The sequence below is a fragment of the Chryseobacterium sp. NFX27 genome (assembly GCF_049887855.1).
GTDB lineage: Bacteria > Bacteroidota > Bacteroidia > Flavobacteriales > Weeksellaceae > Chryseobacterium.
In genome coordinates, this window is sequence record NZ_JAGEKK010000006.1 from 1 (window position 1) to 115343 (window position 115343).

Here is a 115343-nt window from a genome sequence, read left to right on the forward strand (position 1 = left end):
AGAAGCGGGCTGGCTTTTAGCCAGCCCGATTCTCTTTTACTCTGCCTTAAAGCAAAAAACAGGCGGCCCATTTGGGCCGCCTGTTCATTGAAATATATAGACTGTGATGGTTATTTTTTGATCAGCTTCTGCTGGTACATTGCTTTATCAGTTACAGCCTTCAGGATATATACTCCGTTCGGAAGCATACTTACATTGATCTGGCCGTTGTTAAGCTGTGCATTTACTGATTTTCCGGAAGCATCATAAATGGTAACATTTAGGATCTTCTCCTGGGTTTTAAGAGTCAGAATATCTGTCACAGGATTCGGATAAATACTGAATTCTATTTTCTTCACTTCTGCCGTAGCCAAGGTAGAAGTTGCACTGTTGACAGTAAGTATTTTTTCAATTACTTTTCCATTTGAATTAAAGCTGATCTTAATATCAGCCGTTCCCGGAGCAAGCGGAGTTAATACAAGCTCATCATTAGTATTAATGACAGCAGAAACAGCCGCCGGATTCGAATTGGATTTAATTGATTTTACAATTGCTGAGGAAAGGTTATCCTCGTCAGAAACCACTGTCTTCAGATCAATCACAGATGCATTGCTTACGTTAACCTGTGACGGGAAAGTACTGCTTACGGCAGGAAGTGTATTATCCGGGAATACAGCCATAGCCGGGAACCAGTAATAATCATTAAGTGTCTTTGTATTGGTAATGGTTCCGTTAACATTAATAGTATGGATCCAGTTTTTCTGATAATGCGCGCCAAAACCACTTTCAGTAGTATTCAGAATCAATTCATCAGTGGTTGGATTCACACGAAGTCCCGCCCCGTAAGGGATCTGCTTATAAGTACCTGTCTGGCCGGGAACTGCTGCAAAGCTTTCGTTAAATGTCTTTGTTGTAACATCAAACTTAACAATCTGTGTTCCTGAAACAAAACTGTTAACTGAATTGATCCAGTATAAAACATTCTGCTTGCTGCTCGCTGAAAAGCTTCCGGCATTCCAGGCTCCCCAAGACCCTAAATATTTAGTGGTTGGAATGGTATATGAAGTAGTAACGAAAGTAGTCGGATGAATATTTACCACCTTCTGATCCTGGATTGCCCAGATGCTTCCGTCTTTCGCCTGAACAATAGAATGATAGGCTCCAGGGATTGTACTGATCAAAGTATCAGTTGCAGGGTCAATCACTAAAATTCCGGCAGACTGCTTCACGGCAAATACATATTTGGAAGAGCGGATCATATTTCCAATCTGCCCGGCATACTGACCGCCGCCGCCTGTTCCGGTAATCACACTTCCAACCTGTAAATTCGCAATGTCAAATATATAAATTCCGTTAGAGGCTCCGATATATCCTTTATTTTCATTAACTCCTACAAATGATCTTCCGTCACCACCACCGATATTATTAAATCCTGCAATTTTCTGCATCGTTTGTGCATTCGCGACTACCAGCCTTCCGCCAGGAGTATATTGTGTATCTCCTCCGTCTGCTGCCTGTTTTGAGATAAAATAGAATTTATCCCCATAGATCGTTCCATACTGGGTTGTAGCTCCAAAAGCATGGTTGTTATTCGCATTGCTATAGACACGGTAATTGATCTGTCCGTTATTACCGATGAAATTTACAGACCCGTTGGTATGGCCGAACCATTCTTCATTCACCATAAAGAAGCCGTCCGTAAAATTGGCAGAAGCAGAAGCAGCAGAAGCGGCATAAGCAGATACCGGCGTCAACGTTGAAGAAATAGGAAAAGAAGCCAGTCCCGGGCTAAAATTCCACACATCCCAGGAACCGTTCTGTAGCACACGGGAAGAAGCTCCTACCCCTGAATATCCAAAATCAGCATCCGTAGGATCTTTTACCCAATAAGACCAGTAGCTATTGTACCACCCTGATCCCCAATGATCTCCGGCATCTGCAGCAGTAAAATCATCGAAATCATATGCACCTGTACTTACAGTCCCATTTACAGGGTAAAAAGGAGAGGTAGTATTTCCGTTTTTATAAAGTGCGTTGGTATTCTGCCCGTTCAAATCAAAACCCATTCCTCCGATGGCTGTTCCGAATTGTGTCCCCGGATAAAGCAATGTGAAAAACCGGTGATCGGCCTGTGCAATGGCTTTCATCATGTCTTCTCCGGTAGCATTGCCGTTCCATCGGAATCCCCATACCAAAGCGTCAGGATTTTTGCTGTCATTCCATTGTACAACAAAAGCGGCTTTATTGGTTCCGCTCCCCACCCAATACTGGATATCAGAGAAATTAATACTGTTGGTTACGGTTGTATTCAGCTGGTTGCTGTTGCCCTGAATATCATTTCGGGGCACGCCCTGCACTTTTACCTGCGCATTTGTAAAGAACGCAAATATAAAGAGCATGGTCAAAAGGTAAAACTTTTTCATTTTGAACTCTATTTATTAAATTTTGTTATCTGTAGTTTTAATTGAGATGCAGATCATAGGCTCCCGCTACTTCTGTGGAAACTTCCCCCAGCCATCCAGCCTCCTGATTGACTCCCGTGTACACCTTAATAAAATCGATACCCGGAAGCTTTACATATTTTCCGTTTTTGTCCACAGCCCAGGAAATGTCGATGTTTGAAGCTTCATCATTATTCGGAGCGTTGTCTGCATATCCGTACTCGTAAGATGTTCCTACCCAATAAGCCCCCGTTCCGCTCTGGTCGTGAAAATTATCCTTAAGTCTGGTTCCCGTCAGGCTGTAAGAAGTATTTGGGAGCCATAAAGGATAATAGCTTTGTGCATGGAAGGTATTTTTAGTTTTAAATCCTGAATTCCCATTAATATCCTGCCATTTGATGTACTCCACATCAGTCTGCCAAAACTCACTTCCGGGAACGGGGGGGTTGTTTTCATTGGGTTTGAAGTAGGTTATGCTGTAATTTTTAGTAGTTGTATTTTTAAAATATTCGCTGCCGGCAATTTCGTACCATTCCCCTTCATCGGGTCTGCCATTCTTGTTTTTATCGTAACCCACCATAATAATTCCGGGTTCGCAAGATCCTGACCTGGTTGTGCCGGCATTATTTCCCCAGAATGCATTGCCGAGAATTTTAAAATCTCTTCCCTCAAGATTGGGAATCGTATGATCAAATCCAAAAGCAACATACCCCCCGAATCCGCCAAGCGTAATCATGCTAGAATTCTCTCCGACCAATGATTCTTTTGCTTTTTTAATCATATCTGTCTCGGTATTTCCGTTCGTATATTCCGGGATCTCATTCATGAACTGACCTACAGCCGGGCGGAATTCAAAGACCTCTGAAATATATTTACTGTAAGGTGCAAGCTCTTGATTAACAATAATCGTCGATTTATAGATTTTCACGGCTCCTTTTACTTCCACTTTTAAGGTCAAAGGATAAGTTTTCACAAGAGGACTTACAAAATCCAGCTGCAGCTGATCAGAAATAACAGAATCATTGATGCTCCATGTCAGCTTTCCTTCTATTTTAGGATCTATATTCAACAGTTTCAGCCGGTCAACAGTATAGGATTCCTTAAGAGCTTCCGCAGGAAAAGTCACTTCTTCCACGACCTCTTCACTATCACTTTTACAGGCTGCTGTTCCCAGCAGAACCGAAGATAGAAGTACCGTTCTTAAAATATGTTTAGTTTTTCTTTCCATTTTTGATCTGATTATTTATATAAAAAAGCAAAATGAGCCGGGATATTTCCACCTTCAGTTTTCCACTTGAATTTTCCGGTCTTGTCGAAGCAGTATACATATCCGGTGGTCACATAATTTTTTGCATCCGCCAGATAGACATCTTCTGTATAAGGATTTACAGCAATTCCGTACGGAGCCTTGATTTCATCAACATATGGCTGGTCAATAATTTTATTGGAAATGATCTGCTCAGTTTTTACATCGATGATTCCGAAGGTTTTGACGTAAGTATGGGTATTGTAATTAAATTCATTGCCATAGTAATAAAGCTTGTCATTCACGATCGTCATTCCACTCACAGCAACGTGAAAGTCTTTTTTCACTGTTCCGGTCGCAGCATCTACAAGGAAAAGACTGGATGGAATATTGTAGTAATCTCCTCTTGAACTCACATATAAATCTCCGTAATTGTCCTTTTTAATACGGTGAAGGTTAATGGCTACATCAATTTTTTTGATTTGTGTAAAGCTATTCAGATCAATAACGGAAACGGTTTTATCATAATTCGGGAACCTATATCCTCCGGAATTAGCTACAAAAAGTTGATCTCCCATTACCTCTATTTCCTCAGGCTGATATCCAACCACAACCTGTCTTTCGATGTTGAGCGATGTGGTATCAATTTCCACCACTTTTCCCGGTGGTGAGTTCGGATTCAGCTCAACGGGGCCGGCATAGCTGCTGGCATAGACTTTATTGCCTTTAAAAGCCAGATAACGGCAGTTCTGCAGCGGTATGGTCTTGATCCGTTTGGCCGTTTTGGCCTCCAGTACTTCAATTTTATTGGAAACATTTACGACCACATACATTTTGCTTCCGTAGATCATGATATGATTTCCTACATCACCAAGCTCTTTTACCACATTCGGATTGATTTCTCCGTAAATATTCTTGCGGTACGTTCCTGTAGCATAATCGAAATAATCGAGTGTACATTTATTGCTGCCCATATTTCCTTCATTCAGAAGATAAAAACCTTTAATGGGTGTATCTTCTCCGTTACTTACCTCCTTTGTCTCCGAGGGAACCACATGGTCATCTGTCCGGCATGAGAACAGAAAGAAAAGAGTAAAAGCCAGCAGGCAAAAGTTGATTTTTTTCATAATGTAAAGCTTACAATAAGTTTAAAATTTCTTCCGGGCATCGGATAATTCCTGACCACATCATAGTATTGATTAAGCACGTTATTGACCTCAAAACCGGCTTTAATCTGGTGAGAATACCAGTTGAATTTTTTCTGAACGGATAAATCATGGGTGTACCACGGCTGAAGATAATTAGCTTTGATATTATTCAGCTGCGCGTCATAACGTTCTCCGGTGTACATAAAGCTGTAATTGAAACTCCAGTCTTTATAGTCTGCCATCATGGTAAAGGTCAGGGCATGCCATGGCACATAGGAAATCTGGTCACCGAAATAATCATCGCTTTTATCAGTATAGTCTCCGGCACGCTGATAAGTATAGCTTACCAAAGGTTTCAGTTTCAATTTATTAATATCAAATTCAGCCTGAACATTTACGTCAGCACCCATAATTTTCACTTCACCTAAATTCACCATCATCCATCTGAAAAGATTGGTGGTAGGAACAGCGATAATCTTGTTTTCAACTTCATTATAATAACCATCCACTTTCACATAGATTCCTTTAAAAACTTTATGATCATAGAGTTTCTGGTAGGTAAAACCGGCATCGTACTGATTCGTGTATTCCGGTTTCAGCATCACATTCCCGATCATTGTATAATACAGATCATTGAAAGTAGGCATTCTGAACACCCTTTTGTAGAAAGCCCGGACGGTGAAATCTTTTGATTCAAAGGGCTGATAGCTCAGGAAAGCGGAAGGAGTCCATTCGGTTTTATCAGGAGATTTTGAATTCATTTTCACATCTTCATGCACAAAAGTTCCGAGAACGCTTCCTAAAAATTTAAACCGGCTCCACTGATAGGTTGTGGCAAAAGAAACGAGAGAAGTATAGCGTGTGGGATATGAAAAATCCCTCAGACTGGCATTGAGATTATTATACTGAAAATCAAAGCTTGCACTTACATCCCAGTTTTGATTAATAGAATATATATTGGAATTGGAAAAATAGAGTTCCCTCTGAACATAAGAATTATCTATTGGCAGAGCTGTATTTGCTATATCCACTGTATCTAAAAACCGGGTATAGTCATAGGCAAATTTAGCTTTCAGTTGCGTTTCAAATTTTGGAAACAGCTTTTTGCGGAAACTGGCCTGAACAAAGTAGTTTTCATCCAGCATCTGCTGGCCTTTAGGCTTGAAATTATTATTAACAATGGCCGTGGGAACTCCACGATCTGAAATATAGCCATAACCGCGTACACTCCAGCTTCCATCATTAATTGTCCCGTTTAAAGCAGTTTCAAAACGTTTGGCACGGATATAGGAATCATACCTTCTCGCAATGGTATCATTGGCAACAGATCCGTCAGAGTTTTTCTTTTCATATTTAAACTTATACAGTCCGTCACTCTGTACAAATTCCGAACTGAAACTTGCCGAAACTCTATCGGAAAGCTTCTGTTCCAGGCGGAAGGAAGGATTAAACAAACTGATGGAACCTAATTTCAGCTTAAGCATTAAATTGGTTTTCTGATCTCCTTTAAAAACAGGGGTTTTAGGCTGAAGATAAACAGATCCGGCAGATCCGAAATCCTTTGCAGGCTGGAAAATTTCACTTTTCTGGCCATTATATAATGAAATAGCTTCAAGATCATCCAGTGAAAATTTTCCAAGATCCACGATTCCGTTCTGAACATTTCCCAACTGAATACCGTCATAGAAAACGCCTACGTGCTGGCTTCCCATACTCCGGATATTAACTGTTTTCAGACCGCCCATTCCGCCATAGTCTTTGATCTGAACTCCCGAAAAATACCGTAAAGCATCAGCTACCGACTGGCTGTTCAGCCTCTCAAGCTGTTCCCCGGAAAGTACCTGTGCAGGAAGAATTTCTTTAAAATCTTTTTTGTAAAGCTGGATAGGAAGAATGGTTTTCTCCCTGATGGTGTCTCCGGATTGTGAAAATATAAGTTGAGATGTCATCACAAATAATGCAATAACACTTTTTTTAAACTGGGAAGCAGTACATTTTCTGACCATTAGCTCATTGAGAATAATGCTGACGCTAATGGATATAAGATAGCAAAGATAAAGCGCAGCCGTTACTGCACAGAATCGTTGTTGTCCTAAGCTTTATTCCACGAAAGCATCAAACGTTGATCTTCTGGCAGGTCTTCTGACTTACTCCGTTTTTGAAATCCTTCCCATTAAAAAAACAGTGGATATACTTTTCAAAAACTTTGATGTGGAGCTTACAGCAGCGGGTCTGTCCCGGATTTTCACCGGGTTCCCTTTTAAGTGCTTTTTACAGCGCACCAGATTCCGGCAAAGATAGAAAATAACTTAATATATGCAATAACGGCATAATAAATTAATTCTCAACACTATGAAAAACAGCAGACAGTTAAAATATATGAAAAAGGTGGCTTCGAGAACCTCAGCCACCTTTTTTTTAGAAAATATAATGAAATAAACAATTATTTCTATTGCAATAAACTGTATTTGGTGGCTGAGGCTCTCGAAGCCACCATGATATTAAATTCCAAAATTGATAAAAATACTGAATCTGGATTTTGCTTCAATGTCGCCTCCCGCCAGATTGGAATAAGCAGGCAGCATGACTTCACCGCCCAGACTGAATCTTTTATAGGAAGCTTCAAAACCGAGCTTTCCATATAATGCACTTCCTGCCGTGTTCGGCAAAACCTCATCAAACTGTTTGTTTTTATCATACACTTCGCCCTGAAGTCCGGCTTTGGCAGAGAAAATAGTTTTTTCATTGGCCACAAGCTGGTAAAAACCTGTCGCTGCATAATTCCATTGGTTTCCGAAACGGTAATTCTTTTTATTTTCGGTTTTTACTGTATAATCTGTATTGACCAGTACAGCCAGTTTATTCTTTTGAAATTTATAGTTCAAGGCAGCCTGATAATCCCAGCTTCCCGTTCCCAATTGAAAACTTGGATTGACACCGGAAACTCCTTTTTCGTCAAATTTTCCTAAAGGAATTTTTATTCCCAAGCCACCATTGAACTGATGAAAATTATCTTTGGAACTGATGATCCGGTAAATTCCCATCAGGTTCAGATCTCCGAGGCCATGAATATTGATATGGCCCTGCATTGTTTTTTTCTCATGAAAATGGAATGGCAGGCTGGCATATACCGATAATTTTTCCGTCAATGGAATTTTTCCCCATACCTGCAGGGTATTGAAGTACTGATCCTGGGTGAGGTCTTTTACAAAAAGGTTTTCTTTGGCTTTATAATGCTGGGCAAAATATTTGAGCCCAATAAACTGAGGATTCAGCAAAGACTCAAAACCGGAAGAACCGTTGCCTGCTGCACAGCCGCAAGCATCACAGTCATCCAGTACGACTCTGTTAACATCCTCTGCAATATACATACTGTCGTTAACTGTTTCAGCATGGCATATAAATGATAATGCCAAGCTGAGGATAAAGATTATTTTATTCATGTTCATCATGATCATTCTGCAAATTTTGGATTAGAAATAAAGCTTTTATCGGATAAGGTTTTCAAAAAGGCGATGATCAACTGCTTTTCCTGGGTGTTCATCGCTATTCCGACATGTCCGTTTTGTTTCAGCTGCGGATCGAGATTAGGGTTATCCTCCACATTATCTGAATAGAAATTCAGGACCGCTTCCAAGGTGTAAAATCTTCCGTCGTGCATATAAGGTGCGGTAAATTCTACATTTCTGAGACTTGGAACACGGAACTTCATCCAGTCAGTTTGATCAAGGGTTACGCGATGACGTCCCGCATCTTTGAACTGGGTATTATAATACATTCCTGTATTCCTGAAACTCTCATCTGTAAATAATTCTCCGCTGTGACACGAGGCACATTTCTGGCCAAAAAGAGCCATTCCCTGAGATTCTTCAGAGGTGAACTTTTCTTTTCCCTGCTTAGCTCTGTCATATTTCGAATCTGCAGAGATCATGCTTACCATAAACTGCGATAAAGCTTTCAGTATTCTCTCACCGGTTATATTGTCGTCACCATACGCTGCCATGAAAAGTTTTTTATATTTCTGATCATCCTTCAATTTAGAAATCACCTCAGGTATCGAACTGTCCATTTCATTCACGTCCGAGATCGGAATGATGGGCTGTTCGTTCAGATTATGGATCACACCATCCCACATATACCTTTTCAGAAATGCCATATTCTGAATAGGTGGTGCATTCCGGATTCCGATCCTGTCATCAACTCCGTGGCTCACGGTATGACCATGGTGGGTAAAAGCATTTTCCTGAATATGGCAAAAGCCGCATGATATGGTATTATTTCTGGAAAGCCTTCCTTCATAAAATAAATTTCGCCCCAGCTCTACTCCATTTTTAGTCACCGGATTGCCGGATGCATCGAACGTCATTTCAGGAAAGTAAGATGGAAACTGCAATGAATAGACCTCATCTTTTTCCAGCGGCAGGATTACCTCATCTGAACATGAAAAACAGTTCAGAAAAGCAATGATTAGCAGCATTGTTTTTAATAAAATCCTAATCATTGTGAACGTGGTCTACTTTAAACATTACCGTAAGGTTATTCGTAACATCCACCAAATGCTGGCTTGAGCCCATCATCATATTGTTTTCTGTAGTGAGGGAAAGCGTTTTACTACCACTGAGAAACTGATTAAGATCTGCAAGAATGTGGATGGAGGGTCTTATCTGAGTCGTTACTCTGGCTGTTGTAGGAAGGTTCAACGTAATTTCCCGGTAAAGATCCGGAGTATTATTAGCCGTTACATTTCCCATATTTCCCGTATGATTCATGAATTCTGTATCTGCGGAAGCTGTTCCATATTTCCCCTCCAGCTTTACAAAGACATAACCGGCTGCCCATGACCACGACATTCCTTTCTGTTTGGCTTTTGTCCAGAATTCTGCCTGGCCGTTCTGTCCCAACAGGTAAGCCTTCTGACTGATCCCAAGTCCGAATTTTACTTTTTTGTAATTGTTTTTTGGTATTCCGTTCAGATTGAGATAAACAACTCCTGCAACTGCATCTGCCTGATCTACGATGAAGGCGCCTTTGTCCGGATTGTTTTCATTGTATTTGAATTCATTTCCGCCTTCATCAATCAAGGTGATGTTACTGATGATATATTTTACGGCTGAGAAGTTATGCTTCTGCCCGGCAGCTGAAGTCTGTACCGTTTGGTTGAGTACGATATTCCCAAGGTTATTGAATCCGTTTTCAAATTTGATCTGAAGGTTCCCTGTAGAAGTATCCTGTGGATCGTTATCATCGCTGTTTTGGCATGATGACAATGTGAATACATTAAATGCAATAAGGAATAATGATAAAAATTTTAAAATTTTCATTTTTGATTTTTTAAGTTAAATTTTATGAATAGAAATGCATTTGAATGGGTGACCATTCATTTTTTTAACACAAAAGGCACAAAAGTTTTTTGACACTTCAGTTATTTAAAGTGTAGTGAAAAACTGCATAGAAGAACACATAAGTTTTAAAAATCTCCTATTTTACATACTACCCTTAAAATAAGATGTATCACATTGATTAAAAAAAGTCTTTATGTTCTTTGTGGTTTTGTAATGATTAAAATTTGAACTTAAAAAACCGGTGGTTTGAAAATAGGTTTCAGAAACAGAAAAGAATAGGCTGTTTCATAAAGAAAATTGAAATTTTGATGAAGAAGCTTCTCTGTTTTCTGGATTCCTGTAATTTCAGGAAGTGTACAGATATCCAGAACTTTCTGTCCTGAACTTTTTGTTTTGTTTAAAGGCGAAGAATCGGAGTCATTCGTTTTTGCCAGTTCTTTGCTGACATAGCATTTTCCGTTACAGTGAAGCTCCGGCTTGCTTTTGTTGATGCAGAGAACGGTAGAGATATAATCATAATTTACAGCATACTCCATCAATGGGATCAGAGGCCTGAACACCATATAAAGAGTAAGGAATATGCTGCAAATTAAGTTCATCTTTATTTCTTGCTTAAGGCTTCATCATATCTTTTGCTTACTTCTTTCCAGTTCAGCACATTCCAGATCGCGGTAAGATAGTCTGCTCTCTTGTTCTGATATTTCAGGTAATAAGCGTGTTCCCAAACATCGATTCCTAAGATCGGAGTTCCTTTTTCTTCCACAACATCCATCAGAGGATTATCCTGGTTAGCTGTAGAAGAAACGAATAGTTTCCCGTTTTTATCCACAGAAAGCCATGCCCATCCTGAACCGAAACGGTCTGCACCTGCCTTGCTGATTTTTTCTTTGAAGGCATCCATACTTCCGAAAGTTTCCATAATCGCTTTAGTCAGTTTTTCAGAAGGCTGTGTATTTTTTACAGGCGTAAGAACGGTCCAGAAAAGCTCGTGGTTGTAATGTCCACCAGCATTGTTTCTTACCGCCGGAGTCAGTTTGGAAACACTGGAAAGAATCTGGAAAAGCGTTTGTTTTTCCTGCGGCGTTCCTGCAATTGCTTTATTTAAATTAGCAACATACGCTGCGGCATGCTTGGAATAGTGAATTTCCATCGTCTGGGCATCTACTGAGCCTTCCAGTGCATTGTATGCATACGGAAGCGGTGTCTGCTTAAACTGCGCAAAAGCGAACTGTGCGGCAAATACGGCACTTAAAGCTGCTACTTTCAAAATCTTCATAACGTTTTGTTTTTATGGTTTAACAATATTTTTTATTTATAGAAGGGAAGCAGGATGATGGAAGTCATTTCTGTCTGAGGGTACTGTTCTTCTCTGTTACTACTTCATTTAATTCATAGCTTCATTCATCATTCATCATTATAACCTCCAGCTTCATTCTTCCATCTTCCTTCCCCTACTCTATTTCAATAATTTCTTAATATCCTCGATCAATATTTCCCGGTCTGGGTGATACTTCCCGGTAAGTTTCGGGGTCCTTCCTTCCGGATCTTCATAATTCAATCCTGAATAATACAGGATCGGCATATTGTCTTTATTGTATCTGCAGCGGATATTTCCTTCTTTATCTACCAGAGCGATCATTCCGCTGTGGTTAAGGCTTTCGCTGTCGTCTTCCTTATCTCCTACATAAATATTGAACTGGTCTGCCAGTTTCCCGATATAATCTCTGTTCCCGGTCAGAAAATGCCAGTCCGGAGATTTGGCTCCTACGCTTTTGGCATGTTCTTTCAATGCAGCAGGAGTATCATTTTCAGGATCAATACTTATTGATATGATCCCGAATTCCGGGCTGTTTATCTCATCTTCGATAAACCTCATATTACGGTTCATCACAGGGCATATCGTGGGGCACCGGCTAAAGAAAAACTCTACCAGATATACTTTTCCCAGCATATCTTTACTGGTGATTTTTTTATTATTCTGGTCGGTGAGTTCAAAATCGGGAACCTTCATTACGGTATACAGGTTCTTCTTGAAATACCCCATTCCTACGCCTATTCCCAGAAATAAAAGAGCGAAAATCGCAATCGGAATAATGACCTTTCTTTTTATGCCGGGAGTTTCCTTTTTAGTTTTGGACATATTTTTCAGGATTTTTTTTGAACTCATCCTTACAGTAGCTACTGCAAAAACCGTACGTTTTATTTTTATAAACTGCAGTATCTTTCATGTCATCTTCTGTTTTCATATGACAGATGGGATCTTCTGCATTGGCAAATCTTACTTTCTTAACACCCGATTTTGAAGAGGCTGTACTTTTTTTATGCTTCACTTTAGGAGTTTCCTGGCCACAGGCCAATAATGAAACTGACAATAATGCAGTTAAAATAATTTTTGATTTCATTTTAATGATAAATTGAAATTGATAGTATGATGAATGTGTGAATTATCTCTTAATACAAAGTTAATCGCCGTTTTTACTGCTCACTGCTTTTAAAAGCAATATGAAGCATAAAAAGCGAAGACACTTGAGAAAACTAAAAGAATAGTTGAAATTAAGCTAAAGGAGGATGGAATATTCTGGAAAAATATTCTGAAGTATGATCAACAGTATAATCTGAATGGATAGCCTCACCTTCGGGGTCAGATTCTTTCTGCCTTAAAAATGAAAGGATATCATGGAAAACAAAAACATCCAGAACAGATATTTTGATAATCTGGGAATTATTGGACTGCTTTTCTGTTTTAGCCAGTTCTTTGCTGACATAACATTTCCCTTTACACGTAGACTGAGGAATATTCCTGTTTTCACAGAGATTTTTTACAATATAATCATAGTTCACGGCATAGTTCACCAAAGGCAAAACAGGGCGTAATGCGATGGTAAAAATGATGAATATGGAAATAAAAAGTCTCAATAATCAGTTCTGTTGTACAAATATACTATTCAAATTGGGTTTATGTATTATTTATGATGAATGTCATTGATTATTTTTAGATTAGGGATTAGGGATTAGGGATTAGGGATTAGGGATTAGGGAAAATAAGGTTTCTTGTAGTTGTAATAGTTTTCCTCTCGCGGATTATGGTGATTTTGCACATCCTTTTTGCGTATAGAAAAACCTTATAGATTCTGGAAATCTATAAGGTTTGAGTGTTTTTATTTTTAAATGGATGATGTAGTGCTTTTAATCGCAAAGACGTGAAGGTATTATAAAAGGGTGTTTTTAAGGCGCAAAGATTTTATCTCCGATAAAATTTTATAACGCTGATAATTTGCAGCTTAATGTAGTAACTTTAAAACCTATTGTCCTACACCTACAACCTGCCACCCTGCCAGCTGCAATCTTACTCCTAATTAAACTTCATTCTTTGGATCCTCACTGCATTTAAAATAGCCAGCATCGCTACTCCTACATCTGCGAATACGGCTTCCCACATGGTTGCCAGCCCTCCGGCTCCAAGCGCTAAAACAACTGCTTTTACGGCAAAGGCTAAAACAATATTCTGCCATACGATCTTTTTGGTCTGTTTACCTATATTGATGGCCATAGGAATTTTACTCGGTTTATCATCCTGGATAACGACATCTGCGGTTTCAATCGTGGCGTCGCTTCCGAGTCCTCCCATGGCAATTCCTACATCGCTGAGCGCCACTACAGGAGCATCATTCACACCATCACCTACAAAGGCAACAGTTTGGTTTTTCGCTTTAATCTCTTTTACTTTATTCACTTTGTCTTCTGGTAAGAGATCTCCAAAAGCACTGTCGATGCCCAGTTGGTCTGCCACATATTTGACAACGGTACTTTTATCACCGCTGAGCATGGTTGCTTTTATGCCCATTCTGTGCAGGCTGTCAACGGTTTCTTTGGCATCATTTTTTATAGTGTCTGCAATGGTGATGTAGCCTGCAAACTTTTTATCATAAGCTATGGCAATAAGCGTGTAGACTATATTGGAGTGATTAGTATCGTAACTGATATTGAATTTATCCATCAGCTTAAAATTACCAGCCAGCAATTCTTTTCCATTAACGGAAGCTTTTAAGCCATGTCCTGCAATTTCTTCCACATTTTCCAGGGGAAGAGAATGATCTATTTCGCCTGCATAATTATGGATTGCTGTGGCTACAGGGTGTGTACTTTTGCTTTCCAGGGCATTGACCAGCTTCAAAATCTCTTCTTTATTGAATCCAGGCTGAATGTTTACTTCCTGTACTTTGAATACGCCCTCCGTCATAGTTCCGGTTTTATCCATCACCACATTCTGAATTTCTGCGATACTGTCCAGGAAATTACTTCCTTTAAATAAGATCCCGTTTCTGCTCGCAGCTCCGATTCCTCCAAAATACCCCAGCGGAATGGAGATCACCAGTGCACAGGGACATGAGATCACCAGGAAGATCAGGGCTCTGTACAACCAGTCTCTGAACTGATAATCACTGACGAAGAAATAAGGCAGAAGACAGATTCCTATGGCCAGGAATACGACAATCGGCGTGTATACTTTTGCAAATTTTCTGATGAATAATTCGGTTGGGGCTTTCTGTGCGGTGGCATTCTGAACCAGTTCCAGAATTTTACTCAGCTTGCTGTCTTCGTAAGCGGTATTCACTTTGACAAGAGCAATGCTGTTCATATTGATCATCCCAGCCAGTACGGTTTCCCCTTTCGCTTTAGTATCAGGTTTACTTTCTCCTGTGAGCGCTGCGGTATTGAATGAAGCTGATTCTGTGATCAGTTCACCATCTAGAGCCAGTTTTTCTCCTGGCTTCAATTGGATGATGTCTCCTATCTTGGTTTCTTTGGCTTTAATGGTTTTTGGCTGGCTTCCTTCAATGATCGTCACCTCATCAGGCCGCTGGTCCAGCAATGCTTTGATGTTTCCTTTGGCTCTTGAAACCGCCATTCCCTGGAATACTTCTCCTACGGAATAGAAAAGCATTACGGCAACACCCTCGGGATATTCCCCGATTGCAAATGCTCCTACTGTGGCGATTCCCATCAGGAAAAATTCAGAAAAGACATCTCCGTGAACGATACTTTCGTAAGCTTCCTTTAAAACAGGAAGTCCCACAGGGATATAGGCTGCCAGATACCAGGCTAAGCGTACCCAGCCTGTAAACCATTCTGTTTTTATATAATTATCCAACGCTATTCCTATCAGCAACAGCAGAAAAGAGATAATGGCAGGAAGAAACATCTGGAAAGGTGTTTTGTCTCCTGTATCATGAGAATGATCATGCCCGTCTCCTTCTGAATGATCATGTGTATGCTGTTTTTTCTTTTTGGGTTTTGTACTGCAACATTCTTCCATAAATACTATTTTGATGTAAAATTAAGGTTATACCGAATGCAATACTATTGCAAACTTTCAAGACAGTTTTCGCAGATTCCTTTGGCAAAAAGTCTTATTTCATCTATTCTGAAATGGGTCTGTATATTTTCAGGAAATGAAATATCTTCTCTGCAGGTCGTCTGCTTGCATATTTTGCAGTAAAAATGCAGGTGCCAGTCTTTGTGGGTTTTCTCGTCGCATTCGTCATCACATAATTTATATTTGGTGGTGGCATTTTCCTGTATGCTGTGGACAATTCCTTTTTCTTCAAACGTTTTCAGGGTCCGGTAAATGGTCGTCCTGTCTGCATTATCAAAATGATTTTCCACTTCCGAAAGAGACAGCGCCGCTTCCTGGGTACTCAAAAAATCATACACCAGAATCCGCATGCTGGTAGGTTTGGTATTTTTATCGATAAGTTTGGTTTCTATATCTTTTTTCATTTCTGCAATTAATTTTTAAAGATGTACTTCCTGTTCTTCATATCCCTCTTCTTCAATCTGAAAAGTGGTATGACTGATCTTAAAATTCGCGGTAGTAACTTCCGTTAAGGTTTTCAGTAATTGATTCTGAGCCGTTCCGTTATCTCTGACGATGTGTGCACTCATGGCATTTACACTGGATGTCAACGACCATACATGAAGATCATGAACATCTTTCACTCCGGGAATTTTCTCCAGTGATTTTCGCAGCTGGTGAATATCTACGTCTTTGGGTGTGCCTTCCAGTAATACATTAACTGCTTCTTTCAGCAAACGCCAGGTTCTTGGAAAGATCAAAAGACCGATAGCTGCTGAAATTATTGGATCTGCATAATACCAACCCGTTGTCAGCATAATCACTCCCGCAATCATTACTCCAATAGAGGTAAGCATATCAGAAAGCACTTCAAAATAAGCGCCTTTCATATTCAGGCTTCCTTCTGAATCTTTTCTCAGGATCATCATTCCGATGATATTGATTACGAGCCCTATTCCTGCGACAATCAGCATTGTTTTACTCTGAACTGCCGGAGGGTTCTGAAACCTTTGATATGCTTCGTACAGTACATAAAGGGAAATACCCAGTAATATCACAGCATTGATTACGGCTGCCAATATCTCTGTCCGGTAATACCCGAATGTCTTAGAAGCATCGGCCTTTCGCTCTCCTATTTTGATGGCAATTAATGCCAAAAATAAGCCTACAACGTCGGTCAGCATATGTGCAGCATCTGCCATCAGGGCAAGACTTTGGGTTATAACACCGCCAATCACCTCAGCGATCATATAAGTTCCGCTTAACACCAGGACAATAAGTAAATTCTTTTTATGCCTGCTTGCGGGTGAAACTGTCTGTGTTTTTATTTCTTCCATGTTTTTCTGAAATTTTAGTTGATCACATTTCGTAATACAAAGAATTATCTTTTTTAGCAGGAACATTCTGATCTCCTGTCATCTGCTTAATATTGATCTCAATGGTCTGTGCCAATGCGGTCACAGGCGTATCTACAGGTCCGTTTTCAAAAGGATCCTGCATGATAATGGATGTTTTTTCGATCGCAAGAAACATGACCGGAATAAGAAACGTCATGATGATTTCAACAGCCAGCTGCTCATCATCCAGTCCAAAAGGAAGGATAGCGGCAAAAACATAGATCAAAGTATGCAGCAGAATACTGTAAGACCTTGGAAAAACTGTATTCTTAAGTCTTTCACATTTTCCCATACTGTCGCAGAGTCTGGTGATGATGTCATTCACCTGCATCTGCTGAAAGTCTGTTAAGCCTTTCGAAGAAGCAATATCTCTGAGCTGCTGGGAATGTGCATCAAGAATTGCATTTGGAACATTGGCCGCTTTGATCTGATGTTTATTCAGATAGCTCTGAACTCGGTCTGAAAAAGGTTGCTTCCTCAGAGATTCACCAAGCGCATAGGTCCAGATGATCTGTCTTTCTGCAAATTCCTTGATAACCTTTTCTTCTCCTGCCGGGAAAAACTGGATGACCAATCTCATTAGGGTTCTGGAATCATTTACTATCGCACCCCAGACGGTTCTGGCTTCCCACCATCTTTCGTAAGATTGAGAGGTACGGAATGCCAGCAGCAATGAAACCGCCGTTCCCAAAAGAGCTGGAATATTAAGGGGAAGTGAGATCTTCCGGAACCATGGGAGAAGGTCTAATAATCCTATGGACACGGCAAATATTCCCATATACAGGATCTGAGTTTTTATTTCACGGATGAAATACCAGATGGATATTTTCTTGTTTAACAGCATAACCTGAATGATGTATTAGAATGTTTATTGTATTCTGGATCTGAAAATGTACCGTAAACACCTCTAATTTAGGCATAAAAATCGGTAGTTCTTCCGGCCTGTTTCTATAAATCGATGATCATTTCCTTATTTTAATGCTCATGCCCGCCGGAATTGGAGAGCTTGGCATTAACGAAAAAGGCTCCTTTCACTACAATTCTCGCATCAGCAGGAATTCCTTTAACAGGCGTAATTGCTGTATAGCCCATATCTGATGTTCCTTTTATCACTTCTACTTTTTCAAAATTCAAGGTTTTTTTATGTTGGGAAGGTTCTCCTTTTTCTTCTTTGTGGCCATCTCCGGATTCTCCTTCGTGCTCCTCCTGTTTTTTATCTGTACGGATAAAGATATAGTATTTCCCGTCTGCCTCTACAATGGCTTCGTTGGGAACGGCAGGCGTTGTATTTTTATCCAGGCTTACAATTCCGGTGATGTTCATTCCGTCGATGAGGCCTGCTTTATTTCCGGTTACTGTGCCGTGTACTGAAACAGTTTTGCTCTCGTTTTCAAAAGAAGATCCTACACTGTACACCATGGCATCATATTCAATTTCAGGATTATTCGTCAGCTTGAAATGCACAATCTGCCCTACTCTCATTTTAGGAAGATCTTTTTCAAAAACCTGCAGATCAAGATGGATAGAATTATTGTCGATAACCTCCGCTACAGGTGATGAAACATCTACATAGCTTCCGATCTGTGCCGAAATACTGCTGACCGTTCCACTGATCGGCGCGGTAATCACCAATCCTGATCTCATATTCCCATTATTTACTTTCCCCGGACTGATTCCCATCATCTGAAGCTGTCTCAGAAGGGAAGCTTTTTTTGTTCTCAGGGTTTTAAGCTCTGCATCTGAGCTCTGCAGGTTTTTCTTTGCGCCTGCATCGTTATCAAAAAGCTCGCGTTGTCTTCTGTATTCCTGCTCTGCATAGGTAATTCTGCTGTTCGTCGTCAGGTATTCTTCCTGTAACCGGATAAATTCAGGATTCGCGATGGTTGCGATCACCTGTCCTTTCTTTACAATGCTTCCTACCTGTACATTCAGGGTTTTGATTACTCCGCCGTACAGAGAAGTGATCGTGGCTTTATTATTATTCGGAACTCTCAGAAGACCGTTTGCTTTGACAGTGGAAGTCAGTTCTTTCATTTCGACAGGACCTAAAGATATCCCGACGGATTTGATCTGTTCCTCGGTTAATGAAGCAATAGTCTGAGGTGCTTCTTCATGACCGGCTTCAGCTTTTTCAGTTTTTACTTCAGGGCTTTCTGCCTGCGTTTCTTTTTTTCCGCAGCTTAAAAGTAAAACTGCCGTGACGGTCAGATATATGATATTGTGTTTTATTTTCATGTTATTTATTGATGATTGAATTAATGGTAACTACAGATTGGTTGACCTGCTGAATGGATTCTAAATACTTCAACTGAATATTGGTGGCGGTCTGCAGAGCAAAAAGATATTCTACATACGATATTTCTCCTGTTTTATAGCCTAACTGAGCTGCTTTAACAATTTTTTCCGCGTTCGGGATGGCCTGACTTACATAATATTCATACTGCTGTAGGTCCTGCTCATACTGTGCAAAAGCATTTTCGAGCTGTGCCGAAAGCTGATTTTGCTTCATCTTTGCATTGGTTTCAGCGGCCAGTTTTTCATACTCCATAGACTGCATTCTTGCTTTTGTTGCTCCAAACGTCAACGGAATAGCAACACCTACAGAGAAAGAATTGAAACGGTCTCCTGCATTATAAAATTTCTCCTGTCCGTTTTTGGTATGAAAACCTATCAGCGACTGGCTCGTCAGGCCAAGGCTGAATTCAGGAAGTCCCTGTGATTTCTCCACATTTTTATTCTTTTCAGCGATCTCCATTTCATTATAGAAAGCTTTTACCGTAGGATTATTAGCGACAGATGAACTGTCAAGGATATTTTCTGTTCTCAAAGGCCCGTAATCACTTTTGAGCGGCACTTCAAAATCTTCGGAAGTATTCAATAATGTTTTTAAATTTTTATAAGCATTGTCTAAATACACCTCATTCTGTTTCAGCAGCAGACTGATCTCTCCTTTCTGGGTTTCTGCTGTATTAATCTCAATCTTTTTGATATCTCCGGCTTTAAATCTTACCGTTGCAATTCTGATAAAATCCTGGTAAAGGCTGTCAAGATCTTTCAGCTTAAATTTATTATACTGAAGATATTCAATCTGATAATAATATGTTCTTACCTGTTTAGTCAGTTCATTCGTCGAAACTTCTTTATCGATCTGCCGGCTTTTTATGTTTTCAGTGATCAATTCTCTCTTTGCCTTAAACAGCGTGGGGAAAGGAATGCTCTGCGAAATGGCAAACGACTGGTCGAATTTCGGACTGTTATACTGTCCAAGCTGGGCTTCAAAATTCAATTTGGGAAGTTCTTTTGCTGTTCCTTTTAATGCTTCTACAGATTTTATATTGAAATCTTTTGATTTTAAAATCAAATTATTTTCGGCAGCCATTTCTACTGCCTGATCTACGGAAAGCTGTCTGGTCTGCGCTTTGAACGTCTGTCCGAACATGAGAAAACCAATAACAATAACGGTCGTGATTGGCTTAATTGTATTCATCTTTCGTGGAATCTTTGAATTAAAAATAATATAGAGCATCGGCAGAACAAATAAGGTTAAGAATGTAGCGGTTACCAATCCTCCGATGACTACGGTTGCCAAAGGTTTCTGTACCTCAGCTCCCGCTCCTGTAGAAATCGCCATCGGCAGAAATCCCAATGAAGCTACCGTTGCGGTCATCAGAACGGGTCTTAATCTGGTTTTTGTTCCTTCATATACTCTTTTCAGTACATCCGTCTCGCCATCTTTTTCCAGTTGGTTAAAGGTTCCGATCAAAACAATCCCGTTAAGAACTGCGACTCCAAAAAGAGCGATGAATCCGATTCCGGCACTGATACTGAAAGGCATGTCTCTTAAAAGAAGGGCAAATACACCTCCGATAGCACTCATCGGAATCGCTGTAAAGATCAATGCAGCCTGCTTAAATGAGTGGAAAGTGAAATACAGCAGCATGAAAATGAGAAACAGGGAAACCGGAACAGCAATCATGAGACGCTTGCTGGCTTCCTGCAGATTTTCAAACTGACCACCATAGGTAAAATAATATCCGGAAGGCAGCCTGATCTGCTGATCCAGTTTGACCTGAATATCTTTTACTACACTTTGTACATCACGATCTTTTACATTAAAACCGATCACAATCCTTCTTTTCCCTTCTTCACGGCTGATCTGTGCCGGTCCCAGTTTATAGCTGACATTGGCTACCTGGGAAAGCGGAATCTGCGTTCCTGTACCTGTTGCAATCATTAAATTATTCACATCATCGATATTGGTCCTGTGAAGACTGTCGAGCCGGACTACAAGGTCGAAACGTCTTTCGTTTTCAAAAACCTGACCGGCTGCTTTTCCTGCAAAGGCGGTACTTACGGCGTTGTTTACGTCTTCTATATTTAACCCGTAGTTGGCCATTCTCGTTCTGTCGTATTCTACATTGATTTGGGGAAGTCCGCTTATTCTTTCAATCTGGGGAGGCGTTGCACCGTCAACGGTCTGAATGATCTTTCCTACTTTATCTGCATAAATAGACAGAGAATCCAGATTTTCACCGAAAATCTTAACGGCAACATCCTGTCTTATCCCCGTCATCAGTTCATTAAAACGCATCTGAATCGGCTGGTTCTTTTCAAAAAAAACACCGGGAATGGTTTCTAGTTTTTCGCTGATCTCATCGGCCAGTTCTGTATAGGATTTTTTTGATTTCCATTCTTTTTGTGGTTTTAAAACAACAATCAAATCAGTGGCTTCAGGAGGCATAGGATCGGTAGGGACCTCCGCGGAACCGGTTTTCCCGACGACCATTTTTACCTCATCGAACTGTTTGATAATTCGTGAAGCCTGCATGGAGGTCTCAATACTCTGACTGAGTGAGCTTCCCTGCGGCAGGATACAGTGAAATGCATAATCTCCTTCCTGCAGCTGGGGAATAAATTCGCCACCCATATTTTTGAAAATAAAAGCGCTGATGACAAAAATAAAAATCGTGGCTGACACAATGATGTATTTAACTTTAACCGCTTTCCGCAGCATGGGCTGATAAATCTTCTGCAGGAAGTTCATCATCTTATCAGAAAAAGTTTCTTTATGTGAAATCTTTTTAGACAGGAACAAAGCACTCATCATTGGAATATAGGTCAGTGAAAGGATCAATGCTCCTAAAATGGCAAATCCCACTGTTTTGGCCATTGGCGTAAACATTTTCCCTTCTACTCCGGCCAATGTAAGGATCGGTATATAAACGATAAGGATAATAATTTCCCCGAAAGCGGCACTACTTCTGATCTTGGATGCAGAAAGGAAAACCTCCTCGTCCATTTCACTTTGGGTAAGATTTCTTACGGATTTCCTTAAGCCTAAATGATGTAAAGTGGCTTCAACAATGATCACAGCACCATCTACAATCAATCCGAAATCTATGGCTCCAAGGCTCATTAAATTGGCACTGACTCCAAAAACATTCATCATTCCCAACGCAAAAAGGAGTGACAATGGAATGGCAGAAGCCACAATAAGTCCTGCCCTAAGATTTCCAAGGAAAACCACCAGAACGAAAATAACGATCAGAGCACCTTCAATAAGATTTTTTTCTACGGTATTGATCGCTCTTCCAACGAGGTCTGTTCTGTCTAAGAATGGCTCTATCACCACATCATCGGGAAGAGATTTCTGAATGGTTGGAATTTTAGCTTTAATACGACTGACAACTTCGTTGCTGTTGGCTCCTTTCAGCATCATGACGACACCTCCTACGGCATCTACTTTTCCGTTGTAGGTCAATGCTCCGTAACGCACAGCGCTTCCAAGACGCACATCTGCAACATCTTTTATAAAAATCGGAACGCTTCCGGTTTCATTTTTAACCGAAATATTTTTAATGTCCTCCAGTGAGGTCACAAAACCGATTCCCCGGATAAAATAGGCATTCGGTTTTTTGTCTATATAGGCTCCGCCGGTATTCTGGTTATTCTTTTCCAGGGCTGTAAAAATATCGGTAATGCTTACCCCCATTGCTTTCAAACGGTCTGGATTCACACCGACTTCATATTGTTTTAATTCTCCGCCGAAACTGTTGATTTCCGCAACACCCGGTGTTCCGTTCAGCTGTCTTCGGACAATCCAGTCCTGCATGGTACGGAGTTCTTTGGCAGAATATTTCTTTTCGCTGCCTTTTTTAGGATGGAGAATATACTGATAAACCTCCCCCAGTCCGGTACTTACAGGCGCAAGCTCGGGAGTCCCCACTCCCTTGGGGATTTCTTCAACAGCCAGCTTCAGCTGTTCATTGATCAGCTGTCTGGCAAAATAAACATCTACATTTTCTTTGAACACTACAGTAATTACGGAAAGTCCGAACCTTGAAATACTTCTGGTTTCCTGGATATCCGGAACATTGGCAATACTCTGCTCTATAGGAAAGGTAACCAGCTGCTCTACTTCCTGGCCTGCCAGTGTAGGGCATGCGGTGATGATCTGTACCTGATTGTTGGTAATATCAGGCACCGCATCTATAGGCAGTTTTGTTGCACTCCACACTCCCCAGATAATAAGAAGCAGGGTCATGATACCAACAACTACCTTGTTTTTGATACTGAATTTTATAATTTTATCTAACACGATCTGTATTTAATTTTTTATTGGTAATAAGTGCATACGGCATTACTGCCGTTGCAAAAATATCACGAAGACCTCTGCAATAGTATTGCAAAGTTCAATAGATAGAAAGCGTAACTTTCTAATAATCAATAAAAATTAAATCTTAGGAGGCTGCCAGATATGATCATACATCTGGTATGCGAAATTGTTTTTCTGAAAAAGAATTTTCTTTGAAAAGTAAGCCTGAACATGGCTCTGAACTTCAAATAAAGGATCCATTTTGAAAGAAGACACCGTCATCTGACAACAACTGCAAGTACACAGCGGTGAACAGATATCTCCCTTATCTTTTGAATGAGAATCCTGGATATTAAATGACAGCTTAATTTCTGTCGATCCTGAAGGACGGTGCACATCTTCGCAGGGCATCAGTGATAATGCCATGAAATAGAATGCAAGTATCCATCTCAACAGGTTCATGTGGACAAAGGTAAAGCTTTTTTCTAAAACGGGAGGCTGATGGGAGTATTTAATGATTTCAGGAAACAAATTACTGACAATCAATGCTCATAATCAACATTCATTTATTTCTGTTTTGATTAATATTTTTTTATAAAGTTGAAATTTATATTTAAATTATACTCTCAATTTTCTCTTTAAACATCATATATCCTATTTAAATGATTTATATTATTAATTCTCTGTTTTTAATGCATATATTATTTACTTTTGCTAAAAAACACAGCTTCTTTACTAAAAACCCATAGCCTTAAGTCAGAGTCTATTAATATTTACATTAATCTACGATATCTAACTGTAATTCTATTAACCATATCACTACAAAATCGATGGAGGAATTATGATGGAATTTTAGTAACGAGGAAACATAGCTAAATTTATTAAAACGACTTTAATATTCAAAACAGATGAAAATTAAATTATTATCATTAGCCCTATTGGCCTCGTCTTTTACTTTTGCACAGTTGTACACTCCAACCGGTACGTTGCAAACCTCCTCAACTAATTATATTGGTATTGGAACCCATGCACCTGAAGCGAGTCTTGATATTAATGCAAACAGCAGTATTCCTATCATCAGAGGTAATGGGACCTATATCCCGACAGGACTGAGATTTATTGATGATTCATATACACAATCCGGTCAGGTAAAGGAATGGAGTATATGGAAAGGAAATACATGGGCAAAAGGGTTGGGATTCATGAGATATGATGCAGTCAACCGTTGTGCAGGAGGAATTTGTGATGTACCTTTATTCTTAGCAGACGATGGCAATATAGGTATAAATACAAGTTCACCTCAGGAAAAACTTGCCATTTATGGGAAACATTTCACCTCTACAATCCTATTACATGCAGACAATGATGGTAATGCTCCTGCTGATTTAATGATTTGGGCTTCTGAACCGGGATTAACGTATTCCGGAGTAGGTATTGGGAATAATATAAAAAACTATTTGAATGGGGCAAATATGGAAAGAATAAACCCTTCAAAAGGGGGATCATATATTCGATTGCTGGATAATGAAATTAATTTTAATCTAGTATCCAGTGCAGGGCACAAGCAACAGACTCTAACTTTGCATTCCAACGGCAATGCATCACTACAAGGTAAATTTGAAGCCAAAGAAATAAAAGTAACTCTTACACCTACAGCTGATTTTGTTTTTGATGAGAAGTATAATCTTCCAAAATTAGAAGATGTAGAGAAACATATCAAAGAGAAGAAACATCTTCCTGAAATTGCTTCAGCAAAAGTAATGGAAAAAGAGGGCGTAAATCTGGGTGAATTTCAAATTAAATTACTTCAAAAAATAGAAGAGCTTACCTTATACTCAATCGAGCAAAGTAAACAAATAAAATCACAATCAGAACAAATTAGTTTGCTTAAGGAAGAAAACAAAGCCTTAAAAATACAATCTCAAAAGCTGGAAAAATTTGAAAAACAACTGGAAAAACTTCTTTCTGAAAAAAAATAAACACATGAAAAAAAAATTACTTTCTTTCTTCTCCCTGATGATAGGATTTTTAGGATTTGCACAAACTGAGGTCTATTTCAAATATGACGAAGCCGGAAACCAAAGATACCGAGGACCTAATGTTGCAGGAAAAACAGCTCCCACTGAAACAGCAAAACAGGAGACTAAAACAGTAGCTGCCCTGCAACAGCAAGAAGCTCCTGCCATGGATGAAAAAACTTTCCTGAAACAAATAAGACTATATCCTGTACCCGTTAATGACTTTCTTACTATCGACTGGACCGAAGAAGCAGACGATCTTATAGAATCCGTTTCATTATACCAGCACAGTACGGTACACTGGAAATTCCAGCAACAGAATATTCCGGGATTGAACCGTCAGCTGAAGATTAATATGACGGGTTATGACTGGGGTGTTTATATTCTACGCTTTACGCTGAAAGACGGAAGAGTCTTTAGCAGAAATGTTACCAAACGATAGACTATTTTCTGATTCGTTATTTATCAATTTATTAATTCAAAGAAAAAGAATATGAAAATTTTCTATTCATTCATCATATCCTGTCTCTCAATATTAGGATATTCACAAACTATACTATATCAAGCTGAAAACACCTCGCGAACGGTCCAGGATCCGCAGGCCGTTGTTCTAGCACAAGGATTTCACGCAACATCAAATGTATCCAATCCTTTTGTTGCTAAGATAGGTCCTGGTACGGGAAATTCAGGAGGAGGGCCAATTGATTCAGGAGCTGGCGCGGGTAACCCAACCGGAACGACAGAAACAACAGATAATAAATTTCATGACACTAAAGGAAATATTGAAGTAACTGGAGCAGGGCAGCTGCAATTTACCCTGCCGATTAATCTGCTTCAGGGTGTGAAAAATGTTTCTCCCAATATGAGCTTAATCTATCTGAGTAATTCCGGAAATGGAATTGCTGGTTTTGGATGGGCTTTATCAGGCGTTACTACGATCTCAAGAAGTAGTAAAAATATTGAAAAAGATGGAGAGTTAACCAATGTAAAATTAGATTATTCAGACTATTATAGTTTTAACGGACAGAGATTGATTTTAAAATCAGGAGAATATGGAAAAGATGGTGCAGAATATGTAACTGAAAAGTATTCAAATATCAAAATAAAATCAGTTGGGGCGATCACAGGACAGGCATGGCAAGGTCCCGAATACTGGGAAGTGACTTTTGAAGATGGCTCGCAGGCTTGGTATGGTGGTACTACTTTGGGAGTAAGTTTAGCCAGAACCCCCGTAGAATACAATATTGTTAAATGGAGAGATGCTCAGGGCAATTATATTGTGTATAACTATATACAGACTGCATCTAAAAACGTAGCTTCAGTTTCCAGCATTAAATGGGGAGGAAACGAAGTATTAAATACTCCTGTAATCAATGAAGTCACATTTAATTATATGCCTAGAACTCTGTCTGAGCAATATTATGTTGGTGGAGTTTCATTGATTCAGGACAGGATATTGGATAATGTTGTTGTTAAAACGAACAACAATTCCTATAAAAAATATACTATTGAGTATAGCAACAATGGTACAAGCTACCAGTTTGTCAATAAAATTACGGAATACAATGCTGAGGAAGCAGCTGCTAATCCTATAGCATTCGAGTACCCCCAGCCAGTTCCTTCTTCGGTAGACTTGGATTATTTACCCAATAGTGATCCATTTAGTGGTGTAAAGCTGACAGGAGACCTCAACGGGGATTCCTATATCGATTTTGTTATGTCAAATGGTACTGTGAAATTGGGAGCATTTAATAATGACACTTTTACGACCATTACCACCAATAAATATTTTGAAACTAATGCAAAAGTAGTGGGTACATTACTGGACGAAGAAGGACAAATCTATAATGGGAACGGGATTGTACAACATGAAGAAGGTAAAATTGTAGGTTATATCTTCAGAAATAACATTTTTGTCAAAGTATTTGAAAAATTAGTATATGATGAATCCGACTGTGTAACAGGTAATGAACCTCCACCTGCGGGTTGTCGCACGGAGGTTTCCTCATTGAATGAAGGTGATATTAATGGTGATGGTATCTCGGATATTTTTTTGACTTTAAAAAAAAGAGTTTGTGAATGGATACCAGATCCTGCTTGTAGTAATATTACTCCAAATGAAACTACGAATCGTCCTGATCCGTGTACCGTTCTCAGATGTTCCACATATGATGTAGGGAACTTTATTGTGGATTTAAAAAATCAGAATAATCCAGTCGCTACTTATACAATTGATGCAGGAATTACTGAAAGCACTCTTTATAACCAGCAATATATGGATATAGATGGAGACGGAAAGGTGGAGGTCATCAATGTCTCCAATAATGATTACAAAGTATTTGAATTTGTAAAAACGGCTCCGAATCAATATCTCAAAAAGATTAGGTTTACAAGCAGTTTAGTTGAAACCAAAGATCCGGAGTTTCCTGTATTATTTGGTGATTTTAATGGTGACGGTAAATTAGACTTTACCATTCCTGTAACAGATACAGCTATTGGTAAACCAGATAACTGGAGATTCTATATAGGAACGGGAACAGGATTCAATAACTTTCTTAAAATAGAATTTTTCTCTTATAGAAAACGTCAGACAGAGACTACCAGTAATTATAATAAATTTGCAAAACAGTATTTCTTTTCCATCGCTGATATGAATAAGGATGGTAAATCTGATGTGATTCAGGTTTTCTCCTATAATCAGGTTAATCCTTACAGTGCGCAAGGATACAGAGATTTTGGATACGTTATAAGTACGAAACTGGCTAATGGTACAGCTTCTGACGGTACGCTGAATTTCCAACCCATACCATCCTTTGTAAGTCCCACTTATGGGGTGCAGGATATACAGGATTTAACATTATTCACACCATTAACAAACCCAATAAATGCAAACAATAACTATTATAATGTATTTCTATATTGGAAGGAGCATCTGCATAGAATAAAAGCACCTACACCACTTTCAGAGTTGGCAAGGATTAAATCTATTAACCAGGGAAATGGGAGCATTATAACAGGAATTAATTACGCGGAAGCGGTTTCTAATGGAACTAATATTTATAAGAAAGTTAAGAAAGAGCTTTATCCTTATTTTTCATTAGAAAGAGTGGATCAGACATTCGTTGTTTCTCAACTTCAGCAGGTAGGCAGAAAGCAGGATTTCCGATACAGAGGAATGACAGGGCATTTGCAAGGAAGAGGAAGTATTGGGTATCACCAAATGGCTCGATCTTCATGGTATGCAGATGGTTTTGAAAACACGAAAATATGGGGCGGTGTTGAAATTGATGCTCAAAAATTCGGTCAACCGGTGAAAGAATGGTCAATCAGAACTAACGACGAAAATCTCATCTTCCCGACAGATATTTCTGTTAATAATACTCAGCTGTTATCATTTAAGCAAAGTAATTATTCTATTCAACAATTGCCTAACAAAGTTGATGTAATTCTTCCTGAAACCACTATTGAGAAAGATTTTTTAAAAAACATTACTTTAACGAAATCGGTAACTTATAATAATTATTATTTACCAGCTTCAACCCAGCTTAATGTCAATAATAATTTTTCAACGATAAATATCACTTTTGATTACATTCATAATCCATCAGGAATTGGATCAGATTATTACATTGGTCGCCCGAAATCTAAAACCGCTGTAAATCAAGCCTATGGTGATACTAAATCTGCTAAAGAGGAATATATTTTTGAAAGTAACCTTTTAAAAACGCTTAAAACATGGAACAGAGATAATACAGAATACTTACAAGAAACCTATAATTATGATGGTTTTGGAAATATCACTCAAAAAGTTATCAGTAACAGTGTAGATTCTCAAACCCAAACCAGTATATCTAAATACGAATCTACAGGAAGGTTTGTTGAAAAGAATACGGATAATCTCGGATTAGCGATTAGCTACACATACAATGATAAAGGACAAATTCTTACCCAGACCGATCCTTTGGACAATAAGCTCACAAACACATATGATGCTTGGGGCAAATTAATGAAATCCAAAACCAATCTGGAAGGAACAACAACATATCAATATGAAAAAGATAGCCAATCAAATATAACTATTACTCAATATGATCCTGATGGCGATGTCTCAAAAAAATACACCAACAAATTAGGACAGAATTATAAAACATCTACAAAAGCATTTGGACAGGGGCAATTTGTAGCTCAGGAAACCCAATATGATGTTTTAGGCAGGAAAACAAAAGAGAGTGAACCTTATTTTGAAGGTGGAAATATAAGCCTATGGAACGTCATCGCCTACAATGATACTTTTTATCCCGCTAAGATCACAGCAACTGCATTAGCAACATTAAATAATGCCGGAGAAATATCTTCATTCTTGGGCAAGCAAATAGAAACTGTTGCTTCTGGAAATACCATCTCTGTAACAGAAGTTAACGGATATGCAAGAACAAATAGTAAAACTACTGATGCTTTAAATAATGTTATCTCCAGTACAGATAAGGGAGGAACTATCAATTTCTCTTATAATGCTGCGGGTGAACAAATAAAGGCACAATACGCTGAAAATATAGTTACTACTAAATATGATTCCTGGGGAAGAAAATCAGAATTCAATGACCCGTCTAACGGGTTGTATAAATATGAATATGATCCTTTTGGACAATCTAAAAAAATCATCAGCCCGAAAGGAACTAAACAATACACTTACAATAATTTAGGTCAGCTTATTTCGCATACAGAAATCTCCACAACAGATGGCGGACAGGCAACTAATAAGATAATTTCCTATTCTTATGATAACAACGGTAGGGTAGTTTCAAAAGCCGGAACCTCCAAAGGAAAATCTTATAGCTCAAATGTTGCCTATGATCCGCAGGGAAGATTATTATCTTCGTCTGAAAGCAGTAAGGGGAAATATTTTATACGAAAAGGTATTACGTATGATGACAAAGGCAGAGTGATTTCTTACGAAAAACAGTTATATTCTTCTGGTATTTTGACTAAAGTACAGCTAGAAAATGTATATAGTGCCTGGAATGGAGAACTTTATCAGGTAAAAGATAAAAACTCAGGGAAAGTTTTATGGGAACTTAAAGAGACCAATGTTAAAGGTCAGGTTGTAAGAGCCAAATTAGGAGCATCAGATATTAATAATACATACAATGATGCAACTGGTTTCTTAACAGAAATCAAACATATTTCTCCTGTACAAAGTATTCTAAATATCCAGTATACTTTCAATGCTGTAAAAAATGAATTGAATCTTAGAAAAACATTAGGGGATTTCAATATTATTGAATCCTTTAATTATGATGATAATAATAGATTAATTAGCTGGACAAATCCTAAAACGGGACAGCTTTCGAAAAATACGTATGACATTAAAGGTAGAATTCTGGAAAATGATCAGGTAGGAACGATGAAGTATGAAAATCCTGCCAAGATCTATCAACCGACCGGAATGACCCTGAATGCCGTAGGAACTCAGAATTACAATAATGACCTGATCCAAAGCATAGCCTACAACGAGAATAACGACCCTGTTTTCATTGATGGCGAGAAAGGAGATGTAGCTTTTCAGTACGGATTGACTAGCATGAGGCAAAAAGTAAGCTATGGAGGAAATTTTGATCCTGATGAGGAAGGTAAATTTACTAAGTTCTACAGTGAAGACGGAAGTTTTGAAATCGTAAAAGACAATACAACAGGTAAAGAAAAGCACGTTCTTTATATTGGCGGGAGCCCATATGAAAGCAGTATAATTTATCTTAAAAATTATAATGAAACAGCTGGTTCTTACAAATTCTTACATAAAGATTATATCGGAAGTATTCTAGCCATTAGTGATGAAGCCGGAAATAGGCTGGAGCGAAGACATTTTGATGCCTGGGGGAATTTCACTCATCTACAAATAGGAAATGGAGCCATTATTACCGATAAAAATATAATTGATACTACTTCGTTATTAATAGAAAGAGGATACACAAGCCATGAGCATTTTGCAGAAGTAGGCATTATCCCTATGAATGGAAGATTGTATGATCCGTTACTGAGAAGATTCCTAAATGCTGACGAAAACATACAAGATCCTACAAATACCCAGAATTACAATAAATATGGGTATGTGATGAATAATCCGATGATGTTTAATGACCCCAGTGGGGAATCTTTGGTAGGTTGGCTAGCTGCTGGATTTATTATAGCTCCACTACCATCTTTCTTGCTTATACCAGCTTTATATGGAGCAGCTATTGCAGGAGGAACATATATCATAAAATCTCTAGTTACTGGGAATTGGTCTTGGGGTGGTTTTGCTAAAAGTTTGCTGATAGGAGCGGTCACAGGAGCGGCAACGGGAGGATTGACTGGTGGAATGTCCGCCAGTGGCTTTCAGGGGGCTGTCATTGTTGGTAGTATGAATGGGGCTATTGCGGGTGGAATAGACGCATTATTCAATGGGCAAAATTTCTTTACAGGCATGTATAGAGGTGCTGTAATGGGTGCTGCGATTGCTGGTATTGGTTATACTATTAATTATTTTGCTAGCGGAAGTTATAAAACTAAATATTTTTCTAGAGGCAATATTAATAATAGTGATGGTTTCACTTATGATCCATCTGTAAGTAAAGAAACAATGCAGCAAGATATAAATACCATGAGATCTGATAATTTCACAAAAGAAGAAACTCAACAGTTTGGAGTAGGAAAAGATTTAATAGGAACAGAAAATGTAGATTCGGGAGGCTATCTAAACCCGGGTAATGGGCAACAGTATGCTTACACTCTACCAAAGGATTTTATAACAGGAAATTCAGATATTATTTATTCACCTATTGCTGCTCAAAATAAATCTCTTCTTGCTATAAGTATGACACATGAAACTGGACATGCATATTTCGCTTTATTAGGTTTGAAAAGTCAAGCTATAGATACTAATAAATATAGAATAGGATTCTCTGAATTAGATAATACGGAACACTTTGCAATATATAAATTGGAAATTTTTACTACTACTAAAAATAGTATGCCCATGCTTAACAGATTAAATGAGGTCAGAATAAACAGATTTTTGGGTGTGTTGGGAGAAATGCAGCAAAAGCTTATTAATGATACTTATAACAAAATTTTACCTGTTTTTAATCGCGTTTTAAAATATTAAGTAATATGAAAAAATACATTTTATACAACATAATTTTATTCCCATTATTTTTTGGTTGTCAAACGGTTCAGACTAAACCAGATTACAATTTTAAGTATCATGAATTTTCCTATGACAACTCAAAAGTTGTTTGGGAAATAATGTATGACAGTAAAACGGGAGTGTATGAAGAAAAAGTACTAGAGAAGCTTGATGATAAGGACTTTTCTGTAGACAAAATTTCTGTTTTTTTAAAGCAGGAAGATTTAAAAAAAATCTATGATATGTATCTTTCTTTACAACAAATTAATCCAAATGATTGTATATATTCTAATAATGGAGAACTTGTTTTTAAATCAACATTAAGATTTTATGCTAATAAATCTAAATCAGATGATCTAAAGTGTAATATAACAATAGAAAATAAAAAATATTCAAATTTATGGGGAGAAATTTTTCAAAAAATAAAAGCTTCAGATTCTTATAGAAATGCATATCCAGAGGAGTTTATTGGAAGATAAAAATTTGATAAATTAATATTGGGATTCTGGGGCAGTTTGCCCAAAGTTTACTTTAGGAGCCGTCATTGGAGTGGCAACAGGAGGATTAACGGAGGGATTTCGCCAGTGGCTTTAACAGTACAATAATAATTGGAGTATGAATGGAGCAGTTTTACGGCTTGTACAAAGGTGCTGTAATGGAGAGCAGCTATGGGTGCTATTACTTATACTATTAATTATTTAGTAAACTATGTTGGGATGCAAAATGAATTTAAATATTATAATGGAGAAGATATTGAAGATGGAAATAAATCTTTGGAATATTCAAGCAATACCCTAAAGGAAATGAGGAAAAGTGCTGAATTTGATTCTAAAGCAATGGAAACATACAGTGTACGGAAAGATATCGTAGGGTCAAAATATTACTCTCAAACATCAGATGGCTTTTTCGATACTGCCGACGAAAAAGCTTATGCATATACGACAAGGCCGATTTTTTTTACAATGAAGTCTGAATATTCATTATGCAAGGGCATCATTTGCTTCAAGAGAATTACTTTTTGCAACTATGGTTCATGAAACTGGACATTCATACGCAATGTATGCTGGAAATAGTTTTATAAAGTATTTGCATGACAAAAAATTATTCACTAATGGATACAATTCTTCCGTAAGTACATTGGGTCATGCTGTAATTTTTGATTTGGAAAACTACCTTTCTGCAATTAATAAATTTTCAGCTAATCAAGCTATTGGTTTAGATAACTCGTTTATATTAAACGCTGTAAATAATAATAATAATATAACAGGTAATAACACTAAAGATTTCAATATATTAAGAAATTTTTTATTGCCTGTATTTAATGAAATGATAATAATTATCCTTATTACAACTTTGCTTCTATTTTCATGCTCAGAGAAACCCAAACAGAAATATGAACAATGTGATATTTTTTTAAAAAATTTTGAAATAAATGAAAATAATAATTTAAAGATTAACAATAATTACAATGAAAACAAATTAAAATTTTCGTTGTATAATATATCAAGTGACACAGTAAAATTTATACCACCTAAAATAGTATTCGGTATTATAGAGGATAAAACCAATAGTGAGAATGATATTGTTGTAAAGCCATATATTCCACAAATTAGTATAAAAAAAGTAATTTTTTATATTAAAGATGAATTGAACAATATTAAATTAATCAGTATAGATTCTTCAATACAGAGGGATGAAGATTGGAAAGTAGTTTCTTTACCACCTAAAGAAAAATTTGTAAAAGAATTATTTTTAGATTGCAAAATATCTGATGCTGGAACTTATAAAGTTTATTATTTGGAAGATAGCAGGCTTAAAAATAAAACAACACAAAAGATAAAATATCCTACTGATATAATTTTACAAATAAAAAAATAATTCAAGAGGTTTAGCAATAGAATGGCTAATAGTAGCTTTAATGGCTATCAAGCAGTATGAATGGAGCTATTGCAGGAGGAATAGATGCAGTATTTAATGGACAGAATTTCTTTACAGGGATGTATAGAGGAGCTATTTTTGGTGCTGCCACTGCTGGGATTGTAAGTGACATTAGTTGGGTAGTCAACAGATTAAGTAATTCATACCAATATAGAATTAACGAAATGTTGGTAAGTGATGACAATACATTACAGGGAGGTACTAAAGCTGATTTTTCCTATGATACAGTGAAAAAAGTAGATAGATTACATTATAAAAATTAATTTATAAGAGGTCCTTACAAAATTGTCGATGAGACAAGTAATTTAAACCAATCTTTACGAGAAAACGGCTATACCTTCGATAATAATTCTGCTTATTAGATGGTCCTCGAGGAAAAGCTTGGGGCGTCACAGAAAGTCTTACCCATAAAGGAAAACTAGTGTGGCAAAGAATATATCTTCCTGAAGGAACGTTTGTAAGTTTAGAACAATTAGATCTAACGATGGGACATGAGATTTTTCATTCTATTTTAAATAATGCTAGACTTTTTAATGAATTTAGAACTTTATGGAATCAGAGTACTGTAAGTGTTCATGAATATTATACTTCAAGGTGGGAACAGGAATATATCATCTTCAGGGGCTGGGGGAAACTTAATTTAAATATGGGGGCATTTAATACAGCAATTAGTACATTTAAAGATTTAGAACCATTAATGAGTAAAACCAATATTCAATAATTATTTAAAAAGTACACTGAAATGATAAATAACATGTTTCTTTCAATAGGTATTATGTTTCTTTTTTCTTGTAAAGAAAAACACAAAAACACATTTAATTTAGAGTATATAAAAGATAATCATTACATATATCTTCAGATAGAAAATAGCACAAAGCAAGACATTATATTTTTAGTACCCAATTGTTTGGAGTTTGGAGATGAAAATTATAAAAGTTTTTCTACACGAGGAAGTAGAGAAGAGGATTATCCTATAAATGTCTATGCAATAATAAAACCTCAACAGTCTTCAGTAGTATATCAGAGAAAACTAGATAGTATCCATAATGCTTATCTAACTGAAATTGGAAATGGTGATTTTATAGGAGATAAAAGACCAGGAGATGGAAATTCAGTTTTTTATTTAAAAAGTAAAACAAAAATAAAAATTAAGTATGATTTAGTTATTAAATCAATGATGGTAATGTTTAAACAAAGCTATTCATCAAAATTTAAACAAAACTATTATCCTTATGATAAAGTGCTAAAAGGAAATTATCCAGAAGGAGAATATTTACGAAGATTTTCAAAGTTCAATTTTGGTAAAGCAAAGTTTGTAGCCCAGCCTGTAATAGAAGATAGTTTAATTCTAAGATTATCTGAAAAAGATGTTACTGACTAAGCAGTTGACTTCCTTTATTAAAGGACTTTTACAAAAAATCCATAAAAACTATGTTAAGCAACTAAGAATAGATATCGCTTCATATTATTCTGATATTTTGAGGAGAATGATCTTATGGAAAGATCTGGATAGACTTATAAAAATTGAACGTTTTTTGCAAAATGAGAAGATTGATACTTATAAATTATAAGAGTTTATATTTAATGATTTTTGGGAAAAATAAAAAATCGTTAAGTATTGATGAAATTCAACCACCTTTTAAGCAATAAAGTAGGAAAGAAAGTTTTATTTTATTGCTCTCTTTTAATCATATAAAAACTTATCATTTTACTTTTCACTATCGGCAAATGGAGCATAGTTATAACAAATGAAAAACTACACAATATCAAATTTAAGATTTTTGCTAGTAACTGTTATCTGCTTTTTTTTAGGGTGTAAAAACCCAGAACATAACAGCATGAATAGACAGCAATCAAATACATCTGTTGAAAAAAAATTCATTCCAAAGTATGGGAAACTATACTTTGATTATGATCAAATAGATTATTACCATATCAATATAGGGGAAAATTCAATCATGGCTTTAGATACTATTCCGAATCGCTCAAAAAAAGATCAGTTAAAACTCGACATACTTATTAACAAAACTCCCAAGGATATAAATGATACGGAATTTATAAAAAGTCTGGATAAACTTGGGTTCAAAAAATCAGTAATAAAAGCTCAAAACTTTAAAAAGATCAATGAGATATTTATTGAGAAGACTGTAAGTGAGAATATTGAATATGCCTGTATTCCTATTTATCGGGATATTTTGATTTTCAAAAAACAAAAAAAAGTTATTGGGATGGCAAAAATATGTTTTGACTGTCATCAAAAGGATATAGTCGGAACGAATGCAAATACAGAAAATTTTGGGCAGGACGGTGACTACCCGAAACTCCTTCAAATTCTTAATACCAATCAGCTTAATAGAAAAGCCGTAATGTTCAAACATTACGGCTTAAAAAAAAATCAAATCTAAATAAACTACAAATTCGGATTATTCTCAATCTCCTTCTGCGGAATACTGAACAAATAATACTTACTGTTCGGCACAAAAGCAGACTGGTCAGGGAAATTAAAGACTGAGTGCCCTCTCCCATTTACTGTTTTTACCGTTCCGTCCGGAGTCGTGATCTGTACTTTTACAGGCTGGCCGTTGGCATCTACAAATGGTTTTCGCACCACTGTCCCCTGTGTTCTGATGATATCTGAAAGTGAGAATCCTTCCCCGAAAAGTTCTTTTCTTCTTTCGATCAGTATTTCTTTTATGACATCATTCTGAGCAAGAGAACCTGTATATGGCTTGGCATTTCTCGCGGTTTTTAATTGGTTTAAAGCAGTAACAGCATTCGTAATATTTCCGTTTCTGGCTTCAGCCTCAGCTTCGATCAGGTACATTTCTGCCGCTCTCATCAATACAATATCTGCGATAAGTCCAGTTTTAAATTTAAACTTGGAATATCTCAAAAGACCTTCCCTGCCCGGCAGACCATCCCACTGAAAAAGCTGATACCTGATATCATTCGTGTCAAACAGGTCTTTGAAAAACGGATCTGCCATAAAGCTGTAGTAATAACTTCCCGAAGAAGACACATCAAGGTAATGGAAGGCATAGCTTGCTCCGGACTGCTCCTGAGTCTGCCCATGTCCCCAGATCCATTCAGCGTTGCTGATGTCATTGAATCCTTCTTTATACTTTTCGGCTGCCATTAGCGGATAATCTGCTTTGGCTATTTTTGCCGCCGCTGCTGCTTTACTCCATTCTCCGGTGTTCAGATAAGTTCTTGCCAAAAGTCCGTTTACTACGGCTTTGTTGATCTTATCTTTATTATTTCTCGTATAATTGGTCAGAAGATTATCTGCTTCCGTAAGATCGCTTTTGATCAGGGTATAAATTTCCTCCAGGCTTGCTTTTTTCTTTGGAACAGAAGTAATTGTTGATGGCTCCGTATAAATCGGGGCTGTAAGAGCTGTTTTATCTTTGAGATAGCTGAACTGGTAAAAGCTCGCCAGATTCAGATAACAGAAAGCACGCAATGCTTTGGCCTGTCCTTTTACCTGATCTTTTTTCGCCTGGCTCCCTTCTGTCTGGTCAATACGGGTAATCACATTATTCATATTATTTATGGTTGAATATAATGTTGACCATATAAACTGAGGCCTTGAAATCGTATTGTTGACCATCTCGGTAAAAGCATATGCTGACGGGAAACCGTATTTATTCGTTAGGATCGCCGCATCACTTCCCATAGCATCGCTGGCTCTCAACACTGTTGAATAGCCTATATTTGCATAGGTTGGTCCGTCATCATGAAATTTCGCCCAAGCTCCATTAATTACTGTTTCTGCACTTTCTGCCGTTTTAAAAACCTCTGCACCGTTAGCCTGATCTGTAGGAGCTGTTTCCAGCTCATTTTCACAGCTTGTCAGCGACCATACCGCAATCAGGGCAAAAGATATATATTTTAATTTTTTCATTGTTTCAATTTTAAAGAGTTAAAGAGTTGCCTGAAGACCGAAAGTTATCGTTCTCATGGCTGGATACCTGTAATAAGTAGTCCCGTCCAATGCCTGTTCCGGATCCATTCCTTTATGTTTGTAGAAAGTCAGGAGGTTTTCTGCCTGAACATAAATTCTAAACTTTTTCAGACCCAGCTTTTCAAAATAATCCGAAGGAAGCGTATATCCAAGACTCACATTTTTAAGCCTTGCATACGTCCCGGAATATAAAAATCTTGTAGACGTTGAGTTCCAGTTATTTGTTGTAGTGCTTAAAGCCGGAACATCTGTATTCGGGTTTTCCGGAGTCCATCGGTTTAACATTTCTGCACTCCAGGCGCGTCCTCCCGAACTTCCGTTAGACATCAATGAGGTATAATCCGTATCAAGGATCTTTCCACCAACGCTGAATGTCAACAGTCCCGATAGATCAAAGTTTTTATAGGCAAGACTTGTGGTAATCCCTCCCGTTACTTTAGGCAGGGCAGATCCTTGTACTGTTTTGGTAGCTTTTGCATACTCGGAAGTTGTTCCGTCTACTGTATTTCCATTCGCATCCTGGTAGATATATCTCCATAAAGGCTTTCCATTGGAAGGATCAACGCCCATCCATTCAGGAATAAAGAAATCATAAATTGAACCGCCTACTTCAAGACGCTTGGTTCCTGTTATTACAGATCCTTTAGGAAGTTTTGTAATCTTATTGCTTAAAGTACTCAGGTTGACATCCACATTCCACTGGAAATTATCATTCTTAATGGGGGTTGTGAACAATGAGAATTCAAAGCCTGTATTCTGTATCGTCCCGACATTAAACGGAAAATCACTGATTCCAAGGGATGGGGCAACCGGCATATTAAACAGAAGGTCCTGGCTTTTTCGTTTAAAATATTCTACATTACCTTTCACCCTGTTATTAAGAATGGCAAACTCAAGGCCTACATTTAAATTAAGATTGGTTTCCCATTTCACATCATTGGTCTGTACTTTTTCAAGAACAGTTCCCGGTTCACCAAGATTATTATAGAATTTATACAATTCCTGATAAGCATAATAAAGTGAAGATCCGTTGGGCCTTCTTAATTTATCATTCCCCTGGCCGCCATAACTCGCCCTTAATGTAAGCTGATTAAAGACATTTAAATCTTTAATGAAATTTTCATTTGAAACCTTCCATGAACCTCCTACTGACCAGAATTTCCCCCATCGGTTATCGGCAAAGAATCTTGAAGATCCGTCCGCCCTTCCAGATACTGACAGAAAGTACGTATTTTTAAAATCATATTCCGCTCTACCCAGGAAACTCAACAAAGAAAATTTGTCGCTGTTTCCACTGAAGCTTCCTAACAATGCAGCTGCATCAGGCTCGTAATAGTAAGGAAGAGAAAACTGGCTTCTGGAACCGGATATCGTCTGGTAATCATATTTATAAAATTCCTGCCCTGCTAAAACATTCAGATGATGTTTTCCGAATTTCTTGTCAAAAGTCAGAATATTACTGGTTGTATAGGAAAGCGTCCTGCTGTTTGATCTCGTTACAGAACCGCCAATCTCACTTCCTTCTCCAACAAGCGGATTGGAATAGTAATGACCGTTATAATTCAAAAGATCAACTGAAAAGCTGGTTTTAAATTTTAATTCCGGTAGGAAAGTAAAATCTAAAAATCCTTTTCCCGAGAAGTTGTCTTCTTTATTTTCATTCTTGTCTAAAGGAAGCGTTGCCGCAGCATTTTGATTCTGCAATGCACTTGTAGGCCTGTATTTTCCAAAATCATAAACTCTATTTCCCTCTGCATTCAGAACATAACTTCCGTCCGCATTTCTTTCATAATATGGATAAAATGACGGAATTACCCTGGCTGCATTAATGATATTATCGGCTCTTGAATCTGAAGATGGCGGTGCATTCTGGATACTGTTGGTATAACTTAAATTCACACCTGCATTCAGCCATTTCTTAACCTCGGAGTTGATCTTCAACCTGGTCGCAAATTTTTGAAAACCAGACTCTATGGCAATTCCCTTATCATCAAGATACCCTAATGAAAAGAAATAATTGCTTTTTTCGCTGCCTCCGCTGATATCAAAATCAACCTGACTTCTGGAGGCTGTCCTTTGAAGAATATCCCGCCAGTCATCATTCCATAAAGCTTTTGCTCCCGGCAGAAGCTTTCCGTCTGTTCCTACAGGATTTGGGAATCCGGTTCCATAAGGATTTATTCCCAGAGCATTCACCAGATTATTGCTTGCCATTTGTCCGGCCTGTTCAGAAGATATCTGTCCGGATTTGTATCCGTTTCTCAACGCTTCCCAATACAGCTGGAAATATTCATCGGTACTTACCTGTTTATAATCTTTTACGGCTCTGCTGGAAAATCCCTGACTGATGTTAAAATTTACTCTCGATTCTCCTTTTTTACCGGATTTCGTTGTAATGATAATAATCCCGTTAGCTCCTCTTGAACCGTATAATGAGCTGGCTGTAGCATCTTTCAGAACACTGATGGATTCTATATCATTCGGACTGATGGAGTTGATATTCCCGTCAAACGGAATCCCGTCTACCACATAAAGAGGATCACTGGAAGCACTGATAGACCCCACTCCCCTTATTCTTACGGAAGCCGTTGAACCAGGCTGTCCGGAAGCGCTTACCGCCTGAACTCCAGGAACCTGCCCTTCCAGAGCTTTTGTAATATTGGTAACGGGCCTGTTATTGATTTTATCACTGGAAATGGTGGCTACTGAACCGGTATAACTTGTCCTTTTTGCCTTACCATAAGCAATTACAACCACTTCATCGATTTCCTTTTCGTTGATCGTATCTTTTTTCGGTTTTACTTCCTGTGCATTTGTACTGATAATTCCTAAGAAAAATACAGCAACCGGGGGAATCCAAATTTTAGAGTTAATTAAATTTCTACTAATCATAATCAATTTTATTTATCATATATTAAAAATTAACCCTTTGCAGAAAAGTCAGCAAAGGGCATCGATAAATACGATTAACCAAATGCTTATTTTTCCTTTAAAGGCTGAATGTAACACCTTGCACAGAGGCAGGTTGTTAAGATTTCACAGGGTCAGTTCCCTCCATCTTTCTTTATAAGCCGATCGAAATATGAGTGCAAATCTAAAAACAATTAGTCTACAAAACAAGTAGACTTTAAAATTTATTATGAAATATTTTCAAAAATTAACTTAAAAATTAATTAAAACCCCATGCATCAAACAATTACACAATTACGAAATAACCAAACATGATAAATATCATTACATATAATGTAATTAGCCAAAACTGAAAAAAAAAGTTCGAAAATAGAACTAAACTATTTAAATTTATAGAATGAAAGTTTTAATTATTAACGGTCCCAACCTGAATCTTTTAGGCACAAGAGAACCTGAGATCTACGGAAGTATATCTATGGAAACCTGTCTGGAAAAACTAAAATCTGAATTTATTACTCATGAACTGGTTTATTACCAGTCCAATATTGAAGGGGAGATTATAAACCGTCTTCAGGAAGATGATTTTGATGCTTTGGTAATCAATCCTGGAGCATATACCCACTATTCATATGCTATTGCAGACTGTTTAAAGAATATACGTAAGCCGAAAATCGAAGTTCATATCAGTAACATTTATAAAAGAGAAGAATTCCGTCAGAAATCTGTAACGGCCGCCAATACAGATGCGGTATTATCAGGCTTTGGAATGGATGGGTACAGATTGGCGATTATAAGTTTGAAATGATAACTAATCCATATTATAATGTTCTAAAATGCTTCGACTCCGCTCAGCATGACATACCAATACTAAATGTTTCGTTTTAAAACATATTGGCAATGATTATCATTCTGAGAAGTTGCGACATTTAAAATATAAAAAAAGCCTCATCAATGATGAGGCTTTTTGTTGTATTAGGTAGTCTGCTGCTGAAGCTGAGGTCCTGAAGAAACTAATTTCTTCCCTTCTTCAGTACCGCAGTACTGCTCAAAGTTTTTAATATATCTTGCAGCAAGATCTCTTGCTTTTTCTTCCCATTCTGAAGCACTGCTGTAGGTTTCTCTCGGATCTAAGATTCCTTCGGAAACATTCGGAAGCTGTGTAGGAATTTCAAGGTTCATGATTGGAATGTGAGTTTTAGGAGCGTTTTCAATAGAACCGTCAATGATTGCATCAATAATTGCTCTCGTATCTTTCAGAGAAATTCTTTTTCCCGTTCCGTTCCATCCGGTATTTACTAAATAAGCTTTCGCCCCATGCTCTTTCATTTTACCGATCAGTGTTTTAGAATACATTGTCGGGTGAAGGGTAAGAAATGCCTCTCCGAATGCAGGAGAGAAAGATGGTTCCGGTTCAGTGATTCCTCTTTCTGTACCGGCTAATTTGGAAGTATATCCACAAAGGAAGTGGTATTGTGCCTGGTTTTCATCTAAAATAGAAACCGGAGGCAATACCCCGAATGCATCAGCAGAAAGATAAACAATCTTCTTAGCATGTCCTGCTTTAGAAGGAAGAACAATCTTATTGATATGGTAAATTGGGTAAGATACTCTTGTATTTTCAGTGATAGAACCGTCAGTATAATCAGCAATTCCATTATTTACCACTACATTTTCAAGAAGCGCATCTCTTTTGATCGCTCTGAAGATATCCGGCTCTTTTTCTGCCGAAAGGTCAATCACTTTAGCATAACATCCTCCTTCATAGTTGAATACACCATTATTATCCCAACCGTGCTCATCGTCACCGATCAGGAATCTCTTAGGATCTGCAGATAAAGTTGTTTTTCCAGTTCCGGAAAGACCGAAGAAAAGAGCTACATCGCCCTCTTCACCTACGTTGGCTGAACAGTGCATAGAAGCCATTCCTTTCAATGGAAGGTAATAGTTCATCATGGCAAACATACCTTTCTTCATTTCACCTCCGTACCATGTACCTCCGATGATCTGTAGTTTTTCAGTAAGATTAAACATAATGAAGTTTTCAGAATTCAGTCCCTGAGCTTCCCAGTTTGGATTGGTTGTTTTAGAACCATTGATCACAGTGAAATCAGGCTCTCCGAAGTTTTCAAGCTCATAGTGAGACGGACGGATAAACATATTAGTAACGAAATGCGCCTGCCACGCTACTTCTACAATAAACCTTACTTTTAATCTGGTATCTGTATTGGTACCACAAAAAGCATCAACAACATAGATTTTTTTAGCTTCAGAAAGCTGGTTCAGCACTAATCCTTTACAAGAATCAAAATTTTCTGCTGTAGTAGGAAGGTTTACTTTCCCATCCCAGAAAATTGTGTCTCTCGTAACATCATCCTGAACTATATATCTGTCTTTAGGTGAACGACCCGTGAAAATTCCGGTTTTTACTGATACTGCACCAGATTCCGTAAGCTCAGCTTTCTCAAAGCCTTGATTTTCAGGAGCTATCTCCGCCTGATATAACTCTTCGTAAGATGGGTTATAGACGACTTCATAATTTCCTTTAATCCCTAATTTTTCTAAATCCTGGATGATTTTAGCGTGTTTCATTTTACTTATATTTTCTATTTCTTTATTGGGCTCAACAAAATTAATATTAATTATTTGTTAAAGGTGGTTTAAATATAATGATATAAGTCAGAATGACAAATAAAAAAACGGGATTGTAAATTACTGATTATAAATTAATTATATCAGACCATTCAAAAACAGTCTTGAAACCTTTTCCCCAAAAATAGTCCTTATAGCCGTGAAATTTGGCACTCATCACAAAATCTCCACCCCAGGCTCCCAAACTTTTGACAAAAACGGGACAGTCTGAGAAAAACCTGTCTTTAACTGTGGGTATTTCAAGGAATTTTGATATTTTCTGCTCATGAATCATCATCAGTTGAGAAAAATTTTCCAATTCCCTGCATAACAAAACTTTCTTTGTGATATCCGAAAATTCATCAATAAGGATTTGAGACTTTGGTTTCGACTTGTAAAAACTGATTCCTTCCCGGCTGTCCTGCTTCTGATTTAAATGAATAAAAATCAGCTCATTTTTGAACGGTGGGTTAAAGTCTGCTTTCTCATAACTGATTTGGGGTTTACTTCTGAAAAGAACGGCAGATTTCTCCTTGGCAACCGCAATATCATAACCGCTTCCGCCCAGACTTATGCTGTTGAGATGGAAAGGATCAATATCCGCCCATTCTGCAAGATTTGTCATTAAAGTAGAACTGCTCCCAAGTCCGTAATCAGCAGGAAACTGAAGATTGGTCTTCAGATGGTAAGTATAATTATTCTTGAATTTGAATTTAGAAAGCTGCTGAACATTTTTTAAAGTATTTAGAATAAATGCAGCGCTTGAGGGAATATTGGTTTCGAGGATCTGCCAGCTTTTATAATCAATGACAGCCTTTAGCCACAATTTGTTCTGATGATGGGCTTCCCAGAAAACCAGGGATCTTTCATCCTCTTTTTCATCAAAAAAAAACTCTTGTCCAAGCTTGGTAGGTACCGCCAGGACAAGAGCTCCGTCTATCGCGAAATATTCTGAAGTAAGCATAAGCTTTCCCGGTGAAAATATTTCGCTCATATTCTTTTAATTAGATTGCAGAAGCAACATCTACAGAACCGTCAATTTTCTTGATCAGTCCCTGAAGGGTTTTTCCAGGACCCACTTCTACAAAATTAGAGGCACCGTCTTTGATCATATTCTGAACAGACTGTGTCCATTTTACAGGACCTGTAAGCTGAGCGATCAGATTTTGTTTGATCTCTTCAGGATTGGTCACGGCTGTAGTGGTGATATTCTGGTATACCGGAATAGTTGCTTTTCTGAATTTTGTTGTTTCAATCGCAGCTGCCAGTCTTTCCTGCGCCGGCTGCATCAATGGAGAATGGAATGCTCCGTTTACAGGTAGCAGCAATGCTCTTTTTGCACCTGCTTCTTTAAGCTTTATGCAGGCTTCTTCTACTGCAGGTGTTTCTCCTGAAATAACCAATTGTCCGGGACAGTTGTAATTGGCAGGTACCACGATACCGCTGATCTGTGCACAGATCTCTTCAACTTTAGCATCTTCAAGACCTAAAATCGCAGCCATAGAACTCGGATTGGCATCACAGGCTTCCTGCATTGCTTTTGCTCTTTCGAATACCAGTTTCAGACCGTCATCAAAGGATAAAACTCCGTTGGCTACTAAAGCTGAAAATTCTCCTAAAGAATGTCCTGCAACCATTTCGGCTCCAAGACCGTTCACTGCTTTTAAAGCAGCTACTGAATGTATAAAGATTGAAGGTTGGGTAACCTCTGTTTTCTTAAGATCTTCATCCGTACCGTTGAACATCAAGGTAAGAATATCAAAACCTAAAATTTCATTGGCAGATTCCATTAAGTCCTTAATGTCTTTTCTAGAATCGTACAATTCTTTTCCCATTCCTACGAACTGAGAACCCTGCCCAGGAAATACAAGTGCTTTCATGTATTGAATTAAATATTATGCAAATATAAAGATAATGTTAAAAATATCCTTTTAAAAAGGCATAAATCGGTTAAGGAACTAATCTTATCACACGGTATCCGGTATTTACGTAAGCTCCGTTTGCTTTAGACTTTACAAATTCAAACTTGGTAGCAAGCTGGGTCTGAACTTTATTCATCTGTTTAAAGATTTCTCCTTTTTTATTTTCTCTGGTCAGCATGTCATTCACAACATCAAAACCTACGATTGCGTATTTTGGAGGTGTTTTGCAGTATTTGCTTTTATAAGCAGCTAAGATTTCTTTCTCAAAGCTACCTTCTGCATTGATCTTTCTGTCCATCAGGTATACAAGGCTTGCCTGGCTCAGATCATCTACTTTCTTCTCAAAAACAGGAGAATAGTACATACTGAATGCTTTTACTCCCTGAACTTCTTTGGAAAGGGCAATTGTTTTATTGGCAAAAGCTTCTCCGGTGGCATCGTTATCGCTGGCAAGAATGGCAATAACCGGAGCAGATTGTCCTGTCATCATATTTTGGTCCAACTGAATTTCTGCAGGAGAATTCACGACAATTATATTTGGATTTTTAACCGCTTTTTCAAGTCCTCCTTTAATGTAGTTGGCAATTTCTTTTTTGCTGTCAGCCACTACATATATTTTCTGATCCGAGTACACCGCTTTTACTTCTTCAACGATTTTGTCTGCATAAGTCTGGTCATTGGTTTCAACAATAATCAGGTTATTATAATTATACAGTTCAGGAGAGTTGGCAAAAGGTGCTACAACCGGTATTTTCTGATTCCTGGTAAAATCAAGAACATCAATCACATTGGATTTAAAGAATGGGCCGATGATCAGGTCTGTATTATCAGGATTGATCTGGGTCATTGAGTTTTTAAATGAGGCTTCATTTCCTGAATCCACAATTTTAATATCAAGTTTCTGTCCGCCTCTGGCATTTCTTTCAATCGCCAGTTTAGCTCCGGTAAGGAAATCCAGCGCCATGGATCTGTACTGGGTTTCGTTGGTACTGTATCCGAAAGGAAGCATTAAAACAACGCTCAATGCATCTCCGCTTTTCTTCACATAAGCCGGATCCTGTTTTTTGATCTTTAAGACCATTCCTGCTTTCAGTCCTTTGGAAAGATCAGGATTTAAAGCAATCAGTTCATCGATTGAAACCCCGAATTTATTAATAATAGAGAATACAGTGTCTCCCTGCTGAACGGTATAGGTAACGTAATCATCAGCCACAGCAGTTACAGTTGCTGTAGATTTTTCGTTTCCTGAATCTATTTTCGTTTTCGGATTTACGGGTTCGGAAACCACAGCTGCATCCGTATTTGTTCTTTTTATTTTGATGGTTTCACCCGGCTTAAGGCCTTTTTCTTCCAACCCTGGGTTCAAAGCAAAAAGTTCCTGCTGGCTGATTCCAAACTGTTTTGTAATTCTGTAATAATTATCTTTTGACTGGATTACATACGCTTCTCCCTCTACAGGTGTTGTTACTGCTGCGGATGTCTCTGTATGAGTTTCCGTTGGTTTAGTAACGACAGCCGCAGGAACAGCCTGTTGCTCTCCGCCATATTTTTTGATGCTTTCAAGAGGTAAAGTGATCTCATCCCCTATTTTCATATGGGTGTCGAGTTCCGGATTCAGTTTTCTTAAATCTGTTTCAGAGATACGGTATTGTTTTGTAATTCCGTAAATAGTCTGTTTAGGCTGAAGAATAATTTTTCCTACCTGAGCATTTGAATGGCTTGGTTTTACTTTTTCTACGACTGCAGGTTTGGAAACAGGAGCGGTATGCTTTTCAGCTTTCACTGTAACCACATCTCCTATTGCCAGCTTACCGTCTTTGAATTTTGGGTTCAGCTTTAGCAGTTCATCTACAGTAATCCCATATTTTTTTGCAATATTATAAGGATTGTCTCCTTTTACAACGGTGTGAGAGTTCTGGGCAGATACCCCCAAAACCATACATAAACTGGACAAAATAAAAAACCTCTTTATCATACTCGATAATTATAATTTACAAAAATACTTCTTTAAAATTAAATGGCAACAATTATTAATTTGGATTCTTGAACCACCATTTCTTCCCAACAATTTTCAAGCCATGAATAACCATAATCTGAAAAGAATACACTAAAGTTATAGACTCTTTCCTGCCATGTTTTTGAAGGATGAACATCTAAAAACAGGTTTTCCAGTCTTTCAAGCAGTTCGCCCTGTTTAATTTTTTCGGCATGCAGCAGACGCTTTTTCATTCTTTTAAATGATTTCAGCTGCCTCACCTCTTCTGCTTTCACCATATTTCCGAAAGAACGTTCCGTAGTTTCCGCTATTGTTTTCAATTCTGAGAAACTTTTTTCTAAAAGCATTTCTTTTTCTTCCAGCAATGATAATACGTTGCTGCCTTTGAGAATTTTCTGATTGGTAATAGCGGTAAAGTTTCCAAAGAAATCTTCAATATTAAGATCCAGTTTTTCAATTTTCCCAACTGTTTTTTCTTTAATGAAAAGCATAGAATTCCGTGGGATCAAAACAGGGAAGGGAATATTGGTTGCTGCAAAATAATCTTTAAGCTCCAGCCAGTACATGATTTCCGCATTTCCTCCGATATACGCCAAGTTGGGAAGCACTTTTTCCTGATAGACAGGCCGCATTAAAGCATTCGGACTGAATTTTTCCGGATGACTTTCCAGCTCCTGAAGTATTTCTTCCTGGGTAAACCTTTTATCTGTGTCTACTGCAATATATTTTTCACCGTCAAAATCTATTCTGTCTCTTGTTTCGGAAAGATAAAAAAGGTTGATATCACGTGGGTTGACCTGAACTTTTCCATATTTCCCGGTAAGAAAATCCACTTTTTCCTTTGAGTTCTTCTGTAAACTGAAATTCAGCAGCTCATCTTTGAAAATATCTTTGATCTGATTTTTAAGCTCTTTGGAATCACCATCAATAATCAACAATCCAAATTCAGAAAAAAGCCTGTTTACTAAAATTTTAATGGCCTCCGTCAAGGTATTTCCGGGTTTATAGGCTTCTTTCAACATCAAAATCAGCTCTGTTCCGAATACGGAATCTTTAAATTCTTTTTCAAATTCAGAAATAAAGAATGTATCGCTGACCGTTATCCTCCCTACCGGTCCGCCGGATTTCTCGTTGATCTCGTAATAATTATGTTCGGTCTTAAAATGGTTGATCTCTGCAAAATCATGATCTTCCGATGCCATCCAGTATATGGGAACAAAGTTAAAATCCGGAAAGTTTTCTTTCAGATAAGTACATGTTTTAATGGTCTGTAAAATTTTATAGACAAAGAAAACAGGTCCGGAAAAAAGATTTAGCTGGTGTCCGGTAGTTACAGTAAATGTGTTGGGTGACTTCAGGTTTTCCAGATTTTCTTTCTGTTTCGATGAAAGGGTAAGCTCTGAAAGTTGTATTTCCAATACATTGGCTAAGATTTGTCTTTGATCCTGTGTAAAAGAATTCTGTTTGAGATGAAGCTGATCTTTAAAGTGATCTAAAGAAAAGGTGTTTTTTTCAAAACCTTCAATTTTCTGATTCAGGAAATCTTTTACCAACTGAGGTATGCTTTCTATATCATTAAATGATATCTTATTTATTGTTTTCAACGCTGTTTTTGCTTTTAGTTGAACAAATACCACACAATACCAATGTTTAATCTGAAATCATAAACCGGATAGTGTGGAAATGCGTATGCTTTATTGTTGGAAATTAACGTTCCTATCTGCTGCCCTTCTACATAGAAGAACATTTTTTTCACCTTCATATTAATATAAAGATCTACAATAGGCTGTCCTCCGATAGAAAATGAATTGGCATCAGGCAGAATATATTCGTTTAAAATGGGGAAATAATCTCTTGAGGCAAATTTTGAGAAATAATAGACTTTCAATCCTGCCTGAATTTCCGCTGCTTTTTTAAATGCCTGACTTTGGAAGAAGAAATTGGCTCTTCCTATAAAAGTTGGCATTGGAAGCAGTTCTTTATTTGTCAAGGCATTTTGGAAATGCAGCCTTGTATTAAGATGGAATTTTCCATAACTGAATGTAGCATCTCCCCCGATCTGAGAAATGTTCAGCGAGTTGCCGCTTTGTTCCGGTGCTCCTTCAGCATTGAAATAGGTGTAATTATCTATTCTGAAATAGTTGGCAAAAATTTCTGTTTTAAACCATTTAAGATTAACACTTCCTCCGATCTCTGTTACCGTCTGGTTTTTGGCATTTTCCAGATAATAATTGTATTTATTGTAAACGGAAGTATTTAAAAGATAGTTAAATGATGGATAAGCACTCTGGAAATTTACTTTTGCATTCACAAAATAATCTTTTACCGGCTCAAACTTTATGTTATTAGCAGTTCTCAGATAGCTGCCGAACTGGCTTCCATTGGAAAATTCTAAAAATGATTTTAACTGAAACTTATCCCAAAGCTTAATCTGTAAGTTTCCAACGGCTCCGATTCTGTTTTCTTTAAACTCACCCGGGAGAGCTGTACCATTTACTGTAGCAATGTCTCTTACTCCAAATTTCAGCATCTGATAGCGTACTCCACCATCAAGCTTGAATTTTTCGTTATCAAAAACAAGACTAACAGTATTGCTGAAGTTATCCGAATATTTTTTTGTGGTAAGTGGAAAACCATTAGTCAATTCTGAAACATCATCATACCAGTAGGATTCTACTGATCCCTGATTGTAAAAATATTTATTTCCCTGATGAGACAGGGTATGTCTTATGCTGAATGGAATTTTTTCTGAATTGAACGGTGTAAACTGATGGCTCAGAAAATATCTTCTGTACGAATACTGAGAACTTGATGAAGCCAGATTGACCTGGGCATTTTGTCTGTTTTTATAGTTGCTGTCACCACTCTGAAAAAGATCATCTTCTGTGATTCCTCCACTTTCCTGGTTGTTGACATTCTGGTGAAGATAATGGGCAAACAATTCATAATTCCCACTCTTGGAAACGTAATGTCCCGAAAATAAAGTATTATTATTGGAAGCTAGTGAGTTTCTATAAAACCCCTGGGAACGAAGCCCCATATATTCAAGGGCAAAATTGAATCTCTTTCCAATATTCTGGGTATAGGTAGATTTTAGTGCAGCCCCATTTTTCATGGCAGTATGATAGATGAAGGTAGCAGTAGGTGTTTTTACGTCGTAGTATTTTACATCATCAGCTCCTATGATCATGTATGCCTTGTTGGAAGGAAGTAAAGACAGGTTCTGCTCCGGATTCACTTCGTAAACCAAAGGATTAAATCCTGCCCCTATATTAGCCACCTGGGCCCTCCCAAAGTTATCAGTATTATTATACTGTGAAAAAATATGGGTCTTGTCAAACGTCAGCACGGTATCAAAAATTTTCTTTTCAGAAAACTGGGTCTGATACTGATAATCGTTAATAGTAGGTTTAAAGATTTTCAGTGAATCTTTTTTCCCGGTGTCTATGACAAGGGTGTCTTCTTCTTTTTCCGGGCTTTTAATATCTGTTTTATTGACTACCTGTGCCTGGGCTACAAAACCGAAGAAGGTTATTATAAAGAGGATGTACTTCATTTTCTGCTATTGTACAGCAAAAATACATGTTTTTTTATAATTATTATTTATTAATAAAGTCAACTAATTTTACAAGATCTCCTTCCTTATTAAAATTAATTTTATTGGATTTCACAAAATCAGATAACTCTTTTTTATCTAAGGATAGCTGTTCCGCAAGTTCATCAGCATTTTTCGGCATTTTATAAAACTGATTTCCACTTGAAATTAAATACAGATCTTTTTCTTTTGCAAAATAGTCATTTGCATCCTTACCATACGCATTAGGGCTCTTTTCACCAGTAATAAGCTCAACCTTCTCTCTTTTAAACAAGCCATATTTAGCATCCTTTTTATTTAAAAGTACTAAATACCCAAATTTTTTATTCCCTAAATAAGTATAATTTTTTATGATGTAGGTTTTATTTAATGTAGGAAAATGAATAACCAACCCTTCTACTTTATTCACAAAGTAATTTTCATTATCTTTTGCAAACTCCATTTCATCCTCATAAGCATTATATCGAAGATCCTGAATATTATTTGAATACCCCTCAATCGAGACTTTTTCAAATTTCTTACTATTCATATACGGATTACCATCTATTTTATACTCACCACTTTTGACCCTTTTACCGAGAGTAAAAATTTTATCACTAGACATAAAAACATTATCATTACCTGCTTGCGCAAAAGCAGTTGATAAGATAGAAAGTACAGCTAAAGTTAAAATTATCTTTTTCATATTACTTTAAAGATTTATGTAAAGATAATAAATTCTTTTTTTGTATTTTAATAAAAAAAACCGCCAATGGCGGTTTTTTTTATTAGGAATAAAATTATTGATAAATTCTAATTATCATAACCTGGATTAGATTGTACTGCTCCAACATTAGTTTCTGATAAAGGAATTGGGAAAGCATTCAACAATGGACTTGTACTAGCAGTTGTTGGTCTAGGAACAGCATCACCCCATCTTCTAAGGTCCCACTGTCTCAAACCTTCTCCTAAAAGCTCTCTTGTTCTTTCTTTTTTCAGTTCTACCATATCAACAGTTGTCGCAGCAGGTAGATTCCTATTAAGTTGTATTTCATTAAAATAAGCCAATGCCTTAGTAGCACTACCTCCATTAAGCTCAGCTTCAACACCATCTAATAAAATTTCTTCATAACGAAGCATTTTGATATTGTCAGCACCTGAAGCATTTAAATATTTTCCTTTTGCTCCATTAGCGTTAGATAAATAATTTGTAGCCCCTGTAGTAATAAGAGATCTTCTAACGTCTGCTGTAGAGTATAGTGCTACAGTAGCAGGTCTTATAACAAGATTACGATATCCACCATTGCTTAATTTATGTCTATAAGAAGCCGTACCAAGAGCTGAAGCATTTCCTACAGCTAATTCAAACATTGAATTGGAAGCAGAACCATTCATTGCAAAAGTAAAAGAAGACTGAAGATTGGCAGCACCAATTACTTGGTACCCACCAGCGTCAACAATATCGTTTACTAATTGTCTCACCTTAGCATAATCACCTTTATAAAGATAAAATCTAGCCATTAAGCCTTTTACAGCTGAAAGCGATAACTCAGTTCTATTAGAAGGTCCTGAATCCCAATCAGCATGATCTTCCATTAATTGTTCTGCTTTAGCAAAATCAGCGGCAATTTGCGCTTCCGTTTCTGCAATAGAACTTCTTGGTTGCTTAGCTAAAGGATCATATTTAAGTGGTAAAACGATACCTAAACTTGTTGGTGATCCAGTATATTTCTGCCCATATAAGCGAAGTAAATCGAAAAAGCCAAGAGCCCTAATTGCATAAGCCTGCCCTTGTAAAAACCCTGCGTAGTCTTTATCGTCTTGATTAAATGAACCAAAATCTGTATTAATTACGACATTAGCCAAACCAACGGTTTTATAGATATGATTCCAAGTATCTTTTGCGTAAGCATCAGCAGAGGTCTGCGTATAGTTCATAACGTTTACGTAGTAACCACTTGCTCCATTACTAAGCATTTCGTCAGATCTCACTTCACCATAAGCCAAGAAATCACATCCATAGTAGTACTGACTTCTCATTGCAGCATAGCCACCTCTTACAAAAGACTCTACTTCCTGAACAGACTTTAAAGGAGCTTGTTCTACTTCCTGATAGAACTCTCTATCAACAAAATCATCACTACAAGAGACATTTAAAGTCAAAAGTCCAATAGATAATAATGCTACTTTTAATATTTTATTTTTCATTTTTTCTTTTTTTAAAAACTTAAATTAACACCAAATAAGAATGACTTCAAAACTGGTAAACTTAGATCTGTATAACCTGATATATTTGTTTCAGGATCAAATTTAAGATTCTTATCGAATCTGTATGTATACGCATTATTAGCCATTACATATACTTGCAATGAACCAAATCCAGATCCATTAAGGAAATCACTACTAAATGTATAACCTAATCTAGCATTGCTTAGACGAATATAATCTGAATCATATAAAAATCTCGTTGAAGCACTATTTGACAATTTATTCCCTCCAATAATTGGTTTTGGATTAGAAGCACCAGTATTAGTTGGCGTCCAATAATCCCCCATCACATCACCATATCCTGGATAGTTAACTGAATACTGTCCGTCTGAATATAAGTAATTAGACCAGTTATCATAAATCTTACCTCCAAATCCATAAGTGAATTGTAAGTCAAGTGAAAATCCTTTATAAGAAAGACTAGTGTTGGCACCACCAAAAACATTACTTAAGAAAGAACCTTGTACAGCCTGTTTAGCCAAGTTATAGTTATTAGTTGTTTCTCCGTCTACACCATTAATATACCAAAGTGGATCTCCATTGTTAGGATCTACTCCTGCCCATTTTCTCAAATAGAATGTTCTTACTCCTTCACCAACTCTAATTGTTGTTGTTGATGTATTAACATCTGAGCCATACAACTCAGTAACTTCATTATCAAGAGTAGATAAGTTAGCTCCAATTGACCAGTTAAATTGATCTCTATCTCCTTTAAAGATATCTGCATTTACAGAAAATTCGAAACCTTTGTTTACCAATGTTCCAATATTATCAACATAATATGCATTTCTAAGATCAGAAGGGTTGTTAACACCTTGTGCCGCAGATAATGGAATATTATAGATTAGATCTTTAGTTTTCTTATTATAGTATTCTGCAGAAACAGTCAATCTATTTCTAAAGAATCCCATATCAATTCCAACATTGAAAGGGTTTACAGTTTCCCAAGACAAATTAGGATTAAAAACCCTATTCATAGTTGCTGCTGCAAAATCATTATAGTTGGTTGTATAAGAATAAGTAGCATACGGATTAGCAGTTACCTGATTTCCTAATTTACCATAAGAAGCTCTAAACTTCAGCATAGAGATAGCATCGATATTTTTAATCGTTTCAAAACGAGCTAAATCTAATCCAACCCCCACAGACCAGAAATTACCAGCTTTTTTACCTGGAGTAAACTGAGAGAGAATATCACGTCTGTAAGACGCATCTAATAAAATTAATTTATCGTAGTCATAATGACCAGTAGCTGCATAACCATAACGAGATGTTACATCTTTATCACCAGCGTAACCAAATGGCACAACAAAATTCGTCAGAGTTTCAAGAGTTGGAGAACCAACGGTAATTCCTGTAGCTGTCAAATATTTATTATCTCTTTTATATGCTTCCTGAATTAATGATGCTCCAAAATTATGAAGGTCAAGTCTATAAGTGAAATCTAAGATATTTTGTACGTTAAAATTAAAATATCTATTTACACTTGTTTGTTGATACCCGCCATAACCTTGCCCATCTCCATGTACTGGATTCCAATAGGTATCCTCTTCTAAGTTAATATATTCCGGAGAGAAAACAAATCTATACGTAAGATTCTTTAATATTTTATATTCAGCATTTAAGTTTGCAAACGCTCTGAAAGTTCCTCCGCGAACATAGTTCATTTCTTGAAGAGCAGCAGAGTTAAAATTACCATTGCTCAATCTACCACCACTTCCATAATTAAAGCTTCCATCAGGATTTGTCACTGCATCTGTTGGTCTATTAAAGTATTGAGTAAGAATTGGGTTTGAAAATGCACCTGCATCACTCAATGTGCTTATTTTCCCATATGAAAATTGGAAATCTGTACTTATTTTCAACTTATCAGTGGCCTGATATCCTATTTTCGTAGTGAATGCTAGTCTATCAAAATAAGATCCTTTAACAACACTTTCTTGGTTATAATAATTTACAGATGAATAATATGTAAATTTTTCATTTCCACCGGAAACATTAAAATCTATATTTTGTTGATAGCCTAGCTTCTGAGTTGCTTTCTGCCAATCAGTATTATTTGTAGATTGAAAAACATCTGCAGCGTTAGCTCCCACAGCTCCATTTGCAATTTGTTCTGCAGTATAATTTACATTATCACGGTTTGAATATGCCTGAAGTAAATATGTTTGCCAATCAGAAGTTGAGAAAGATGCATGAGGTTTTACTGCTCTATCATTAAAACCACTACTGAAACCAAAATTAAATCTAGCTTTTCCTTTCTTGCCCGATTTTGTTGTAATTACAATAACTCCAGCCCCAGCATCAGCACCATATACAGCTGTAGAAACAGCATCTTTTAATACAGTAACATTTTCAATATCGTCAGGGTTCAATCCTGCCAAAGCATTTGCCGTTGTAGTTTGTCTTGACAAGTCACCTGAAGAAATCCTTACACCATCAACGATGTAAATAGGTGAAGAAACCCCATTAATTGATGAAATACCTCGAACACGAACATTTGTCATTCCCCCTGGCTGACCAGAAGCACTACCCGTTTGCACCCCTGCAACTCTTCCTTGTAGCATTTTATCTACAGAAGCCACAGGAACATCCTCAATAGATTTTGCTGTCATAGTGCTGACTGATCCCGTCATTTCTTGGATTGTCTTCTTTTGTCCGAATCCAACCATCACTACCTCTTCAATTTCTGTAGTAGCTGTGTCTTTTTTCGTCGTTTGTGCAAAAGCCACCTGTCCTAAGAAAAACAGAGCTCCAGCACTTAATACACGTAGTTTAACATTCATATTAACAAATTTTAATATATTTAATTCGCAAATATGTTAATAAATATTAACACTCACAAGTGTACTAACAGTCACATTAACAACTGTTCGTTAATTAGTTGTGCGTATAATTGTTGAAATAATATGGATTAAACAATAATATTCATCATTATTTGTATAAAATATTTTTTTTTTACTTATGTTATTTTTTTTAACAAATTATTACTAACACGAAAAATATTATTTAGAATTGATATAAATTATATTTTTTAAAAAAGTATCTTAAAATCAAAGGATTCTCGCAAAGGAAACCAACTGGTAATCAACTGCAATACAGCGTTAGGAAGAAAAGACAAAAAGCCCATTATCCCTTTGTCTTTCAAAACCAATTTACTTTGGGAGTATTTCAGATAATGCATTATAATCTTCTGTTTTCTTTAATTTATTTTGTTAAAAAAAGAGATCAAGACCATAACTTTATCAAAAATGATTTTTTGAAATCTTTTGAATTTAAAGGAATCAGTACTATAGTTTCTAAATTACACAGGAAATCATCAGCTTTTACATTGGGAAATTTAGTTAAAACATACTTTGATCATATGTATTTTCTGCAATTTTCCATTAGAAAACTTACAGTTTCTTTTCTCTCGATGGTAAAATTCTTTATCCAAAAGGTGACCCTCCATATTCATTGCCTGCCAACCAAATTTATCAAAACTTTATGATAATTTCTGACACCAACCTGTCACAGTGAGTATATTGAAGATTGTATTTTAATTTGGGAAAAAGCAAAAAAAAACCACTTTTTTCAAAGTGGTTTTCATATTATATAGTTTAAAACTATTTTATTTAAGCTTCTTCTTAACAGCTACTTCTTCGTAAACTTCAAGAATATCTCCGACCTCAATATCGTTATAGCCTTTAAGATTCAATCCGCATTCGTAACCTTTGGTTACTTCTCTCACATCATCTTTGAAACGTTTTAAGCTTTCCAGCTCACCGTCAAATTTAACGATACCATCTCTCAGTACTCTTACTTTAGACTGTCTGGTTACCTTTCCTGAAAGAACCATACATCCTGCAATTGTACCTACCTTAGAGATCTTAAATACCTCTCTGATTTCGACATTACCAATTACCTGTTCTTTGATCTCAGGAGAAAGCATTCCTTCCATTGCTTCTTTAACCTCATCAATGGCAGCATAAATTACTGAATATGTTCTGATCTCGATTTCCTCTTTATCAGCCAATTCTTTAGCATTAGCACCGGCTCTAACATTAAATCCGATAATAATTGCGTCAGAAGCTGTTGCTAAGTTAACATCAGATTCAGTGATCTGTCCAACTCCTTTGTGTAGGATATTAACATTGATCTCTGCTGTAGACAATCTTTGTAACTGATCAGATAATGCTTCTACGGAACCATCCACGTCACCTTTAAGGATAATATTCAATTCTTTAAATTCACCTAAAGCAATTCTTCTTCCAAGTTCTTCAAGTGTAGTATGCTTCTTGGTTCTTATTGAAAGTTCTCTCTGCAACTGCTCTCTCTTATTGGCTATTGTTTTAGCTTCGCTTTCATCTGAATATACCTTAAATTTATCACCAGCTGTCGGTGCTCCGTCAAGACCTAAGATCGTAACAGGAATTGAAGGACCGGCCTCTTTAAGGTTTCTGCCTCTTTCATCAAGCATAGCTTTTACCTTACCGTGATTTTTACCTGCCACTACATAATCTCCAACTTTCAAGGTTCCGGTCTGTACCAACATAGTGGCAACGTATCCTCTACCTTTATCCAATGAAGCTTCAATGACAACTCCCTGAGCTGCTCTGTCAGGATTAGCCTTCAGATCAAGCATTTCTGCCTGAAGTAATACTTTTTCCAAAAGAACATCCATATTGTTACCAAACTTCGCAGAGATTTCCTGCGCCTGAACATTTCCACCCCATTCTTCTACCAGAATATTCATCCCGGAAAGCTGCTGACGGATATTATCAGGATTAGCATTTGGCCTGTCCACTTTGTTTAAAGCAATGATCATTGGTACTCCTGCAGCCTGTGCGTGAGAGATTGCTTCTCTCGTTTGAGGCATTACATCATCATCGGCAGCAATTACAATAATTGCAATATCGGTGATCTGAGCACCTCTGGCTCTCATCGCGGTAAACGCTTCGTGACCCGGTGTATCTAAGAATGTAATTCTTTGCCCGTTTTCTAATTTTACGTTGTATGCTCCAATGTGCTGGGTAATACCTCCTGACTCACCAGCAATAACGTTGGTTTTTCTAACGTAGTCAAGTAAAGATGTTTTACCGTGGTCAACGTGACCCATTACCGTTACGATTGGTGCTCTTGGAGAAAGATCCTCCTCAGTATCCATATCCTCTTCAGATTCTACCTCTTCAAGGTCAGCATCTGAGAATTCTATTTTATAACCAAATTCATCTGCAACTAATAATAGAGTATCAGCTTCAAGTCTTTGGTTCATTGTTACCATTACACCTAAAGAGAAACAAGCAGAAATAACTTCTGTTGGAGAAACATTCATTAAACTCGCCAATTCACCTACTGTGATGAATTCGGTAACCTTTAATGATCTGTCTTGAGCATCAATTTCCTGCTGACGTTCATCCTGCTCTCTACGGTAAGTTCTTTTATCTTTTCTGTGCTTAGCAGATTTAGATTTACCTCCTTTATTGGTTAATTTTTCAAGGGTTTCCTTGATCTGGTTTTTAACCTGCTCGTCGGTCAGCTCAACAGGCATAGTTCTCTGCCCTGGTCTGTTGTTGTTTCCGCCTGGCCCTTTTTTGAATCCGCCTCCCTGACCTAGTGGACGGTTTCCTTGGTTGTTTCCAAAACGGTTTCCCCCAGGACCTCCTTGGCCTGGCGGACGGTTTCCTCCTGGGCCACCCTGCCCTTGCGGACGGTTTCCTCCAGGACCTCCCTGACCTTGAGGACGGTTACCCTGACCTCCTTGGTTATTGTTATTATTTCCTGAGTTTTGGTTATTCCCCTGTCCCTGTTGATTTGGACCTCCGGGTTTTTCAATTCTCTTTCTTTTCTTTTTAGTGCCAGAACCAGGTTTTGGTGCAAACTGAGTTAAGTCAATCTTTTCACCAACGATCTTAGGACCGTCAAGTTTCTGATAAACAGTTTCTATTTTCTGAGGTTCCTGAGATTCAGGCTCAGCTGGTTTTTGAGGCTCTGTTTTATTTTCAACAGGCTCAGGCTTCTTTGGAGTTTCTTTCACAGGTTCTGCCGGTTTTTCCTCTTCTTTTTTCTCCTCCATTTTGGGTTTATCTTTTTTCACAGGTCTATTTCTGGATTCTATTTGGGACAGATCTATTTTATCCAGAACTTTGAATTCCTGTTTTTCAGGAGCTGCTTTAACTTCCGGTTCAGCCACAACTTCTTCTTTCTTCTCTTCAACCGGTGCTGCTACAGGTGCTGGCGCTGCAGGAGCCGCCTCAACTTCAGGAGCTTTAGATTCCAGATCTATTTTACCTAAAATCTTAGTTTCCGGTTTATTTGCTTTAGCTCTTATTACTTCAGGGGTTTTCTTTTCTTCAATTTCCAGTTTTTCTTCCGGAACTTTAGTGATCACCACCTCATGGGAAGCCTTTCTCTGTTCGCCGTCTTTGGCAAACTCAGCCTCCAATGCAGAATATGCCGCTTCTTCTAATTGAGCGTTAGGATTGTTTTCAACTTCGAAATCCTTTGACTGTAAAAACTCTACTAATCTGGACATCGAAATATTGAATTCCTTAACCGCTTTATTTAATCTTATTTTTGGCATCTATATTATTTACTATTTTTTTAATTCTTAAAATTAAAGTATTTCTTTTTTACTGTTTATTAAAATTCCATTAAAAATCTTAATCTTCAAATTCTTCTTTCAGAATACGCTTAACATCTTCGATAGTTTCTTCTTCAAGATCTACCATATTCAGAAGACTTTCGGTATCCTTATCTAATACTGACTTCGCAGTAGTAAGACCTACTTTCTTAAATTCATCCAAAATCCACTGCTCAATATCGTCATTAAATTCTCTCAAATCAACATCGTCATCCTCGCTGGATTCTCTATAAACATCAATTTCATATCCGGATAACCAAGAAGCCAGTCTGATATTCTGCCCCTGTTTTCCGATTACTTTGGAAATCTCTTCAACCGGAGTATAAACCAATGCATAGTTTGCATCCTCGTTGATATCAATTTTGTTGACGGTTACATTTCCTAAAGCTCTCTTCACCATGATTTCAGGGTTTTTAGACCACTGAATCACATCAATGTTTTCATTTCTCAACTCTCTTACAACGCCATGAATTCTGGATCCTTTCACTCCCACACAAGCACCTACAGGATCTATTCTGTCATCATAAGCATCTACTGCAATTTTTGCTTTCTCACCAGGGATCCTTACTACTTTCTTAAGCATAATCGTTCCGTCCTGGATTTCAGGAATTTCCAGCTCCAGTAATTTCTCTAGGAATTTTGGTGCAGTTCTGGAAATAATAATCTGTGGCTTTGAACCTTTAAAATCTACTGTCTCAACAATAGCTCTGATATTTTCGCCCTTTTTAAAGAAATCGGACGGGATCTGGTTTTCTTTTGGCAAGATGAATTCGTTCTCCTCATCATCTAACAAGATCACATGCTTGTGACGGATGTGATGAACCTCTCCAATAACAATTTCCCCGATCTTATCTCTGAACTGTTCATAAAGCATTGCATTATTATGCTCCTGAAGTTTTGTAGCCAGGATCTGCTTTAAGGTAAGTATATTTCTTCTACCCAGCTGGGCAACAGGAATTTCCATTGTAAAATCTTCGCCAACTTCAAAAGTAGGATCAATCTTCTTAGCTTCAGAAAGCTCAATTTCCAGATCGTCATCTTCAGACATTTCGTCTTCTACAATCGTTTTATTTAAAAATATCTGAAAATCTCCTTTATCAGGATTCACAATTACATCAAAATGATCATCTGAATCAAATCTTTTTCTTAAAAGGGTCTTCAGTGAATCTTCAATAATTGCCATAAGATCAATCTTACTGATCCCTTTTTCGTCTTTAAAATCACCAAAGGATTCAATCAACGCTATATTATCCATCTATTTTTTTTTCTTTTAAAATTTAATTATTACTAACGCTTTTTTTATCTCAGAGTAAGGAATTTCTTTTTCCTCCTCCACATCCACTTTCCCTTTTCCGACTTCTTTCGGCTTTCGGTAGCGTAAAATAAGTGTAATTTTCTCATCATCCACTTTTGCCAGCTCACCCTCAATTTCAGAAGAATCATTCAGCAAAACTTCTATTTCTCTTCCTAAATTTTTCCTGAACTGTCTTGGAGCGGAAAGCGGCTCACTTAGTCCCGCAGACATTACCTGAAGACTGAAATCATGCTCTTCACGGTCCATATTAAACTCTATCGCACGGCTTGCATCAAGGCAGTCCTGAAGAGTCACCCCATTATCACCATCCAAGATCACCGTAATATCATCTCCTGCAGAAAATTTCAGATCAACAAGAAATAAATCCTTTCTGGTCTCAAGGAATTCATTTAATAATTCTTCAATTCTTTTTCTAAACTCCATACATTAATTATCTTGATTTACAGTACGAAAAAAGGCTTTCTTCCGAAGCCTTCCCATTTTTCCCGTAAATCCACTGCAAATATAAGCATTTTTTCTAAAAAAGCAAAATCTACTTAATTATCAAGTAAATACCTTAAAATTTTGATTAAGGTAAATTAAACAGGCCAGTGAAAGTATTTTTATTATTTTTGTCTGAAATTTAAAAACATACATTTTGAATATAACAATTGTAGGAACAGGTTATGTAGGGCTGGTTACAGGTACTACCCTGGCAGAACTTGGCAATTCAGTATACTGTGTTGATATTGATGAAAAGAAAGTAGAAGGTATGAAAAACGGCATTGTTCCCATCTATGAGCCGAACCTTGAAGAGATGTTTCTGAGAAACATTCAATCCGAAAGATTATTTTTCACCACCAATCTTAAGGAAGCTTTAGATAAAAGCGAAGTTATATACCTGGCGCTACCCACACCGCCAGGAGAAGACGGCTCTGCAGATCTTTCATACGTTATCCAGGTTGCCAATAATATCGGAGAAATGATGACAGAGTACAAGGTTATCGTTAACAAAAGCACTGTTCCCGTAGGAACCGCAGACAGGGTAAGAGAAGTAATTGCTTCTAAAACGGACATTCCTTTTGATGTAGTTTCCAACCCGGAATTCCTAAGAGAGGGCTTTGCCGTGGAGGACTCTATGAATCCTTCAAGAGTCGTTGTGGGTGCCAGCTCTGAAAAAGCAAAAAATATCATGGCTCAGATTTACCAGCCATTTACCAATACAGGAATTCCCATCATCTTTATGGATGAGAAGTCATCGGAGCTAACAAAATATGCCGCCAACTCATTCCTTGCCGTAAAAATCACTTTCATGAATGAAATTGCCAATTACTGCGAGAAAGTAGGTGCTGACGTAGATAAAGTAAGACTTGGAATGGGAAGTGATGACAGAATCGGACACCGGTTTTTATTTCCAGGTATCGGATATGGTGGAAGCTGTTTCCCTAAAGATGTAAAAGCTCTTATAAAGTCAGGAATACAGGAGGATTTCAATTTCCAGATCCTTGAGGCTACGGAAAAGGTAAATACTTCACAAAAAGTAATTTTGGTTTCGGAGATTGAGAAATACTTCGGAGGAGATATCAGCGGAAAGAAAATCGCCATGTGGGGCTTGGCATTTAAGGCTAACACAGACGACATCCGTGAAGCATCTTCTTTAGACAATATTGCTCTTTTACTGGAAAAAGGCGCAGAAATTGCTGCGTATGATGCGGTAGCAGAAAATAACGTAAAGAAACTTCTTGGTGATACGATACATTATGCAAAAGGAATGTATGATGCTCTTGAAGGTGCAGATGCTTTATTCATTGCTACAGAATGGCCTGAATTTAAAAACCCGAATTTTGAACTGATGGCTAAAAAAATGAAAAATAAAGTCATTTTTGACGGAAGAAATATGTATCCATTGGAAATTCCTGCACAGAATGGGTTCCATTATAAAAGTATAGGTAGAAAAACCATAGAGAATAAATAGATGAAAAATATAATTATTACCGGAGGAGCAGGATTTATAGGCTCTCACGTTGTAAGGGAATTTGTGAAAAATAATCCGGACACAACGATCATAAATCTTGACGCACTTACTTACGCCGGAAATCTGGAAAATTTAAAGGATATTGAAAATGAGCCTAATTATGTTTTTGAAAAGGCAGACATTACAAAACCCGAAGAATTAAGAAAAGTATTCGAAAAATATAATCCCGATGCTGTTGTGCATCTGGCGGCAGAAAGTCATGTAGACAGAAGTATTACAGATCCAATGGCATTTATTAATACCAATGTAAACGGTACTGCCAATCTTCTTAATCTGTGTAAGGAATTCTGGACCCTTAATCCGGACCATACGCATGGAAGATTTCCTGATGAGAAAAGGAATAATTTATTTTATCACGTTTCTACGGATGAAGTATACGGAAGTCTTGGCGAAACAGGGTTCTTTTTGGAAACAACCGCTTATGATCCGCAATCTCCATATTCAGCTTCAAAAGCAGCCTCTGACCATCTGGTAAGAGCATATGGAAACACGTATGGAATGCCTTTCATCATCTCCAACTGTTCAAACAATTACGGGCCTAACCATTTCCCTGAAAAATTAATTCCTCTGTGTATTTCCAATATTATTAATGAAAGACCACTGCCAATTTATGGTGACGGAAAATATACAAGAGACTGGTTATTTGTAATAGATCATGCAAAAGGTATCCATCAGATCTTTAATGAAGCTAAAACCGGAGAGACATACAATATCGGGGGATTCAACGAGTGGCAGAATATCGACCTCGTTAAAGAACTGATCAAGCAAATGGATTCCAAATTGGGAAAACCGGAAGGGCATTCAGAAAAATTAATCACTTTCGTAAAGGACAGACCGGGACACGATAAGCGTTATGCTATTGATGCGACTAAACTTAATAAAGATTTAGGCTGGAAACCATCTGTAACTTTCGAGGAAGGTCTTTCAAAAACCATTGACTGGTATCTTGAAAACAAAGAGTGGCTGGAAAATGTAACAAGCGGTGATTACCAGAAATACTACGAGACTCAGTATAATTAACACAAAAAAAATGAAAGGTATTATATTAGCCGGAGGATCCGGGACAAGACTTTACCCTCTTACCATAGCTGTAAGCAAGCAACTGATGCCCGTTTACGATAAGCCAATGATCTATTACCCTCTTTCAACTTTGTTATTGGCTGGAATTAAAGATATTCTGATTATTACGACTCCTCATGACCAGGCAGGATTTATTAAACTTTTAGGTGATGGATCTCAGATCGGGTGTAATATAGAATACGTTGTACAGCCAAGTCCCGACGGACTGGCACAGGCCTTTATTTTAGGTGATCAATTCATCGGCAATGACCCTGTTGCATTGGTTTTGGGTGACAATATCTTCTATGGTTCTGAAATGGGCACTTTACTAAAGAATAAAACCAACCCGGATGGCGGAGTTGTTTTTGCCTACCATGTTTCAGATCCCGAAAGGTACGGCGTTGTGGAATTTGATGATCATTTTAAAGCTGTTTCTATTGAGGAAAAACCTTTAAACCCTAAATCAAATTATGCAGTTCCTGGTCTATACTTTTACGACAATGAGGTAGTGGAGATATCAAAAAATATTCAGCCTTCTCCAAGAGGAGAACTTGAAATTACGGATGTTAACAATGTTTATTTAAGTAAAGGAAAACTTGAAGTAGGTGTTTTGGACAGGGGTACCGCATGGCTTGACACCGGAACTTTTGATTCCCTGAATGATGCTTCTGAATTTGTAAGTGTTATTGAAAAAAGACAGGGCTTCAAAATAGGCTGTATTGAAGAAATTGCATTCCGGAATAAATTCATCAACGAAGAAAAACTGCTGGAAACCGCTGAAAAATATGGCAAAAGCGGTTATGGTGAATACCTGAAACAGCTCGTAAGAAAGTAACATTACATATCCTGAACTTTATACAACTATTGGCTTTATAGCCGATAGTTTTTTAATGTAATATTATCTCGTATTTTCTCTAATTTGAAACACCTATTTGATATAAATTTTTATACTGAGTTACATAATAATAACAGGCTGTACTCCGATAGTAATTTTATAATTAACTTTGAGGGCTTAAAGAATTATTTATAAACATTAATGGAATACAATAAACCGCAAATCATTACATTCGATAAAATAGGATCAACATCACTGGGCTACATTACTATTGCGGAGACTCAGAAAAATGTTCCTTTTGAGATAAAACGTGTCTACTGGACGTATTATACGCCGCATGATGTAACGAGAGGAGGACATGCTCATAAGGCATTGCAGCAGTTTATATTTGCTGTTTCAGGAACCATTATCTTTAATACAGAGGATAAAGATGGGCATAAAGAAGTTTTTACTTTGGATCATCCTACAAAAGGTTTATATATTCCCAAACTGGTATGGCGTGACATTCAGTTTTCCCATAATGCGGTACTGCTATGTCTGGCTTCGGAAGAATATGATGAAGCAGATTACTTCAGAGATTATGAAGAATTTAAAAAGACAACAGCTAAATAATATATGAAATTCGATATAGGAATGTATATATATTTGTAAAAAAGCGATTACCTACCAGCCTTAGTCTCTATGAAATACACCTGGGAGGTGAGGCTTGAAAATTGAAATTAAAAACGGTTACGAAAATGATTAACTTTTTAGATTTAAAAAAAATAAACCTTAAATATCAGGAAGAAATTGAGAATAAACTTTTAAGTGTTTTCCGCAGCGGCTGGTATTTAATGGGAGGCGAACTTAAAAACTTTGAGACCAATCTTGCTTCATATATCGGCTCAGAATATGCTTTAGGGGTAGCCAACGGACTGGACGCCCTTCGCCTTATCTTCCGTGCCTATATTGAATTGGGTATCATGGAGCCGGGTGATGAAGTTCTAGTTCCGGCCAATACTTATATCGCTTCAGTTCTGGCTTTATCAGATAACGGACTCATTCCCGTATTTGTAGAACCGGATGCCAACACCTATAATATTGATATCTCGAAAATTGAAGAAAAAATAACGCCGAAAACAAAAGCCATCCTCATTGTCCACCTTCAGGGGAGAATTGTTTTTTCCGAAGAGCTTAAAAATATAGCATCAAAATATAACCTAAAGATTGTAGAAGATAATGCACAGGCGATTGGTGCAGAATGGAAAAGTATTAAATCAGGAAACCTTGGTGATGCTGCAGGCTTCAGTTTTTATCCAGGTAAAAATCTTGGCGCTTTAGGTGACGCAGGAGCCGTAACCACGAACGATAAACAGGTATACGATGCGATACGCGCTATTGCTAACTACGGCTCAAACCAGAAATATGTCAACATTTATAAAGGATTAAATTCCAGGCTGGATGAAATTCAGGCCGCCGTTCTGGACGTTAAGCTGAAATACATTGACCAAGAAAATGATGCCCGAAGAGACATTGCCAAAAGATTCATCTCTGAGATCAACAATCCCAAGATCACCCTTCCTGAAAATCCGGCTGACGAAAATGAGCATGTATGGCATGTTTTTGTGATAAGAACAGAAAAGAGAGATGAGCTTCAGGCTTATTTAACGGAAAAAGGCATCAGTACCATTATCCACTATCCTATCCCGCCTCACAAGCAGGAAGCATATAAAGAGTACGCACACCTTTCATTCCCGATTACAGAGAAAATGCACCATGAGGTACTGAGTCTTCCCATTTCTTCTGTTTTGGAAGAGGAAGAGATTCAGGCCATTATCAAAGCTGTTAACGCATTTTAAATTATAAAAGCAATACCTGATAAGAAAGCTGCTACAGTGAATATTACAAACAACTTGTCAACAAATAAGATTCTTATTATAAATTTCAATAACTATTGGCTTTATGGCTAATAGTTTTTTGTTCATAATAACAAATATTAATATATTAGTTGTTGGTTTCAGTTTTATATGAATAATTATTCACTAATTGAAAAAGCTAAATAAGAATTAAATATTTTAAATTTGCAAAAACTTACACAAATGAATGAACCACAGCAGAAGTGGACAGAAACGATTGATGCCGAGCATTCTTTATTCGACCTAAAACTTAAAGAGGTCTGGAGATATAAAGATCTGGTCTATATGTTTGTTAAAAGAGACTTTGTTTCCAGCTTTAAACAAACTGTACTGGGACCGGTATGGTTTTTTATTAACCCTATCCTGACCACGATTGTATATCTTGTTGTTTTCGGTAAAATAGCTAAACTTCCTACAGATGGACCTCCCCTCTTATTTTATCTTGCAGGAGTTACCCTTTGGAATTATTTTTCAACCTCACTTATCGCAACATCCAATACATTTGCAGGGAATGCCGGTATTTTTGGAAAAGTTTATTTTCCAAGACTTGTCACTCCATTGTCAATAGTAATATCCAATCTGATGCGGTTTGGAGTACAATTCCTTCTGTTTATCCTTGCCTGGATATATTATCTCAGTAAAGGAGAAGTTCATCCCAACATCTGGGTACTTGCCACACCATTCCTGATCATCCTGATGGCTTTTTTCGCCTTAGGAGTCGGAATGATTTTTTCCTCACTTACTACCAAATACAAAGACCTCAGCATGTTGCTGGGATTCGGAATAAGCCTGTACATGTATGCAACACCGGTCATCTATCCGGTATCTGCACTACAGGGAGTTTTCAGAAAGCTGGCTTATTATAATCCACTGACAGGTGTTTTTGAATGCTTTAAATATGCATGGATCGGTACCGGGGACTTTTCACCTGCAATGCTGGGAGTCAGTTCAGTGATCATTCTGATCCTTCTGATGATAGGCGTTGTTGTTTTCAATAAGGTTGAAAAGACTTTCATGGATACCGTTTAGGAATCATGTTTATTAATTTAAAAATCAATTAAAATATGCTGGCTTTAAAAGCAGAAAATATATCAAAACAGTACCGTCTCGGACAAGTGGGAACAGGTACGCTTTCCCACGATCTGAACAGGTTTTGGCACAAAGTAAGAGGCAAGGAAGATCCGTATTTAAAAATCGGGGAAGCTAACGACAGAGCAACAAAAGGAGATTCTGAATATGTATGGTCACTCCGGGACATCGATTTTGAAATTGAGCAGGGAAGTGCCGTAGGAATCATCGGCAGAAACGGAGCCGGAAAATCCACCCTGCTTAAAATTCTGAGTAAGGTAACCAAACCTACTACAGGAAAAATACACACCAACGGCAGAATTGCTTCTTTACTGGAAGTAGGTACAGGTTTCCACCCTGAAATGACGGGGCGCGAAAATATTTTTCTCAACGGCGCCATTCTCGGAATGACACGGAAAGAAATCACAAGAAAATTTGATGAGATCGTTGCTTTCTCAGGAGTGGAAAGATATATAGATACTCCGGTAAAAAGATATTCTTCCGGAATGTATGTGCGCCTTGCATTTGCAGTGGCTGCCCACCTTGAATCTGAAATTCTTATCGTTGATGAAGTTTTGGCTGTAGGAGATGCTGATTTCCAGAAAAAATGCATTGGAAAGATGGGCGATGTTACCAAAGGAGAAGGAAGAACCATTTTATTTGTAAGCCATAATATGGCCGCCGTAAAACAATTATGCAATACCGGAATTCTTATGAAAAACGGCCAGCTTGCAGATCAGGGCAGCATCAACAGGGTCCTGGAAAATTATATCATCCATGAACTATCACCAAATTCTGAATTCAAATACATTGAAGATCTGAGTAAAAAGGCTCAGATCCATAACGTCAAAATTTTCAATAATAGGAATATTGAGACCATGGAGTTCAGCCATACCGATGATATCAACATCAATATAGACTATGTCAACAGAAGTGTTGACAAGGGAATCCGTGTCAATATTGCCATTTTAGACAAGTTTGAAAATGTTATTTTCATTACAAGAAAAACATTTGATAACATGCATGAACACAGCCTGTCTATACAGATTGAAGGTTACAAGCTTATTCCCAATACCTATATACTTTCTGTGGCATTAGATACTCCGGGAGTTGAGCTTTATGATTATATAAAAGGAGGCATCCAGATCAGCATTGTTGAAACGGGGCATGAAAACTTTCTTACTGGAGATACAGATAATGGGATCATTCATCCTCCTGTCATATGGATGTAAGATAAATTATGAAAAAGATATTAGTTTTATCTACAGGCGATGTAAACGGCGCCTATGAAGCCATGTACAAAGTGGCTCATATTTTTAAAAATATGGGACATGAAGTAGTGATGTGCGTGAAGAATAAAACGAAGGCTGATGATTTTATAAAACCTTATATTCATGTACAGCATTCTCCTGTTACTAAAAACCTGTCTTTAGCAGAACGGGCAATACGGAAAATAAAAGCAAAATTGTTGCAGCCTCAGGCCCAGGCTGCAGTAAAAAAAGCCTTGACAACGGACAGTAAGTATTCTTTTTTAAGCAAAGACGAAATTACAGAGCATATCAATGTAGACAGCCTGTTGAAGTCAGTGGGGTTTATTCCGGATTATATTTTTACCGGTATGACCATTGATTTTCTTAACAGTACGGATCTTTTCAACATTCAAAAAGCCACGCAAGCGAAGGTATACAATATCACGGTGGATATGAATCATTTCACAGGAGGATGTCATTTTTCCTGGGGATGCGAGGGTTATACGAACAGTTGTGATAACTGCCCGGCAATCCCCGATGAATCCCAAAAGCATGTGGCAAAGGACAATCTGGAAAGGAAATATCAAAATGCTCAAAAAGCCTCTTTTCAAATTATTGCAGGATCAGGTTTAACCCTGGAGCAGGCAAAGAAATCAAAAATCTACAGAGCACAGAAAACGATCTACAATATCAACAGCCTGATAGACACTACCCTTCTCAACGATCAAAACAAAAGTATCGCGAAAAAGATTTTTTCTTTGGAAGAAGAGAATTTTTATATCCTCACCGGAGCACAGAACATGGAAGATCCGCGGAAAGGCTTTAAATATCTTATTGAAGCTTTAGAAATCCTGGATCAGCAGCTTCCGGAAGATCTGAAAAAGAAAATAAACCTTTTAGTTGTTTCCAACAGTATAAATAAGGAATTCGACAGGGTTACTTTTAAGAAGCAGAAAATAGATTATATCAAGGACTACAGACTTTTATCATTATTGTATCAGGCAACGGATGTGTTTATCAACTCTTCCATTGAGGATTCCGGACCGATGATGGTTTCAGAGGCCTTAGCCTGCGGAACTCCCGTGGTAGGCTTCGATACAGGAGTACTCACTAATATGGTCATAGACGATTACAACGGATATAAAATTCCTATGAAAGACAGCCGACAGCTGGCAGAAGGAATTAAAAAAATATTCGAGCTGGATAAAAACCAATATGCAGTTTTCTCAAAAAACGCTGTACAACAGGTTCAGGAATTTTCCTCGTATGAATATGCAGAAGAAATTTTTACCAAAATTTTAGAACAGGATGATCAAAAGACTTTATAATAAAAAAATTTCCGGGCTCGGTCTTTCCATTTTCAGGATTGCCTACACATTGGTGTTATTCTGTGAAGTCGTCCAGTTCAATTATTTCAGACACTTGATCTTTGATAAAATTCCATTTCTGGATCCTGCGGAAATTGATTTTGGAATTCCTATAAAAATATGGATGATGGCCCTCATTTTTATCATGCTGGGACTTTTCACAAGACTGGCAACCATTGTCAATTATCTGATGACCATTATCCTTATTGGCAGCATCAATAGCTACGAGTACCATATGTTTTATGCCTATCTTGGGATGAACTTTCTCTTGTTGTTCCTGCCTGTATCCAGGAATCTCTCTCTGGATCGTCTTCTGCTGAAATATAAATATTCGAATACCAGGTTCCAGTATAATCCTCCTGAAAAAGTAAGTGTTTTATCTAACCTCATCCCTGTTTTTATTGGGATGGCTTTTGTATATTTTGATTCTATATTTTATAAATTTACATCCGCATACTGGACCGTAGGCTTGGGTATGTGGTACCCTACCAGCATCCCTTTTACCAACTATATTTCTATACCCAATATACTGGATCAGAAATATCTGATGCTTTTCCTGGGATATCTAACCATGATTTTCGAATTGGTCTTCATTTTTACTTTTTTCAGAAAAAAATGGAGGGTCCCTCTACTGATCATCGGATTGGGCCTACATTTGGGTATATTGATCTGCTATCCTATTCCGTGGTTCGGATTGGGCATGTGTGCCATTTACCTGTTGATGGTTCCTGTTTCCTGGTGGGAAAAACTATTTAAAAGCTCTGAAAAACCGGCTAGGCTCATTTTTTATTATGATGGTGAATGTCCTTTGTGCAACCGTACCAAGATTACAATACAACATTTTGATATTTCAAAAAGGATTGATTTCAAAACGGTACAGTATTACGCAGAACAAAATGAATTACTGAAAAATATTCCTACAGACACCCTTCTGGATGACATTCATTCTGTACGAAACGGAAAAGTATATAAAGGACTGGATACCTATATTCAGGTGTTCAGTGCCATCACTTACCTAAAACCATTAAGCTGGATCTTACGTATTCCCGGAATTTATCATACAGGAAAAGCGGTCTATCAATATGTAGCCAAAAACAGAAATACAGAGCGCTGTACGGAAGAAAACTGCGGCTATACACCACCGGTAATTCCTCCTGATGAAGATAAATTGAAAATTCTTCAGCATTACACTCTTGAAGATCTCAAAATCTCTTTCATCAAAATTAGCCTGTGTATCATCATAGCTTTGCAGGTGATTGTTTCTTATAATTCAATTCAAAAAAAGGGAGGTTTTGAAAATACTTCACTGGGAAAACAAATGAGTACAATCTCAGATGCAGTGGAAAAGCCATCGAAAACCTATCTGGGAATTACCCATCATGCTGTTTTTATGGACTATCATTTTAGTCAATATAATCATATTATTTCTGTTGTTTACGTTGATAAGACAGGACGCGAAGTTTGGCTTCCCATAATCGACAAGGATGGTACCGCCGGAGATTATCTCTATGGCCCGACATGGATCAAATGGTCTTTCCGCACTACAGATAACATTATTAACCAGGAAAATTTAAAAAGAGGAATAAGAGATTTTACAGCATTTTGGGCTAGCATGAATGGCGTAAGTCTGAAAGATGCAACTTTTATAATCAAAGTAAAAAAGATTGACACTCCTCACAATTGGGAAAAAGGTTTTTTAAAGAAACAAATGGAAAAGCCATGGATAGACGCAGGAGTTGCCACTTGGCATAATAAGGAGTACTCTATAAACATTCAGGAAATTGAAAGCTTATAACATTCGCTAAAAATATTAACCTCAAATTTTAAAATAAACAATGAAAAAGATTGCAATATTAGGAGCCAGCTACTTACAGCTGCCTCTTGTTCAAAAAGCAAAAAAGAACGGACTGGAAGTTCATTGTTTTGCATGGGACGACGGCAAGGCTGTTTGTAAAGATATTGCCGATCATTTTTATGACGTTTCAGTTTTAGAAAAAGAAATTATTCTTGAAGAATGTAAAAAAATAGGAATACACGGCATTCTTACCATAGCTACGGACATCTGCATTCCCACTATAGCGTACGTAGCAGCCAATTTGGGACTGGTGGGGAACAGCATTGAATGTTCATTGCTGACCACCAATAAATCCTTAATGAGGAAATGCTTCGAGGAAAATGGTATAGCATCTCCCCGGTCTATTACAGTTTCCGAATTTAACGCAAAAGACTTTGAATCATTTACTTATCCTATTATTGTAAAACCGTCCGACAGGTCGGGAAGTTTAGGGGTAATAAAAGCTACTTCTGCAGAAGAATGCAAAAAAGCGATAGAAAATGCAGTACATGTGTCTTTTTCTAAAACCTGTGTAGCAGAAGAGTTTATCAAAGGAAAAGAAGTGAGTGTAGAAACAATCAGTTACAAAGGTGAGCACCTTATTATTACCATAACAGATAAAGAAATAACAGAAGAACCTTATTTCGTGGAGCTGGCACATCATCAGCCAAGCTCTCTTTCCGAAGAGATCAAAAATAGAATCCATGAGATCAGTTACCAGATCCTGAACGCCACAAAGGTTGAAAACGGAGCTTCCCATATAGAACTTATGATTACTGAAGAAGGGAAAATTTACCCTATAGAAATCGGAAGCCGTATGGGTGGTGATTTTATTGGTTCTGATCTTGTTCAGCTATCTGCCGGATTCGATTATTTGCAGGCTGTACTGGAGATAGCCTTAGATCAGTATATTTTACCTGCAAATGTACAGTCAATAGCCTATTCCGGCGTTTACTTTTTATCGGAAGAAACAGCATTTCTTCTTCCTGTTATCAACGGTGATCAAGAAGAAGATTATATTGTCAAAAAAGAAATTTTATCAGATCATCTTAAACCTGCTCACTCCAGCAATGACAGATCCGGTTATCTGATTTACAAATCTGACCGTAAAATAATGTTAGGATAAAAAGTTGATATAACTTTATAATAAAGCACAGAATAATTTTATAAAAATCATGAAACGAATCGCCATTATCGGATCCGGACATTTGGGACAGCAGATTGCCTATCATATTCATCATGACTCCAGCGATAAGGTGGTTGCATTCTTTGATGAATTTCAGCCACTCAATACTCTTATTGACCATATTCCTGTTATTGGAGGTAATAATGATGTAATACCTAAATATCAGCAAAATGAATTTGATGCTGTTCTGATCGCTATCGGCTATAAGCATCTTGATGCCAAAAAAGAACTGTTTCAGAACCTTGAAGGAAAAGTCCCGTTTCATACTTTTATCCACTCTTCCTGTTACACGGATCAGTCTGCGTCTATCGGGCAGGGATCAGTAATATATCCCGGCTGCATTATTGACCAGAATGTTAAGATCGAAGATAATGTGCTCATGAATATTTCCTGTACCGTAGCGCATGATACGGTCATCGGAAAACATTCTTTTCTGTCTCCGTCCGTTGCGATTGCAGGATTTGTAAACATAAAAGAACAGTGCATTATAGGTATTAATTCCACCATTATAGATAATCTTACAATGGCTGCCAAAACCCAGATCGGTGGCGGAGGCGTGGTTATTAAAGATATTAATGAACCGGGGCTGTATGTAGGAAATCCTGTTAAATTTATACGATAAATGGATTCAAAAAAGCATATTTTTTTTGGTGGATTAAATGAATTAAGGGCAATTGCCGCTTTCGCTGTTATCCTGCACCACATTGAGCTTTTCAAACACCGGGACAAAATGGATTCCTTGTTTGGCTCAAAATATACGGCATATTTCATTGAGCATTTAGGCAAAAACGGTGTTCATCTTTTCTTTGTACTTAGTGGTTTTCTGATCACGTATCTTTTATTATCAGAAAAAAAGAAAAACAGCCGCATAGATTTTAAAAAATTCTATCTCAGAAGAATATTCAGAATATGGCCATTGTACTATATTATCATTTTAATTTCTTTTCTTCTCATTCCTGCTTTAGTAAATTCCTTTCAGATATTTTCAATAACACCTTCATATTATAATCGAATCATAGATCCTTCAAATTATGATTTAAAAGCGATATTACTTTATGCTTTATTTCTTCCTAATTTTGCTTTATATGCGGGAAAAGTAATTGTAGGAGCATCCCAGTCCTGGTCCGTGGGCGTGGAGGAACAATTTTATATAGTCTGGCCCATTATCGTTTCTTTTATTACCCGAAAATTAATAGCTGCAGTTTTTGGATCTATTTTAATTGCCTTTATTATAACCAATCTTCAATTCCCCAATTCTCTATTAGGCACACTGGCTGCGGTCATTCCGTTCGAATTTATGGCGATTGGTGCATTAGGAGGTTATTTTTATTCGGAATATTCCGGGGCTATCACACAATATACAAAAAGCAAATCCATTTATATAGCCGTACTTTTATTAATAGGATTTCTAATTGCTGCTCCGGTATTCACACTCTATGTTCAGAATATTATTTTGGGATTTGTATTTCTGCTATTGATACTGGTCAGCATCAACCAGTCAAACCCAATTACCTTTAAAAGCAAATATTTTTCCTATCTGGGAAACATCTCTTATGGAATTTATATGTACCATCCTTTCGTGATGTTTTTGCTATTCCCTGTTTTTTATAAGATATTAGCATTTTATAATAATATATTTGTATTTAATATCGGAATATATATTGGTATTCCAGCTTTAACTGTTTTTATCAGTTATATTTCTTTCACATATATTGAAAAAAGATTTATAAAAATTAAAGATTCAAAATTTAAAACACTATGATCCCATTTAATAAGCCATTTATAGTAGGAAATGAACTTAAATATATTGAAGAAGCGGTAAAAAGCGGTAAAATTTCCGGCGATGGAATTTTCACAAAGAAATGCCACACCTTTTTTGAAGAAAAATTTGGCTTTCAAAAAGTGCTGCTTACCACATCATGTACCGATGCATTGGAAATGGCCGCTATTTTATGTGATATCCAGCCTGGAGATGAAGTGATTGTTCCCAGCTATACCTTTGTTTCATCCGCCAATGCTTTCGTTTTGCGTGGTGCCCGAATCGTTTTTGTGGATTCATATTCCGACAATCCCAATATAGATCCTGAAGAAATAGAAAAACATATTACCGAAAAGACAAAAGTCATCGTTCCCGTACATTATGCAGGTGTTGCCTGTGATATGGAAAAAATTATGGCTCTGGCTAAAAAACACAGCCTCTTTGTCGTGGAAGATGCTGCACAGGCCATTGACAGCTATTATACTTTTTCCGACGGCACCAAAAAAGCATTGGGATCCATTGGAGATTTCGCTGCTTTCTCGTTTCATGAAACCAAGAATATCATCTGTGGAGAAGGAGGAATGCTCGTGATCAATAATCCAGAGTACAATGTACGTGCTGAGATCATCCGTGAAAAAGGAACCAACAGAAGTGCATTTTTCAGAGGAGAAGTTAATAAATATGGCTGGGTAGATCTGGGATCATCCTTTCTTCCTTCCGAAATACTTTCTGCATTTTTGTATGCACAGCTTGAAAACCTGGGTACCATCCAGGAAAAAAGAATCAGAATCTGGAACGAATATTACAGCAGCCTGCAGCCGTTACAGGAAAAAGGATTTATAACGCTGCCTGAAATACCGGCTTTTGCGACCAATAATGCCCATATGTTCTTTATCATCTGCAGAAGCTATGAAGAAAGATCCAACCTCATCCAGTTTTTAAAAACAAAAGAAATTCACCCTGTATTTCATTATCTGAGTCTGAATAAAAGCGATTTCTTTTTAAAAGATAATTCTCCTATTGATATTCCGAATTCAGATCATTTTACAGACTGTCTGCTGAGGCTTCCTTTCTATTATGAACTTGAAGAAGCAGAACAAAAGAATATCAACAGCCTGATTCATGAGTATTATTCATCACTGGAAAAGTAGACGGAAAAATATGAGCTTTATAAAAAAACATATTATTAAATTTTTATTCGGAATTTTGCATTCCGAAGCTTATAAAAAATATAAACAGCAGCAGAATAACAGTTGGGCAAAAGCCAATTTCAAAGCTTTCGGAAAGCAGTCAGGTTTTCCTGAAACATTTTGGATCAAAAATCCCCAATATATAAGCATCGGTGATAATTTCAGCTCATTATTCAATCTGAGACTTGAGGCATGGGATAATTTTTACGGAAAATCTTTCCAGCCGGAGATTCATATCGGAAATAATGTGAATTTTAATTCTGATGTTCACATCGGAGCTATTGATAAGATCAGCATTGGCAATAATGTGCTTATGGCCAGCAGGATATATATTTCGGACCATTATCATGGGAATATCAGCGCCGAAGACCTGGATAAGTTTCCTGCCGAAAGACCTCTGTCTTCCAAAGGTCCGGTGATCATAGAAGACAATGTTTGGATCGGAGAAGGGGTCTGCATACTACCCGGAGTTACGATTGGCGAAAACTCTATTATAGGCGCCAATTCCGTTGTTAACAAAAGCTTTCCAAAGAACTCTGTTATAGCAGGAATACCTGCCAGACTGATAAAAACACTAGAAAAATAATTTATGAAACAAATAAAAACGCTTGCATTCTATCTTCCCCAGTACCATCCCATTCCTGAAAATGATGAATGGTGGGGAAAAGGATTTACGGAATGGACTAATGTAGGAAAGGCGAAACCTTTATTTGAAGGGCATGAACAGCCTATCTGCCCTGCAGATCTGGGATATTATGATCTGCGCGTTCCTGAAGTGAGAGAACAGCAGGCCCAGATGGCACGCGATTATGGGGTACACGGCTTTATTTATTATCATTACTGGTTTGGAAACGGAGTACAGCTGCTTGAACGCATTGCCAATGAAGTACTGGAATCCGGAAAACCGGACTTTCCATTCTGTTTCTGCTGGGCCAACGAAACGTGGTCTGGAATCTGGCACGGCTTAAAAGATAAAGTGTTGGCAGAGCAAATATATTCTGATGAAGATTTGGAAGCCCATTTTAAATATCTGCTGCCTTTCTTTAAGGATTCCCGCTACATTAAAGTAGACAACAAACCTGTATTGGTAGTCTATGACCCGATGCACATCCAAGAAAAAGCTCCGGAATATCTTGAGAAATTCAGGAGTCTGGCGAAAGAAAACGGTTTTGATGGTCTCTATTTAATGGCTAGTAATAAAACAGAAGACAGTCATGGGTATCAGAAATTAGGATATCAGGCAAAAATATCAAACGCTTTTATGAGGGCATGGCGGCCTCATATGAATAAAAAGCCTTATATCTCTGCAAAACAGTATTATAGCAACAGAATCAAGGGCCTTTTAGGACTTAAAACAACTGATTTTCAAAAGCCTGTTGATATTCAGAATACACCGGATGTAGTTAATGATCTTCATTTTGAGGAAACAGATGTTGATACATTTCCATGCATTCTTCCCAATTGGGATAATACCCCGAGGAGTGGTACCCGTGGAATTATTTTAGGAAATAACAGTCCTGAACTTTTTGAAAAACAAGTTGAAAAAGCATCCTCTTTTCTGAAAGATAAAAATTATACTGAAAAATTTCTGGTGGTAAAATCCTGGAATGAATGGGCAGAAGGAAATATCCTGGAACCGGACCGCAAACACGGATTCGGTTATCTGGAAGCTCTGAAAAAGGTATTATCAAAAGAAAAATAAGGATGAGCAAAATAAGTGTTTTAATCGCCAATTATAATAATGGACATTTCTTCAAAGAATGCTTTGACAGTCTTGTTGCTCAGACTTTTACAGATTGGGAGGCTGTTATTCTGGACGACACCTCCAAGGACAATTCTCTTGAACTCATCAGGAATATAACTAAAGATGATTCCCGTTTTAAAATTCATGCCAATGAGTCTAATAAGGGCGTGGGCTACACAAAAAGAAAACTGGTGGAACTAAGCAGTTCTGAAATCTGTGGATTTTTGGATCCTGATGATGCTTTGACCAGTAACGCACTGGAAATTGTATTTAAAACCCATTCAGAAAATCCGGATGTGGGTTTGGTCTATTCCAATTTCATTTTCTGCGATGATCATCTGAATCAGATAAGAATCCATAAGGGAACTCAGATTACCGGATTGGATGAGAAATATTTGAACTTTCATGCAGAGATCTCCCATTTTGCCACGTTTAAAAAATCCATTTATAATAAGACATCAGGCATTGATACTTATCTGAAAATGGCCGAAGATAAAGACTGGTACATGAAGATGTGTGAGGCTGCTCCGGTAAAATACATAGATGAAGATCTTTATCTTTACAGAGTACATGGCGGCGGAATATCCAATAAAAGTGAAAATCAGGCAGCTTATTGGCATTGGGTTGCGCTTATAAAAATGGCTGAACGAAGAAATATTAATATTGAAGAACTTTTTTTAGACAACTATGTCCGGATGGGGCAGTATATTAAGGAAACCACCCACAATACAAATCTGAAAAGAGAAATCAAAAATTCCCGATGGGTAAAACTGGGAAACAAGCTGGGTCTGTGTAAATTTTATAAATACCTGTGATGAACAATACAGCAATTTCCGTAATCGTTCCCTGCTACAATCAGGCTGATTATCTTGATGAATGCCTGCAATCCTTAATGGATCAGACTTTCACGGACTGGGAGTGTATTATTGTGAATGACGGATCCACCGACAACACCGAAGAAATTATCAGAAATTGGACCGAAAAAGATTCCCGTTTTCAGTATATCAGTAAAGAAAACGGTGGAATTTCCTCTGCCCGGAATGCGGGACTTCAACAGGCTTCTGGAGATTATATACAGTTTCTTGATTCTGATGATACTTTACACCGTGAAAAGTTTGCAAAAAGCCTTTCTGACGGTGAAAAATATCCGCTGATCATAAGCCAGTTCACTATTTACAGGAACAAAAACCATTATCCTGGATACAACCGCATTGAAAAAGATTTTGCAACCTTCGAAAATATTGTATTCGGGTGGAACCTTAAATTTACGATTCCCATTCACTGTGCTTTAATTGCAAGAAAACTTCTGGAAGGGTTTGCATTTGACACTTCTTTAAGCATTCATGAAGACTGGCTGATGTGGATGTATATCACGAAAAATAATCCTGATGTACTTCTGATTGATGAGCCACTGGCCCATTACCGGAAAGAAGATGATAAAAAAAGCTTATCCTCTGATGCCTACAAAGTCCTGCGCCAAAGAATAGACCTTCTTCCCATATTAAAGAAATTATATGGAGATGACCTTCACGACAGGCTTGCCTATTATATGATTGATTTCCATATGACCCAGCTTTCAGAGCTGAAGCACGAGTTTAAAAAAGCAACCGGCGGTAAGGTAGTTTCCGGATATCTTGCCCTGAAAAGATATTATTACAGCCTTTTTCAGAAAAAAAACTGAGAAATCCAGATATTATGACCTCATCTGTAGCACTATGCACCTATAATGGCGAAGTTTATATTGCCGAACAGCTGGACAGTATTCTGAGCCAGACCTTACCGGTTTCTGAAATTGTAATCTGTGATGACGGTTCTACAGACCGTACATTAGAAATACTTTCCCGTTATGCAGAACAGTATCCGGAGATGATCATGATCCACCAAAACCAAGAAAACCTGGGATATGTGCGGAATTTTGAAAAAGCCATGAGCTTATGTTCCGGTGACATTGTACTCTTGTGTGACCAGGACGACCGCTGGTACAGCAATAAAACCGAAGTGATCAACAGAGTCTTTGAAAATCATAATGATATTCATGCAGTATGTCATAATATTAAGCTTTTCGGTGAAACGATGAACGGTCAGGAAAGCCTGAATTACTGGGATATTGAAAACTTTAACCCTGAACATTGTAAAGGTTCGCAAGGAATACTTAAAAGATTATTATATCAGGGTAATGTATTTCCCGGAATGAGTATGGCTGTCCGGAATATCTTTCTAAAAAAACACCTGCCCCTGAAAAGAGTCAATGAGACGATCATTCACGATTACGAGCTTCTTCTTATTGCTGCTGACAAAAATTCTCTTTGGATAGAAGATTCTGTTCTGGGAGAATACAGAATTCATCCTAAACAGAATATCGGTTTTAATACGGTCTCAAAATTCACTGCTGAAGAGAAAAAACCGTTGACCCGCGACAATATTTTTGTATTATTCAAAAGATATCCTTTCGTAAAACAAGTAGTCTCCGGATTACATTTAAATACAGATTTGAATACCGGATACGTCAATTACTGCCACACCCAATACAGAGAATATCTTAAACAAATCCCTTTTCCGGATCGTTTTATAACCCAAATAAAAATGAAATACTATTTTCATATCTTTGATTTTTTAAAATAAAAACCACTGATTTACAAGATATAGATATGAAATTCTGTTCCCCTTATATAAAACACCTAATGAAAAAAACCAACGTATGATTATCGGAAATGGTATTATAGCCAATGCTGTAAAATCTTATGACAGAAATGACACCATTTTCTTTGCTTCCGGCGTTTCAAACTCGCTGGAAACAAGGACCTCAGAATTTGAAAGAGAGCTTTCTCTTTTAAAAGCTGTACATGATGAAAATAAAGAAAAAAAACTGGTCTATTTTTCTACACTAAGCATTTATGACCAATCCAAGCAGGACAGCCCCTATGTAATTCACAAAAAGGCCATCGAAACTTATATTGAAAACAATGCCGGAAGCTTTCTTATTTTAAGAATAGGAAATATTGTAGGTAAAGGAGGAAATCCCAATACGCTTTTTAATTTTCTCAAGGCACAGATTGCAGCTAAAAAAGAGTTCTCACTGCATCTTAAGGCCAGAAGGCTGCTTGTAGATATTGAAGACATTTCAAAATTTTTAGACTCTCACTGTTTAACCCTGAATAATAAAACGTTCAGCTTTGCCTTTCCCTATTATTATGATCTGAAAGAAATTATTAAAGCTATTGAGACAGAAACTGGTAACACAGCCTGTTACTCGGAGATCGATGAAGGTGACTTTTATCAAGTAGATTTTGATGAAGATACAAAGATATTTTTCTCAGGAATAAATCCTGGAGACTATCTGGAATCCATAACCCGAAAGTATATTTAGAAAACCGCCATGCTTAGTATTCACGTTATTATTGTTACGTACAATGCCATGAAATGGGCCGAAAGATGCTTTACCAGTTTAAAGCATTCCTCACTTCCGGTACAGTGTATCGCCATAGACAACGGATCTTCGGACGGAACTCAGGAATATATTAAAAACCATTTCCCGGAAGTTCATTTTATACAGTCTGAACAGAATCTTGGGTTTGGAAAAGCCAATAATTTAGGTATAGAAACCGCCTACAAAAAAGGTGCTGATTTCTTTTATCTGATGAATCAGGACGCATGGCTATATGAAGACAGCATGGAAAAACTGCTGGAAGTTTATCATTCTCATCCCAATAAAGAGGAAATAGGCATTATAAGCCCTATTCACATAGACGGAACCGAAAAGAAGCTTGATATATTCTTAGATAAATATATTGCTCATAACTATGAGAAAACAAGACTGATATCTGATCTGTATTTTCAGACACTGAAACCTTATTATGAGATCAGTTTTGTCAATGCCGCACACTGGCTGCTACCAAAAAAAACGATAGAAACTGTAGGAGGCTTCAATCCTTATTTCTTTCATTACGGTGAAGATAATGAATATGTTAACAGACTTCATTTCCACAGAAAGAAAATAATTCTTGTTCCGGGCAGTAAGGTAGTCCATGACGGTAAACAGTCTCTAGGTAAAGTAGATTATACCCGGTATAAAGATCTCAGTCTGGAAACAAAGATCATCAACCCTAACCTTCCGGATGCCCTGAAGTCAGAAAAAAAAGCCTTGCTTCAAAGTATCTTTAAAAATTCGGCATCGGGTAAACTTAGGATTTCGAAACAGCTGGTGGAGAAATATAAAAAGATATCCGCAGAGGCTGATATTCTGAGTAAAATAAGAACAGAGGTAAGCCAGGAAGGACCTACGTTTTTAAAAATATAATTATTTTATGTATTTTTAAACTTTATTAACACAATGAATCGAAAAATAACCCTCGTAATACCGGTTTATCGTTCGGCCCAATTCCTTCACAAAACTTTAGAAGCCGTTGACACCCAAAAAAAGGAGTCCGGCTGGGATTTGGAAGTTGTTCTGGTGGAAGATGGAAGCCCGGATAACAGTTTCGAAGTGGTGGAAGAGCTTGCCGGGAGATATCCTTATATCAAAGGAATTAAACTTTCAAGAAATTTCGGCCATCAGATTGCTGTAAAAACAGGTCTCCATTATGCTACCGGCGATTATATTGCTATTATTGATGATGATTTACAGGATCCTCCGTCCCTGCTTCCCCGTTTTTTTGCCCAACTTGATTTAGGGTACGAAGTTGCCTATGGTGTCAGAAGAAAAAGAAAAGAAAGCAGGCTAAAAAAAATGGCATATACCGGATTTTACAGACTGCTTGATTCTATAAGTGAGACCAAAATTCCTTTAGATTCTGGTGATTTCTGCGTAATGACAAAGAATGTAAAAGATAAAATGCTAACCCTTAATGAACAGAACCCTTATCTGAGAGGAATAAGAGCCTGGGTCGGCTTTAAGCAAATCGGTCTGGAATATGACAGAAGCGCAAGAATAGAAGGAGAATCCGGATATTCATTAAAAAAGCTTATAAAAATTGCTAAAGACGGTATTTTTTCCTTTTCATCCCTGCCTCTACAGATCATTAGTATACTCGGAAATGTAGGTTTACTGATCTCTATATTATTCAGCCTTTTTACGATTATAAGATATTTTACAAATGAGATTGAAGTAGCCGGTTATACCACAATTATCATTATTATTCTTTTCTTCAATTCTATCCTGCTGATCAGCTTAGGAATTATAGGAGAATATATTTACAGAATTTATAACGAGGTGAGAAACAGGCCGTATACCATCATCGAAAAAACAGTCAATACCTAAAATTTCAGTATCTCCCAATATTACATACCCTTTAAACGTTAAATACACAGATGAAAGACAAAATAGAATCAATTATTGATACCGCTAAGTTTAATTATGAATACAAAAACGGGAAATTTGTATTTCTTGAATTCGATGAAGACATTGTTTCTGATTCTTTAGACAAGATCAAAACATTTTTCAAAAAATATGTATGGTTATATGAGCTTCTCATTTATATCATCGCTCCATTATATCCTTCGAGATATTTTTTCTTAAGAAGAGTTCTTAAAAAAACCAAAAATACCGATAAGATTGTTGTCAATCTCGGAAGCGGATATACAGACCTTAGGGATGATATCATCAATGTTGATCTTATTCCATACAATCCAGTGAATGTCGTTTGCGATATTACCAAACTGCCTTTTAAAGATAATTCTATAGATCAGATCATTAATATTGCTGTCCTGGAACATGTTCCTGATCCGCAGGCTGTTATTGCAGAGATCTACAGGGTTTTGAAGCCGGGTGGAGAACTCTTATGCGAAATTCCTTTTATGCAGGCTTTTCATGCCTCTCCTTATGATTTCCAAAGATATACTTATGAAGGGATCAAAGTACAGTTCAGTGCTTTTAAAGACCTTAAAATACATTCCATAAGCCCTACAGGAGGGATGCTATGGCCTTTACAGGAATGGATTGTCATGCTGTTCTCTTTCGGGATAAAACCTCTTCACAATATCTTACTGATCATTGTGATGTGCCTTACCTTCCCTATTAAATTTCTGGATGTGATTTTACAGTATCACCCGATGAGTAAAAATATTGCTTCTGCATTTATTTTTGAATGTAAAAAATAATATGCCATGAACAATCTACTCCAAAATCCAGTTAAAATATCAATTTATTTTGTATTTATAATTGGATCTTTACTGCTGGCATATCTTACCTACGCCAACCTTGACAAGGGGTTTATTTTTAATGACGAAGCCTATTATCTGTCCTATTACAAAAATAAGGGGGAGAGTTTAAGTTTTGACAGAACCAACTTTTTCAGGATATTCAGGTTTCTGTATACTCCTAATGTTTATCATTTCAGAATTATTTCTATCACAACCCTGGTGCTGAGTAATTTTTTACTTTGCTTTTCGGTCTTTAAATACCTTAATTTAAAAAACAATATTTTTATTTTAAGCCTTCTAGGTATTCTTATTGGGTTTGAAAGCTGGAGTATCAGTAATCTTATTATTCATCAGTATATTGGAAATACTATATTAGTGAACACCGGAGTTTCATTGATATTGATCTCATTGATCACCAAAAGACAAATCGTTCAGGTTTTAGGCGGTTTTGTATTAGCCTTTGTCCTGTTCAACGGCAATTCCCATAGTATTGTTTTAGCTCCCATATTTGCTTTTATCATTTTATGTGATCCCAAGCGGTGGAAAGCTAATATTATGTGGTTTTTAACAGGTCTTATACTGGGAATTCTTATCTATTTCACTTTCCTTGATACTTTAGATAATTTTATTGATCAGTTCAGATTCCTGAAGGATTATCTTGGCTTTCATAAGAAACAGCACTCCAAAACTTTTATGGTGTTTTGGTGTATTTATCTTTTCCTGAATGGAATTTTACCAGCCGTAATAACGCTTTTCATATTATGGAGATCAAAATTCTCTGAGAGCTCCGTTAAAGTTTTAGATAAAGTCTTAGCAGTTATTGGGATGATCACTCTAGGATTGTTTATATTCTCAAGTTCCTGGTATATTTTTTCTTTTATTCTTTTCGCCCATCTGCTTGCTGTAAGATTTTGGGCCAGCAAAACAGAATCCAAAGAAAATAAATATCTGATTATTCTAATTTTAATTATCCCTTACTGCCTGGCGTTTGGCTCTCAAACATGGTTTCATTTGCGTCTTCCCGTCTATAAATATTACTATTTCCTTCTTGTATTTATATGCTTAATAAGATTGTATAAGAATATTCTCTGGATGTCGGGTTATCTTGTAGCTGTGTCCCTGATGATTATTGCCTTTCCTGATACCCTTCATATAAAAGGGTGGAAAGACTTTATATTTACAGAACAGACAGAAAAAGTAAAAGTAAACGGATATGATCTCTATCTGGATAAACAAAGGAAAAAAGACCTAGAAGATTTACGTCCATACCTGCAGAATCAGTCTAATGTAATTTACTCAAGCAATCATTTGATAGGATATCTGTATATTCTGGATGCCAACCCTCCTATCTATTATTACTTTCCCTTAAAAGATTATATGCATTATATCATTAAAAAGCTGAATAAAACTCCGGATGATTATATCTATATTGAAAGTAACGACTATCCTTTCAGCCCGAAAGAATTCGTACCTTTAAAATTCGTAAATCATCCTGAACACTATAAAGTGATAAAAACAGGCAGATTTACCTTATACCTTCCCTCTCAATTAAAATAATTAAACACTAAAATTATGAAAATACCTGGAGTAAATGCTATAAAATATCAACTTAGAAAATTAGAATTAGCCAATAGATATCTTAATAATAAATATCACATTCATGCTAAGCAGAAGTTTGTTGAGGAAATCGAAAAAACTCCTTTAAGAACAGATATCATTAGTTTTCTTTTACAACAATTTACTACACCAACTGTCTATTTGGAAATAGGTGTAAGAAACCCAAATGATAACTTTAATAAAATTTCCTCTCAGAAAAAATATAGTGTTGACCCTGGTTATGAAAATGCTGCAAACAGTGTAGATTTTAAAGTTACCAGTGATGAATTTTTTGAAATGTTGAAAAGCGGTAAGGCCCTTACAAGTGATATAAAATTTGATGTTATTTTCATTGATGGCTCTCATCTTGCAGAACAAGTGGAAAAAGACATACAAAACTCTTTAGATTACCTTAAAGAAGATGGATTTATTGTGATGCACGACTGTAACCCTCCTACTGAATTTCATGCTTCAGAAAATTATGATTATATTTTATCCCCGGCTTCAACTCTTTGGAATGGTACAACATGGAAAGCATTTGTCAAAAACAGGAAAAGAGAAAACCTCTATTCTTGTTGTATTGATACAGACTGGGGTGTTGGGGTTATTTCAAGAAAAGTAAACTTTGGTCCTTCTAATAAAATTGAAAATAATTTTTTTGAATATTATACTTTTGACAAGCATAGAAAAGAAAGCCTGAATTTAATTTCTTTTGATACATTTAAATCATTTTTTACATGTTAGCCATTATAGTTCCATATTATAAAAAAAAGTTTTTTTCGGAAACATTGAAATCTATTGAAGCACAAACCGATAAAAGATTTAATGTATATATAGGGAATGATGCTAGTCCGGAAGATCCGGAAGATCTTATCCATCAAATACTAAAAAATACCCATTATAAATATTTTATTTATAAAGAAAATCTGGGAGGTAAAAATCTGGCTTTACAGTGGGAAAGAGTCGTTGATGAAGCAAAAGATGAGGAATGGATAATGATACTGGGAGACGACGATATATTGGAAAATAATGTAGTGGAAATGTTTTATAAAAATCTGGGAAAAATTCAGGAAAATAAAATTTCTTTAGTGAAATTCTCACAATATATTATAGATGAAAATGGATCTCAGACAAGAAATCCTACTCATATGGAGAATATTGTTTCTTCAAAAGATTTTTTAGTTAAAAAAATAAGCAGCCAGTTTCCCAATAGTTTATCAGAAAATATTTTCAGTAAAGAAATCTATCAGAAATATAGATTTAAAAAATTTCCTTTGGCATGGCATTCCGATGATCTGGCCATCCTTGAGTTTTCAGATCTGAAGGATTTTTTGTTTATACACGATGCAAAAGTAGGAGTAAGAATTTCAAGCGAGAGTATTTCAGGAATGGACAACTCTACGAGAGATAAGCAATTGGCTACTTACTTATTCTGTGAGCATATTATTAAAAATTATTATACAATATTTCCTGAAAATTTCATCGAATTACTATTAAAGAAATACCGTGAAATTATATGGAGAAACGGTTTTGATATTAATATAAATTTCACTAAAATTTATATTAATCAAAGAAACTTTTTCAGAGCACTTTATGCAATTAAAATAAAACATGATTTGCAAAAAAGAATCAAAAAATTTAAAAAAATATAAGCTATGTGCGGAATAGCCGGAATTATAACCCATAATGCCAGAAACTATCAAAATGAAATTCAAAGGATGACAGATGCCATCGCCTATCGTGGCCCGGATTCTTCACATCATGAGTTTTATGACAATGCGGCTTTAGGCCACCGCCGACTTTCGATTATAGATCTTTCTGAAAACGGAAAACAACCCATGTTTTCCAGTACAAAAAAGGAATGCATCGTTCTGAATGGCGAAATTTATGGCTATCAGGCTATAAAAGATCAGTATGCTGATTATTCTTACCACGGAAGTTCAGATACCGAAGTGGTGCTTGCCATGTATCAGAAAAAAGAAAAAAAACTGATCCATGATCTGCCCGGAATGTTCGCTTTTGCAGTTTGGGACGAAGAAAAGCAGGAGCTGTTCTGTGCAAGAGACCGTTTCGGAGAGAAACCCTTCTATTATGCTGTTGGTAAAAACGGTGAGTTTATTTTTGCTTCCGAAATTAAAGCTATTCTCGCATCAGGATTAATAAAACCTGAAATTGATAAAGCACAGATCGCCTATTATTTAAAAAACGGCTACATCCATCCCCATAAGACAATTTATAAAAATATTTTCAATCTTAAACCTGCCCATACTCTGGTATATAAAGCAGGAAAAATAGATATAAAACCTTACTGGACCATTCCTGCTGAAACGTCCAAACTGAGCATGGATGAGAGTATTGAAAAATTTAAATATCTTTTAGATAATGCGATAAAGAAACAAATGGTAGCCGATGTTCCCGTAGGTTCTTTTCTTTCAGGAGGACTGGATTCCAGTACCATTGTTGCCGTTGCTTCAAAATATAAAGAAAATATAAAAACATTGGTGTACGGTTACGAAAGTGGAGATCTTAACGAGATGCCGTATGCACAGGCTATTGCAGATAAATATAAAACAGACCATCATATCCTTTTAGATAAGAAACAGAAGATTTCTGAAACTTTACAGGAAGTCTATTCGTACATGGACGAGCCATTGATGGACTCTTCCCTGCTCCCTACCCATCTTATTTTCAAAGAAGCGGCAAAAGATCTGAAGGTCATCCTCTCAGGAGATGTAGGTGATGAGCTGTTTGGAGGCTATTCTTTTTATAAATACAACATCAATCTTTCCCAAAAAGGCTATTATCCGGGATATCTTTCAAAGATGATTCTTCTGGCCGGCAAATTCAGGGATATGGGTTCCGAAAGACGTCTCAGAGCTGAATTTACCGATACCTTAGATTATCATCAGAATAAAGTAAGAAATCATTTCTCTGTTTCCGAAATCAGACAACTGGGAATCAGCGATGACATTCCCGGACAGGACTTTAGTTTTAAACCATCGAATGAAGACTTCAATGATCTCATGCGGATCGATCTGGAAAAGTATGTCCCTGCCAATATGCTCCTGAAAGGTGACAGAACCTCTATGTACAATTCTGTGGAAGTACGAATTCCTTTTCTGGATATCGATTTTGCGGAATTCTGCATCCAGATGCCATGGCAATACAAAGTGAATTCAACGGAAGATAAAATCATATTGAGAAAGGCCTATTCCCAAGCCTGGACAGAAGAAATTGCAGTCCGTAAAAAGAACGGCTTCGGGGCTTCTGTAAAAGAATGGTTCAAAGAACAGGAACTTCAGGATTTAAGTAAAGACCTTCTAGAAAATAAAAACAGCTATATTTTTGAGTTTTTAGATTTTAACGAAGTACAGAAAAAACTGAATCAGCACCACCAGCATTGGAGCCTGCTGATTTTAGCGCTCTGGTTTCAAAATAATAAAAAACATTTACAGTAATATGAGAATAGGACTGGCAGAAAATGGCTATCCCATTAAAAGAAATATTTTAAATAAAGTTTCTGAATTCGACTATGTTTTCCTAAGAAAGAATAACAATCTTTTTCATTCATTATCTACTGTCAGAAAAATTTTATTCAGAAAAAAGACGGATATTGAAGGACGGTATTTCTTTTATCAGAAACCTAAAATTGATATTCTTCATCTTTATAATGATATCAATTATTCCTCCCAGAAATGGGTAACTTCTTTTGAGACTCTTGTTCCGCGTTTCCCTGAAACTAAAGATGATCATCAGAAAACTAAACCTCAGCATATCCGTAATGAAAAAACAGAAAATGCCCTCAAGCAGATCTGCAAAAAGAACTGCCTGGGAATTATCTCAATTTCAAATGCATCGGCCAATATCCAGCGGGAGCTTTTAAAAAACTACCCTGAATTTCAGGAAATTATAAAATCTAAACTTTCAGTGATTCATCCCTCTCAGGAAATCATTCCCAGAAATTCACAGGAGATCTACCAAAACAGGGAAATCTTTAATCTTATTTTTGTAGGTACGCAGTTTCATTTAAAAGGAGGCCCTGAAATGATAGAGGTTTTGAAAAAATTAAGACAGAAATACAGTTTCAGGCTTAGCATTGTTTCATCTTTTAAAACGGACAATTACGTAACCAGGGTCACTGAAAAAGAAGCCCTAGAAACCAAAGAAATGCTGAAAAAAGAAGAATGGATTGATATTTTTGAAAATATCCCTAATGAAAAAGTATTAGAGCTTATTAAGCAGTCACATATCGGTCTTTTGCCCACGTGGTCGGATACCTATGGATTTTCTGTTCTGGAAATGCAGGCAGCGGGCGTTCCTGTAATTACGACAGATATACGTGCCCTGCCCGAGATCAATAATGAAGATTGCGGCTGGCTTATTCATCTTCCTCAGAACCGTTTAAAGCAGGCTCTTTATTTTACTGATGAACAGCGGGAAGAACTAAAAAGAACCCTGAAAGTACAGCTTGAAAATATTTTGGAAGGGATTTTTACAAATCCGGAACAGCTGCCTGAAAAGTCAGCAAATTCTCTGGACAGAATCAAAAAGAACCACGATCCTCTTATTGTCAGTGAAAAATTAAAAGCAATATACAGTAAGGCATGAATATCTCTGTAATTATACCTGTTTACAATGCCTCCGCCTTTTTGGAGAAAGCGGTAGATTCTGCTTTACAGTTTGATGAAATAAAAGAAATTGTATTGGTTGAGGATAAATCCACCGACAATTCATTGGAGGTCTGTCAAAAACTGGTCTTAAAAGATTCAAGAATTAAATTATATCAACATCCGGATAAAGGAAATCATGGAGCAGGAGCCACAAGAAATTTAGGGATTGAAAAAGCCGGCTCTGAGTTTATATCTTTTCTAGATGCTGATGATTACTATCTTCCCAACCGTTTTGAGGCAGAAAAAGAAGTTTTTAAAGAACAAAAAACGGAAGGTGTTTTCGGAGCTATCGGCGTAGAATATTTATCAGAAAAAGGCAGAAAAGAATTTCAGGATAAATTTAAAGATCTATCACTGACCACCGTTAATTTCCCTGCGGAAGGTGAGACTGTTTTGAAAGGTTTATTAGGCTTGACTCCTAAAGTTTTCGGAACATTCTTTCATCTGAATACGCTTACTATAAGAAAATCAGCGGTAGTGAAAAACAATCTTCGCTTCAACGAAAACCTTCGGGTACATCAGGACTCCGATTTTATCATTAAACTGGCCTATCACTGCTATTTAAAGTCAGGAATTATAGATAAAGCTATTGCGATAAGAGGAGTTCATGACAATAACAGGATTACAAAAATTATAAGATATTCACCACAATACAATCAGAGACAGTTCCTATTATGGAAATCTTTGCATGACTGGGCAGGTGCCAATCCGTTACCTGCAGACTGTAAAAGAAAGATTTATCTGACTTATAAATCATTTGATCTATCCTTAAAAACAGGATTAAATAAATATTTTTGTACCTTTTTAGAGGTAATCAAAGACCCTCAAATATTAAAAACACAATATCGTTTTACCTATCTCAACCGATAATCATGAAAATATCCGTAATCATTCCCGTTTATAATGCTGAAGAATATGTCTCGCAGGCTGTAGAATCGGCTCTTCAGTTCCAAGAAGTATATGAGGTTATCTTAATTGAAGATAAGTCTCCGGATAACGCCCTGCAGGTTTGCCAGAAATTAGCCGGACAATACGAGAGGGTTAAACTTTACCAGCATCCCGACAAAGGGAATCACGGTGCGGGAGCTTCCAGAAATTTAGGAATGGAAAAAGCAACAGGAGATTTTATTGCATTCCTGGATGCGGATGATTATTATCTGCCCAACAGATTCGATGCTGAAAGGGAACTTTTTAAAAATCCTGAAGTAGAAGGCGTATATGGGGCTATCGGGGTAAAATATTATTCGGAGAAAGCCAGGGAACAGTATTATCCTATTTATAAGGACAAATTGGATACGGTATACAAAAAAACCAATCCTGAAGATGTTTATCTGGGGCTGATCAGTTTACGCGGTACTTTCGGGCTTATTCATTTGGATACCTTAACCTTAAGAACAGCTTCTCTTTCCAAGATGGACAGGTTTTTCGAAACCTCACTCAGACTTCATCAGGACTCGGAAATCACCATAAGATTTGCCTATTATCTTAAGCTTTATACAGGCATTAATGATCAGGCGGTTGCCTTAAGAGGAGTACACGAAAATAATAGGATCACAAAAGTGGATTCAGGGAAGATAAACCCGGCGAAAACGCGTGTTTTACTTTGGAGAGAACTGAATACATGGGCCGAAAATGAAAAAACTGTCCCGGAAAACGTAAAACTGCACATCAACAGAATGCTTCGCAGTTTTGAGATTGCCATCGCCCCGACTTTCAAAAAATGGGGAATGATCGCTAAATATCTGGTTACAGATTATCCAAGTATCCGTTCGGGCCTATTCAATATTAATTTCAGGAAAAATTTATTTTAACATTTTCTTATCCAGAAGAATAGAATCAGCAATCTGGGCAGTAAATACTTTCCCGGATTCTTTGTACATATGATTTCCGTCTGTATAGATGTACTTATCATATTGTGAAGAAAAGTCAAGAAATTTCACGTTATTTTTCTTGGCAAGGGATCCTATTATATCATTAAAATCAGGGGAGAAAGCATTCTCTATATCCATAACCCCTTTAAAACCAGGAATTCTGACAATATAAACAGTTCCTTTGGCATCAAGGTATTTAATGATATCTTCCAACGCGTTCAGTCTGTCCTGGGATATTTTCTGAGTGTTCGCAAATTCCTTATACTGGATTATTTTGCTGGCTTCTCTTTTTCTTAAATCAGCCGGATTGATATCAACCGTTACTTCCATCCATCCGTTTTTATGAAGATAAGTATTGGATTTCCCTATGGCTTCCCTGTCATTGTAGATATTAAACCAGCTTTTAGGGTAATGTTTTAAAAGATACTCATAATTGGGCGCGATATCATAAAAATGCATGTCTGCCAATGAGGAAGTATTTTCTGTATATTCTTTTGCATCTTTAACATCTTTACCTGTGGATACATTCCAGGGATTAACAGTCAGGATAAAGATGCCATCTTGGGTATCAGGATTAAGTTTTTTCCTTAAGGCTTCAAGATATATCTGTCCGTATGGTGATTCGGTAAGGTTGAGGGAAAAATTATCAAATCTCCTGTCTTTAAACTTACCGTCTAAAACATCGGGCACCAAAGCCTGGGAACCGCGGGAATCGCCCAGAATTATATTGGAAGGCTTGGGACCTGTAAAATGTCTGTAATTATCATCCGTATTACCATCTGCATAACTTCCCAGCCACAATAAAACAGCAGCAACGGCAAGAATATAAAAGGATATTTTAAATAAAAACTTCTTCATATCAGAACTGTTCATAGATGAAACTAGTATTACCAAACACACCGAAATATAAAATCATGAAAATAAGAAAAACGTAAAAAACTCTTCTGGTAAAAGGTTTAAATCTGCTGATTTCAAGACCGTGTTCTTTATCTTTATTCAGCCAGTCTATCAATATTATAATTCCTATTAATCCTAAAATTTTAATTTTCATAAACTCCGGAACCGAAAAAACAGAAAGACTGAAAATCCTTCCGTACATTCCCACTGCATCAGTAAGGGTTGGCGCAACGAAAAGTATCAGGGCAAAACAAACCATTGCCATTGTCAGCAAAATATTTCCCAATTCCTTAAAGGTAGGAACAGACTTTGAAAACTTTTTCTTCTTATTCAGTTTATCATTCAAAATCAATGGAACATAATAAAGCCCGTGAAGCAGACCAAACAGGACAAAGGTAAATCTTGGCCCATGCCAGGCTCCGATTAATATAAAGTTCAGAATAATTGCAGCAATCAGTCCTTTCTTTTCATAATCCCTGAACTGAATAACCAAAGGGGTAAAAACATATTCGGTAAGCCATGAAGTCAGGGAAATATGCCATTTCCTCCAGTATTCTGCAATATTTTGCGCAAAGAGTGGAAAAGCAAAGTTCTTCGTGATCTTAAATCCTAAAAGTCTGGCAAAACCTATTGCCATATCAGAATACCCTGAAAAATCAGCATACATCTCAAAAAGGAATAAAATCATTCCGTAAGCAACCGTACTTCCTGAAAGATGATCATAGTTCTGAAATATTTCCTGTGTAACAGGACTGATACTGTTGGCAACAACTAATTTTTTAAATGCTCCCAAAAGAATCTGTCTTGCAGCATCTGAGCCGTTTTCCAGCGTGAAAATTCTTTCTTTCTTTAATTGTGGCAATAACAGTCCAGCCTTATCAATAGGTCCGGAAGTCATACTCGGAAAGAAAGCAATATAATTAAAGAATGCCAGTATATCTGTTTCTGCCTTCAATTTATTATTCTTAATATCAAGCAGATAGCTTATCATTCTAAAGGTATAGAAACTGATTCCCAAAGGAAGAATTATGGTTAACGTAAGTGTACTTTTAATCTTGAATAACTCTGCAAAAGAGTCTATGAAAAAATTAAAATACTTAAAATAAAACAGGGTTCCAATAGAAAAAAGAAGTCCCAGATTGACTAAAAGCTTCTTTTTTCCGGGAGTTTTAGTCTCAGAAATTTTTAATCCCAAATAATAACTGACCCCTGAGCTTATGATCAAAAGTATTAAAAACCTCCAGTCCCAATTTGCATAAAATACATAGCTGGCCAATAATAAAAATATATTCTGAGCTTTAAGCTTTTTACCTAAAACCCACCAATACACAGCAAATACAACTGAGAAAAAAAGGATGAATACTAATGATGTAAACTGCATTAGTTACTGTTTAAAAGTTCAACAATTCCATAAGAAAGCATCAGGAAAGCAACTTTCCGGTTATTAAAAAGAATAGCTTCTTTGGGAGGGGAAATTAGCATGCCTCCGTTTTGGGTAAGATGTTCTATTGTCTTATCAATATCTTCAACTTCATAGCAGATATGGTAGTACGAAATTCTCTTTTTCAAAAGATTTTCTACAGGTTTTCCGGAAACAAACTCAATATTTAAGCCGTCTTCCACTGTAACCATACAAAGCTCCGCCTGTTGATTCGGATCAAAGACAACAGGAGTTTCTTCTACAATAGTATGAAGCTGCCTGATATTTTGGAGTTCTGCCTGTATATCTTTACAGGCAACTCCAACATGATGAAATTTCATTATAGTTTTGAAGCTATAGAATCAGCCATTTCACCTACATTATTCCATCCCTGAATTTCAGAAGAGGTAAAACGTATTCCAAAAGCTTTTTCAACGGCTACAATTAACTGAATATGGGAAAGGGAATCCCATTCTTCCACATCTTCGGCTGTCGTTTCAGCATTTAATACAATTTCTTCATTATCCAATTCGTCACGAAAGACATTGGTAAGCTTTGATAAAATTTCGTTCTTATCCATGTTTTTAATTTAATTTTTATTAATGATATATACTTCTTTTGACTGATATTCGTTAACATTCAAAATCCACTGCCCATTATGCTCAGTAAACCCTAATCTTTCATAATGATCTTTCACCATCTGGTTTTTTGCAGTAGGAAGGTATTCTCCCATAACATGTTTGAATCCGTGCTTTTTGGCAGTTTCCACAATGGTATTCAGGGTAAAATCTTCCATTCCTCTTTTAAGCACACGGCAGCTCATCAGCCAGGTGTCTATGAAAAGTATTTCCGGATCTTTCTTTTCCAAAACAATAACACAGATCAGCCCATTGTCACCATATTTATCTTCCAGTGTGAAAGAAATAGTGTGGTGCTCCTCGGATTTGATCAGGGTGTCGACATCCTGTTCCGTGTATCTCACAGTTCTTAAATTAAACTGGTTGGAACGCTGTGTCAGCTGTGAAACTCTAGGTTTTGAAAAGCTGTCGAAAGATTTCACATCCGAAACCATATTCATACTTTTCAGGAAATCTTTAACATTGGTAAAACTGTCCAGATCGACCGCTCTCTGTGCTTCCACCTGGTATTGTTTGGTTCTCTCTGCATCATTTTCCGAGAAACTGGATGTTTCAAAAAGGTTCAGACTGTATAGATATTCCAGATATTCTGCCGGATCTTCGGGCAGCTCAGGAACGCAGACTTCAGGAAGGTTTTCGCGTACAATATTTCTTTCAAACGGATTGTCATCAAGGAATACCAGGGAATCAAATCCAATATTAAGAATGCTTTGGATTTTTCTGATATTATCCGCTTTATTATCCCAATTAGCTACGAAAACAGCAATATCATCCAGTTTAAGGACCATATCGGGATGTTTTTCAAAAGGCTCTTTGGCTTTATCTTCATCATTCTTGCTGCAAACCGCCAAAATTACACCTCTTCTCTGAAGAGCCTTGATCCAGTACTGAAATTCGGTAAACGCTTTTCCTATTCCCAGACTTCCTATCTGGATCTTTTCCAGGCCATCATCTCCGATAATTCCGCCCCATGTGGTATTATCCAGATCCAGGATCAGACATTTCTTAAACTTTCCTTCCAAAGAAGAAATAATTCCGGTGATATGGTGGGCAACAATCGGAAGCGCGTCCAGTGAAAGCACCATTTCTGTGTTCACATAGATGTTTGGAGAAAACATAAAGTCTCTTCCCCATTTATTCTGAATCGAAAGTAAATCTGCAATAAAGAAGTTATCATTTTTGATCGCCAGTTCCGCCGAAAGCAGATAATTCAGCTTATTCAGCTGGAAAACAAAGGACGACTCTACTTTATTGGAAAAGTTTCCGAAGACCTGATTATCTATTCCCGGAAAATTACAGTAGATCACTCTGCTTTTGGTTCTGTTCTGGATAGTTTGGTACAGGTTCTCAATATAAGAGATTTTCTGCTCTGCAAAAGCAGCCTGTGTATCATATGATTTATAATATTGACTTAATAGTTTGTGAGTGGATTCAAAAATGATGGTATAATCTGCATTAAACTCATAATATTCTGAGGAAGGATCCAGAATCTGCCGTGAGATCTGACCGAAATCAGCTTCGAAAATCTCAAATTCAAAGCCTTCGTTCACAGCGGTACCCTTCAAAGCAACATTGAGAAACTGTGTAGCAGTGTCACCAAGTAATGCCACCTTAATTTTTTTAAGCTGAGGGAGGTCTCTGCGGAGTGCTTTTTTCAGTTCCGAAAACGTTTTGTACATGATTCTTTTATTTACTTAAGATAGGATTGTACTCGTTCTCAATGCTGGCAGTTCAGTCTTATTTCTTTTAAAGCCTTCCGTAAGTTCCGGATCTTCAGTATAACTGAATGCTGTACATATCTTGAAAATATTTGTGTTTTTCTTCATTGTGTTTGTTTTGCTGCAAAAATAAAGATTTTATCTGATATTTAGTTTTTTAATAAGATCCCTAAGCGGTTTTTCAACAAATTGATAGAACAGCATCGAGACCATGATAAGAACAGCAAGATAAATCCAGAAAACACTGTTAATATCAAATTGATAATCCTGCTGTTTCAGAATTTCCCTCAGGATATACAAAATGGGAATATGGGTAATATAAACAGCATAGCTCACTTCACCCAGGTACTCCAACGGCTTTAATGAGAGAATTTTTGTAACTCTTCCGTTATTCCATGAGATTAAAAGAATAAGCGGAATAAAAAGTACGGCCATAAGTCCGTTATGATAAAAAAGAGGAACAAAAATCAGCGAAAGCATCACCCCTGCAAAGACCAGAATGACAGGAATATCATAATTTTTCTGCTTAAAATGATTCACGAAGAACAATCCTGCAAGATTTCCTACCAAAAATTCACTTACATGCATCAGCGGAAAATAATACAGAAACTCATGGCTTTCTGTATGCGGTCCCTTATAGGATGGTGAAGCTTCATAAAGATGGGAAAATACCTGGGTAATAATCCACAGCACAATACCCGCCACCCAGATGCTTTTATTTCTTTTTGAATAAAAATAATTATAAAGTACAGGAAAAATCAGATAAAACAGAAATTCCACAGAAATAGACCATCCCGGAAAATTCAGGATCATAGCCTTACCCGGTATCCAGCTCTGCAGCCCGAACAGATATAAAAAAATATTGATAATACTAAAATTTGAGTATCTGGTTACGAGATAAAGAAGTAACCCAACTCCATATAACGGATAGATCCTTGCAAACCTGTTTTTATAATATTCAATATATTCTATTTTCTCTTTATTATGATACGCAACGATCATAATAAAACCTGAAAGAATAAAAAAATAGCTCACTCCCACGTTGGCTTTTAAAAAGATATTTGAAATATAATCTGTCTTATAAACAAACATATCTTTATTGAAATGAGAAATAACTATAGCTATAGCTGCAAGGAATCTGGTAAAGGTAATCTGGCTTATCTTCATTCACAAGGACTGTTCAACAGCTTTATAATAGTTTAAGGACAAGGGGGAAAAATCTTTTCCCGTCATGAAAATATACGGTTAAAGCATTATAACACATTCTTCTCTAAAACTACTTGACAAAAACGCCGATATACTTTCCTTCATATTCCACTACTGTTGTTTCTATGCTGTTTTTTTCACAGAAATCCTGGTAAGCAGAATTGTCACCAATATCGTCACTGATAAAAACGCCCCCTTTTTTCAGATGCTTATACAGTTCATCATAGGCCCACATTCTACCGTTGTAACTTTTATCAGAGTCATAATGAAGAACATCAAAAACTGAATTTTCAGCAAAAATTTTTGGCAGTGATTCTTTATCTGCAAAACGGAATAATTTCCAATTGTTTTTAAGATGTTGAGGAACAACGCAGCCCACATATTGGTCTCCATCCTGCGCCAGATACGGCATATCTGAACTGTACAGTGTACCTTCTCTTTTTGTGAGAGACAGAAGTGAAGCCAGAGACGACCATCCATAGGCTACACCTGTTTCCACCACATGCTTTGCATCGGCAAATTCGCACGCATAATACATCAGTTCCAAAGCTCCCGGGCCGCCCATTTTTACAGGACATTCTTTTTCCCGCTGTTCTGCCGTTCTTAAAACTTCCGCATAATCGGTACGGAAAGCACTTATTTCAAGACCGAATAGTTTTGAAACAGCCTCTTTCTGGGACATTGCTTTTCCTGCAGCCCACGAATTTGTTTTTTCCTTGCCTTTGAAAGCATTCCCCCTGTTGACTGTATTTTTAATAATTTTCCGGCCTAGTTCCGGATAAAGATCGGGTCTTTTCAAATACCCTATAAACGTTTTGAGAACCCTTGTTATTTCACTCACTGTGTTGTATTTAATACCGCAAAAATAAATATTTTTTTCTCATTTATGTAAAAACAGATTATATTTGTGAGACTCAAATGAAATAAAAAAACAAAAGCTCCTCTATGTTCTACAATTTTTTCGAAAAAATATACAGATGGCAGCAGCTTTCTATCCTGAAAAAAAACCCTAAAGTATTTTTTGAAAATATCAGATTGGGGGTCGGTGGACGCTTTATTCTTGATAAGAACATAAAAAAAATAAGCATCGGAAAGTCGGTGGAATTCAGAAACTACACCTGTATTCTGGTGATGGAAGATGCCAGCTTAGAAATAGGTGATCACTTTTTCATGAATAATTTCTGCTCTATCAACTGTCTGGAACATATTTCAATTGGTGAAAATACATTGTTTGGTGAAAATGTCAAACTTTATGACCATAACCACACGTATGAAACTTCTCCGGCATTCAAACTCTATCCGTCTAAATTTACTAAAGCTCCTATCAAAATAGGCAGCAACTGCTGGCTGGGAAGTAACGTTACTGTCCTGAAAGGTGTTACAATAGGCGACAACTGCATTATCGGAGCAGGATGTACCATATTCAAAGATGTTCCTGCCAATACGCAGGTTGTTAATAAACAGGATTTAGTATTTAATTCCCTTTAAAATTCAGATGAAATTCTCAATACTTATCGCCCATTACAATAATGCTATGCTGTTCAAAGACTGTTACAGCTCACTGCTTACTCAAACCTACAAAAATTGGGAAGCCATCATTTTGGATGATGCTTCGTCTGAAGCTGAAAAGACAAAGATAAAAGCCCTCATTGCCGGTGACGAACGGTTTAAATTTTTCGAAAATGAACAAAATTCCGGTGTGGGAGTTACCAAAAGCAGGCTTATTGATCTTGCGTCAGGCGACATCTGTGGTTTTGTTGATCCTGATGACGCTATTCTTCCCCATGCTATTGAAAAGGCCGTAAGTGTATTTGCAAAGAAAAAAAATGTGGTACTGGCTTATTCACGATTTATGAGCTGTGATAAGAATCTGAAGCCCATTGCTCCGTTTAGATCTGCCATGCAGGTTCAGAATAAAGATCCCTATTTTTTTAATTATCCTATTCAGATTGCTCATTTTGTAACGTTCAGAAAAGATATTTATGAGCAAACTGAAAAGATGAATGCTGCACTGAAGATCTCGGAGGATCAGGATCTCTATTTAAAGATGTATGAAAAAGGTGATGTTTATTTCATTGACGACACCAATTATCTTTACAGGACCCATACAGGCGGAATTTCACAAAACGAGAATAAAACAAAGTCGTACGAATATTTTGCCCAGGTAGTTTTCAACGCAATGAAGCGGAGAAATATTAAAAGCATAAACGGAATGAAAGTTCCGGAAACCTATGCCGGACAGCAGGAGATTTTCAAACTATTGGAGTACCAGAATTCAGTTCCATATAGGATAAAAAGAAAAATCTCCATTACTTTACAAAAACTTTTCAGGTAATGTCAGTAAAAAATCAGAAAATAAAAGTTCTTTTCCGACACCGTTCTATGGAGATGGGCGGCGTGGAAAAAGTGATTCTCAGTATCCTCAACAATCTCAATCCTGAAAAATTTGATATAACAGTATGTCTGAATATGAATCAGGGTGAACTTAGAAATGAATTCCCGGAACACGTTAAAAAGATATATTTTACTGACGGAAAGGAAGATTTATCCAAAAATCCACTGATCTATAAACTTCAATTGATTCGCAGGAGACTGAAGCTTTCCCGCACTCTGAAAAACAATAAAATCTCTGACCAGTTGTTAGGGAACAAAAAATTCGATATCGAGATCGCTCCTACTTACTCAGCATTTTCATCTGTTACCAATTCCAGCAACCCAGCCTCTAAAAAATTGGGTTGGTTTCACTCTGAAATCAATTTACCTAAGCTACAGCCGCTGGTTCCTGATATTCTGGACAATTTCCCACAGTTTGACCACATGATTTACTGTTCACAGAAAATCAAAGATCTGATGCATACCTATTACCCGGAATTAAAGTATCCTGATGAAAGTGTAATAATTAATGCTATTCCTATTGATGAAATCAAGAAAAAAGCACAGGAAAAAATAGAATCTCTTCCTCAGGGCCCCGTTTTTGTTTCCGTAGGGCGCCTTCATGACAGAAAAGGATACCACAAGCTTATTGATGCCCACAAAAGATTAATTTATGAAGGTTTTCACCATAGCATTATTGTTGTAGGCAGCGGTGAAGAAATGAAAAATCTTACAGAGCAGATCCGCATGAATAATGTTCAGGATACCTTTATTTTAAGCGGCAACAAGATGAATCCTTATCCCTATGTAAAAAATGCGGATTATTTCATTCTGCCCTCCGAATCTGAAGCATGGCCACTGGTGATCGCTGAAGCTTTAATCCTTCAGAAGCCCATTATTGCTACTGATACAGGAGATGTGGGGGTGATGATCAAAGACAGAGAAACCGGTTACCTCATCAATTATGATACGAATGAGATGTATGCTGCTATGAAGACTTTCTTAACAGATCCGGAGCTTATTGCCAGGATCAGAAAAAACCTGGAAACCATAGAGGACCAGTTTGACAATCAGAAAATCTTTGATGCGGTGGAAGAAATTCTTGAAGATCTTTACAGAAAAAATTAATGCACGGAATATCCTCCGTCTACCACAAGATTCGAGCCCGTGATCCACTTTGAAGCATCCGAAAGCAGGAAAATGCAGGCGTTGGCTACATCTTCTGGCTGGCCTATTCCTAGCGGGTGTTTTTTAAGGATCTCTTCTGCAGCGTCTTCACCAATATTTTCAAACATTTTTTCCAGTATCGGAGTATTTACCATCGCCGGACTTATGCTGTTGACTCTTGTTCCACCCCTTGCAAGCTCCATAGCCATGGAACGTGCTCCCGCAATTACGGCACCTTTACTCGCTGAATAGGCTGTTTTCCCTATTTCGCCTACCATTCCTGCTACTGAGGAAACAAAGACAAAACTGGAAATTTCGTTTTTATATTTTTTGAGGGATAAAATCCTGGCAATTTCAAACCCCGCAATCACATTGACTGCAAAAACATCTGTGTAAAGCTGGGAAGTATGCTTTTTCAGCGGAAGTGTTTTTTCTATTCCGGCACAGTGGATAAATCCGGAGACCTTACCTAAAACCGATATTTTTTCAGCAATCAGCTCTTCAAGATTTGCAGTATTGGTAATATCTGCCATAATGGTTTCTGCCTTGGTATCCGGAGCCAGCATAGATACTGTTTTCTGCAGCTCTTCACTGTTTCTGGCAATAAGGATAAGACCTGCCCCGCTCTTGCTGCATTCTACAGAACAGCTTCTCCCAATACCGGAAGAAGCGCCTGTAATAAGAATTATCTTATCTTTTAAAGAAAACGGATTCACTAATCTTCGAAATTTTCTTCACCAATAATATTCATGAGATCAGAAACAGTCTCTATATCTTTAAAATAATTTGCATCAATTTTCTTATCGAAACTTTCATCAACAAAAGCAATGACAGAAAGAAGACTGATGGAATCATAACTTTCCAGCTGTCTCAGGTTTGTGTCAATTGTTAATGCTTCTTTTTCTTCTAATTCTTCTTGTAATTTCTCTAAAAAAACGGACGTCTTCATATATTTTTATTTTACCAATTTATATTACTTCTTTAAATGTTCAGCACGGTTGCTCCCCAGGAATATCCCACGCCAAAACCGGCCATTAATACCCTGTCTCCTTCTTTCAGCATTCCTTTATCCATCATATCTTTCAGGGCAATGGGAATGGTTGCGGACACTGTATTTCCTGTGTTCTCCATATTGATATAAAACTTTTCTGCCGGTATTTTGGTTTTCTTCCTTAAATAATTCAGCATAAAAGAATTGGCCTGATGAAAAACAAAATGATCAATATCTTCCATCGTCAGCCCATTTTTTTCTAAAGTTTCTTTTATCAGTCCCGGGATATTTTCAATAGTAAAATTAAAAATTTCGGGTCCGTTCATGTAAAGATTCTCCGGACCAAAATCATGTTCAGGATTAAGTTCAAAATCTTTTTTGAAAGCTCCTTTCTTTACAATAAGATTTTCAGCACCACTTCCGTCTGTGCCCAGACAGAACTGATAATCCCTGGCATTGTCATCCTTCTCCACAATTACAGAGGCCGATGCATCTCCGAAAATACTTCGGTTGGCTTTATCTTTACTATTGATATGCTTTGTATAAGTTTCTGATGTGATCAGTAAAATACTTTCCGCAATACCGGCTGCTATTAATCCTTTAGCAAAAGCCAGTCCATAAATGAATCCGGAACACCCAAGATTAAAATCCATTGCTCCAATATTTCTTCTGAGGCCAAGCCTGTCCTGAAGAATACAGGCCGTAGTGGGAAGAAAATAATCCGGGCTCTGGGTACAAAAGAGGATAAATTCTACCTTATTCCTGTCATAACTTTCGAAAATCTTTTCTGAAGATTTTACAGCAAGTTCCAGAACAGTTTCTTTGTCTGAAGAAATATGGCGCTGTCTTATCCCTACTTTTTCAAGAATTCTATCAGAACTCCAATCAGGAAATTCTTTCTCAAGATCCTCATTGGTAAGAACCTTACCGGGCAAATAATATTCTATTTTGGAAACTTTTATCATAGAAATTCTTTTTCTTTGTAAAAATAAAAAACAAATTCACAATAATGATGCTCCTATTCAGAATCATATTGAAAATCCGTTCCCTATATGAAGACATGGTGAAAAATGCAGCGATAAAAGTGGCCATTCATCAAGGCATGAAAGTGGGCGACAATCTGTATGTTCAAGGTATTCCAAACTTTGGCTCAGAATGTTTCCTTATAGAAATGGGTGATAATGTAACGATTGCAGAAGGTGTTTCTTTCATCAATCACGGCGGAGATGGCCGGGTAACCAAAAGAATTGAAAAGTATAAAGACGGAAGAACTTTCGGAAGAATAAAAATCGGTAACAATACCTTTATTGGAAAAGGAACTATTCTTTTACCCGGAGTTTCTATTGGGAGCAATTGTATTGTAGGCTCATTAAGTGTTGTCAGCAGCTCTATTCCTGATAATTCAGTGTATGCAGGAGCTCCTGCAAAATTTATCTGTACAATTGAACAATATGGCGAAAAATTATTAGCCAACAACACCATTTACCCTTTAGAGTTAGAAGCAGACCGGTCTGCCTTAGAACAATACCTTATCAAAAATCTCCCTCATAATTATAAACCTGTAAAAAAATAAATGTCACAAAAAAAGAAAGTCCTTATTCGTATAGGTTCTCTCCGGCATGGCGGCGCAGAAAAAGTTCTCATCAACTTTCTCAAAAACCTTCCTGAAGACAAATATGAAATAGACCTGCTGATCAACCTTTATACAGGAATGTATATCAAGGAGGTTCCGTCGTGGGTCAACCTGCAATATCTCCTGAAAGGTGAAATGATTACCACCAACAGACCTCACGAAATTCCTGTGAAAGCATTCAGGGTGCTTTACCAGAAACTGTTTCTCTGGTTCCCGGCTCTTCTTTACCGGTTTATTCTAAAAAATAAAAAGTATGATGTGGAAATAGCTGCTATCCACGGAATGTACAGAGAACTTCTTTCCAGCCCTCAAAAGGATTCAAAAAAAATCATCTGGATACAGAACGATATTTTTAATCTGAAAGAATATACACCAAATGTGATCAGACAGCTTTTCAGGTTTGACAGGATACTGGTTATTTCTAATAAGCTGAAAGAGGAAATGCAGAAAGCTTCACAAAATGAAAGAGAAAAACAGGCAGTTATTAAAATTTATAACCCGATAGATAAAGATGATACTCTAAATAAAGCGAATACGGTAATCGATGACTATCCTTTCTCCAATACTATTCCCACTTTTATTACGATTGGAACTGTTTATCCGCAGAAAGGCTATGACAGGCTTCTTGATGTACATAAAAAACTGACTGACGAGGGATTGAAGCACCAGATCATCATTATTGGTGATGGTTTTGATTTTGAGAACATTCACGCAAAGCTGAATCAGCTGGGTGTTCAGGAAACTGTAAAAATGCTCGGCTTCAGAAGTAATCCTTATCCTTATCTGAAAAAAGCTGATTTTTATGTGATGTCTTCAAGGCACGAAGGTTTCCCTACCATTATCGCAGAAGCTTTGATTTTGAATAAACCTATTGTCTCTACAGATGTTTCCGGAATAAAAGATCTTCTTCAGGAAGGAAAATTAGGCATTATTATTCCAAATTCTGAGGATGGAATTTACGAAGGGATGAAGAAACTTCTTACCAACCAGGAGCTTGCAGCTCATTACGAAAAAGAAATTGCAATGACTGATCTGCCTTTTGTACTGCAGAAATCTGTAGCACAGCTTCAGGAGATCATTGATGAATTATAAAAAATTAAAATGGGTTATACTGTCATACAAAAGGATTTTTACAGGGAGAGCGGAAAATGGCTTTCTTCATTTGGGATCTGGAAAAAGTGTATCAATCCGAATCTGCATTTCATTTATGTTTTGAGAAAAGCTCAGGAACATAATAAAAAGCCTGTTTTAGGAATATTCTGGAGATTTGTCCTCAGACATTACCAAATAAAATATGGCTATCAGATTTACCCTGAAACCGAGATAGGAGAAGGTTTTTACTTAGGCCACTGGGGTAGTTTAGTGATTAATCCCAAAGCTAAAATCGGAAAGAACTGTAATATTGCACAGGGGGTAACGATCGGCCAGCAAAACCGTGGTAAACTTCAGGGATTCCCTACAATTTGTGATGAAGTGTGGATAGGGGCCAACGCTGTGATTGTAGGTGGAGTTACCATTGGAAACAATGTTTTAATTGCCCCCAATTCGTATGTAAACTTTGACGTTCCCGCCAATTCAGTAGTCGTTGGAAATCCTGGAAGCATCTATTCAACAGAAAGGGCTACAGAAGCTTATATCAATAATAAAATATAGCAATCCATTTGTAGATTTATATCTAGGACCTGGCTTTTTTCTCAAAAAGCCAAATTCTCTATTGTGGGAAATTATTTTTTTATCGACTTTTGCTAAAGAATTAAAAATTCTTTCAAAAAAACGCATATAACTTTAAAAACACAAAACATGAAAAAAATTCACAATTCAGATATGAAGCAGCTTTCATATTGCCTCACTCACTTTTATCTCTGAATCTTATACTCTTAAGAATCTGATAAGCAAAAAAGATAATCTTGCATAAGAAATGATCAATATTTATGTATTGTAAACTTCAGGGCTTTATACACAAGTAGAGATCCGAACAAAAATCAGTATATATCTAGCCATTTCTTAAAAGGTTAATCTCTTATTTCTAAAAACACTTTAATTCTATACGTATGAAAAAAAAATCTACATTAAAGATTTTTGCTGCGGTATTTTGTATTGCAGCGTCTCATGCTTTTTCGAGGACAATACCCGTTCCGGAAATTAATGAGAACCTCAGCGGAACCAGCTTTAAAACACTAGTACCCCCAAGTGTTTACGACCTGGATCCTCTTATTATTGTTTCACAAAATGTGAATGAAAAAGGACTTGTCGTCATGAGCGGGCAGTTTTCCAAGCCTTTCACTGACGGTAATATTCTTCTTTCCATCAAATATCAGAATGCCCTTGGAGAATGGGTGACCGCATGGTGTAAAACACTATACTCTTACAATCAGTATAACGAAAACTTAAAAGCAGTTTTTGAATTACCAGCTTCTGCAAACACAACTTATAATTTAAAGATTGAATTAAGCTCAGACTCCGGCACAGCTAATTTCAGCAGCGTGTACTGGGGTAAAACAGTCAATCATTACAGGCTATCTGATTATTCAGCAGCCAATTGCGATCTGGATGAAAATGAATACACTATTCTTTTAACACCAAAGAAAGAAGGAACTCTTATCATGGATGTTAATGGAAAAGTAACGGGAATAAAAGACAGAGTGACCTCAGCATATTCATGGAACAAACTGGGACCCGTTATTATGAATAACAAAAAGGATGATAACGCTTTTTCACCTGTATCTCCAGCTTCAGTAATGGATAATGGTAATGGAAACAAATCCGTTAAAATGATCAATTCGGGAGTATCTGCTGATGTTTTGGGAGCAACACCTGAATTTATCTACCATGAAATGCCCGGACATCCGATCCCTTATTTATATACCTACAATGATCCCGTATATATGTTTGCCGGTAAATTCTCCATCAGTGGATTATTATTAAAATTCAGTCAGTGGCCTGGTGACCCTAACGGCCCCGGTCAACATGATTTCAGGAATCCTAACCAGCTGCAAAGCCGGTATTTCAATCTCTATAATACGATCTACGAAAAGCTTTCAGACTTCATTACAGATCAGGAGCCTGTTGTGGTGGTATCCAGCCAGGCAACCGGATTCAGGGTTTATAAAAGTGACGGACAGTTTATCAGTATAAAACCAGCAACCGGGCATAGTAACTATGGTGCATTATTCTTTGGATATGGTAACGATCAGGGGGGAGCAAGAAGAGGTCCGGGTTCTGAAAATCTAATTATTTCAAATACTCCTGAAATGACACTTTACGGGATGGGAGCCTTAAGAAACGACGCTACCAGCTCTTCACAGTCTGTAAGATCTCTTTCCGATATTGAGTCTGAAATTGCCCGGTTCATCAATTATGTAGGAATTTTCGGCAACGTAAAATTAAGTACAACAGATTGTGCAAATGCATGCTATACACTCAGTTCCGGAGCCGTTCCCGATAACAGTCCTGCAGACTGGACAAAAGCCCCAAACAGTTATATTTTCACAGGTAAAGATAAAAACGGAGCCTCGGTAGACGGTTTATATATTCCTGTAAAAAAAGCTTATGAAATGTGGTCCAGAGGTGGCGATTTCATGAAAGATGACAATGGTAATTATACACCTATTTCCTTACAAGGTATTGCAAAAGCAGGACTGTATTGGGAAGATGAACCGGGACTTATAAAATCTGTTACCTTAGAAGGCACAGGAGAAAATGCGAGGATCAAAGTAATGATCAATAAAATAAAAGAAGGTAACGCTGCTATTTCGTATAAAGTAAATGACAAAATATACTGGACATGGCACGTATGGGCTACTGACGACCCAGGAACCCATGGAAGCACTTACCATCATGGCTTTGAAAAAGACAAAGACGGAAATGTAGTGACCAACTGGAAATGGATGGATAGAAACCTGGGGGCTACTAATGCCAATTTTGTTGGAAACGACTGGCATAAATCTGCAGGTTTACAGTATCAATGGGGAAGAAAAGATCCGTTTCCATCTTTTGGATTAAAAGATTTAAGCCTCTACCCTATTAATGGAGAGATTAATTTAAATTACAATGATCCTGCTTTTCAAGCGAAATTCATAAAAATAAGAGGAAATAAGTATTCTGCTCAAATTAATACCGGAACAGATACACCTAACGGAAACATCAGATTCTCTATAGAAAACCCGATAAGTTTTATTGCAACACCTATTTATGTTGCCAAAAAAGGAGAAGCACTGCTGAATGATGGGGAAGATTTCTTAGCACAAAACAGCAATGACAGCTGGACACAGGTAGGTATGACGACTTGGTTTTCAAAAGAAAAATACAGAAAATTTATTCCTCCTTACCGCGAAAATATAATTGCCTGGGATCTTTGGGGAGATACACGTCAGGGGAATTATTCAGATATAGACGATCCTGCTGTTGGAGAATCCAGTTCCAGATATGCACTGAAGTCACCATATGACCCATGCCCATGTAACTGGAGAGTACCTTCAAGCTATTTTTCGGGAGGTAGAAATTCAGGCGTTCCAATGCCGGATGAAAACAGATACAGTCCTTGGGGAAAGCATACGGGAAATACGGTTGATCCGGAGTTTAACGCAACTTCATTAAATGCTGATTATCCGGGCATAAAGATTTATCCTCAGTTTGGATTTGATTTTTCAGGAGTTAACGGAATGAATTTGGGCAAATTTCCTATTAACGGAAATTATGAATCTTATCCGAATACAGCAAGTCCTCTAAAATATGGAACAGGATGGATCACACCGGTTATAAATTTCCAGGATCAGAGTGCAGACGGCGGGCTATTAACTACTACTTTCATTACTGCTTCTGAAATGATCAATCAGGTACGACAGCCTTCATTTGGAGCGGCTGGTTTGGCTTTAATTTCAGATCCGTTAAGCGCTTCTAAACCGAGACCGGGCTGGCACAGGTTCTCCAGCAGTGCATATACAGGCAGTGGTGGTGTCCGTTGTATTTATGATCCTAATGCCGCTTTTATGTCGCCGGCATTTGACACAAACTTTGTTTATTCAACGAATGAAACTTATTCTATAGAAACTTTAAAATCATGGACTAAACTACCAAACAGTTATATAGAATATACCAATCCTGCGTTGGTAACTCCAAATCCAAATGGAAATACTATAGATCCAAATAAAGATAATGACAGGATTATTGAAATTCCATTGAAAAAAGCCTATGCTATGCACAAGCTGCATTTAAACACTGATTTTTCTTTCCCAGCAGAAAGTACAAAATCATCATCTGTAGTTTGGACCAGCAATACAAGTTTAATTCAAAAAATGGAAATTATAAACGGATCTATAGATAGTTCCATTTTAAAAGTTACTTTAAATCAAAATCAGACAGGTAATGCTGTGGTTGCCTTCCATGCAGGTACAGGAACCTGGACATCCAACAAACATAATGACCCTGTTGTATGGAGCTGGCACATTTGGGCACCGAGATCTGTGGTCACAACGTATGATGTGGATCCTGAAAACGTTGGAAATGGTGGGGTTATAGCGGCCAATGATCAGTTTGTAGATCCAATGACCAGTGCTGGAGTTCCTATGAAAACTACCTTCATGGACAGAGATTTAGGAGCCAGGCTACCTTTTATCAATGAACATATTATAGGATTGGCAGATACAGAAGGGCAGCCACTTGCATCATCTAACAGCCAGACGGATATTTATAAGAAGTTAGATCAAATGCATGACAGCGGAGGCCTACACTTCCAGTGGGGCAGAAAAGATCCGCTTCCGGCATTCTACAATCCCGGAATGTTCTATAACTTACCGCAGGTATGGACCAACGGTGTTCTCTCAAGACCTTTTAATGCTTATACTGTATACAGACAAATCAATCCGGCTAATGCAACAACCGGTGCCATTCCTTATTCGGGAAACATCACAGAAGCATCTTATACAAGTACTTACAGCCAGCCTTATTCTACGTATTCTGCTGCGGCTTCAGTTTCTACACTTGATTCCAAAGCAGACAAGCTGAAGAAAATAGTGAAATATTCTGTGTCCAATCCGATGAATTATCTGTACCAATCTGATAACACAAAGCTAGATTGGGTTTCAGATGAAAATGGCAATATGCCGGAAAGATGGGGTCATGCTGCAGAGAAATCTCCTTACGATCCTTGCCCTGCAGGTTGGCGAATTGTTGATTTGCATACCGTTTCTACAGGAATTATTTTGGGGAACTTTATTTCAAAGGGAAATACACCTTGGTTTTACAATGCGAAATTCAATACCAATATCTATGGAATGGATCCTGGTAACGGAAATACTCTGAATGTAAGAAATGAAGCTTACAATGCAAATAGAATTAACTATGTAGGAGGGATGGTGAGAGCAACTTCAGCCCAAGGGAAAGTGAATTCAAGATTTGGATTCGTATTAAACAAAGCTGAATATAATATAGGTGTGTTCCCTAATAATGGAATAAGAGGTTTTAATGGAGGTAATGATTTAACAGCTTCAATGGATGCTGCAAAAGTAACATTTTCCTTTTCCGGTATCTGGACATCTGCCAGTCAGGGAACGGGTCCTTCTCTTGGCATGTTATTCAATACAACCGGAGGAGGTACAAGCGACTTGTTATATACATTAGTGCCAACATTCGGTTTCCGTCCGCAGGCTGCTATGTCCTGCCGTTGTGCGGAAATTAAGTACGATGCCAATGGAAATGAAATCGGAAGATATGAGCCATTTGCTATTCCGGTGGCTCCGAATGCGCTAGCAAAAGCAAAAAATGTTCTTTCAAAAACAGTGATAGAAGAAAAAATGGCTCAGAACAATCTTCAGTTCTTTCCAAATCCTGTAAAAAACCTTCTGTATATCAAAGGTAACGATGTTGCTAAAGAATATTATTACCAGATTTATAATCTATCCGGTCAACTCGTAAAGTCCGGTAAATTTGAAAATGAGCGTACTGATCTTTCCTCTTTACTATCCGGAGTTTATTTAGTAAGAATCAACAATTCCGAAACAATAGTGAAAATTATTAAAGAATAACAGTTAACAACTGCTTAAAATTTGAACCGTCTCAGTTTTGAGATGGTTTTTTAATAGAATTAAGAATATTTTAATCTCCGGTTTTAATTATTATCATTTATAGTTTGTAATTTTATACAAGTTTAAATCATCAATTTTTCAAACCAATTTGTATAGAAACGCCGGAAACAGTCCTTTTAAACATGATTTTAAGCATATTTTAATATTAAATTTTGTTAAAAGTAACTGCCTTTTCGACAAAAATTATATTTTTGCATGATTATTGATTTAATCTATTGAATTTGAAAATAATTTAAACGAAATAAATAATTATAACCTTTAAGAAATTATGTCACAATCGTACGAAATTATTTTTGAAAACAATAAGAAATGGGTAGAGTCTAAAATAAAGCAGGATCCAACTTTCTTCGAAGAATTAGCTAAAACTCAGAATCCAGAATTTCTGTATATCGGATGTTCTGACAGTAGAGTGACAGCGGAAGAACTGATGGGCACAAAACCGGGCGAAGTTTTTGTAACAAGAAATATCGCTAATGTGATAAATACTTTAGACATGAGTTCAACAGCGGTAATCCAATATGCCGTGGAGCACTTAAAAGTAAATCACATTATTGTTTGTGGACACTACAATTGCGGCGGTGTAAAAGCAGCGATGACCCCTCAGGATCTGGGATTATTAAATCCCTGGTTAAGAAACATCCGTGACGTTTACAGATTGCACCAGGCTGAACTAGACACTATCGAAGATGAAGGAAAACGTTATGACAGACTTGTAGAACTAAATGTTCAGGAGCAGTGCATCAACGTGATCAAAATGGCCTGCGTACAGGAAAGATATATCATAGATGAGTATCCTATTGTACACGGCTGGGTATTTGACCTTAGAACAGGTAAGATTATTGATTTGGAGATCGATTTTGAGAAAACGCTGAAAGACATCCAAAAAATCTACAACCTTACAAGTTCTGATTGGGTAATGAGCAGAAAAACAGACTAGTTTTTCTAAAATGAATGTAAGATGAAATTCTGGAGTATTATTGTATTGACCTTCTTCCTAAACTTCACAGCACTGCCTGGCATTGCTGCAGTTGCAGGCTGGGATATAGCAAGGACCAATGTAACAATCAATGAAGAGGAGCCCCATTCTCACCCGTCATCTTTTATTGTTTATGAAAAGACACTTCCGAAAACTTTGGACGTATTCGATTACGTGAAGTTTTCCGAGCCTGACCTTCAGGGTGTATCTTTTGAGCTGATAGACGATTCCTTTCATCTGTCGCCCTTACTTTCCATATTTTCCCCGCCTCCGGAAGCTTAATTTTAAGTATCGTTAGATTTTATAGTATTCATATCAAAAGCTGATATCGGATACGTGTGCTTAAAATTAAATTTCCAATCTTTTATAATTGATTATCTGAAGATAGATCAATCGGTTATAGTATTTTTCAAAACATCATGAAAAAAACATCATTTATAGGAGGAATCAAGGAGAATTTCCCTTCCGGACTCGTTGTATTCTTAGTCGCGCTTCCATTATGTCTCGGAATCGCTTTAGCATCAGGGGCACCGCCATTGTCAGGTGTCATTGCAGGTATCGTAGGAGGATTAGTTGTAGGATTTCTAAGTAATTCAAATATATCAGTATCCGGTCCCGCAGCAGGTCTTACAGCCATTGTTTTAACCGCTATTACAGATCTGGGGGCTTTCGAGCTTTTCCTTTGTGCAGGAATCATTGCCGGACTTATCCAGTTAATTCTGGGATTCATCAAAGCCGGAAGCATATCCAATTATTTCCCGAATAACGTTATTGAGGGAATGCTTGCCGCTATCGGGATTATCATTATTCTGAAACAAATTCCTCATGCCATGGGGTTCGATAAAGACTATGAAGGGCATGAATCTATTTTTGATAACGGCCTTAATTTCGGATACTTTACAGAATTATTCGGAGCTATACATCTGGGAGCTATCGTGGTAACGCTGGTTTCCGTAGGTATCCTTATTGCATGGGACAAAATTCCAGCTTTAAAAAGAATGAAAATGCTTCCCGGAGCATTGGTTGCAGTAGTGGCAGGGATACTTCTGAATGAAGCATTCAAAATGTCCGGCAGCTCTTTGGCCATCAGTACTCAGCATCTGGTTTCACTACCGGTTCCTCAGTCTTTGGATGACTTCAAAAATCTTGTTACGATGCCTGATTTTAATGGATTCACCAATCCTAAGGTATGGATAGTAGGGGCAACCATTGCTATTGTAGCTTCTATTGAAACCCTGCTTTGTATTGAAGCCTCAGACAGATTAGACAGACAGAGAAGAATTACCGACACTAATCTTGAGCTTAAAGCACAGGGAATCGGAAATTTAATAAGCTCATTTATCGGAGGGCTGCCCATGACATCTGTCGTAGTAAGAAGTTCTGCCAATGCTAACGCCGGCGCCACTTCAAAACTTTCCGCCATGATCCACGGTGTACTTTTATTGGTATGCGTGCTTACTATTCCGTTCATACTGAACTTAATACCGCTTGCGACACTTGCCGCAGTATTGATTCTTGTAGGATATAAACTGGCAAAGCCTGCAACATTCAAGCATTTCTGGCATTTAGGTAAATTCCAGTTCATTCCGTTTGTCGCTACGGTTGTAGCCGTTGTGGCAACCGATCTTCTTAAAGGAGTTGGAATCGGTCTGGCTATTTCCGTATTCTATATCCTTCAGGGAAATATGAAGCGTGCCTATTATCTGAGCAGAGAAAAACTGAATGATGCTGATGAAATCAACATTAAGCTTGCTGAAGAAGTTTCTTTCCTGAATAAAGCAGCCATCAAAAAAACATTAAAAAATGTAAAGCCCAACTCTACCGTGACCATCGATGCAAGGGGAACTTCATATATTGCGACAGATGTACTGGAAATGATCCAGGATTTCGCCAATATCCGGGCCAAAGAAGAAGATATCAATGTGGAACTTTTAGGCTTCAA

The 115343-nt window shown here is 37.2% G+C and carries 94 protein-coding genes and 2 riboswitches (1 of these 96 running past the window's edge); of the genes, 50 read left to right on the plus strand and 44 right to left on the minus strand.

Features of this window, described 5'->3' with window-relative positions; genetic code table 11:
- Positions 1–110: 110 nt before the first annotated feature.
- The 19 genes from J4Q03_RS08205 to J4Q03_RS08295 form a co-directional block, all read right to left on the minus strand.
- The gene (locus tag J4Q03_RS08205; protein WP_426047706.1) at positions 111–2402 is read right to left on the minus strand and encodes a DUF5074 domain-containing protein; all 2292 of its coding nucleotides are present in this window, start codon (positions 2400–2402) and stop codon (positions 111–113) included.
- Between the two features lie 37 nt (positions 2403–2439).
- Positions 2440–3648 carry a cell surface protein gene (locus J4Q03_RS08210; protein ID WP_426047707.1) on the minus strand — a complete coding sequence of 403 codons (1209 nt, stop codon included), beginning with the start codon at positions 3646–3648 and terminating at the stop codon, positions 2440–2442.
- 11 nt (positions 3649–3659) lie between these two features.
- A complete protein-coding gene (locus J4Q03_RS08215) occupies positions 3660–4793 on the minus strand; it encodes a YncE family protein (RefSeq protein ID WP_426047708.1) in 1134 nt (377 codons plus the stop codon).
- Positions 4790–6820, minus strand: a complete 2031-nt coding sequence (locus J4Q03_RS08220; RefSeq protein WP_426047709.1) for a TonB-dependent receptor plug domain-containing protein — start codon at positions 6818–6820, stop codon at positions 4790–4792. Before J4Q03_RS08220 ends, J4Q03_RS08215 begins: the two co-directional genes overlap by 4 nt.
- Positions 6821–6929: 109 nt before the next feature.
- Positions 6930–7115, minus strand: a riboswitch (cobalamin riboswitch).
- A 200-nt stretch (positions 7116–7315) separates the two neighbouring features.
- The gene (locus J4Q03_RS08225) at positions 7316–8257 is read right to left on the minus strand and encodes a transporter (protein WP_426047710.1); all 942 of its coding nucleotides are present in this window, start codon (positions 8255–8257) and stop codon (positions 7316–7318) included.
- 11 nt (positions 8258–8268) lie between these two features.
- Complete coding sequence (locus J4Q03_RS08230; RefSeq protein WP_426047711.1) at positions 8269–9291, minus strand: cytochrome-c peroxidase; 1023 nt, start codon at positions 9289–9291, stop codon at positions 8269–8271.
- 16 nt (positions 9292–9307) lie between these two features.
- The gene (locus tag J4Q03_RS08235; RefSeq protein WP_426047712.1) at positions 9308–10135 is read right to left on the minus strand and encodes an MbnP family protein; all 828 of its coding nucleotides are present in this window, start codon (positions 10133–10135) and stop codon (positions 9308–9310) included.
- Positions 10136–10386: 251 nt separating this feature from the next.
- Positions 10387–10755, minus strand: coding sequence for a hypothetical protein (locus J4Q03_RS08240; RefSeq protein ID WP_426047713.1), 369 nt, complete (start codon positions 10753–10755; stop codon positions 10387–10389).
- Positions 10756–10757: 2 nt separating this feature from the next.
- A complete protein-coding gene (locus J4Q03_RS08245) occupies positions 10758–11432 on the minus strand; it encodes a superoxide dismutase (protein ID WP_426047714.1) in 675 nt (224 codons plus the stop codon).
- Positions 11433–11612: 180 nt separating this feature from the next.
- The gene (locus J4Q03_RS08250; protein WP_426047715.1) at positions 11613–12296 is read right to left on the minus strand and encodes an SCO family protein; all 684 of its coding nucleotides are present in this window, start codon (positions 12294–12296) and stop codon (positions 11613–11615) included.
- On the minus strand, positions 12283–12558 hold the full coding sequence (locus tag J4Q03_RS08255; protein ID WP_426047716.1) for a YHS domain-containing protein: 276 nt from the start codon (positions 12556–12558) through the stop codon (positions 12283–12285). Before J4Q03_RS08255 ends, J4Q03_RS08250 begins: the two co-directional genes overlap by 14 nt.
- Before the next feature lie 151 nt (positions 12559–12709).
- The gene (locus tag J4Q03_RS08260) at positions 12710–13072 is read right to left on the minus strand and encodes a hypothetical protein (RefSeq protein ID WP_426047717.1); all 363 of its coding nucleotides are present in this window, start codon (positions 13070–13072) and stop codon (positions 12710–12712) included.
- Positions 13073–13508: 436 nt separating this feature from the next.
- Entirely contained in the window at positions 13509–15473 is a 1965-nt protein-coding gene (locus J4Q03_RS08265) for a heavy metal translocating P-type ATPase (protein WP_426047718.1), read from the minus strand.
- A 44-nt stretch (positions 15474–15517) separates the two neighbouring features.
- Positions 15518–15937, minus strand: coding sequence for a Fur family transcriptional regulator (locus J4Q03_RS08270; RefSeq protein WP_426047719.1), 420 nt, complete (start codon positions 15935–15937; stop codon positions 15518–15520).
- A gap of 15 nt (positions 15938–15952) precedes the next feature.
- Positions 15953–16849, minus strand: coding sequence for a cation diffusion facilitator family transporter (locus J4Q03_RS08275; protein ID WP_426047720.1), 897 nt, complete (start codon positions 16847–16849; stop codon positions 15953–15955).
- Positions 16850–16871: 22 nt separating this feature from the next.
- Positions 16872–17753 carry a bestrophin family protein gene (locus tag J4Q03_RS08280; RefSeq protein ID WP_426047721.1) on the minus strand — a complete coding sequence of 294 codons (882 nt, stop codon included), beginning with the start codon at positions 17751–17753 and terminating at the stop codon, positions 16872–16874.
- A 131-nt stretch (positions 17754–17884) separates the two neighbouring features.
- Entirely contained in the window at positions 17885–19144 is a 1260-nt protein-coding gene (locus tag J4Q03_RS08285; protein WP_426047722.1) for an efflux RND transporter periplasmic adaptor subunit, read from the minus strand.
- 1 nt (position 19145) lies between these two features.
- A complete protein-coding gene (locus J4Q03_RS08290) occupies positions 19146–23507 on the minus strand; it encodes a CusA/CzcA family heavy metal efflux RND transporter (RefSeq protein ID WP_426047723.1) in 4362 nt (1453 codons plus the stop codon).
- 135 nt (positions 23508–23642) lie between these two features.
- Complete coding sequence (locus J4Q03_RS08295; protein ID WP_426047724.1) at positions 23643–23966, minus strand: DUF6660 family protein; 324 nt, start codon at positions 23964–23966, stop codon at positions 23643–23645.
- Positions 23967–24412: 446 nt separating this feature from the next.
- Between J4Q03_RS08295 and J4Q03_RS08300 the strand changes: the two genes are divergently transcribed.
- From J4Q03_RS08300 to J4Q03_RS08345, 10 genes are all read left to right on the plus strand, one after another.
- A complete protein-coding gene (locus J4Q03_RS08300) occupies positions 24413–25483 on the plus strand; it encodes a hypothetical protein (protein WP_426047725.1) in 1071 nt (356 codons plus the stop codon).
- Between the two features lie 4 nt (positions 25484–25487).
- Positions 25488–25964 carry a hypothetical protein gene (locus tag J4Q03_RS08305; RefSeq protein ID WP_426047726.1) on the plus strand — a complete coding sequence of 159 codons (477 nt, stop codon included), beginning with the start codon at positions 25488–25490 and terminating at the stop codon, positions 25962–25964.
- Between the two features lie 51 nt (positions 25965–26015).
- On the plus strand, positions 26016–32666 hold the full coding sequence (locus J4Q03_RS08310) for an RHS repeat-associated core domain-containing protein (protein WP_426047727.1): 6651 nt from the start codon (positions 26016–26018) through the stop codon (positions 32664–32666).
- Between the two features lie 5 nt (positions 32667–32671).
- The gene (locus J4Q03_RS08315) at positions 32672–33166 is read left to right on the plus strand and encodes a hypothetical protein (RefSeq protein ID WP_426047728.1); all 495 of its coding nucleotides are present in this window, start codon (positions 32672–32674) and stop codon (positions 33164–33166) included.
- Positions 33167–33403: 237 nt separating this feature from the next.
- Positions 33404–33724 carry a hypothetical protein gene (locus tag J4Q03_RS08320; RefSeq protein ID WP_426047729.1) on the plus strand — a complete coding sequence of 107 codons (321 nt, stop codon included), beginning with the start codon at positions 33404–33406 and terminating at the stop codon, positions 33722–33724.
- A complete protein-coding gene (locus tag J4Q03_RS08325; protein ID WP_426047730.1) occupies positions 33714–34565 on the plus strand; it encodes a hypothetical protein in 852 nt (283 codons plus the stop codon). The genes J4Q03_RS08320 and J4Q03_RS08325 overlap by 11 nt, the downstream gene beginning before the upstream one ends.
- 56 nt (positions 34566–34621) lie before the next feature.
- Positions 34622–34888, plus strand: coding sequence for a hypothetical protein (locus tag J4Q03_RS08330; RefSeq protein ID WP_426047731.1), 267 nt, complete (start codon positions 34622–34624; stop codon positions 34886–34888).
- 158 nt (positions 34889–35046) lie between these two features.
- Positions 35047–35346 (plus strand): hypothetical protein, encoded by a 300-nt coding sequence (locus J4Q03_RS08335; protein ID WP_426047732.1) that lies wholly within the window; start codon positions 35047–35049, stop codon positions 35344–35346.
- Between the two features lie 21 nt (positions 35347–35367).
- The gene (locus tag J4Q03_RS08340) at positions 35368–36006 is read left to right on the plus strand and encodes a hypothetical protein (RefSeq protein ID WP_426047733.1); all 639 of its coding nucleotides are present in this window, start codon (positions 35368–35370) and stop codon (positions 36004–36006) included.
- 367 nt (positions 36007–36373) lie between these two features.
- A complete protein-coding gene (locus J4Q03_RS08345; protein ID WP_426047734.1) occupies positions 36374–37030 on the plus strand; it encodes a hypothetical protein in 657 nt (218 codons plus the stop codon).
- 5 nt (positions 37031–37035) lie between these two features.
- Here J4Q03_RS08345 and J4Q03_RS08350 read toward each other — a convergent pair whose 3' ends face one another.
- Both J4Q03_RS08350 and J4Q03_RS08355 read right to left on the minus strand, forming a co-directional pair.
- Entirely contained in the window at positions 37036–38529 is a 1494-nt protein-coding gene (locus J4Q03_RS08350; RefSeq protein ID WP_426047735.1) for a RagB/SusD family nutrient uptake outer membrane protein, read from the minus strand.
- Between the two features lie 18 nt (positions 38530–38547).
- Entirely contained in the window at positions 38548–41481 is a 2934-nt protein-coding gene (locus J4Q03_RS08355; protein WP_426047736.1) for a SusC/RagA family TonB-linked outer membrane protein, read from the minus strand.
- A gap of 83 nt (positions 41482–41564) precedes the next feature.
- A riboswitch (SAM riboswitch) is annotated at positions 41565–41662 on the minus strand.
- 234 nt (positions 41663–41896) lie between these two features.
- Here J4Q03_RS08355 and J4Q03_RS08360 point away from each other — a divergent pair.
- Positions 41897–42304 (plus strand): type II 3-dehydroquinate dehydratase, encoded by a 408-nt coding sequence (locus tag J4Q03_RS08360; protein ID WP_426047737.1) that lies wholly within the window; start codon positions 41897–41899, stop codon positions 42302–42304.
- Positions 42305–42471: 167 nt separating this feature from the next.
- Here the strand turns inward: J4Q03_RS08360 and pckA are convergent, their stop codons facing one another.
- The 12 genes from pckA to rimP form a co-directional block, all read right to left on the minus strand.
- Positions 42472–44088: a phosphoenolpyruvate carboxykinase (ATP) gene (gene pckA, locus J4Q03_RS08365; RefSeq protein ID WP_426047738.1), complete on the minus strand. Its 1617-nt coding sequence runs from the start codon at positions 44086–44088 to the stop codon at positions 42472–42474.
- 127 nt (positions 44089–44215) lie between these two features.
- On the minus strand, positions 44216–45121 hold the full coding sequence (locus J4Q03_RS08370; protein ID WP_426047739.1) for a GYDIA family GHMP kinase: 906 nt from the start codon (positions 45119–45121) through the stop codon (positions 44216–44218).
- 10 nt (positions 45122–45131) lie between these two features.
- On the minus strand, positions 45132–46007 hold the full coding sequence (gene fabD, locus J4Q03_RS08375) for an ACP S-malonyltransferase (protein WP_426047740.1): 876 nt from the start codon (positions 46005–46007) through the stop codon (positions 45132–45134).
- Between the two features lie 70 nt (positions 46008–46077).
- Positions 46078–48024: a LysM peptidoglycan-binding domain-containing protein gene (locus tag J4Q03_RS08380; protein WP_426047741.1), complete on the minus strand. Its 1947-nt coding sequence runs from the start codon at positions 48022–48024 to the stop codon at positions 46078–46080.
- 38 nt (positions 48025–48062) lie between these two features.
- The gene (bshC, locus tag J4Q03_RS08385; protein ID WP_426047742.1) at positions 48063–49649 is read right to left on the minus strand and encodes a bacillithiol biosynthesis cysteine-adding enzyme BshC; all 1587 of its coding nucleotides are present in this window, start codon (positions 49647–49649) and stop codon (positions 48063–48065) included.
- A gap of 14 nt (positions 49650–49663) precedes the next feature.
- Positions 49664–51601, minus strand: coding sequence for a putative porin (locus J4Q03_RS08390; RefSeq protein ID WP_426047743.1), 1938 nt, complete (start codon positions 51599–51601; stop codon positions 49664–49666).
- 43 nt (positions 51602–51644) lie between these two features.
- A complete protein-coding gene (locus J4Q03_RS08395) occupies positions 51645–52325 on the minus strand; it encodes a hypothetical protein (protein ID WP_426047744.1) in 681 nt (226 codons plus the stop codon).
- Positions 52326–52432: 107 nt separating this feature from the next.
- Positions 52433–53827, minus strand: a complete 1395-nt coding sequence (locus tag J4Q03_RS08400; RefSeq protein ID WP_426047745.1) for a RagB/SusD family nutrient uptake outer membrane protein — start codon at positions 53825–53827, stop codon at positions 52433–52435.
- 11 nt (positions 53828–53838) lie between these two features.
- On the minus strand, positions 53839–56673 hold the full coding sequence (locus J4Q03_RS08405; RefSeq protein ID WP_426047746.1) for a SusC/RagA family TonB-linked outer membrane protein: 2835 nt from the start codon (positions 56671–56673) through the stop codon (positions 53839–53841).
- Positions 56674–57497: 824 nt separating this feature from the next.
- The gene (infB, locus tag J4Q03_RS08410; protein WP_426047747.1) at positions 57498–60449 is read right to left on the minus strand and encodes a translation initiation factor IF-2; all 2952 of its coding nucleotides are present in this window, start codon (positions 60447–60449) and stop codon (positions 57498–57500) included.
- Between the two features lie 79 nt (positions 60450–60528).
- On the minus strand, positions 60529–61764 hold the full coding sequence (gene nusA / locus J4Q03_RS08415) for a transcription termination factor NusA (RefSeq protein WP_426047748.1): 1236 nt from the start codon (positions 61762–61764) through the stop codon (positions 60529–60531).
- A 15-nt stretch (positions 61765–61779) separates the two neighbouring features.
- The gene (gene rimP, locus J4Q03_RS08420; protein WP_426047749.1) at positions 61780–62247 is read right to left on the minus strand and encodes a ribosome assembly cofactor RimP; all 468 of its coding nucleotides are present in this window, start codon (positions 62245–62247) and stop codon (positions 61780–61782) included.
- A 214-nt stretch (positions 62248–62461) separates the two neighbouring features.
- Here rimP and J4Q03_RS08425 point away from each other — a divergent pair, with 214 nt between their 5' ends.
- The 29 genes from J4Q03_RS08425 (at position 62462) to J4Q03_RS08565 (ending at position 93240) form a co-directional block, all read left to right on the plus strand.
- Positions 62462–63778, plus strand: coding sequence for a UDP-glucose dehydrogenase family protein (locus J4Q03_RS08425; RefSeq protein ID WP_426047750.1), 1317 nt, complete (start codon positions 62462–62464; stop codon positions 63776–63778).
- Entirely contained in the window at positions 63779–64858 is a 1080-nt protein-coding gene (gene rfbB, locus J4Q03_RS08430; RefSeq protein WP_426047751.1) for a dTDP-glucose 4,6-dehydratase, read from the plus strand. It begins immediately after the preceding gene.
- 10 nt (positions 64859–64868) lie between these two features.
- Positions 64869–65732: a glucose-1-phosphate thymidylyltransferase RfbA gene (rfbA, locus tag J4Q03_RS08435; protein WP_426047752.1), complete on the plus strand. Its 864-nt coding sequence runs from the start codon at positions 64869–64871 to the stop codon at positions 65730–65732.
- Positions 65733–65933: 201 nt separating this feature from the next.
- A complete protein-coding gene (locus J4Q03_RS08440; RefSeq protein WP_426047753.1) occupies positions 65934–66344 on the plus strand; it encodes a sugar 3,4-ketoisomerase in 411 nt (136 codons plus the stop codon).
- 125 nt (positions 66345–66469) lie between these two features.
- Positions 66470–67570: a DegT/DnrJ/EryC1/StrS family aminotransferase gene (locus J4Q03_RS08445; protein ID WP_426047754.1), complete on the plus strand. Its 1101-nt coding sequence runs from the start codon at positions 66470–66472 to the stop codon at positions 67568–67570.
- Positions 67571–67810: 240 nt separating this feature from the next.
- Entirely contained in the window at positions 67811–68656 is an 846-nt protein-coding gene (locus J4Q03_RS08450) for an ABC transporter permease (protein WP_426047755.1), read from the plus strand.
- A 35-nt stretch (positions 68657–68691) separates the two neighbouring features.
- Positions 68692–69927 (plus strand): ABC transporter ATP-binding protein, encoded by a 1236-nt coding sequence (locus J4Q03_RS08455; RefSeq protein WP_426047756.1) that lies wholly within the window; start codon positions 68692–68694, stop codon positions 69925–69927.
- A gap of 8 nt (positions 69928–69935) precedes the next feature.
- Complete coding sequence (locus J4Q03_RS08460) at positions 69936–71273, plus strand: glycosyltransferase (RefSeq protein ID WP_426047757.1); 1338 nt, start codon at positions 69936–69938, stop codon at positions 71271–71273.
- On the plus strand, positions 71254–73107 hold the full coding sequence (locus tag J4Q03_RS08465; RefSeq protein ID WP_426047758.1) for a DCC1-like thiol-disulfide oxidoreductase family protein: 1854 nt from the start codon (positions 71254–71256) through the stop codon (positions 73105–73107). The genes J4Q03_RS08460 and J4Q03_RS08465 overlap by 20 nt, the downstream gene beginning before the upstream one ends.
- 40 nt (positions 73108–73147) lie before the next feature.
- On the plus strand, positions 73148–74272 hold the full coding sequence (locus tag J4Q03_RS08470; RefSeq protein ID WP_426047759.1) for an ATP-grasp domain-containing protein: 1125 nt from the start codon (positions 73148–73150) through the stop codon (positions 74270–74272).
- 49 nt (positions 74273–74321) lie between these two features.
- Positions 74322–74954, plus strand: coding sequence for an acetyltransferase (locus J4Q03_RS08475; RefSeq protein WP_426047760.1), 633 nt, complete (start codon positions 74322–74324; stop codon positions 74952–74954).
- On the plus strand, positions 74955–76094 hold the full coding sequence (locus J4Q03_RS08480) for an acyltransferase family protein (protein ID WP_426047761.1): 1140 nt from the start codon (positions 74955–74957) through the stop codon (positions 76092–76094).
- Positions 76091–77242 (plus strand): dTDP-4-amino-4,6-dideoxygalactose transaminase, encoded by a 1152-nt coding sequence (gene rffA / locus J4Q03_RS08485; protein WP_426047762.1) that lies wholly within the window; start codon positions 76091–76093, stop codon positions 77240–77242. The genes J4Q03_RS08480 and rffA overlap by 4 nt, the downstream gene beginning before the upstream one ends.
- A 10-nt stretch (positions 77243–77252) precedes the next feature.
- Complete coding sequence (locus J4Q03_RS08490; protein WP_426047763.1) at positions 77253–77867, plus strand: DapH/DapD/GlmU-related protein; 615 nt, start codon at positions 77253–77255, stop codon at positions 77865–77867.
- A gap of 3 nt (positions 77868–77870) precedes the next feature.
- Positions 77871–78983 (plus strand): glycoside hydrolase family 99-like domain-containing protein, encoded by a 1113-nt coding sequence (locus tag J4Q03_RS08495; RefSeq protein ID WP_426047764.1) that lies wholly within the window; start codon positions 77871–77873, stop codon positions 78981–78983.
- Between the two features lie 2 nt (positions 78984–78985).
- On the plus strand, positions 78986–79840 hold the full coding sequence (locus J4Q03_RS08500; RefSeq protein ID WP_426047765.1) for a glycosyltransferase family 2 protein: 855 nt from the start codon (positions 78986–78988) through the stop codon (positions 79838–79840).
- Positions 79840–80706 carry a glycosyltransferase family 2 protein gene (locus J4Q03_RS08505; protein WP_426047766.1) on the plus strand — a complete coding sequence of 289 codons (867 nt, stop codon included), beginning with the start codon at positions 79840–79842 and terminating at the stop codon, positions 80704–80706. Before J4Q03_RS08500 ends, J4Q03_RS08505 begins: the two co-directional genes overlap by 1 nt.
- A 14-nt stretch (positions 80707–80720) precedes the next feature.
- A complete protein-coding gene (locus J4Q03_RS08510; RefSeq protein WP_426047767.1) occupies positions 80721–81647 on the plus strand; it encodes a glycosyltransferase in 927 nt (308 codons plus the stop codon).
- 76 nt (positions 81648–81723) lie between these two features.
- On the plus strand, positions 81724–82392 hold the full coding sequence (locus J4Q03_RS08515) for an NAD-dependent epimerase/dehydratase family protein (RefSeq protein ID WP_426047768.1): 669 nt from the start codon (positions 81724–81726) through the stop codon (positions 82390–82392).
- 9 nt (positions 82393–82401) lie between these two features.
- A complete protein-coding gene (locus tag J4Q03_RS08520) occupies positions 82402–83322 on the plus strand; it encodes a glycosyltransferase family 2 protein (protein WP_426047769.1) in 921 nt (306 codons plus the stop codon).
- Positions 83323–83355: 33 nt separating this feature from the next.
- Positions 83356–84282, plus strand: coding sequence for a glycosyltransferase family 2 protein (locus J4Q03_RS08525; protein WP_426047770.1), 927 nt, complete (start codon positions 83356–83358; stop codon positions 84280–84282).
- 50 nt (positions 84283–84332) lie between these two features.
- Positions 84333–85121, plus strand: coding sequence for a class I SAM-dependent methyltransferase (locus J4Q03_RS08530; protein WP_426047771.1), 789 nt, complete (start codon positions 84333–84335; stop codon positions 85119–85121).
- A 6-nt stretch (positions 85122–85127) separates the two neighbouring features.
- Positions 85128–86720, plus strand: a complete 1593-nt coding sequence (locus J4Q03_RS08535; protein WP_426047772.1) for a hypothetical protein — start codon at positions 85128–85130, stop codon at positions 86718–86720.
- Positions 86721–86735: 15 nt separating this feature from the next.
- Entirely contained in the window at positions 86736–87503 is a 768-nt protein-coding gene (locus J4Q03_RS08540) for a class I SAM-dependent methyltransferase (protein ID WP_426047773.1), read from the plus strand.
- Entirely contained in the window at positions 87497–88411 is a 915-nt protein-coding gene (locus J4Q03_RS08545; RefSeq protein WP_426047774.1) for a glycosyltransferase family 2 protein, read from the plus strand. Before J4Q03_RS08540 ends, J4Q03_RS08545 begins: the two co-directional genes overlap by 7 nt.
- Before the next feature lie 3 nt (positions 88412–88414).
- Complete coding sequence (gene asnB / locus J4Q03_RS08550) at positions 88415–90217, plus strand: asparagine synthase (glutamine-hydrolyzing) (RefSeq protein ID WP_426047775.1); 1803 nt, start codon at positions 88415–88417, stop codon at positions 90215–90217.
- Position 90218: 1 nt separating this feature from the next.
- On the plus strand, positions 90219–91367 hold the full coding sequence (locus J4Q03_RS08555; protein WP_426047776.1) for a glycosyltransferase family 4 protein: 1149 nt from the start codon (positions 90219–90221) through the stop codon (positions 91365–91367).
- A complete protein-coding gene (locus J4Q03_RS08560) occupies positions 91364–92299 on the plus strand; it encodes a glycosyltransferase family 2 protein (protein WP_426047777.1) in 936 nt (311 codons plus the stop codon). The genes J4Q03_RS08555 and J4Q03_RS08560 overlap by 4 nt, the downstream gene beginning before the upstream one ends.
- A 2-nt stretch (positions 92300–92301) precedes the next feature.
- The gene (locus J4Q03_RS08565) at positions 92302–93240 is read left to right on the plus strand and encodes a glycosyltransferase family 2 protein (RefSeq protein WP_426047778.1); all 939 of its coding nucleotides are present in this window, start codon (positions 92302–92304) and stop codon (positions 93238–93240) included.
- Here the strand turns inward: J4Q03_RS08565 and J4Q03_RS08570 are convergent.
- The 8 genes from J4Q03_RS08570 to J4Q03_RS08605 form a co-directional block, all read right to left on the minus strand.
- Positions 93232–94158, minus strand: coding sequence for a hypothetical protein (locus tag J4Q03_RS08570; protein WP_426047779.1), 927 nt, complete (start codon positions 94156–94158; stop codon positions 93232–93234). The two genes, J4Q03_RS08565 and J4Q03_RS08570, sit on opposite strands and share 9 nt — an antisense overlap.
- A 1-nt stretch (position 94159) precedes the next feature.
- Positions 94160–95578: an MBOAT family O-acyltransferase gene (locus J4Q03_RS08575; protein ID WP_426047780.1), complete on the minus strand. Its 1419-nt coding sequence runs from the start codon at positions 95576–95578 to the stop codon at positions 94160–94162.
- Complete coding sequence (locus J4Q03_RS08580; RefSeq protein WP_426047781.1) at positions 95578–95958, minus strand: VOC family protein; 381 nt, start codon at positions 95956–95958, stop codon at positions 95578–95580. The genes J4Q03_RS08575 and J4Q03_RS08580 overlap by 1 nt, the downstream gene beginning before the upstream one ends.
- Positions 95958–96197: an acyl carrier protein gene (locus J4Q03_RS08585; protein WP_426047782.1), complete on the minus strand. Its 240-nt coding sequence runs from the start codon at positions 96195–96197 to the stop codon at positions 95958–95960. Before J4Q03_RS08585 ends, J4Q03_RS08580 begins: the two co-directional genes overlap by 1 nt.
- 9 nt (positions 96198–96206) lie before the next feature.
- Positions 96207–97934 (minus strand): HAD-IIIC family phosphatase, encoded by a 1728-nt coding sequence (locus tag J4Q03_RS08590; protein ID WP_426047783.1) that lies wholly within the window; start codon positions 97932–97934, stop codon positions 96207–96209.
- 15 nt (positions 97935–97949) lie between these two features.
- Entirely contained in the window at positions 97950–98081 is a 132-nt protein-coding gene (locus J4Q03_RS08595) for a hypothetical protein (protein ID WP_426047784.1), read from the minus strand.
- A gap of 30 nt (positions 98082–98111) precedes the next feature.
- Positions 98112–99140: an acyltransferase family protein gene (locus J4Q03_RS08600; RefSeq protein WP_426047785.1), complete on the minus strand. Its 1029-nt coding sequence runs from the start codon at positions 99138–99140 to the stop codon at positions 98112–98114.
- 109 nt (positions 99141–99249) lie between these two features.
- The gene (locus J4Q03_RS08605) at positions 99250–100020 is read right to left on the minus strand and encodes a class I SAM-dependent methyltransferase (protein WP_426047786.1); all 771 of its coding nucleotides are present in this window, start codon (positions 100018–100020) and stop codon (positions 99250–99252) included.
- A 104-nt stretch (positions 100021–100124) separates the two neighbouring features.
- Between J4Q03_RS08605 and J4Q03_RS08610 the strand changes: the two genes are divergently transcribed.
- From J4Q03_RS08610 to J4Q03_RS08620, 3 genes are read left to right on the plus strand one after another with little or no spacing between them, the layout of a single operon-like run.
- Positions 100125–100667: an acyltransferase gene (locus J4Q03_RS08610; protein WP_426047787.1), complete on the plus strand. Its 543-nt coding sequence runs from the start codon at positions 100125–100127 to the stop codon at positions 100665–100667.
- Between the two features lie 7 nt (positions 100668–100674).
- The gene (locus J4Q03_RS08615; RefSeq protein ID WP_426047788.1) at positions 100675–101514 is read left to right on the plus strand and encodes a glycosyltransferase family 2 protein; all 840 of its coding nucleotides are present in this window, start codon (positions 100675–100677) and stop codon (positions 101512–101514) included.
- Positions 101514–102680 (plus strand): glycosyltransferase, encoded by a 1167-nt coding sequence (locus tag J4Q03_RS08620; protein ID WP_426047789.1) that lies wholly within the window; start codon positions 101514–101516, stop codon positions 102678–102680. Before J4Q03_RS08615 ends, J4Q03_RS08620 begins: the two co-directional genes overlap by 1 nt.
- Here the strand turns inward: J4Q03_RS08620 and J4Q03_RS08625 are convergent.
- From J4Q03_RS08625 to J4Q03_RS08635, 3 genes are read right to left on the minus strand one after another with little or no spacing between them, the layout of a single operon-like run.
- A complete protein-coding gene (locus J4Q03_RS08625; RefSeq protein ID WP_426047790.1) occupies positions 102677–103435 on the minus strand; it encodes an SDR family NAD(P)-dependent oxidoreductase in 759 nt (252 codons plus the stop codon). The genes J4Q03_RS08620 and J4Q03_RS08625 overlap by 4 nt on opposite strands.
- Entirely contained in the window at positions 103435–103668 is a 234-nt protein-coding gene (locus tag J4Q03_RS08630) for a phosphopantetheine-binding protein (protein ID WP_426047791.1), read from the minus strand. The genes J4Q03_RS08625 and J4Q03_RS08630 overlap by 1 nt, the downstream gene beginning before the upstream one ends.
- A gap of 32 nt (positions 103669–103700) precedes the next feature.
- Positions 103701–104675 carry a ketoacyl-ACP synthase III gene (locus J4Q03_RS08635; protein WP_426047792.1) on the minus strand — a complete coding sequence of 325 codons (975 nt, stop codon included), beginning with the start codon at positions 104673–104675 and terminating at the stop codon, positions 103701–103703.
- A gap of 44 nt (positions 104676–104719) precedes the next feature.
- Between J4Q03_RS08635 and J4Q03_RS08640 the strand changes: the two genes are divergently transcribed.
- From J4Q03_RS08640 to J4Q03_RS08670, 7 genes are all read left to right on the plus strand, one after another.
- A complete protein-coding gene (locus tag J4Q03_RS08640) occupies positions 104720–105283 on the plus strand; it encodes a DapH/DapD/GlmU-related protein (RefSeq protein WP_426047793.1) in 564 nt (187 codons plus the stop codon).
- A complete protein-coding gene (locus tag J4Q03_RS08645) occupies positions 105284–106435 on the plus strand; it encodes a glycosyltransferase (protein WP_426047794.1) in 1152 nt (383 codons plus the stop codon).
- A 9-nt stretch (positions 106436–106444) separates the two neighbouring features.
- Entirely contained in the window at positions 106445–106996 is a 552-nt protein-coding gene (locus J4Q03_RS08650) for a serine acetyltransferase (protein ID WP_426047795.1), read from the plus strand.
- A 398-nt stretch (positions 106997–107394) separates the two neighbouring features.
- On the plus strand, positions 107395–112365 hold the full coding sequence (locus J4Q03_RS08655) for a T9SS type A sorting domain-containing protein (RefSeq protein ID WP_426047796.1): 4971 nt from the start codon (positions 107395–107397) through the stop codon (positions 112363–112365).
- A gap of 328 nt (positions 112366–112693) precedes the next feature.
- Entirely contained in the window at positions 112694–113362 is a 669-nt protein-coding gene (locus tag J4Q03_RS08660; protein ID WP_426047797.1) for a carbonic anhydrase, read from the plus strand.
- A 21-nt stretch (positions 113363–113383) separates the two neighbouring features.
- Positions 113384–113683, plus strand: coding sequence for a hypothetical protein (locus tag J4Q03_RS08665; protein WP_426047798.1), 300 nt, complete (start codon positions 113384–113386; stop codon positions 113681–113683).
- Between the two features lie 137 nt (positions 113684–113820).
- Positions 113821–115343: the 5' portion of a SulP family inorganic anion transporter gene (locus J4Q03_RS08670; protein ID WP_426047799.1), read on the plus strand. 70 nt of this gene lie beyond the right edge of the window; only the first 1523 of its 1593 coding nucleotides appear in the window; it begins with the start codon at positions 113821–113823; its stop codon lies beyond the right edge, outside the window.

Bases quoted from the DNA above. Each gene is read 5' to 3' on its own strand.
- J4Q03_RS08480 (WP_426047761.1), top strand. From the start codon at position 74,955: ATGGATTCAAAAAAGCATATTTTTTTTGGTGGATTAAATGAATTAAGG.
- J4Q03_RS08255 (WP_426047716.1), bottom strand. From the start codon at position 12,558: ATGAAATCAAAAATTATTTTAACTGCATTATTGTCAGTTTCATTATTG.
- J4Q03_RS08575 (WP_426047780.1), bottom strand. From the start codon at position 95,578: ATGCAGTTTACATCATTAGTATTCATCCTTTTTTTCTCAGTTGTATTT.
- J4Q03_RS08300 (WP_426047725.1), top strand. From the start codon at position 24,413: ATGAAAATTAAATTATTATCATTAGCCCTATTGGCCTCGTCTTTTACT.
- J4Q03_RS08460 (WP_426047757.1), top strand. From the start codon at position 69,936: ATGAAAAAGATATTAGTTTTATCTACAGGCGATGTAAACGGCGCCTAT.
- J4Q03_RS08240 (WP_426047713.1), bottom strand. From the start codon at position 10,755: ATGAACTTAATTTGCAGCATATTCCTTACTCTTTATATGGTGTTCAGG.
- J4Q03_RS08560 (WP_426047777.1), top strand. From the start codon at position 91,364: ATGAATATCTCTGTAATTATACCTGTTTACAATGCCTCCGCCTTTTTG.
- J4Q03_RS08230 (WP_426047711.1), bottom strand. From the start codon at position 9,291: ATGCTGCTAATCATTGCTTTTCTGAACTGTTTTTCATGTTCAGATGAG.
- J4Q03_RS08395 (WP_426047744.1), bottom strand. From the start codon at position 52,325: ATGAAAAAGATAATTTTAACTTTAGCTGTACTTTCTATCTTATCAACT.
- J4Q03_RS08330 (WP_426047731.1), top strand. From the start codon at position 34,622: ATGAATGGAGCTATTGCAGGAGGAATAGATGCAGTATTTAATGGACAG.
- J4Q03_RS08350 (WP_426047735.1), bottom strand. From the start codon at position 38,529: ATGAAAAAATTAAAATATATATCTTTTGCCCTGATTGCGGTATGGTCG.
- J4Q03_RS08510 (WP_426047767.1), top strand. From the start codon at position 80,721: ATGACCTCATCTGTAGCACTATGCACCTATAATGGCGAAGTTTATATT.
- J4Q03_RS08470 (WP_426047759.1), top strand. From the start codon at position 73,148: ATGAAAAAGATTGCAATATTAGGAGCCAGCTACTTACAGCTGCCTCTT.
- J4Q03_RS08210 (WP_426047707.1), bottom strand. From the start codon at position 3,648: ATGGAAAGAAAAACTAAACATATTTTAAGAACGGTACTTCTATCTTCG.
- J4Q03_RS08535 (WP_426047772.1), top strand. From the start codon at position 85,128: ATGAACAATCTACTCCAAAATCCAGTTAAAATATCAATTTATTTTGTA.
- J4Q03_RS08220 (WP_426047709.1), bottom strand. From the start codon at position 6,820: ATGGTCAGAAAATGTACTGCTTCCCAGTTTAAAAAAAGTGTTATTGCA.
- rimP (WP_426047749.1), bottom strand. From the start codon at position 62,247: ATGGAGTTTAGAAAAAGAATTGAAGAATTATTAAATGAATTCCTTGAG.
- J4Q03_RS08630 (WP_426047791.1), bottom strand. From the start codon at position 103,668: ATGAAGACGTCCGTTTTTTTAGAGAAATTACAAGAAGAATTAGAAGAA.
- J4Q03_RS08635 (WP_426047792.1), bottom strand. From the start codon at position 104,675: ATGATAAAAGTTTCCAAAATAGAATATTATTTGCCCGGTAAGGTTCTT.
- J4Q03_RS08295 (WP_426047724.1), bottom strand. From the start codon at position 23,966: ATGAACCTGTTGAGATGGATACTTGCATTCTATTTCATGGCATTATCA.
- J4Q03_RS08540 (WP_426047773.1), top strand. From the start codon at position 86,736: ATGAAAATACCTGGAGTAAATGCTATAAAATATCAACTTAGAAAATTA.
- J4Q03_RS08280 (WP_426047721.1), bottom strand. From the start codon at position 17,753: ATGCTGTTAAACAAGAAAATATCCATCTGGTATTTCATCCGTGAAATA.
- J4Q03_RS08450 (WP_426047755.1), top strand. From the start codon at position 67,811: ATGAATGAACCACAGCAGAAGTGGACAGAAACGATTGATGCCGAGCAT.
- J4Q03_RS08545 (WP_426047774.1), top strand. From the start codon at position 87,497: ATGTTAGCCATTATAGTTCCATATTATAAAAAAAAGTTTTTTTCGGAA.
- J4Q03_RS08345 (WP_426047734.1), top strand. From the start codon at position 36,374: ATGAAAAACTACACAATATCAAATTTAAGATTTTTGCTAGTAACTGTT.
- J4Q03_RS08305 (WP_426047726.1), top strand. From the start codon at position 25,488: ATGAAAAAAAAATTACTTTCTTTCTTCTCCCTGATGATAGGATTTTTA.
- J4Q03_RS08495 (WP_426047764.1), top strand. From the start codon at position 77,871: ATGAAACAAATAAAAACGCTTGCATTCTATCTTCCCCAGTACCATCCC.
- J4Q03_RS08595 (WP_426047784.1), bottom strand. From the start codon at position 98,081: ATGAAGAAAAACACAAATATTTTCAAGATATGTACAGCATTCAGTTAT.
- asnB (WP_426047775.1), top strand. From the start codon at position 88,415: ATGTGCGGAATAGCCGGAATTATAACCCATAATGCCAGAAACTATCAA.
- J4Q03_RS08440 (WP_426047753.1), top strand. From the start codon at position 65,934: ATGGAATACAATAAACCGCAAATCATTACATTCGATAAAATAGGATCA.
- J4Q03_RS08465 (WP_426047758.1), top strand. From the start codon at position 71,254: ATGATCAAAAGACTTTATAATAAAAAAATTTCCGGGCTCGGTCTTTCC.
- J4Q03_RS08455 (WP_426047756.1), top strand. From the start codon at position 68,692: ATGCTGGCTTTAAAAGCAGAAAATATATCAAAACAGTACCGTCTCGGA.
- rfbA (WP_426047752.1), top strand. From the start codon at position 64,869: ATGAAAGGTATTATATTAGCCGGAGGATCCGGGACAAGACTTTACCCT.
- J4Q03_RS08245 (WP_426047714.1), bottom strand. From the start codon at position 11,432: ATGAAGATTTTGAAAGTAGCAGCTTTAAGTGCCGTATTTGCCGCACAG.
- J4Q03_RS08655 (WP_426047796.1), top strand. From the start codon at position 107,395: ATGAAAAAAAAATCTACATTAAAGATTTTTGCTGCGGTATTTTGTATT.
- J4Q03_RS08555 (WP_426047776.1), top strand. From the start codon at position 90,219: ATGAGAATAGGACTGGCAGAAAATGGCTATCCCATTAAAAGAAATATT.
- J4Q03_RS08405 (WP_426047746.1), bottom strand. From the start codon at position 56,673: ATGAATGTTAAACTACGTGTATTAAGTGCTGGAGCTCTGTTTTTCTTA.
- J4Q03_RS08615 (WP_426047788.1), top strand. From the start codon at position 100,675: ATGAAATTCTCAATACTTATCGCCCATTACAATAATGCTATGCTGTTC.
- J4Q03_RS08265 (WP_426047718.1), bottom strand. From the start codon at position 15,473: ATGGAAGAATGTTGCAGTACAAAACCCAAAAAGAAAAAACAGCATACA.
- J4Q03_RS08400 (WP_426047745.1), bottom strand. From the start codon at position 53,827: ATGAAAAATAAAATATTAAAAGTAGCATTATTATCTATTGGACTTTTG.
- J4Q03_RS08600 (WP_426047785.1), bottom strand. From the start codon at position 99,140: ATGAAGATAAGCCAGATTACCTTTACCAGATTCCTTGCAGCTATAGCT.
- J4Q03_RS08310 (WP_426047727.1), top strand. From the start codon at position 26,016: ATGAAAATTTTCTATTCATTCATCATATCCTGTCTCTCAATATTAGGA.
- J4Q03_RS08205 (WP_426047706.1), bottom strand. From the start codon at position 2,402: ATGAAAAAGTTTTACCTTTTGACCATGCTCTTTATATTTGCGTTCTTT.
- J4Q03_RS08505 (WP_426047766.1), top strand. From the start codon at position 79,840: ATGAACAATACAGCAATTTCCGTAATCGTTCCCTGCTACAATCAGGCT.
- J4Q03_RS08525 (WP_426047770.1), top strand. From the start codon at position 83,356: ATGAATCGAAAAATAACCCTCGTAATACCGGTTTATCGTTCGGCCCAA.
- J4Q03_RS08325 (WP_426047730.1), top strand. From the start codon at position 33,714: ATGGTTCATGAAACTGGACATTCATACGCAATGTATGCTGGAAATAGT.
- J4Q03_RS08610 (WP_426047787.1), top strand. From the start codon at position 100,125: ATGTTCTACAATTTTTTCGAAAAAATATACAGATGGCAGCAGCTTTCT.
- fabD (WP_426047740.1), bottom strand. From the start codon at position 46,007: ATGAAAGCACTTGTATTTCCTGGGCAGGGTTCTCAGTTCGTAGGAATG.
- J4Q03_RS08445 (WP_426047754.1), top strand. From the start codon at position 66,470: ATGATTAACTTTTTAGATTTAAAAAAAATAAACCTTAAATATCAGGAA.
- J4Q03_RS08500 (WP_426047765.1), top strand. From the start codon at position 78,986: ATGAGCAAAATAAGTGTTTTAATCGCCAATTATAATAATGGACATTTC.
- J4Q03_RS08270 (WP_426047719.1), bottom strand. From the start codon at position 15,937: ATGAAAAAAGATATAGAAACCAAACTTATCGATAAAAATACCAAACCT.
- J4Q03_RS08530 (WP_426047771.1), top strand. From the start codon at position 84,333: ATGAAAGACAAAATAGAATCAATTATTGATACCGCTAAGTTTAATTAT.
- J4Q03_RS08570 (WP_426047779.1), bottom strand. From the start codon at position 94,158: ATGAAGAAGTTTTTATTTAAAATATCCTTTTATATTCTTGCCGTTGCT.
- J4Q03_RS08360 (WP_426047737.1), top strand. From the start codon at position 41,897: ATGAAAGTTTTAATTATTAACGGTCCCAACCTGAATCTTTTAGGCACA.
- J4Q03_RS08285 (WP_426047722.1), bottom strand. From the start codon at position 19,144: ATGAAAATAAAACACAATATCATATATCTGACCGTCACGGCAGTTTTA.
- J4Q03_RS08370 (WP_426047739.1), bottom strand. From the start codon at position 45,121: ATGAGCGAAATATTTTCACCGGGAAAGCTTATGCTTACTTCAGAATAT.
- J4Q03_RS08315 (WP_426047728.1), top strand. From the start codon at position 32,672: ATGAAAAAATACATTTTATACAACATAATTTTATTCCCATTATTTTTT.
- J4Q03_RS08520 (WP_426047769.1), top strand. From the start codon at position 82,402: ATGCTTAGTATTCACGTTATTATTGTTACGTACAATGCCATGAAATGG.
- J4Q03_RS08660 (WP_426047797.1), top strand. From the start codon at position 112,694: ATGTCACAATCGTACGAAATTATTTTTGAAAACAATAAGAAATGGGTA.
- J4Q03_RS08225 (WP_426047710.1), bottom strand. From the start codon at position 8,257: ATGAATAAAATAATCTTTATCCTCAGCTTGGCATTATCATTTATATGC.
- infB (WP_426047747.1), bottom strand. From the start codon at position 60,449: ATGCCAAAAATAAGATTAAATAAAGCGGTTAAGGAATTCAATATTTCG.
- J4Q03_RS08490 (WP_426047763.1), top strand. From the start codon at position 77,253: ATGAGCTTTATAAAAAAACATATTATTAAATTTTTATTCGGAATTTTG.
- J4Q03_RS08390 (WP_426047743.1), bottom strand. From the start codon at position 51,601: ATGAAGTACATCCTCTTTATAATAACCTTCTTCGGTTTTGTAGCCCAG.
- J4Q03_RS08250 (WP_426047715.1), bottom strand. From the start codon at position 12,296: ATGTCCAAAACTAAAAAGGAAACTCCCGGCATAAAAAGAAAGGTCATT.
- rfbB (WP_426047751.1), top strand. From the start codon at position 63,779: ATGAAAAATATAATTATTACCGGAGGAGCAGGATTTATAGGCTCTCAC.
- J4Q03_RS08235 (WP_426047712.1), bottom strand. From the start codon at position 10,135: ATGAAAATTTTAAAATTTTTATCATTATTCCTTATTGCATTTAATGTA.
- J4Q03_RS08590 (WP_426047783.1), bottom strand. From the start codon at position 97,934: ATGTACAAAACGTTTTCGGAACTGAAAAAAGCACTCCGCAGAGACCTC.
- J4Q03_RS08380 (WP_426047741.1), bottom strand. From the start codon at position 48,024: ATGATAAAGAGGTTTTTTATTTTGTCCAGTTTATGTATGGTTTTGGGG.
- J4Q03_RS08355 (WP_426047736.1), bottom strand. From the start codon at position 41,481: ATGATTAGTAGAAATTTAATTAACTCTAAAATTTGGATTCCCCCGGTT.
- J4Q03_RS08645 (WP_426047794.1), top strand. From the start codon at position 105,284: ATGTCACAAAAAAAGAAAGTCCTTATTCGTATAGGTTCTCTCCGGCAT.
- pckA (WP_426047738.1), bottom strand. From the start codon at position 44,088: ATGAAACACGCTAAAATCATCCAGGATTTAGAAAAATTAGGGATTAAA.
- nusA (WP_426047748.1), bottom strand. From the start codon at position 61,764: ATGGATAATATAGCGTTGATTGAATCCTTTGGTGATTTTAAAGACGAA.
- J4Q03_RS08650 (WP_426047795.1), top strand. From the start codon at position 106,445: ATGGGTTATACTGTCATACAAAAGGATTTTTACAGGGAGAGCGGAAAA.
- J4Q03_RS08340 (WP_426047733.1), top strand. From the start codon at position 35,368: ATGATAAATAACATGTTTCTTTCAATAGGTATTATGTTTCTTTTTTCT.
- J4Q03_RS08515 (WP_426047768.1), top strand. From the start codon at position 81,724: ATGATTATCGGAAATGGTATTATAGCCAATGCTGTAAAATCTTATGAC.
- J4Q03_RS08275 (WP_426047720.1), bottom strand. From the start codon at position 16,849: ATGGAAGAAATAAAAACACAGACAGTTTCACCCGCAAGCAGGCATAAA.
- J4Q03_RS08475 (WP_426047760.1), top strand. From the start codon at position 74,322: ATGAAACGAATCGCCATTATCGGATCCGGACATTTGGGACAGCAGATT.
- J4Q03_RS08215 (WP_426047708.1), bottom strand. From the start codon at position 4,793: ATGAAAAAAATCAACTTTTGCCTGCTGGCTTTTACTCTTTTCTTTCTG.
- J4Q03_RS08580 (WP_426047781.1), bottom strand. From the start codon at position 95,958: ATGAAATTTCATCATGTTGGAGTTGCCTGTAAAGATATACAGGCAGAA.
- rffA (WP_426047762.1), top strand. From the start codon at position 76,091: ATGATCCCATTTAATAAGCCATTTATAGTAGGAAATGAACTTAAATAT.
- J4Q03_RS08620 (WP_426047789.1), top strand. From the start codon at position 101,514: ATGTCAGTAAAAAATCAGAAAATAAAAGTTCTTTTCCGACACCGTTCT.
- J4Q03_RS08665 (WP_426047798.1), top strand. From the start codon at position 113,384: ATGAAATTCTGGAGTATTATTGTATTGACCTTCTTCCTAAACTTCACA.
- J4Q03_RS08565 (WP_426047778.1), top strand. From the start codon at position 92,302: ATGAAAATATCCGTAATCATTCCCGTTTATAATGCTGAAGAATATGTC.
- J4Q03_RS08640 (WP_426047793.1), top strand. From the start codon at position 104,720: ATGATGCTCCTATTCAGAATCATATTGAAAATCCGTTCCCTATATGAA.
- J4Q03_RS08585 (WP_426047782.1), bottom strand. From the start codon at position 96,197: ATGGATAAGAACGAAATTTTATCAAAGCTTACCAATGTCTTTCGTGAC.
- J4Q03_RS08320 (WP_426047729.1), top strand. From the start codon at position 33,404: ATGCAAAATGAATTTAAATATTATAATGGAGAAGATATTGAAGATGGA.